Raw genomic sequence first — 115343 nt, forward strand, 5'->3', positions numbered from 1 at the left:
GCGCATTAAAGAAGCGGAAAAACTGGAGAACACACTATGAACCCGAGACGTAAAAAGCGCCTGACCCTGGTGTTGGCGCTAGTGGTAGGCCTCGGCGCAACCATTGGTTTGCTGCTTTACGCGTTGAACCAGAACATGGACCTGTTCTATACCCCGACTGAACTGGTTAACGGCAAGCCTGACGGTACTAAGCCTGAAGTCGGCCAGCGCCTGCGTATTGGCGGTATGGTCGTGGCGGGTTCGGTAGTGCGTGATCCGCAATCGCTGCAGGTCAGCTTCGATGTGGCTGACATTGGCCCTGCAGTTACCGTGAAATACGATGGTATCCTGCCGGATCTGTTCCGTGAGGGGCAGGGTATTGTGGCACAGGGTGTACTGGTTGATTCTCGTACTATCGAGGCTCACGAAGTACTGGCCAAGCACGACGAAGAATACATGCCGCCAGAAGTGGCCGAAGCAATGAAAAAGACTCACGAGCCGCTGCAATATTCCGAAACACAACTGCAAGGTAGTTCGAACTAATGATTATTGAGTTAGGCAACTTCAGCCTGATTGTTGCGCTTGGTCTGTCGATCTTGCTCAGCATCTACCCGCTGTATGGCGCATCGGTGGGTAACCAATCTTTGATGCGGATGGCACGTCCGTTGACTTACGGGGTGTTCGGCATGATCTTGCTGTCGTTCATCATCTTGAGCTGGGCGTTCTACAGCAACGATTTTACGGTTGCCTATGTCGCCAGCAACTCCAACTCAATGCTGCCGTGGTACTACCGCTTGTCTGCGGTGTGGGGTGGCCATGAAGGTTCTCTGCTGCTATGGGTGCTAATCCAGGCGGCCTGGGCGGTGGCGGTGGCTATTTTCAGCCGCGGTATGCCGTTGGAATCACTGGCGCGCGTGTTGTCGGTGATGGGTATGATCGCCATCGGCTTCTTGCTGTTTATTGTCGCGACCTCTAACCCGTTCTTGCGTACCCTGCCTTTCTTCCCGGTTGATGGCCGTGACCTTAACCCATTGTTGCAAGACCCAGGTCTGATCATTCACCCGCCATTGCTTTACATGGGTTATGTTGGTTTCTCGGTGGCGTTTGCCTTTGCGATTGCCTCGCTGATGACCGGCCGTCTTGATACTGCGTGGGCGCGTTGGTCGCGTCCTTGGACGATTGCAGCATGGTCGTTCCTGACGCTGGGTATTGCTCTGGGTTCTTGGTGGGCATACTACGAACTTGGCTGGGGTGGCTGGTGGTTCTGGGATCCGGTTGAAAATGCTTCGTTCATGCCTTGGCTGACAGGTACGGCGCTGATGCACTCGTTGGCGGTGACCGAGAAGCGCGGTACGTTCAAAGCATGGACCGTGCTACTGGCGATTTCTGCTTTCTCGTTGAGCTTGCTGGGTACCTTCCTGGTGCGCTCTGGCGTATTGGTTTCTGTTCACGCGTTTGCCTCTGATCCGGCGCGCGGTATGTTTATCCTTGGTTTCCTCGTCGTGGTGATCGGCGGCTCGCTGCTGCTGTATGCCCTGCGTGGTGGCCAGGTTCGCTCGCGTGGTAACTACAGCCTGTTTTCCCGTGAGAACCTGCTGCTTGCCAACAACCTGCTGTTGGTTGCCGGTTTGCTGGTGGTGTTGATTGGTACACTGTTGCCGTTGGTGCACAAGCAGATTGGCCTTGGCTCGGTGTCTATCGGCGTACCGTTCTTCAACACCCTGTTTACTTGGTTGATGATCCCGTTCGCCTTCATTTTGGGCGTGGGTCCGCTGGTTCGTTGGAAGCGTGACAATCTGTCTAGCATCAGCAAGCAGATGATCATCTCGGCGTTGGTGACTATCCCGTTTGCGGTTGGCTTCGTGTGGCTGTTTGCCGATGTGATCGAGCCAATGGCGGTATTGGGTATGGCAATGGCCGCATGGATCGTGGTGATGCACGGTTTCGAGCTCTACGGGCGAGCGACTCACCGCCACGATTTGTGGACGGGCCTTGGCAAGTTGGGCCGTAGCCATTGGGCAATGGTGCTGGGCCATATCGGTTTGGCGGTTAGCGTTATTGGTATTACTCTGGTGTCAAACTATGACATCGAGCGCGACGTGCGCTTGGCCCCGGGGCAGAGCGTAGAGGTACAGGGTTACAACTACCAGTTTGCAGGCCTGCGAGATGCAGACGGCCCGAACTATGATGGTTACATTGCCGATTTCAATATCAGCCGCAATGGTATCCATGTCACCACCTTGCATGCCGAGAAGCGTTTCTACAGCGTGGCGGGCTCGATGATGACTGAAGCGGCGATTGACAGCGGTGTTACTCGTGACTTGTACGTCGCGATGGGCGAGAAGCTGGGTGATGGTGCATGGGCGGTACGTATCTACTACAAACCGTTCGTGAACTGGATTTGGGCAGGTGCAGCCCTGATGGCACTGGGTGGCGCATTCGCAATTAGTGACAAGCGTTACCGTTTTCGCCGGAAAGCGACTAAGAAAGTGGCGGCGAACAACAAGCTGAATAAAGAGGCGAAGGCAAACGGATGAACAAGAAGCTGTTATTTATTCCCCTGGTACTGTTCCTAGGGTTGGTGGTGATGTTCATGGTTCAGCTGACCCGCAATGCAGGCGGCGATGATCCAACCAAACTTGAATCGGTATTGGTTGGCAAGCCTGTTCCTAAGTTCAAGCTTGAGGACTTGGTCGAGAGCGGTAAGCTTTACCAGCAAGATATCTTCAAGGGTGAGCCTCTGCTGCTTAACGTATGGGCGACATGGTGTCCGACCTGCTATGCCGAGCACACCTACCTTAACCAACTGGCCAGCGAGGGGGTTAAGATTATCGGTTTGAACTATAAGGATGAGCGCCTAAAAGCCGTGAAGTGGCTCAATGAGCTAGGCAACCCGTATATCCACAGCCTGTTTGATGGCAACGGGATGCTGGGGATGGATCTGGGGGTTTACGGCGCACCGGAAACCTTCTTGATTGATGCCAACGGCATTATCCGCTACCGCCATGTTGGCGATGTGAACGACCGTAATTGGAATGACAAGCTCAAGCCAATGTACGAAGCGATGATCAAAGAGGCTCAGGCGGGTCAAGCGAATGTCGCCAGTCAGGAGGCGAAAGGATGAAATCTGTAAACCTGTTCAAAGGCGCTTGCTCGGCGTTTTTTGCTGCGGCGCTGACAGTAACGGCTTATACCTCGGTGGCGGCCTTGACGGCAGTTGTAACAGCCCCGGCAGCCGTGGCTGCGATTGATGTTTACGAGTTCAAAGACGTTGAGCAGGAGAAGGAGTTCCATGAGCTGACCCAGACCCTGCGTTGTCCTAAATGTCAGAATAACAGTATTGCCGATTCCAATGCCCCACTGGCGCAAGATATGCGTCAAAAGGCGTTTGAGATGCTTAACGAAGGCAAGAGCAAAACTGATGTTGTTGATTACATGATTGCCCGTTACGGGAATTTTGTAACCTACAACCCGCCAGTGATGATGTCGACCATCATTCTTTGGGCCGGTCCGGTGGTGTTTATTCTGGTTGGCTTTACCGTACTGGTACTCCGTTCGCGCAAGCGTGGTGAGCCGGTGACGGACAGTAAGTTCGATGCCGAGGAGCAGGCCCGCCTCAAGGCCTTAATGACTGAACTTGACGCATCGGAGAACGATGGCAACAACGCTGACAACCAGAACGGGAAGGTGAGCAAATGACGATGTTTTGGCTAATTACCGTTCTGTTGGTGCTGGCTGCTATCTTGATTTTTGTTCTGCCGATGTACCTCGGCAAAGAGCAGGATGACGATGCGAGTCGTGACGAACTGAATAAGGCGTTCTTCAAGGATCGTATGACCGAGCTGGAATCGGAAAGCAGCGAAGGCTTGGTAAGCAATACGGATGAGCTCAAAGTCGAGCTTCAGCAGTCGTTGCTTGATGATGTGCCGGCCAATGCCAAGCAGCAGGTGAGCCATGTCAGCCCAATGATGCTGATCCCTGGCCTGATTGTACTGGTGGCAGTGTGTTACGGCATGTACATGAAAGTTGGTAGCTTGGATAAGGTGCAGAAATGGCAGGATACCATTGATCGTTTGCCTGAGCTGACCCAGCGTCTGATGAAGAGCGATGACGAGCCGCTGACCGATCAGGAAATGAGCGATCTTTCGCTGGCGTTGCGTACCCAGATGCAGAGTCGACCTGATGATGCGACCGGCTGGCTGTTCTTGGGTCGCATTGGCATGGCGAACCGTGATGCCGATACCGCGCAAAGTGCGTTGGAGAAAGCCTATCGCTTGGATCCTAACAATCCGGATATACTGTTGAGCTACGGTCAGGCATTGCTGATGATTGGTGACCCCGCTCAAAGTGATAATGCTCGCCAGTTGCTGCGTCAGGTGATCCGTATTGACCACACTAACCTGCAGGCGATGTCGCTGTTGGCATTCGATGCCTTTGAAAAGGGCGAGTTCGAGCATGCGGTGGCTTACTGGAGCATGATGAAGCGCCTGATCGGTGAAGATGACAGCCGTAACGAAATGCTGGATCGCAGTATCGAGCGCGCCAAGGCCCAAATGAAAACGGCAGGCAACACGGCAGATTCGGTTTCGGTGAAGGTATCGTTGGCGCCTAGCGTTGCTGTACCAGAGCAGGGTATTGTGATTATCTCAGTACATTCAGCAGACGGCGCACCTATGCCGGTGGCCGCCAAGCGACTGCCGTTATCGGCGTTCCCGCTCGAGCTGACCCTGACAGATGGTGATAGCATGATCCCTGAGCGCCCAATGACATCGCTTAAAGAGATGATCATCAAGGCTCGTATCGATACCGACGGTAACGTTATGACCAAGAAGGGTGACTGGTACGGTGAAAGCAAGGTCGTCCCATTGGGCGGCGATGCTCAAATCGTTATTGCCGAACAGTATTGACGGTATCTTTCATCTCGAATTGAAACCCAAAAGCCAGATGCGGGAAAGCATCTGGCTTTTTTTTCAGTTGCAGTTGCAGTTGCAGTTGCAGCCCAAGTATCCGTAACAGGGAAATGGGGGAAACTTGTGGCTATAGCATGATGTTGATACTATCAACGGCTTGAAAATAAAGTGCTGTATTCACAAGTTAGTTACCTTTTAAGTATATTTATTAAAGGTAACATTTGCTGTGGCGGTAATACGATAGCTTTCTTTTCGCCTTTCCAAGAGGGTGAATGCAGTTTCCTGAAGTGATGTAAGGCAGTAAGATTATGACAGCAATAAGCGTTAGAGATATTGAAAAAACATACGTGGTTTATGACACGCCATTGGATTTACTGAAAACATCTCTGCTGAAAAACAAGGCCAAACGCGAATTTGCTGCATTGAAAGGGATTACTTTCGATGTGAAAAAAGGTGAGACAGTCGGCATTGTCGGACACAATGGCAGTGGCAAGTCCACCTTGTTGCAAATCATAACCGGTGTGCTGAAGCCTACCTCGGGAGAGGTGGAGGTATCAGGGCGAATTGCGGCATTGCTGGAACTGGGTTCTGGGTTCAATCCTGAGTTTACCGGCCGTGAAAACGTCATTTTCAATGCGTCGATTTTGGGCTTGAGCAAAGAAGAGATCGATGCCCGTTTTCAGGATATTGTTGATTTTGCGGCGATTGGGGATTTCATCGATCGCCCGGCCAAGACCTACTCGTCAGGAATGATGCTGCGTCTAGCATTTGCGGTTGCCATCAATATCGACCCAGAGATCTTGATTGTTGATGAGGCATTGGCTGTGGGTGATGATGCGTTTCAGCGCAAGTGCTTCTCACGGATCAAACAGCTTCAGGATCAAGGCGTTAGTATTTTATTGGTTTCACACAGTGCGGGAAGCATTGTCGAATTATGTGATCGCGCTGTCTTGATCGATCATGGTGATCTGCTTATGGATGGCAATCCCAAAGATGTTATTAATAACTATCATAAGTTGCTGCATATGGAACCGTCGAAGCGTGATGCCTTCAGACAGCGCATTATCGATGGTACATTGGATGACGAGAAAGCCGAAGAACGTAAAAAAGAGGTTGAGGTAAAAGTCGACCAGTCGCTATTTAATCCCGAACTCAAGCCATCCACTACCGTGTGGTATGCAGGTCGCGGGGCGACGATTTCCAACCCGCGAATGACCAACGAGCAAGGTAACATTGTTAATATCCTAACTTCGGGCAAGCCGTATACATTCTGTTATGACGTCGATTTTTCAGAAACCGTATTTGGTGTCGGCTTCGGTATGATGATTAAGACCTTGTCTGGGTTTGAAGTGGGCGGGGCAACCTCGCATAAAGATTCTCAGGTAGTGCTTGATGTGGTGGATGCCGGATCACGCGTATCGGTACAGATTCAATTTAACTGCATGGCAAGAAATGGCACCTATTTTATCAACTGTGGCTGTACCGGGATGATTGACGGGGCACTGGAGTTCTTGCACCGGGGCGTGGATGCATTGATGTTCACCGTGATTGAAGAGAGTCAGCGCAGTACCGGTATTGTTGATTTTTCGCCGCAGTATAACTTCACGATTAACTGATGGTTTAGTTGTCGGGCATATTCGTAGCCATGACCATTTTGATCATGGCTTTATTGCATATCAGCTCGACAAAAACAAAGATTCTTTGATGAAACATCTCGTTGCCACTCGAATCGGTATAAGATACTTGTTAAAAAGTGGCGAACGGTCGCTAGTTATCTTTATGGGTGTTGTTGTTTGGCCTGCAATTTCCGGCACTCAACACAGCTGCTCATCGCAATGAGCATATTAAGGTAACTTGGGTATAATATTTATATGCTTTTTAGTAATGGTTAGGTAATTGACTTCATGGTTCACCCTTTGAAATACAAGCGTGTATTGGCGTTCGCTGTTGCATTGGCTATGTCCGGATGTGCCCAGACTCCATCTTCAACTTCAGTATTGGAAACGAGCGACGAAAGTGTTGCTGGTGGTGTCCAGATCGGCACCAGTGAGCAGGCAGAAACAGTGGCGCTGGCAGTAACAGCACAATCGGGGGATAGCGGTGATGAAACTGATGCCGAACTGCTGGCCGAAATAGAAGCGGAAGTGGATGAGCAGGGTGATTACCCGGTTCCCGGCGTTTATGATCCTTTTGAAAATTTTAACCGCGTGATGTGGAGCATTAACTACGATTACCTTGACCCGTATATTGCCCGGCCGGTATCGATAGCGTATATGGATTATGTTCCTTCTTTTGTTCGTACTGGCATCAAAAACTTTCTCGCCAACCTTGATGAACCTGCCAGTATGATCAATAGCGCCGTGATGCTGGAAGGTGAGCAGGCGGTGGCGCATTTCAACCGCTTCTGGATCAACAGTACCTTTGGGGTCGCAGGCTTGATTGATATTGCGTCGGCTGCGGATATACGTAAACCCAACGATCGTGAATTTGGAGACACGATGGGGCGCTATGGTGTACCGAATGGTCCTTATTTCATGGTGCCGATGTATGGTCCGATTACCTTGCGTGAAGGCGCAGGGGATATGGTCGATGATTTGTACTTTCCGTTAGATTTGTTGACGTTCTGGCAAAGCTTGGGTAAATGGGCATTTGAAGGGATGGAATCACGGGCAGCACTGGTACCGCAAGAGGCCTTGTTGAAAGACTCGCCAGATCCTTACATTTTTACTCGTGATGCTTATATCCAGAATAAGAATTTCAGTGCAACAGGCGGTGTAGTGAGTGAAGATACGGTAGAGGAAGATGCGTATCTTGATGATTACCTAGACGAAATCGACGCCGAATAGGTTACCGTATTTTTTATCGTTTAATAAAAGCCAGCATGATTGCTGGCTTTTGTTCGTTTATTGAGCACTTGAATATTATTTTTTGATTTTGAGTGCAACAAAATATAACCCGACATTTAATGCAAGTGAGTGTTTGAATCGAAGGCGAGAGTGAATAAGCATAAAAGAGATCGGTAAAAATGTTTGTGCTTTAAGGTTGTACTTGATTCATCATTTACGGATAAGATTTACTAGAGATAAAGGGATACAAAGGGGTAATAATGACAAGGTCGTACACGCTGTTAGTTTTTTGATTATTTTTTTGTGTTTAATTAATTATCCCGAATATATGTCTGTTCATTAAATTGTGATATTGAACAATATCTCTTGGTATATATTTTTGGTCGTATTTAGGTTTTGTTGCCTCTGTCTTTGTGATGTCCAAATATAGTTGCCGCGCTCATATCTTATTGTTATTTATGGTGTTTTTTATTTTGCTTTCGTTGTTGGTGTTAATCTGAACTTAGCGGTGCAAATAAACAGTTTGTTTTTCATTTTCACTTGAATTGATTTATCATGAGGCTCCTTTGATATAAGGCTGTTTTTTGGATGTGACTTATATCATCAATGCAGATAAAAATGTGACACAGCGCTTGTTATTTTTATAAATGATGGGGCTTATTGTAAATATGCCTTTTTAGATTGAAATTTGTATATAAAAGCAATATGTATTCCCCTTGGAAATAACCTGTCTTGTTTCACATACTATTCTGTCGGTTATAAAGATAAAACGAAGGCGATTTGCAGTGTGAGTACGGGGATGCCGAAGAAAGCTCGCACTGTGCTGGATGTATCGCAAATAGCACACTTTTTGCTGCAGGCAGAAAAGAGTCGAATTAGGTCGGGGTATGACTAAGAAAATAGGGCAAATACTGGTTGATAACCGAGTTATCACCACTGAGCAATTAGATGAAGCGTTAGCCGCTCAGCAAAAAGACAGCCGCCTTGTGGGTGAAATACTCATTGCTTTGGGTTATTGCTCAGAGGAGCAGTTGCTTGACGGTTTGTCTTTGCAGTTGAGCGTCCCTCGACTCAGTGGGTTTCTTGAACTGCAAAATATCCCGACGATTGAAGATTTAGTATTCGAGGACTTTGGTCTCAACCCTTCGTGGTGGGAGCAGCATCAGGCGTTTCCGCTTGAAGCGGCGACCGATGTTATTTGGATTGGTCTTAATGATGTTTTCGATTCATTTGTTATCGAGGCATTGGAAAAAGCCACCGGTAAGCAAGTCATTCCTGTCTTTTGCAGTACGTTCGAACTGCGCAAGTTATTTTCCAATGTTGAAACCCAGCCTACCGGCAGTGTGTCGGCCGATGTGCTGGATGACTCGTCTGCACCGGTCGTTAAGTTTGTCAACGATATCATTCAACGGGCGATTACTGCCAAGGCGTCGGATTTGCACTTTGAGATTTTCAAAGGTGTGTTCCGGGTACGTTTCCGTATTGATGGCGTGATGCAGGTTGTGGATCAGCCCGGATTGGCGATGCATGCTGCTGTTATTTCTCGCCTGAAGCTAATGGCTTCACTTGATATATCGGAAAAACGTCTGCCTCAAGACGGGCGTATTCGCGTTCGCCTGGCGGGGAAAGTGGTTGATATTCGTATGGCGACGACGCCGACGGTACATGGTGAAAACGTCGTTTTACGTTTGCTGACCAACGAAAATAGCCAGGCGTCTACCCAGTTGACCATGTTCCCTGATCATATGGCCGATTTGCAGGAAGTGATCCGGCAGAAAAACGGTATCTTCCTGATCACCGGCCCGACAGGTAGTGGTAAAACGACATCGCTGTATACCATTCTCAATCAGCTCAACAACGAAGATACCAAGATTATTACCGTTGAAGATCCGGTTGAATACCAGATGGCGGGACTAACTCAGATTCAGGTTCATTCGGAAATCGGCCTGACGTTTGCCAAGGTATTGCGCTCATGCTTGCGTCAGGATCCCGACGTAATGCTGGTGGGTGAGATGCGAGATACCGAAACTGCCCAAATAGCTATTCAGGCCGCGCTGACGGGTCACTTGGTGCTCTCAACGCTCCATACCAACGATGCGCCGAGCAGTTTTGTTCGCCTTAAAGATATGGGTATTCCCGATTACCTGATCAAATCCTCCATTGTTGGTGTGATGGCCCAGCGACTGTTGCGCAAGTTGTGCCCGCATTGTAAGTCTCCGCATCATCAAGGTCATGAGAAGGCGCAGCAGCTGGGGCTACCCGCCATTATGGAGGCGTATCCCGGTCTTGTTGAGCAGCCGGCTTTTTTCCAGCCTCAAGGTTGTCCGCAGTGTAATGAAACCGGTTATGTCGGGCGTTTTGCTGTTTTTGAACTGCTCAATATCACCACTGATGCCGATAAATTGGGCGAGATGACGACCAAAGAGCTCGATGCACTGGTGGCGAGAAAACAGATGCGAACCTTGAAGCAAGACGGCCTGTTGCGTGCTGCACAGGGACTGACATCGCTTGATGAAGTATTAAGGGTGCTGGGATGAGTTTTTTCCAGTACATCGGCCGTAATCCCCACGGCGAAACGGTAGAGGGCTGGATAGCTGCCGATTCTATGCCCATGGCCAAGGAAAAACTGGAGGCCAAGCGGATTCAGCCTTTGGTTGTACGCAAGGGTGTTGAGCGCATTCCACTGAAAGTAGACCGCGAAGCCCTGCTAACCAGCTTGCGGGAACTGGCCAGCTTGCGCAAAAGCGGGATGGGATTGGACAAGGCGGTGAATGCCATTGCCGAACTTAGCGAGGACAAGCACCTCAAGCAGGCATGGAAGAAAGTCCACGAGTTTCTGCACAACGGCTTTAGCTTGTCAGAAGCACTGGAATGCCAGCCCTTTGTATTTCCTCGTTATGTGCCCTCTATGGTGCGGTTGGGTGAAGCCAATGGTGATCTGCCAACAGCGTTGTACAGCATTGCCCAGCGGGTAGAGAAAGAAGCAGAGTTGGTCGGCGAGATCAAAAGTGCCCTGACTTATCCTGCGTTTCTGGTGGTGTTCAGCATTTCTATCTTGCTGTTTCTATTTAGTTTCGTACTTCCTAACTTTGAGTCTATGGTGGATTCGGAGAGTGGGCAGGGCTCTGCGTTGGCGACCTTGCTTGCGGTGGCTGATTTCTTTAACAGCAACATGACGATCGTCATGACGGTGTTGATTTTTACTGTTGGCCTGACGGTATGGGGCATTCAGGAAGGGCGGGTGCAGGCGACGTTTTACCGCATTGCCGGTCGGCTGCCGTTTACCCGCGACGTGATTGCCTATTGGGACATCATCGAGTTCTCTTCCAGTATGTCTCGGATGTTGGGGGCCGGTGTAGACCTGCTTGAAGGGGCATTGCTTTCGGCCGAAGGCCTCTCCCAAGAGCGGTTGAGACGGCGGCTCGCCGACGCGGTGAACGGCATTAAGCAAGGGGAGTCATTCTCTGATTCGCTGCGCAAGAAAGAAGTATTCCCTAACTTGGTGATCCAGATGATCGCGGTTGGTGAGAACGGGGCGACATTACCAGAGAGTTTCGGTGAAATCGCCGTATTGTACGAGCGCCGCATGAAAAACGCGTTGAAGCGGGCCATTACCCTGCTTGAGCCCTCAGTCATTGTCGTGATGGGGGGATTGATCGGCTCCATCATGATCGTCCTTATCTCGGGCATTATTTCAGTTAACGATATCGCAATATAGGTTGTTCTTATGAAAGTTGAAAAACGCGGTCAACAGCGTGGCTTTACCCTGATCGAAATGCTCGTTGTTTTGGTGCTTATCTCCTTGCTGGCCGGTCTGGTCGGGCCCAAATTATTCAATAAGGTTGGCTCGTCAAAGACCAAGGTTGCCTCGGCACAAATCGAACTGTTCTCCTCGGCATTGAATACCTACCGCCTTGATGTCGGTGATTATCCGACAACAGAGCAGGGCTTGCCTGCATTGATGAGTGCCCCGGGCTCTGCCGTGGGTTGGGATGGTCCTTACCTGGCCAAAGATGTGCCTGCTGACCCTTGGGGCAAGGCATATATGTACAAACTTAAAGATAATGGCGACTTTGCCCTTTACACCCTAGGTAAAGACGGCAAAGAAGGCGGTACCGGTGAAAATGAGGATATCGGTGTCTTCTAAGTCACATCAGGGTTTCACGCTCATTGAACTGATGGTCGTGCTGGTGTTGATATCGTCAATGGTCGGTTTTGCCGCCCCCAAGGTATGGAACTTCTATGCCAAGCGGGTAGAGCAAGGCGAGGTCGATACCGTTGTTGCTCGTATCGCAGCACTAAAGCGCGAATATCGCCGGGCAGGCAAGCCGCTCATTATCAATCAGGGTGATTACTTGTCTCAGGATCGGCAATCAGCTTCCCGGCTCGCTTTGGTTACTTTGCCTGAGGGTTGGGCGGTTGCCGAGGCCGAGCAATTGCGTTTTTTGGTCAACGGTGTAACCAATGGCGGCGAGGTGTTTTTGCTGGCCCCATCTGGTTTGAGTTGGCGCATTTGGTACCGCCCGTTGGATGGTGATGTAGAGGTATCGCAGGTTTATGCGCAATAGCAAAGGCTTTGGTCTTATTGAGGTTTTGGTTGCCTCGGTTGTCTTGGTGAGCTTGCTGGCAGCGGTCCTTCCATTGTTTGATGCCGGGCAGAATCAGTTGGCAAAGGCCGAGAAGGTCGCCGTTATGCTGTCGGCAAAAAAGCGGATATACCATCGTATTGCCGAGGTAAACCCAGCGGAGCAAAGCAGCGGCAAGGGCCATGAGGGTCATTGGGAGTATCGCTGGCAAGCCCGGCGGATTTCTGATTTTCGCCAGCAGCATTCCCGCGAAGCACTGGTTCGCTATCAGGTCGCGTTGTACCAGATTAACGTCAGTATCTACCCCAAAGAGAGCCAACAGGCGTTGGATCAGTTTCGGTTTAAACATCTGGGATGGAAGAAGTGAAGCGGCAACAAGGTTTCACCATCATAGAACTGCTGGTTGCATTGACGATTTTCTCGTCAGTATTGGCGATTACGCTGACGGCGTTTGACCAAGGGGTAAATACCTGGAAGCGTTCGCTGCGAGGAATGAGCCAGCAGCAATACGTATTGAAAAGAGAAGCATGGTTCTACCCGCTTTTCGAGCAGGCGATTTCGGCCCAGTATGTGTATCCGGGCGGTTCGCTTGGCGCATATTTCGAAGGCTCTCCGAGCGAGATGCTGTTTGTATCAGCCTCGCCGGTACTGACAGGCCCCGGGCGAACGGCAGCTATCCAGCTGAGGATCAAGGCCAACGGCAATGGTTTTAATCTGGAATACCGCCAGAAATTCAATGCAGATATCCAGCGCGGTATCAATTGGGGCGATGAACAATGGTTTGTTCTGCTCGAAGGTATGAAGACAATTCGCTTTAGCTATTATGCCGGTCGGCATCTGCCGCTCAATGGCGATATTCGCAGTGTTGATCCCCGTTACCAGCAGTATTACCGAGATGCTCCCGAGTGGATTACCCATTTTACCGCCAAGCTGGAAGAGAGTTTGCCCAACCGAGTTGGTATTCAATTTGAAACGGCAAATAGCCAAACATGGCAGTGGGAGTTTCCCGTTATCTATCACAGTGATGCATTGTCACCGATGTTCGGGAGGGGCTGATGAAAAAAGAAAAAGGGGCGATTCTACCGTTAACCCTGATTGTTATGGCCATTTTGTCAGTATTGGCGATGGGCGTAATGGCAAAAGCCCGTAGTGCCATCGAAGAGGTTGCCGATAAAAAGCAGGAATTTAGTGACTTCTTGTCAGTCAGCGATGCGGTGCAAGAAATTGTCTTTGTCTTGTCAACCGGCACACCTGAGCCGGGACGCTTTATGCTCGGGGACAATTCGGTTCCTGTTGATGGCTCGCTCTTCAATATTGATGGTGTTGAGGCGAGCGTGCAGGACAACGCTGGGCTGATTAGTTTGGCATTGGCGCCCAAACAAAACTTGTTTCGTCTGTTCCGGCTCTACGCCGAGCCCTCAGTGGCCAGTGACTGGGCGGGTATCGTCGACGAGTGGCGCAAGCCAGGCGGTTTAGATCGGGTGCCGAGGATGGGCGACGATGATGAAGTATTGCCGCGTAACTCCTATATGCGTGGTGTTGACGAGTTATTGGAAATTCCGCTAATCGCGCAAAGCGGCGCATTCAACAAAGGTAACGAGAAAGTCCCGTATGGATTGAGGGATTACTTGGTAACTGGCGGTGTTGGTTGGCAAAACTATGCCTCAATGCCCGCTGAATTGCTGGCCGGTGTGTTTGGTGTCAGCGAGTCACAGGTCGAGAAACTGGCTGAGGCTCGAGAGAAAGGAGAATGGCAGCAGTTTGCACAGCTTCAGCGTGCTGCCGGGCTGTTTGACGAAATGGGTAGCGTAGCCAGTAACCGCTTTTTGATTCGGTTGCATGGCAAGGCTTTTTCAGCAAGAACAATGGTTGAAGTAGCGGCCGGAGGCTTGCCGCTTTACAAACGGACGTTATGGCAATACCCAGATGCTGCAAGGTATTAAATGAAAAACAAAAATAGCAAAACATGGATTGCGCATTACGAGATCGTCGCCGATGAGCAAGGCCATCGGATGACGTTGGGTGGCGAGCCGTTGGCTGGCCCGGTTAATGCCCAAATATTGGACAAGGTTATCTGGCTCGTTCCGCCTCAGCGCTGCTTGTTCAAGCAGCTTGAATACGATGCGGAATATGTGACGGCCGGAGAAATAGCCGAATGCCTGAGTTCAGATATCGAGCAATGGACCATTTGGCCGCAGACTGCCTCGTATTTTCAAACCCAGAAAGTGGGTGAGTCTTGGCGGGTCGCGGTATGGATCTGGGATGAGAGTGTCGAGCAAGGTCTGCTCGGCGATATAGCGCCAACCCATATTGTGCCTTTGAGCGCTTATCTGGCCAGCGCGGTAGGGCCGCAGCAGGTGCTGCTGCATACCGTGCTAGGGCAGCACTGGTCATTGGCGGTCGACCAGCATGGTTTGGTCCAGGGGATACACCCGGTGACGACCACATTGCAACAACAGCAGTGCGAGCGCCGTTATCAACGTTGGATTGCCAGCAATGATGCCCTTTTCCAGATTGGTTACCAAGGGGAGTGGAACAAAGAGGCATTGCCGCTTGAGTTCAAACCCAAGCGCAGTGTTATTGCTGCCGGTAAGCGCAAGGGCGTTACAGACTTCACCGATATACAGACATACCTCAAGCCGCTTGGCGCAATCGCCTTGGCGGCCGTGGTATGGATTGCCGGTGACTATCTGATTGTCAGCAGTACTCAGTCTGAGCTCGAAGCACAATCTGCCTCATTGGCGATGCCGAGCCGCGAAGCCGTGACTATTCGCCAGCATCTGGCGTTCGAAAAGAAAAAACTCGATGCAATTGCAGCCTACAAGCAAGATCAGGTAGCTATCGGCCAGATCCTCCAAGCACTCAGTGAGAAGATCCCAAAGGATATCTACCTCACTGCGGTAGATGTGCAAATGCCAACGGTGGTCATGACCGGTCTGGGTATCAATGTTGCATCATTGCCTGCCGCTTTGGAGCAGTGGGATCAAGTGGCAAGTGCGGCATTTATCAGTGATATCCGTCAGGCCAGTAACAACAGAGAGAGCTTCCGTTTGCAGCTTGAATTAAAGGAGGCCAGCCATGATTAAGCAGTTACAGCCTGTCATTACCAAGCTGGATAACGAACTGGAAAGTCCGTTGATTCGGTGGTCGTTGCTATTGATAGTTATTTGTCTGTTTTGGTTGGTTGTTATCAACCCGTATTTTAGTTGGCGCAGTGGCGCGATAGAGCAAATCGATCGCCAAGCAATGCAGATTGCCAAGCAGCAGCGCGCTGTTGATAGTCTTGCCAAGCTCCGTGAACTAGAGCAAGACGTCAAGGCCATCAATGCCGGTAATGCCAATGTCTTGCTCAAGGAAACCTCTGACTCCTCGGCACAGGGGCGGTTGATGGCGCTATTGAATCCGTTGATCCGTAACAATGATCTGAAAATTAACGGTCGCCGTTTCGATGTCGGTCACGTTGTGCCGAATCTGGGGGCTGAAGTGTCAATACGCCTGACACTGAGGGGGACCACCAAGCAAATCATGACTTTTCTAGACGGTGTGACCCAGTCAGACACATTGATTGTAGCCAAGCCCGTACAAATAAGAACGTTGCAGGATGCCACAGAACTGCAGGTCACTGTATCGGCTTACCGCAAGTTGCCAGACAGCGAACTGAAACAACTGTCGAAGGCGAAGGGGAATTAACATGATATCAATGAAGGTAGGTGCATTGGTCTTGGCCTTGGCGGTGGCCGGAGGATGGGGGGCGACATGGTTCTCCCTTGCCGATCAAGAGGAAAACTATGATCCGCTGGCTCTAGCAGGGGCCAAGCAGACGGAAGCGCCAGCGCTTCACTGGCTGGATAGCTATGCCAGCAGTGATGTGTTCAGCAGTGACCGTGGCCCGCTAGGGGTAGGCAAGCCTGCCCAGCCTGAGGAAAACGGCGAAAAATCAACATCTGCACAAAGTGATCAAGAGATTGCCAAGCAACAGGCGACCGGAAAGCAATGGAAATTGGTTGCCATTATCAAGGAAGAAAAAGCACAAGCCCTGATTGAAATGGCGGATGCCAGTTTTATGACCTTGGGTGAAGGGGATGAGCTGCCAGACGGTAGAACCATCAACAAAATTGGTACTCGTCAGATTTGGTTGGCAGATAAAAATGCCGCTGCGTTGACGCAGGTTGAACTATTTAGATTTGAGTAAGTGGAAAACATAATGAAACAGCGAACAGCCAGAGGACTGGCAGTAACAGGGATTGTGCTAATGTTAGGCGGATGTGCCGCCCGGCCGTATGGGGTTGAGCCGCTACCATCGGCCCCGACCAATCATGCCGAGCGCAACAGCCAGCTGAAAGTGTCTGAAGGGCAGGCCAAGAAAATGGAAGCCGGTCAGACACAATTCAACAATGTACCGGCCGCTCCGATGTTGCGTGCGAACCGAGACTCTAACTTGGCGGCAGAAACGCTGAAGTTGTCCACGAATCCTGTTACGGTGAATGCGCAGAGCCTGGCCCTGAATAAGTTTATCAACCTTACGTTGGGTGAAATTCTCGGGGTGAACTATATTGTCGATCAGTCATTGGCGGATAATACCCAGCCAGTGACCTTGCATATTTCAGAGCCGGTCAAGCCGGGTCGTATGCTGGGTTTGGTTGAAGAGGTGCTGCGCCTGTCTGATGTCGCTTTGTTGCAGGACAAGGGGTTGATTAAGGTCGTACCGCTGTCAAAGGCGACAAACCTATCGCCGGAAATTGTCGAGCGCAACATGAAACGCCTGCTACGCTATGGTCAGGTTATTGAGTTTGTGCCCGTCAATCACTTGCCGTTGGGGCAAGCCTCGCAGCTGGCGATGACATTTGTGACTCAGGGCAAAGGTCGGGTATTGTCACAGGCTCATTTGAATTCGTTGATTCTTGTCGGTGAGCAGCAGGACATTGCGCGTTTTCGTGAACTGCTGCAGTTGATTGACCTGCCATCCCCGGTATCGAATTTCACCACTGTGGTCACACCAGCGTTTGTTACGGCAACAGAGTTAGTGACCAATGTTAACCAGACCTTGCCGTTGCAGGGGATTCCGGTCGTAACAACTCAAGTCAGTGAAAAAGGTATTGTGAGTAAATCGGGTGTCACCGGCGTGTCGATTACCCCGATTGGTGATAGCAACCGAATTTTGCTGACCGCCAGCAGTCGCAGTTGGTTGGATTTTACCAAGCAGTGGATCCGCCAGCTTGACAGGCCAAAGCAGACCGTTGCTGGTGAAATGAACATTTTTACCTACTTTATGCAAAATGCCCAAGCTCAGGACATTACCGATGTGATTAACCAAGTTTTCGGTAATGGTAGTAGTGCGGGTGCTTCAGCCAATAAAGAAGAGACTAAGAAGACAGAGTCGGCTGTGAGGCCTGCCACCCTAGCGGGGGCTGGATCATCGCAGGGTAAGAGTAAGTCTTCAGCGGCATCAGCGGTGACTGTCGGTAACGATAAGTTCAAAATTGTGGTTGATGAAACTCGTAATGCATTGATCTTCATGGGTACCTATGATGAATATGCGCGAGTGGTTGAGTTGCTTAAAGTTCTGGACCGTCGTCCGCGTCAGGTATTGATTGAAGCCTCCGTAATGGAAGTGACCCTTGATGACAGCTTGGATCTTGGCGTGAACTGGAATGTCAAAAACGGCAATGTTGACGGTGGCAAAATCAATGGCGGTACCAGCGGTGAGGGTGGTATCAAGTTGGCGGCTGGTGGTTTGCTGCTCAATGGCACGTTTGGTGATTTCACTGCCAATTTGAGCGCGGCGGCGAAAGATGGCAAGGTACATATTCTGTCCAGCCCGCGTTTGTTAGCCAAAGATGGTGAAGAGGCCAAAATTTCTGTCGGTACTCAAATTGCCGTGAAAACGGGCTCGGTAACCAGCAGTGAAAGTAACGGCACAGTGACGGATAGCTTTACCTATGTAGATACCGGTGTGATTCTTGAGCTGATGCCAACCATTAACGAAAATGGCTTGGTAGAGCTTGCCGTTTCGCAAGAAGTGAGTGAAGCAGGAGAGAGCGAGGGGAATACTCCGCCAATTTTGAAGCGCCATGTTGAAACTGTATTAGTGGCAGAAACCGGCCAAACTATCGTTTTGGGTGGATTGATTAGCCAGAACCAGAGTTCAACGGTGACTAAGGTGCCGTTGTTGGGTGATATTCCTGTGTTGGGGCACCTATTTAAGGCAACCAACGTAAAAGATCGTAAGACCGAGTTGATTATCACGATCACTCCACACATTATCTACAACCGCTCAGATGCTGACTTCTATACTCAGGAATTCCGCAGTTTGTTTGGTTGGGATTTGGTACCGCCCCAAGTAGGTATCGAACTGTAACAAGTAAATAGTTAATACGCGAAAAGGCCAGCTACGAAAGTAGCTGGCCTTTTTTATTGTCGCAGTAAGGACATACGGTTTAGCGTCATGTTGATTGGGCATGAAACACGTACAAGCCATGGCAATAGCTCGGTTATAGAATAGGTAGCACAGTTTGACAGGAAGCAAATAGGAAGAGTTTTGTCATGCATTCAGCATCTGATAGGGCGTAAGTGAAAGCCCGCCAGTATGTGGCGGCCTATAAGAACGACAAAGCAGTATAAATTGTGGTGGTAACACTGACCAATCACGTTAAATCCCGCAGGGGAACTGTGAAATGACGCACATTATTACCTACAGTCATAACCATTCGACACGATACTCTGGTTGACCAGGAAGGGGCGGTTTAGTTTTTTTGATACTTAAACCTCGCTTCAAACGCTGAGGTGGTTGATATATAAACAGATGAAATAAAAAGATATTCTTATAGAAGTGTAAGAAGTAGGCAAATGTGACCCTTGACAAAAAAAATTATCAATCATTTGCTCAATAATTGTACAGTTGTGGGCTTGTCGTACAAACTGCTCGGTATAAGTTATTGTCCATCATGATAGCTGCTACTTTGATGGTGGAAATATTAGGTATAAATAATTGATCGTTTGCGCCGAAGTGTTTAGCCGCCAACCATTATAACCTGCAATTATTAGGCCTCTATAATTAAAAATCCCACCCACTAATTTTCAAATCGCATACACATACCAACATTAAAATTTTGATCTAAATCACACCAACTTACTTGGTAAAGTATAGCTAATACGTGATGGGAATTTAATGCCTATTTAGGATGTGATGATAATTAGTGTGTAATATGTATTACCGATTAGATCAAAATCTTATGCCGATATATATTATTTAGATTGCTATTGATTATTTACTTATACCGACAAGATGTGTCTTATATATTTTGATTCATGTTTTTCGGTATTAATATCTGATCTGTTTTTTGTTTGATGTTGTTAATTATGTTGTTGTTTTTTAAGGTAATTTTTCCTTTCGCTGAGTGTGTATTTATTTATCCATGAAATTAATGAATTCTTGTTGTGTTATTTTGATCGAGTTTTGAACGTTGACACCAAAATAAAAATAGAACAAAATTCTCAGCACTTATAAGTGGAAACGAACCCACTTTATAAGTGGAAGAATAATAACGAGCAAGGACTCCTTATTGTTTTAACCAATATTAGTGGGAATTATTCGAAGGATATATTCAATGTTTAAGAAATCAGTTGTCGCGGCAGCACTTACCCTTACTCTAGCTGGTGGCGCAAACGCGTTTGAACTAGCTAAAGATGGCATCGAACTACAGAAAGTAGCAACTCAGTCTACTGACGCAGTTCTACAGTTCCAAATCGGTCGTGGTGACGCTACTTTCGCAATCGAAGAAGTTGCTAAAGAGCTAGGTTCTGCAGACGCAGCTACTCCAGTTGTTGACTCTGTAATGATCCGTGCTGAACTTTCTGGCGGTGCTGTTTGGAACCTTGCAAAGGTTAAAGATACTTCTGTTAACCATTTCGCAACTGCACAGTCTACTGCGAACGCTGGTGGTGCTGTAACTGACCTAACTGCAAACATCGTTATTGGAGAAGCATCTCTAGTAGCTCCAAACGTACTTGTAATCCCAGTGAAAAGTGCTGGTTGGGCAGACGACACTGCTAACCTGAACACTTTTAACCTAGACTTCGCTCACACTGGTGCATTCGACCTACGTAATGCTGAAGGTACAGTACGTGCAAGCGTTGGCCTACAGACAACTGATGGTTCTTTCACTGGCGAGCCTGTGAAAACTAAAGTTGCATTCCAACTACTAGACGTATTCACTGTAGCTATCTCTGACACTCAAATCTCTGAGAACGAAGCTAAAGTTGCTAACCAGTTCAAGTCATTTGACCGCGAAGGTAAAGTATTCACTACTGCACCTGCTTACGTAACTATCAAGAACCAGACTAGCGATCAGCCAGTAAACAAAGAAGTACTTAAGCTTAAGCTAGCTGGTGACTTCTCTGATGTTACAGCTCTAGCTGCTTCTGCTGACACTACTGCTTGGACTATCAACGCAGCTAAAACTGAAGCAACTGCATTTGTTACTTCTAACCTAGAGCCTGAAGCAACAACTACTCTTACTCTACCAAGCCTGAAGTTCTCTGGTAAGAACCCAATCCCAGTGATGGACTACGACTTCACTGCATACATGGATTCTAACGCTACTTTCACTGAGTTCGCTCGTGGTGACGAAGGCGCTTACGTAATTACTCACGACGGTTTCACTTTTGACACAGTAACTACTGGTACTTCTGCTGACAACCAGATCTTCATCCGTGACGTATCTGGCAACCTTCCAGAAGCTGGTGGTTCAATCAACGTAACTGTATGGGAATACGATGCAGAAGGTAACTCTACTGAGCTAGCTAAAGGTAAGACTCTGTCTGTTAAGCTTGCTAACAAGGGTGCTGTTACTCTAACTCCTGCTTCAATCGCTGCTGACCTTGGCCTAGAGGTAACTCCTGGTTCACAAGCTCGCTTCCTATTCGAAGTTGAAACTGAGAAAGGCGAAGCTGCAGTTAAGAAACAAGTTGCTGGCGTTGGTATCGATATCCAAACTGGTACTAGCGGCAACATCGGTGTAGCTGCAACTCTATAATTGAGTTAAAGTTAACACGTAATATAAAGGGAGCCTAATGGCTCCCTTTTTGTTTATTATTCTCGTGATGACAGTATTTGTTATTGTATATAAGGCCATAATTATTTAGCTATTCCAGCATGATGTAGGTAATTAATCACTAATGGTGCTTAATGAGTCGTCTTGATTTACTGTGGTTTAAAAATAAAAAGCTTATTTTCCTACAAATTGACATAATATAAGTGTTATAGAAGCTCTTGTGAGAATAAATTAACTATAATATTCCAGATGAAAATGTAATATTGATTTTTTAACCGGATATATTACGGTTAGTCATCTTAAGTATTAATAAAACGACCTGTAGTGTGATCTTGCTCACGTCTAATGGTATGAAATAAGACGTGAATATGATTAAATATTACATGGTGACGTATGGATAATTAATAAAAACAATGGATACTTTTGATTCAACAAATTTCCATCAATTAGCGCGTAAAGAGAAGAATGGCCAGAAGCGTATTCGTCTTTTGGCATTGGCGCATTTTAAGGATGGCAAAAACAGAACTGAAATTGCACGCTCATTGAAAGTGAGTCGTTCTAGTGTCAATAATTGGATTTCTCGTTTTTTGAAAGATGGTTTAGCTGGTTTAGAAGATAAACCACGTTCTGGCAGACCTGCTATGCTTTCATCTGATCAGCTGTCTCAGCTTAATGATTATATTGAAAAGTGGAATAGCCGTTGTGACTCAGGAAAACTGAAGGGGTGTGATCTTAACCTTTATATCAAAGAGCAGTTTGATATTGAGTTCGAACCCTCACATATATATCGAATTATCAAACAGTTAAATAGTTAGTCGGATAGGGCGTAGCTCTATATCTACAGCGGTGGTAACGGTTGTTGTCGATGTGATTCTATTGAACTCAAATAAGTCAATTCTAATTAGAAAATAATGCGCTTGTGTGTCTAGATTACCAATAAGTAATTTGATTCATAAAATTAAAATAACGTATTCGATTTAATGCCAATTGATTCCTTTTCGGTATTTGTTTTTGTGCAGAACCTTCCTTTGACATTTATAAAATCTAGTTTGGAATAAATCCTATTGATTTTTGATTTTGTTGTTGATGGTGCATTTGAATAAATGTAATGATAGAAAAAACAGCAATAGAAGAGTGTGCAACTTGTTTGCAGTGCAGGTTATTTCACACTCTACTTTTCATTATTTCTAAAGGTTAGGGGATTATCCATTGGTTCAAAATCAGTGGTAGAGATTTATGGAACAAGTTATTCAAGTTAGTCAGGTATCAAAGTCGTTCCTGATGTATCAAAATCCGTTGCAATTGCTCAAGGCTCATTTGTTTTCTTCTCGTGAGGAGTGCCAATATTTTCAGGCATTGACTAATGTTAATTTTGTAGCAAAAAAAGGTGAGACGATTGGCATCGTCGGCCACAATGGTTCAGGAAAGTCGACCCTGCTACAGATAATTTGTGGCGTTATGCAGGCTACCGCCGGAGAAGTGAATGTATCAGGCCGTGTTGCTGCATTATTAGAATTGGGTTCGGGCTTTAATCCAGAATTTACCGGGCGTGAAAATATTTATTTCAATGCGGCATTACTAGGATTATCGACCGAAGAAATTGATGCGCGTTTCGATGATATTATTGCCTTTGCCAATATTGGTGAGTTCCTCGAGCGTCCAGTCAAAACCTATTCAAGCGGCATGATGTTGCGCTTGGCATTTTCAGTTGTGATTAATACAGACCCTGATGTATTGATTATCGATGAGGCGTTGGCAGTAGGGGATGATGCTTTCCAGCGTAAGTGTCATGCGAGGCTGCGCCAACTACAGGCGAATGGCGTTACGCTTTTGTTTGTATCGCATTCGGCGGGGCAGGTTATTGAGCTTTGTGACCGGGCTATTCTGCTTGATCGCGGCGAAGTGCTGATGGAAGGCAAACCTAAGGAAGTGGTTCACAACTACCATAAGCTCTTGCATATGGAAGGTGACGACCGACAGGTTTTCAGGGCGCAACTGCTCTGTGGCCAAACACCCCAGATTGAAGCCGTGGCCGAAAGCCAGCAGCCGTCGGATGATAGCGGCACGTTTGATTCGGCGCTAACGCCGACGTCTACGGTATGGTATCAGTCTAATGGTGCTCTTATTGAAGATCCCCATGTTCGTAATTTGAATAACCAGCGGGTCAACTTGCTGGAAGCTGGCCATAGCTATGACTATTGCTTCAAAGTGCACTTTGACCGCGAGGCGTTTGAAGTCGGTTTTGGCATGCTGATCAAAACCGTGTCAGGGGTGGAGCTGTCCGGTGCGACCACGACCAAAAACCATCAAAAGCGCATTCCTTATGTGTCTGCTGGGCAGACTGTTGAGGTGAGATTCCGGTTTAAGTGCCAATTGCGCAATGGTACTTACTTTATGAATTGCGGCTGTTCTGCATTGGTAAACGGCGAGCGTAAGTTTTTACATCGTGGGGTTGATTCTGCAATGTTTAGCGTCGTTCAGGAAAATCCAGATGCGACAGGTGTTGTCGATTTGGGTATTGAACTGCATACCGAGTTGGCCTCATGAAACGCGTTAACCTGTTTATAGTCGGGGGGCAGAAATGCGGTACGACGGCTTTAGCCAGTTTTCTACAGCAGCATCCGGATATTTGTCTTGTTGACGGTAAAGAGGCGCATATCTTTGATTTTATGCCTGTTGAACAGCGGTGCGAGCAGACGTTGGATCAGGCATATGGTCAATTGACGAGCCATTACCAAGGGGAGAAATACCTTTGTGATGCCACGCCGATATATAGCTACTGGCAGGATATCCACGGGGATTTGGTTGAGTACTCGCCTGATGCCAAAATTATCTTTATGCTGCGGGATCCGGTCGAACGGGCTGTTTCGCAGTATCAGATGGAATATGGTCGCGGTACCGAGGACAAGGGCATCATTGAGGCTTTTATCAGTGAATCCTATCGGTTAAAGAGAGCCCAGGGTGACAGGAGCCTGCACTCATCGTGGCGGTTGCATTCGTATATTGACCGTGGTTTTTTCTCTCATCAGTATGACAATTTGCTGAAGCATTTCGCACCAGAGCAAATACTGCTGATTCATAATCAGTCATTGCGTAAATATCATGACAAGACCCTTGAGAAAGTGTTCGACTTTCTTGATCTGCCAAATTGTAAAATACCTGAAAAGACCGTATTTTCAGGTAAATATAGTGAGACAGGCCCAACAGTAAAGTTGGCGAAGTTGATTGCTCATTGGCGGTTGCGTCAGGAGCGTGAATTCGTCAAGCAGTTTGAAATCATTGACTGACCGAGGGCCTGGCTAGGCGACTAGCCAAGCCCTTGTTGTTTCTTATTGCGGATGCTCTGAAGGCTATTGCCGGTAGGGCGAAGGTTACTGTTGGTTGCACTGGAAATTTTCAATCGGTGCTATTTTGTTATCCGCTGTCGCGTAGATGTTCAGGATGTCGACCAATGCCAGAGTAATATCGCAGTGCTCTTGGTGGCGGTCTTGGGTTTCTCCTGCATCTTCGCGCAAATTATACAGTTCCAGCTTAACACTGTTATTGCCATAGACAGCCCAGGTTGTGGTATCGGGGGTTGGCTCTAGTCGGACTAACTTCCAATCCCCTTGCCTGACGGCCTGTAGGGTATGTGCTTTCTCGTAGAGCGGTTCTTCAGACTTGTCATAATGGTGTTGCCAATATAGATGGGGAAGAGGCTCCACGCGCTCCCGGTCAAGCACAGGAACAATAGAGCGGTTTAGAGGTTCGCCGGTTGCTAGCTCTAGGATCGTGTCTTTGAGCTGGTACTGGGCAAAAGGGGTTTCCTCAACCCCGGCGCGGATACCGTTATAGTACATAATGGTAGGCACCCTGATCCCCCCTTCGTAAATGGTCCATTTTCCGTCTCGGAGTTCGCCGGAAGAGCGGAAAAATTCGAAGTCATTCATTCCTCCAGCCAAATGAGCACCATTGTCGCTGCTAATAATCACCAAGGTTTTATCCGCAATACCGAGTGCTTCGAGTTCATCAATGACCATACCGACATGCTGGTCTAATCGCGTGATCATGCCAGCTAGTTCAGCGCGGGGCTCATCGACATGGCGGAAGAATATATGGTTGCCGGTCCAAGGCGTTTCCGGAAAGATACTTTTACCGTCCTGCTGGTAGAGTTTTTTTGTGTCTGGGTGAGAAACCAATTCGGCATGGGGGAGCGTTGAGGATATTAGCATGAAGAACTTGTTGTCTTTGACAGTACGCAAATGGGCAATCGCCTCGTCCATGATCACATCGGGCAGATATTGATCTGGGGTGGTTTTGTAGCGTTTTACTTCGTCGCCGATCAGTTGGAATAGATCTTGGCGTACACCCTCATAGTAGGGGTGATAGGGGGTGGATTCTTCGGGGGTTTGTGGGCTGTCATGATAATGGACATGCGCATCGCGGTGCTGCATAAAGCCTACGAAAGTGGTAAACCCGGCATCTGCGGGTCCGTTGATAAACTCCTCTGGCAGCTTGCGGATCATATCGTCTTGAGTCATGTTGGAGCACAGCGGGTAAGTATCCCGGATAAATTGTGCGGCGCTGTCATCGGCATGGGACATGCCCCATTTGCCGAAGATAGAGGTGTCATAGCCCCGGGCTTTGAGAACATCAGCAATGGTTTCTTCTTCGCCAAACATATCGACAGGGTTTTTCCAGTTGCTTTCGCCGGTATGTAAACCTGTGAGCAGGCTGTTTCGAGCTGGCGGGCAGTAGGCTGCAGATGAGTAGAACTGGGTAAAGCGAATACCTCTGGTGGCGAGGTCATCCATTCTTGGGGTCTGTATCAGTTGTTGTCCATAGGCACCGACCTGACCAAAGCCCAAATCATCAGCATAGATGATAATGATATTTTCAATTTGTGTTTTGGCTGTTGCTCGGGAGCTGGGATTTTCTTGTTCTTGGCAAGCGCAGAGCAGAAATAATGACACGACAAAAAATGACAACTTAAACGGCATAATTTAATCCTCATTTGTGTCATTTGATCTTAGGAAGATGCCGTAAATGCGGTGTTTTAATATTGAGATAGCAGGCTTAGTTATTAAAATTGATAACAATAAAGTACTTACAATTTGTTAACAAAGATGTGATTTTAAAATAGAATTTTTCATATGCATGTATCGGGTCAACATTGAGCTTTGCCTACTTATCTGTGCATTTGCGTTTGTGTTGCACTACCTCAAGATAGTCGAGGCCAAGACATTTCCCGGCATACCGGATCCGTTGGGAGAGATTCAGTACAATTATTTCAGACCCAGATGCCGTTTAAAGGGAAAATCCATACCCTCAGACGGTTACCTAGAATGGGATATGCTGTCGCACTGAATCTGGCACCTTGAGGTAACTGGGGTATCACCTTGTGGGTGTAGCGTGATCTTGTTAAAATTCGCCGCTTACTGATAGGTGACGCTGCATGCGCTAGCCTGGTTAATAAATATTGGGAACGTTGCAGATGTTAACGAACTATAACTTTCTATCCCCGCTGTTACAGCACAAAGGCTTGATTTGGACGATGGCAAAGCGTGATCTTGCCATGCGTTACAAAGGCTCTGTGATGGGAATGCTGTGGACGTTTTTCAACCCATTGCTGATGTTGGCAATTTATACATTCGTGTTTCAGTATGTATTTCGTTCGAAATGGGGCATGGAAGGGGAGATGGAAACGGGTTTTGCCATCATTTTGTTTTCTGGCCTTATTTTGCATATGTGGTTGACGGAAGTCTTTAGCCGTTCCGTATCCCTGATGTCATCCAATGCCAATTTTGTTAAAAAGATCGTCTTTCCGTTAGAAGTTTTCCCGTGGGTCGTTCTGCTTTCCGCAAGCTTCCAGTTTGCAATTGCATCCTTGGTACTGGTCGGGTTCATGGTTGTTGAAGGCGCAAGCTTCACGATGAGTATGTTGCTGGCCCCTATCACCGTGGCACCGCTGGCCCTGTTGTTGCTCGGTTCGTCTTATCTGTTTTCGGCGCTTGGGGTGTTTGTGAAGGATCTCGAACAGTTTATTGGTTCTTTCGTCACAATCTTGCTCTTTACCAGCACGGTATTTTTCTCCCTTGATAATGTTCCTGCCATTATCCAGCCATTTATCAAGCTTAACCCGTTGACTATTCCCGTAGAGGCATTCCGTGGCGCAGTCATTTGGGGTCATGTCGACAACTGGTTTGAAGTTGGTATTTATACAGTAGTGAGTATTCTTTTCACATTGGTCAGTTATGCATTCTTCAAGAAAGTGAAAACCATCTTTCCCGATGTTATGTGATGATAGAAAAGAATTTGCTGCCGTTGCCGAGAGTCCTAACAAGCTAGAAAGGCCTGTTGCTGGCTACGGTGGTATGAACCACTCATCACTTTATTACCGACAATAAAAAACGAGGAGGCCTGATGGCCTCCTCGTTTTTGTTAGGGTATGGACTATTTCATTAGTTCATGGATTGGTCGCTTTGATAGCATGCGCTTCACTTTTCTTTGCAGTGATACAGGCACCATACGGGCGAGTTTGGCAACAACCGGGTGGCCACGCAGTTTGATCAAGTAACGCAGGATCTGTTCATTTCGCTCTAGCTGATGTTCGATGTCTGATGTTAGGAACTGCTTTAGCAGTGAATCAGGCATTGAGATTGGCGAGGCGGGTTTGTCGACCGCTTTGATATCTTGTAGGTAGCTGTTGAGATAGAACGCAGGCTCAGCTTGGTATGCCCCATCTTTGCAGGCATTGAACTCAGCGCGGCCCTGCTTTAGTTGTGACCAGAACTCACACCATGCTTCCGTCGACTGCTGCCACGGCGCAATAATGGCACGCTTGCAGTTTACTAGTCGCTCTGGGAAGGCACCGATATCCGGCGCGACAATAACAGCATCGCACTGTAGGGCAGAGCTTAGAGTATAACAGTAGGTTTCGGGCCATTGGGCCGGGAACCAGATTACATCCGGATTGATATCGTTAATCAGCGAGACAAGATCGTTATTGTCATAAGCGCCGTGCGTGATAACAGCGTCCAGTTCACGGAAGGCATAGCCCATTAAATGGAACTCGATGTCCTTTTGAGGGATCTGTTTGGCGACATCCTCAAGAACGACGGCCCCTTTTTCCATGCTCAACGCGCCCAGAACGACGACTTTAAGTGGCTGGCTGCTATCGGCTGTTTTCGGCGCGTACTTATCTGTGAGTAGAGCGTCTCTTTCGGTATCAAGGTGCCATGCGGCGATCCCGTTTGGCAACGAGTAGAAGCGATTGTAGATATCCAATGTCGAACGCGATGGGAAAATAACACGCTGGGCATTTTCCAAGAAACGGGCCTGGCTCTTTTGCCATACGTCAACAGATACATGAAGAGGGTAGCGTTCTGCGCATTGCTGCTCGAAATCGGTATCTTCCAAGCAGAAACGGCCATCGACATTGGTCAGGGTCGGGTTGCCGTTGATGAAATAGAAATCATGAACCGTGACATCGTAAGCGCAACCCAGATCATGGTGCAGGTTAAGCACCTTTTCCGATACACCCATAATGTGATGGTAGTGCACTAGGCTCACATTCATTGCTTTCAGCACGCAAATGAGCTCAGCAAATTGCGCCTCGTTAGAGAAGTACATCAAGTCGTTGCACTTGGTGCCTGTTTTGAATGTCAGCTTCACAATGCTGTCACTGACAGGCTGCAGCAATAAGGTTACCAACTCGTCAGCATAATATGACTCGAGCTCATCGATATGATGAATAACCCCACCGCCCATACCGTGGGCAACCATGACGACTTTTTTGCGCTTGTCATCAGCAATGATAGACATCAACGCCTTGATCCGTGCTAGCTTGGCAGGATCATCGGCAATAAACGCCATGACATCCGGTTGGTAGTTAGGGTGAAGATCATTGAGGATCTCCAGTGCTCTTTCTTTGCGAGGATCTTGCTCGGCCGCGAAGCTTACCCCGCCTTTGTGGTAAGCAAATACATTGAGCTGGTGGGTATTGAGCCAGCCCTTTTTGATGGCGCGCTGGCACCAATCATTTTCTTCGCCGTAGCCTTTGCCGAAGGTTTCAACATCAAACAGGCCAACATCGTCAAGGCATTTGCGCTTGATGTACATGCAGAAACCGACACCCGTCGGAACAGAGACGTAGTTTTGTTCCAGCTGAAGCTGGCTGAAATGTTGATCTAGCTGATCAACGCTAAGCCCTAGCAGTAGTTCGTTGTCTTCACAGAAGTTAGGGAAGCTACAGATAGTGGCGTTGTTGGAAAACGGCGTCACGCTACCGATGGTGTCATCGGCGTAGGCCCCCTCGCGGATGCGCTCGAGCCAGTTGGAGTTTGCTACTTCGACATCGCTGTTTAGCAATAAAACGTCATTGTCTTGGTTCAGTGACATACCGAAATTCACGGTAGCGACGAACCCCAAATTATCCTTATTTTCATGAAGTGCGTAGTTATATGCTGTTGAGTTGTCACGCAGCCACTGTGTCAGTTCCGGCTCTGGAGAGCAGTCATTGATAACGACAAGGTTGGCCCACGTTGGCAAGGATCGCGCAGCGGTGACGATACAATCTCTTGTCTCATCAAGCCCCCGATACACAGGAATAATAACATCAACGTTATTCATTAAATTCTACTCACTTATAAAAAATTTTAGCTATGTTCTTAATTGGCCACTTGTCTAGCAGTATCTGCTGAGTGTCTAGTTGTTCTTGCTGAGCGGCAGTGGTTTCCGACAGAGACTCAATTTGAGCTTTCAAGTCTCGGGTCTCTTGCTCGTAATAGGCTAATCCTGCATCCTTTTCTGCGATAACATCGTGGCAGTGGCTGGTGTACTGGCCATTTTCTTCGATGGTATGGTTCAGCTCTTGGATCTTGGCGTCCCGCTCGCGAATAACACTGATGGCATAGTCGTGCATCTCGCCGACCTCTATCGATTTGGCAATCGCGAGGTTAAGGCGGCTGAACGACTCCGTCATATTGGCGATAAATAGCAGGTTGGCCGCGATATTATCAAGTAATCCTTGCCATTCTGTCTGCCACTGGATGTCATCAAGCGGCGCTTCTGCAGTAGCTATGCGCTGATTTAGGCTATCGACAGAAAGCGGTGGCTGTACCGATGTATGCTTGGATATTTTCGGCTCGACAAATTGTGCCGCCGAGCAGGATAGAGATATCGTTAGTTCAGCAAAGATCTGGTTGATTACCGCCACTGTGTCTTGCATCAAATGACGATGCTCAACCCAGATACGAGCCAGATTTTGGCTATGCTCCACGGCCGCGATCGTATAGTACTCCCATAAATACTGAGAGTGTAGGGGGGTCATTTGGTCTCTGGTTTCTAATGAACGAGAAACCTGCGAACAATCCCGATTCATAACGACGGCGCAGGCTGTGTCGCCGATTTCATTGATAACATCGAGCCAAATCGGCAATAGCAATGACAATCGCGGATCTTTGAGGCCGCAATAATGGTGCTCGGCAAACTGCTCTGACTTTAGTAAGCCCACCATCCGCTGCTTGAGAGACTCATTGAGTTGGTAGTTACCTAACCTGTGATGTAAATCGAAACACGAGAACCAGCTTTGGCCCAGTTCTGTGAGAATTTCCTCATTGATCGCCACCAACTCTCGGTTTTCAAAAAATCCCTTTTGATTGACAGCTTCAATGTCTTGAATGAAATCGTCACCAAAGCAAACTCCCTGAGCATCAAGCTCACCAGAGAGGGCACTGGTACCGCTACGGTGCATTCCTAGCACCAACAACCATGTTTTACTCAAACTATTTCTCTCATACCGCGGAAGATAGGGGCCTAACGTTGTCAGGGCAAGTTACAGGCAAGGGCTATCGTTCAATGTCAGTGCTGCTTCGTCTTTAGCAGACAAAGAAGGTTCGCCGTCGAGCGGCCACTCAATCGCCAGTTGTGGGTCGTTCCAAGCAATTGAGTGCTCGGCAGATGGATTGTAGTAATCAGTACACTTGTAGACGAACTCTGCTTCTTCGCTTGTCACATAGAAACCATGAGCAAAGCCTTCAGGAACCCATAGCTGGCGCTTGTTCTCTGCAGAAAGCAGTACGCCAACCCACTGGCCAAATGTTGGCGAGCCTTTGCGTACATCAACCGCAACGTCATACACTTCGCCTGATACGACGCGAACCAGTTTGCCCTGAGTGTTCTCGGTCTGGTAATGCAGGCCGCGTAGGATCCCTTTCTTCGATTTCGAATGGTTGTCCTGTACAAAGGTGCGTTCTGCTACCAGTTGGCAGAATTTTTCCTGCTGCCAAGTTTCCATGAAGAAACCACGCTCGTCACCAAAAACAGCGGGTTCGATAATCTTAACGTCCGCAATGGCGGTATCGATAACTTTCATCGTCTATTCTCTTTGCAAAGGCGCCCGGGCAGAGCCGAGCGCAGTCAATCTATCAGATGCCGTAAGGGCGAATATCCGTCAGGGCTTTTTGCCAATCGCAGGCGTCGATGCCAAATTCCGCCCCGATCTTGTCCATCGATAGGCGCGAATTGGCTGGGCGCTTGGCGGGGGTCGGGTAGTCTGCGGTGGTGATGCTGTTCAGTGCCGGAATATGCTCAAGTACGCCTTGCGCCTTGGCGGCATCGAAAATGTAGCTGGCAAATTCAAACCAGCTCACGCTAGGCAGGCCAGCGTAATGGTAGATCCCCCAGGCCACATTGGTGCCCGCCTTGTAGCGCTCGGCAATGGCGATCAGGGTCGCGGCGATATCGCCGGCATAGGTCGGGCCGCCGAACTGGTCACCGACAATCCCCAGTTGGTCGCGGTCGCGGCCAAGGCGGATCATGGTTTTGACAAAGTTGTTGCCGGTTTCGCCGAACACCCAAGCGGTACGCAGGATAATATGGCGTGGACAGGCCGCGATAACGGCCTGCTCGCCAGCCAGCTTGCTCTCGCCGTAGACGCCTTGCGGCGCGGTCAGATCGGTTTCGCTGTAAACCCCGTCCTTGTCGCCAGAGAATACGTAGTCGGTTGAAATATGCAGGATTGCCGCCCCCACCTGCTCGGCAGCACGAGCCAAGTACAGCGGGCCGTCGCGGTTGATTTGGTAAGACAGCTCAACCTCTTCTTCGGCGCGGTCCACCGCGGTATGGGCCGCGGCGTTGATGATGGCATCAGGCTTGAATGCAGTTACTGCATCCAATACGGCCTGCTCGTCGGTAATATCAAGCTGGTCGCGGTCAACAGCCATCAGCTCGGCTTTGCCGGTCAGCTGTTTTACCAGCAGGCTGCCCACCTGCCCGTTGCAACCGGTAATGAGTACTTTCAGCATTCGGAAACCCTTTGTTGTTTGGTCACGCACCGCGGGGTTAGTTGGCCGCGATGCGTGTTGTCGCGTGATTTACGCCGGGCGTTTCTCGGCGGACAATGCCAGCAGGTAGCGGCCGTATTCGTTCTTCAGCATTGGCTGGGCTTTCTCAACCAGTTGCTCGTTGGTCATCCAGCCATTGCGCCATGCCACTTCTTCAAGGCAGGCGACTTTGAGGCCCTGAACGTTCTCGATGGTCTGAACAAACGACGACGCCTCGTGCAGGCTTTCATGGGTGCCGGTATCCAGCCATGCAAAGCCACGGCCGAGCAGCTCGACGTTCAGGGAGCCGTCTTCAAGGTACATCTGGTTGATGCTGGTGATTTCAAGCTCGCCGCGCTCAGAAGGCTTAACGCGCTTGGCAAAATCGACCACACGGTTATCGTAGAAATACAGGCCTGTGACCGCATAGTTCGACTTGGGTACGGTCGGCTTTTCTTCAATCGATACGGCTTTCATTTCGCTGTCGAACTCGACGACGCCGAAACGCTCGGGATCTTTCACCTGGTAGCCGAACACGGTCGCGCCGTGTTCGCGCTCTGCGGCATTGCGCAGGGTGCGGGAGAACGACTGGCCGTAGAAGATATTGTCGCCGAGGATCAGGCAGCAGCTATCATCGCCGATGAACTCCTCGCCGATAATGAAGGCCTGAGCGAGGCCGTCCGGACTCGGCTGGATCGCATACTGCAGGTTGATCCCGAAATCAGAGCCGTCGCCCAGCAGGCGGGTGAAGGACTCGTTGTCTTCCGGCGTGGTGATAACCAGCACATCGCGGATCCCCGCCAGCATAAGGGTAGCCAGCGGGTAGTAAATCATCGGCTTGTCGTAAACGGGCAATAGCTGCTTTGATACGCCGCGCGTGATCGGGTACAGGCGGGTACCTGACCCGCCAGCAAGAATAATACCTTTCATGTTGTGTCCTTAGCCTTGGTTGCCCTGTTGGTTGCTGCCCAAACGTTCCATGCTGTACGAACCGTCAAGAACGCGGCTCCACCATGTTTTGTTGTTTAGGTACCATTGCACGGTTTTGCGGATCCCCGTTTCGAATGTCTCTTGCGGCAGCCAGCCCAGCTCTTTGCCAATCTTGGTGGCATCAATCGCGTAGCGGACATCATGCCCTGGGCGGTCGGTCACATAGGTGATCAAATCTTCGTAGCGTGCAACGCCTTGGGGTTTGTTCGGCACCAGCTCTTCAAGTAGGGCGCAGATGGTCTTCACCACCTCGATATTGGCTTTCTCGTTGTGGCCGCCGATGTTGTAGGTCTCGCCGATCTCGCCTTTGGTCACTACGGTGTACAGGGCGCGGGCGTGGTCTTCAACAAACAGCCAGTCGCGGATCTGCATGCCGTCGCCATATACAGGCAGCGCCTTGCCGTCCAGCGCATTGAGGATCATCAGCGGGATCAGTTTTTCAGGGAAATGGAACGGGCCGTAGTTGTTCGAGCAGTTGGTCACCACGGTCGGCAAGCCGTAGGTACGCAGCCATGCGCGCACCAGGTGGTCGCTCGATGCTTTTGATGCCGAGTACGGGCTGCTCGGAGCATACGATGTGGTTTCGGTGAACAGATCGTCGGTACCTTCCAGATCACCGTAGACCTCATCGGTAGAAATATGGTGGAAGCGGAAGGCCTCTTTGGCTGGCGCGTCCAGTTGGTTCCAGTATGAGCGAGTGGCTTCCAGCAGGGTGTAAGTCCCCACGATATTGGTTTCAATAAACGCAGCAGGCCCGTCAATAGAGCGGTCTACGTGGCTTTCGGCGGCCAGGTGCATCACCGCATCCGGCTGGTGCTCGGCGAACACGCGGTCAAGTGCAATGCGGTCACAAATATCAACTTGTTCAAAGGCATAGCGTTTGTGGTTTTCAACACTAGTCAGTGACTCCAAGTTACCTGCATAGGTCAGCTTGTCGACGTTAACAACTGAATCTGTAGTATTTTCAATGATATGACGCACAACAGCCGAGCCAATGAAGCCCGCACCACCAGTTACCAAAATCTTCAAAATATAAGCCCTAAATGATTAAAAAAAACGCCATCTTGAGATGGGGATTTCACTAAAAAAATTACTGTGATTATAACAAAATTGGGAAATAATTTAAGGGCAATCTTGAATGAGTAGGTGTATATTACGTGATGCTTACCCTAATAAGCACTTAGTTTCATATTCATTCTGCGTTAAGCTATATCATTGTTAAAAAAGCAATATTTTACTAATCCCCTTTGAGGGTGAGCTAGCCTCTGTTTTCTCGGTAAAAATACTTGAACAGATCAGCCTCATAGCTCTGGGGGATAATGGCGTTTTGGGGTAGAATCTGCCCCCCTTCAATCAAGCGAACTCAAGAAATGCACATGTCATCCTCCAGTAAATCTATAGTAACGCTTTTCAGACGGTATATTTCTGTTGGGGTTGTCAATACACTTATCCATTGGCTGGTATTTTATATCGTATTAAGTATTGGTTTTGACCAAGGAATTTCGAATTTAACCGCCTTTGTCGTTGCTGTGACTTTTTCATTTGTAGTTAATGCAAAATATACATTCAGTCGGGATCCATCATTTGTAAGGTATTTAATTTATACAAGTTTTATGGGCCTGATGGCGCTGACTATTGGTTATATGGGGGAGAGGGTTCAGCTTCCTGCCATTGTTACACTCATTATGTTTTCTGCTATTAGTTTAGTAATGGGCTTTATCTTCTCTAAATTTGTTGTTTTTAAGGAATCATGATGAAAATTTCACTCGTTGTGCCTGTATTTAATGAAGAGGAAGCTATTCCTATTTTTTATCGTACAGTGCGAGAGACGTTAAAAGACGAGTTGGTTGAAATCATTTTCGTTGATGATGGTAGCTCAGACAACACGGCTAAGTTGATCTACGAGCTTGCCGCGGAAGATGATTTGGTCAAGCCATTATCATTTACCCGTAACTTTGGCAAAGAGCCTGCGTTATTCGCCGGTTTAGAGCATGCTGAAGGGGACGCAGTTATCCCAATCGACGTTGATCTCCAAGATCCGATCGAGGTTATTCCTGAGTTGATTGCCAAATGGCAGGAAGGGGCCGACGTGGTCCTTGCCAAGCGCGTTGACCGCTCGTCCGACAGCTACCTCAAGCGTAAAACGGCTGAATGGTTCTACCGTTTCCACAATAAGATCAGCAAGACCAAGATTGAAGAAAACGTTGGTGATTTCCGCTTGATGTCACGCGACGTGGTAGAAAATATCAAACAGCTGACGGAAACCAACCTGTTTATGAAAGGGGTACTGTCATGGGCCAGCAACAATGTGGTCATTGTGGAGTATACCCGTGCCGAGCGTGTTGCCGGTGACACCAAGTTCAATGGCTGGAAACTGTGGAATCTTGCCCTTGAGGGGATCACCAGTTTCTCGACCCTGCCGCTCCGAGTGTGGACGTACATTGGATTTTCCATTGCGGCGTTGTCATTTAGTTATGGCTTTTGGATGATTATCGACAAGCTTATCTGGGGCAACGAGGTGGCGGGTTATCCTTCCCTTTTGGTTTCAATTCTATTTCTTGGTGGCGTACAGCTTATCGGTATTGGTGTGCTTGGTGAGTATGTCGGCCGAATTTATATGGAAACCAAGCGCCGCCCGAAATATATCCTTAAGAAATAAAGGCTTTATATGAGCAGTAAGTCTGTTAATTATTTTTTCATGGGAATGGTTGTTATATCGGTATTGTTTGCGCTGCTTGCATTTAAAACATGGAATCCGAGCAAAGAATATGACCTTCAGCCAGACAAAGCATTAACCCATTTTCATGTGGACCAATGCCAGTTTGTCAAAAACAGGGTAATGGTTTCCGGCTGGGCATTGGTAGGCGGTGAGAAGCATATCAAAACCGATGTTTACCTCGCGCAGGAAGACGGCAAATATATCAAGATGTTTACCCGGCATATCTCGCGCCCCGATGTGAGTAGCTATTTTGATTCTGGCAATCTGTATGATTTATCCGGGTTCAAGGCGGCGCAGCGAGTGAATAGCATGCCATCAAATGCAGCATTGAAAATTAAAATTGTGTCTAAAATTGCCAACGGAGATGTTTACAGTGCATCATATATTTGCGAATAACAAAGGGAAATTAGTCGCCCTTTTTGTGATTGTACTGTACTTGTTAGGTATAGGGCTCAATGTCAAGCTACTTACATGGGGAGATGATGCATTTTTCATTAATGTTCTTCATGGGACTCAGCTTATGGATTGGGTCCAGCACCGATATGTGAGTTGGTCTGGACGGGCGGTTATTGAAATGCTGATGGCTTCAACAATTAATTATTCCATGGTATGGGCGTTGTTGATCCCGCTTTCTATTTTGCTCGCATCCTACTCTATGGCTAAAATTGTTTTCAAAACCGTCAATGTGTATTGGATCATGTTGGCAATGATGCTTATTGCTATCATACCGCCGGTGATTAGCTCCGAGGCGATTATTTGGGTAACCGGTTTTTATAATTACCTGCTACCGTTGTCTTTGGCTATTTTTACCGTTTCTGTGATGCTGGATGAGAAAAGCCGTGGGGCGACAAAATTGTTCGCTTTGCTTGCGATTTTCATTTTCTCTTACCAAGAGCAGGTTGTGATTATCTTTATCATCACGGCAGTATTGCTGTTGATTCAGTCATATAATCATTTCAAACTGTTGGGTCTGTTGTTGTCGCTGGCGAACGCTGCGGTGTTGTTCATGGCTCCGGGCAATTACAATCGGCTTTCAACCGAAGTATGGCGTTGGTATCCGCAATATATGGATTACGGCTTTGTAGAAAAAGTCATGCTTGGCTACGACAAGCTCTACCAAGCTTTTATCATGCCGCATAACTGGCCACTGCTCGTCTTCCTTGCGTTGGCTGTCTGCCTGACGGCAACCAAGAAACATATTGCCGTGGCAGAGAAGGTGTCAATATCAGTGATTGTGGCGTTTATCGTGTTTTCGCTGCTTCACCTACAGACATTCCCATACCAGCCAAATTCGAGCATTATTTCGTTCTATCGAGGTGAGATTAGTCCGGATGTCATAGTAAGAAGCCATATGTATATCTGTTATGCATTTGTTCTTGTCACGATGAGCTCGGTGCTGACCTTGCTGGTGGGTTTGCTCAACGGTAGCCGTAACATTGTCGGTGCAATTATCGTAACGCTGTTCGCGGCAATGAGTGTTGTCATGATTGGTTTCTCGCCAACGGTTTACGCTTCAACATGGCGGGTCGATTTTGTGTTTGAAGTGATGCTTATTATGGGGAGCTTGTTTCTTATGCGCGAGATTAACTCGAAATACAAGATAACATTGAGTATAAGAAGTGAGTGATCCTCGCACACTCAATTCAATTGAAATACGGCAGGGTATTCCGTGAATTCCACTTCGAAGTGAGTGTGCAGAATGTTGAAACGATCCCTTAGGTGACTGAGCCTATGGTGTTATCAAGGCTGTTAATTTATGCGCTAACGGCCTTATTCTTTAAGGTAAATTCAAATTGGCTAACTCTTTTTCCCAATGCAATGGCAGGTTTTTCAATAAAAATAAATGAGAAATAACCTAATATCATCGTAATAAGCAAAGAGATGACCATATTGAATATATACCCTTCATGAGGGAATAGGCTTGCCAACACTTGTTGAACTAGAAAACCATAGATATAAATGCCATATGAGATATCATTTTTTATCTTGATATTTCTTACCATTGGATTACTAGCTAAAACGATGGCTAAGATGGATGCAGATAAGTAAAATAGATAGAGATAGATTTCAGATCCACTGAGCATATAGGTAAAAATAGCAACGCCGAAAAATAGCTTACTGCTTATAATAATCTTATCTTTCCAGATTGCGAATAAACAACCGAACGAAAATAACATAGGTAGATGCAATATCCCCACATCGCCACCTGTTGCAGATGTAACCCAATTCAGTTTGAAAATTACGGAGAGAATAAAACACGCAAAGAAAATAGAAGATACAATTCTGTTTTTCAATAATCCAATCATTGATATGCATAACAAAAGGATATAGCAAATAACTTCCCAGCGAAGTGTCCAAAGCGAACCATTAACAGAGTTTGGATAATGGTTATCAGAAAAAACACCCGGAAGGAAATAACTTGAGTTCATTGAAATATTATCAATGACATATTGGTAAGTATTCGGATTACTAAAGTAATCATATGTGTTTAATGATGAAAATAGTGGTCCAATAATCATTGCGCTTATGATTAAAACACAAAACAAGGCTGGTATGATTCTGAAAACACGGGAGATAATATAATTAAAAATATTATTGTTTTTAATTAAGCTGTTACAAACTAGCATGCCACTAATAAAGAAGAATAGAGCAACGGCAAGTCCACCTGAAGATGTTACATGGAAATGTCGGTAGATAAAGTCCTGACTCGGTGGGAAACCGGTTAGATCATACGAATGGAAGTAGATCACCATACTAGCAAGGATGATACGAATTAAGTTTAAGTTATTATTATCTTTAGATAAAAATTTATCAATGTTCACAATATTATCGCTTATATGTCAATTCACTTTCGCTGTGATCGGTTGGTTAGTCACTATAATACCTTACGTTGAGGTAGAGTACCCATTGTTGTGCTAATCGTTGTCGGAGACGTGTAGATTTAGCGACATAATATACACATAAAGTCAGTTAAAAAATAGTCACGTGATTTATTTTTTATTCAGGATTATAGGTAACGCGAATTACTAACGCCCTGAAAATTAATTATCAGAGCGTTATATTTAGTGTTGTAAAGATTAAAATGAAAAATCAATTAAGATTTGAATTTGAGTGAAAGGTGATAGGTCAGGTAGCTTTTGACGTACCACCAGAAATGTTTGGAGAATATCTTCCGGTTGGCATAGGCCCCTTTGTGAACCGCTTTGATATTGGGCAGATAGGTCAGCCGGTAGTTGTGGTTATGAGCCCGTTTGCAAATATCGACATCCTCAAAATACATAAAGTATTTCTTATCGAAACCGCCCAAGCTCTCAAAAACGGTGATATCAAAGAGCAGGAATGAGCCGGCCGCCCAATCAATATCGCAAGGGGCGTCGATCGTCGCTTTGTTGTAGGCATCCGAGCGTTTCTTTCGGCTTATCAAGCCTTTGAACGGGCCGCTAAGTAGGGGAAACGACTTTATTGATAGCTCAGGAATGCTGAATGCATCGTCATGGAACAGGTTGATGGTATAGATATCCGAACCTAGACGGCGGGCATGGCTCTCAAGTTGCGACAGGGCGGCCAATGTGATGGTGATATCAGGGTTCATCACCAGAAAGTAATCCCCCTCGCTAATCGCAGCGGTGCGCTTAACGTACTCGAATACGTAGTTGTTGTTCTCGCCGAAACCGAGCTGGTAATGCTCGTCAAGCAGGATGATATTGTGGCGCTTGGCAAACTCGGTTAGCGCCGCGCTCGCTTTGGTGTTCGATTTGATAATAACCGTATATGTTAGGGCAATAGTCGCCAGCTCTTCATTGCGAACAAGGAGTTCATCATGGTTATGGTTGATTATGCTGATGTAAATCATAGGGCTGATTGTTCTGTCGCTGAGTGGATGAAGTGCCGAGCTGACCGTGCAAGTATTTGCGATGTGCTAGCTTGTCTGCCCGCGCAATGATTCTGGCGGGTAACCAGAATCATATACGAAGGCACGGTTATCGGTAAGATGTTATTGTGTGTTTATACTGCTGAATTTACCGTTTTAATGCAGCGTCTGGCAGGGCTGAACCGTGGTAATTGCAGGGGGCTGGGTGGGTGCATACCCGGTAGGGGCCGTCAGCAGTACCAACTTAATCGCGTCAAGGTCGAAATTGTGGCATAAGGTGTCCAGCTCTCCCAGCAGCATTTCCATCTCGGCCCAGCTGAGTTTGTCGTCTTTGGCGGTCATGATCGAAGGGTGGGCGGTTCCGGTCACGTCATCGCCTATCAGCAACTCCTCATAGAGCTTCTCGCCGGGGCGCAATCCCGAAAATTCAATTTCGATGCTATTGTCGAGCGGCGTACCTTCCGGATCGAACGGCTCCTTGCCCATCAGGCGGATCATCCGCTTGGCCAGATCGAGAATTTTGACCGGCTGGCCCATATCCAGCACGAAAACCTGCCCGTTATGGGCCATTGCCCCGGCCTGAATCACCAGCTGCGCCGCCTCGGGGATCAGCATGAAGTAGCGGATGATATCTGGGTGGGTCACGGTAATTGGGCCGCCTTGGCGAATCTGCTCTTTGAACAAGGGCACAACTGAACCGGAAGAGCCCAGCACGTTACCAAAGCGAACCATCGTAAAGGTCGTCTCGTCTTGGCGCTCGGCCAATGCCTGAAGGATAAGCTCGGCCATGCGCTTGCTGGCCCCCATGACATTGGTAGGGCGAACCGCTTTGTCGGTTGAGATCAGGGTGAAGTTTTTCACTTTGGCGGCAATCGCCGCTTCTGCGGCCGAGAAGGTGCCGAACACATTGTTGCGGATCCCCTCGACAATATTGTCTTCAACCAGCGGAACATGTTTGTAGGCTGCCGCGTGGTATACCGTTTCGACCTCATGGTGGGTCATGAGGTATTGCACTCGGTTCTGGCGCTGTACGCTGCCCAATGCGGCGACAATCTTGGTGTCGAGCTTCATCGAGGTCTTGATCGCTTGGATCTCGCGCTCGATCGTATACAGGTTGTATTCGTTGAGCTCGAACAGCACCAAGGTTGAAGGCTGTTGTTTGATGATCTGGCGACATAGTTCCGAACCAATTGAACCGCCGGCACCGGTCACCATCACAGACTTGTTAGTAATATGGCGGGTAAGCAACTCTTCGATCGGCTCTACCGGGGTACGGCCAAGCAAATCCCCAATACTCAGATCCTTGATTTCATCGAGACGCGCCTGACCGGCAGCAATATCCTCGATAGAAGGCACCGATTGGATTGCAATCGGGTAGGCGGCACATTTCTCGATCAGCTGGTGGCGCTTTTCTTTGGAGATATTGTTAATTGCCAGCAGTAGTTTCACGGGTTCGTAGAGCGACTGTAGTTTGGCATAGTCAGAACTGTGGTGTACCCGTAATCCAGAAATGATTTGGCCGACTTTGCTTGGGTCGTCGTCGAGAATTACCACCGGGTGGTATTCATTGCCGTTGATCAGCGAGTAGGCCAGTTGGCGGCCGGTCGATCCCGCCCCGTAGATAAACACATTGGGTTTCTTGCGGCGATGATAATGGTAGTAGACGGTACGAATTAGAATCCGAGGCCCGCCGAGGATCAAAAAGGCAATCCCGGCATAGATAAACGGTACGCTTCGCGGCACGAACGACTGGAAGAAGAACCCGCACAGTGAAAGCACGAAGGCCGAGATCATGATCGCCGCGAAGATATGCCCCAGAGCCGGGATCATCATATAGCGCAGTACTGCCCGGTAGAGCCCGAACCGCATGAAGGCGAAGATCGAAATGGCAATGGTGACGATCGCACTGAAAACCTCAGGAAGGTTAAGATCGAATGTCCAAGTGTCGAGGCGGATCACTACCGCAAGGTATAAAGCCAGTGTCAGCGCTGCTACATCGTAGGCAATGGTGATGATTCTTTTCTGTTTGCGCTCTGCTTGAAGAAGAAGTTTTAATGGTGTGAACATAAATAAATGGCCGAACTTTACGAGTGGAGTAGCTATTAACACCAATGTTTTCATATATTTACTGCCAGAATTTGATGTGGTAACGCCGCCAGTTTATGGCTTCATTAACAAAAATCAGCTGAGAAAGTCGAGCGTTAATATAATTCTTAGCAATAAAATGCATTCAAAGCATTAAAATGTACCGAGTTATCGTTATTGTGGATAATTCTCAAAAGTAATTGCTATGATTCTAAAGGAACGTAGCCCAATGCGCGAATAAATTTGGCATTTTTGGTGAAATTTCGTTCAAATTACAGCAGGCACCGGCCTGTCTTCTTGAATACCACTGTAATAGTATAGCATCCTATTAACAGGGTTTCTTTGAACAAAATCTAATATGTTTGCGAGAATATCAAGAAGTTACTAACATTTTTTCGTAGGTATCAGCCTGTTGTTCAGCATGTTATAGTAGCTGGAAAATATATATCCAGTCGCTGGATATAATGAACTATGGTTATTGATACGCTATTTCGGGAAATCAGTTTGGGACATAGAGTTTTAATTACTGGAAGTAATGGGTTTGTCGGCCGCCGTCTGGCAGTGGCCCTGCAGGCACAAGGCCACCATGTTACGGGGACCGTCCGATCACGTCCCTCCAATAATCAACTATTATGTGATTTTTCCGGCGAAAATGACTATAGCCAGATCGTTGAAGGGCAAGATTGGATCGTCCACTGTGCCGCGCGCGTTCACCAGATGCAAGATACAGCTAGCGATCCTGCGGCTGCTTTCGCCAAGGTCAATACCGATGCCACGCTTTCGTTGGCGCAGGCGGCGGCCAATGCTGGCGTAAAGCGGTTTGTCTTTCTCAGCACGGCTAAAGTCAGCGGGATAGATTCCCAGCCTGGCAGCCCGTTGCGCGAAGATATTGCCAATGAAACCCCTGATGATCCCTACGCTATCAGTAAGCAGGCGGCTGAAATAGGTCTGCGCAAGCTGGCCGAGCAAACGGGCATGGAGGTTGTGGTGATCCGGCCGCCACTGGTCTATGGGCCGGGTGTCAAAGCCAATTTCGCCGCCTTGATGAACTGGGTCGGCAAGGGGCTCCCGCTGCCGTTGGGGGCGGTAGATAATAGCCGCAGTTTTATCTTTATCGATAACTTGATAGATGTCATCTGCTTGAGCCTTACCCACCATGCGGCCGCCAACCGTACCTTCCTTGTTTCTGATGACGACGATGTATCAACCACCGACCTGCTCAAGCAACTCGCTGTTGCAATGGGCAAACCCTCCCGCCTTATACCCGTGCCGCCGTCGTGGTTGCTTGGGGCAACTCGCCTGTTGGGCCGGCCCCAGATCGGCGAACGCCTATGCGGCTCTTTACAATTGGATATCAGACAGGTAAAAGAAGCGCTCAATTGGACCCCGCCATTTACAATGCAGCAGGGGCTAGAGCAAATGATGTCTGAAATTAGTGAGAAGTCGTAATGAATAGTGGCCTAGTGCGTATGTTGGATTGGACAATGGCGTTGTGTGGTTTGATTGTCCTGTCGCCGGTAATGGTCATTGTTTGGATATTGGGATACAGGGAAACCGGCGCTCCGGTTTTTGTTCAAGAGCGTGTCGGTAGATTGCAGCGTCCGTTCAACCTCTATAAGTTCCGCACCATGCATCCGTCCACCGCCTCGGTGGCAACCCACATGGTTGATGCCAACGCTGTGACCCCGCTCGGTCAGTTTTTGCGTAAAACCAAGATTGACGAGTTGCCGCAGCTGGTTAACGTGCTAAAGGGCGAAATGAGCCTTGTTGGGCCACGCCCGTGTTTGTTTAACCAGCAGGAGCTGATCGACGAACGCGAGCAGCGCGGTGTCAACCAAGTGCTGCCGGGGATCACCGGGCTGGCACAGATCAACGGCGTCGACATGTCTCAGCCGCGCCAGCTGGCAGAGCTAGACAAAGAAATGATCACGACCTTCAACCTCAAGGCCTATTTCGGCTATATCTTGCAAACCGCCATTGGTCGTGGTGCCGGTGACCGAATCAAACACCACAATAATAAATAAAGCCAGCTCCCCATGCGTGAGTCGGCGTAGCAAAAACCAGCCTAAAGAAAGTAGCTCAATGCAACCTAGCTTAATTGAACATAGTAACCATGATTTGATGGCCATATTTAATGGCTGTTTCCTTGCCAGCTTCAATACTGAGCTGGTACTTGGCGGCGACGAGCCGATTTATCTCCCTGCTGATGCCGAACATCCCCATCACCGTGTTGTTTTTGCCCGTGGCTATTTTGCCTCGGCGCTGCATGAAATAGCCCACTGGTGTATTGCCGGAGCCGAGCGCCGTTTGCTTGAGGACTATGGCTATTGGTACGAGCCCGATGGTCGTAGCGAACAGGTACAGGCCGAGTTCGAAAAAGTCGAGGTAAAACCACAGGCCGTAGAGTGGATACTGGCGGCAAGCTGTGGTTTTCGCTTTCAGGTGAGCTGTGATAATCTGAGCGGCAGCTGCCAACCTGACCGCGTCGGTTTTACCAACAAGGTACGAGAGCAGGTATTACGTTATTTAGCCGAGGGAATGCCGCAAAGGGCGAAGATCCTGTCTGATGTGTTGCGCGAGCATTATGGTATTGCACCGCTGCAACCTGCTGATTTTCCCGCTATGGCACCCATTGATGCCATCTAGATGCCGGGCACCTATAGCATCCTATTTGATAGCAAATTGAACTGAATAAGCTGAGAAAACCATGATCCATCAATACGAAGAAACACTACTTACCTTGATTGACCAGATGGTTGAAACCGCATCTGATGACGAACTGTTTGCGGGTGGCTACCTGCGCGGGCATATCTCGTTGTCGGCCGCCAACTGCGAGCGTGATGGCGAAAATACGGTAACGGCGATGAATGAACGAGTGGAAAGCAGCTTGTCTGAAGCGCAGTCGGAGCTGAATCCGGCAGACCAACAAATTGTGAAGAACCTTTGGCACCATTTGGTGCAGTCTGCAAATTAATTAATAATAATTTGAAGCCGCTTAGGTATAAAAAAGGGCTCCGGAAACGGTGCCCTTTTTTTATTTTTAATTGCCGATAAATAGCATAGAAAAATATCAACGAATAATTGTATATAAATGAAGAGTGGCAATGAATGCTAATTCTCATTCATATATTTGCGTCGGTAATCCGCTGACTTGGCGAACAGTACCATTGGTAGTACAACCCCGACCAATCCAGCCGAGTAAGCGATATTCTCTTCAGCCAAAAGCTGGTAACAGCTTGTTCCAAATACTGTTGCCACGAGTAACAGGTTAGCACCGTGAAGAATGGGGTGGTTGGCAGAGAAACGTGCATAGGCCCTAAACATATGGTACCTCTTGTTAGCGCAGGTCAAAATATTGACGATGAGTGTTTATTTATTGTCAAATAAATAACATTATTATTAACAAATATTTTAGGCTATTTAGCGTAGAGATAAAACCGGATTGGTTAATATTTGTATTAAAAATAAGAAATCGGCTAAATAATAGCGGGCTGGAAGCGTGTTAGAAATAGCGGCGGGAGAAAGTAAAAAAGACCCGCCCTTTTGGGGCGGGCTGATAGGCTAGGGTTTCGCATACCACGGCGAGCGCGGATCGGTGAGGCTGAACAGCGAGTACTTGCGGTTTAGCATTTGCCCGCCATCTCGGGTGAGCGGCAGCCAAGAGATCGTCGCCCGGTTGTTGCTTGGTTTGACCGTCAGAATATCGAACGGGATCGAGATATAGAATCCTTTGTTGAAGCTGCCCTCGCCGAATTCATCGGCCGACAAATCGGTAATTGCGGCAAAGGCCCCGGCAATCACCCCGCTGTCGAACTGCTTGGAAAAGTCTACCGTGATCCCTTTGTCTTCGGTTAGGTACTGGCCGACGCTGATCTTGAACAAGGTATTGGGCAGCCATTGCCACTGTGGCTCGTAGTAAGCTGTCACATGGCCTGTCGGCGCGCCTGTCTGTACCCGGTAGTTGCGGTTGGTAAGCGGATCGTACTGGACCTCTTCGCTGAAGAAGCCAAGCTGAGAATCGGGATCGCGCTGCACCACATAGTTCAGATCAACCCCCACAGCCCAGTTGCTGCCAAGAGGGCGGTAGAGCAACTCGCCCCCCACGCCACCAAACATCATTTCGAGATAGCCGCCATAGGCCTGGGCGTACCAGTTGTCGGCGAAGCTGTCGAGCCATGTTAACTGCAGATTGTTGATCCGTACCGGGTTGTCGTTGATGTATTGGCGAACCAAGGTGCGCACCCGTTTGAGATCCGTACCATCTGGTGGTACGTCGTACAGGAACTTGTCGTAGTTGTCATAGATATTGAAATACACCCCGCCGCTTAGCTCTAGGTGATCGCCAAGCCAGTAATTGGCCCCGGCATTGACCCCGATATTGAACAGGTAGAAATCTTCCGACCCACCGATAGATTGCTGCAAAGTCGGTGACAGGCTGAAATCCCAGTTCTTGTACGAGCGAGCATAGAGCAAGCCGCCGGCCGGTTTAGGGTTGTTCCTGCTGGTGGCATCGCTGACCTCCGCACCCACGTATTCGTTGTTGGCGACTTTGGCAAATGCCGTGCTGTCGACCTCGGTTTCAGTCACCGGTTGTCGATGAGAGGTTTCGATAATGCGGTATGCCTTCGCGTCCGCCCCGGTATTGGCAATCAGGGTGCTGGCACGGCGAACTGCCTGATCGCGGTCACGGTATTTGGTTTGCGGTGCAACAATGGTGATCGTGTCTTTGTCGGCATACAGGCGGGGATCGTCGTAGCCTGCAATTTGGTGCAGGTCTTGCGCCAGTTGCTCCCATTCGGCATCGCTTAGGGCCTGTGCAGATCGGGCAGCTCCTGGGTGGTAGTTCGGAGCGGGTTCATCATGCCACATCGGTGCCAGCTCGTTGAAGTTGGTGCGCAGGTTGAGGCCGAATGTCCACGTATTGCCGCGCTCGTAACTCAGGCGGGCATCCCCCCAGCGTCCCAGTCGGTAAAGAACACCGTAGTTGATTTTGCTGTCTTGCGACATATCGATCCCGCCTCGGGTAACGGGGAAGTCGCTCTTGTAATCGTTGCCGTCGTATTCCGCCTTGAGTCGGAGTGGGGCCCACGGGGTTTGGTATTCCACCCCACCAAACAAGGCGCTGCAACCGGTGAACCAGCGGTCGAAATCGATGCTGCCGCCTTTGCCCCGGTAGTCGGTGTCACGGCCGCAGTCGATCGACTGTGATTTGCTTCCGCTTAGGTTGCCGCTGTTGCCGATATAGCCCCAGCCGATCCCGAGGGTGAAATCCAACGGCCCGATATGCTTGTTGGCGACAATATACTCGCCGTCAAACAAGCCCGTTCCCCCGAAATCCCTCACGCCAAAGGCGGTTTCTGGTAGCCAGTAGCTTTCCTCGAGTAGCCTGATCTTGAAATCAATACCCTTGTCGGTGTACTTGGTGTCGTCGCTGAAATCCGGGTTGTCGCTATAAAGCAGATCGTTCACCTGGGTGTAGCGTATTGTGGTTTCAAGCCAAGGGAACAGCTGTAGCGATGCGGTGTAGTGAAGGTATTCGTCGTTGTAGGTTGCGCCAAGGGTCAACTCCCCCTCGCGTGCCATTCGGCCGGAAGGCATCTGGATTAACCCAACGCCACCAAAATCCGATTGTGATGGAACAAACACCGGGTAGCTGAACTCATCGGCTTGGGCTGGGAAAAAGGGCAGCATTGCCAGTGTTAACGCAGAGAGCGAAGTTTTGATTGTCGGTGTCATTACAGAGCCCTGTTCCTTAGTAAATCAACCACCTCGTCATTGAGGTGGGTAAAACCTGCGGGTAAATCATCAAACTCAAGGTAGATAGCAGCACCAGGGGCGATATCGCGGTGGTTAGTGTTCCAATAGGCAATAGGGTGTTGTTCCACCTTGCCGTCAGGTTGGATCACCGTCGCGATACTGTTGTTGCCCGCAGGGCTGATCCCAGCCAGTTGCAAATAGTCCCGGGCATTCTTACGTTCTTGCCACGGCTGCTTGCCTACGGTATCTACAGCACCGATGACCCATACATGGTCGGGCCTAGCGGGCAGAACAAGGCTGAGTGGTGCATTGAAATCATTACTACGAAGTAAAGGGTTGTTGTCGGAAACAATACGTACAGCATCTATATCGAGAGGGAGGAATAGGCGCTTGCCAATCGGTTGTTCTTCAAGCCATAAGGCCATGCTGGCAAGCAGCGAGGCATCGGCCGATTTTGCCCTTTGAACGGATAACAGGGCAAATTGCCGAGCTAGTTCAGCCTGCCCAGGATGGCGAAGCAAGCTGAACAGCGCTGCACCGGTCCAGTAGATCCCGTTATCTGAGGTGGCAACGGGTAGCTTGCCAAAGTTAGTAAGGCTATCGTCGAGTATTTGGCTGAGCCGAACTGGCTGCGAATATTGCAGCGAAATATGCGGTACAGCATCTTGACCTGATTGCAGAACAAGGGAGCGATAAAGATTGACCGTCAGGGTTGATGGACTCCCTGTTTGAGACGCAGAGTCTGAAGAGGCCATGGCGCTGGTGGCTAAAGTGAGCAGGCTCAGCGCCACGGTTAATAATGTAGGTATGCGCCAGCGGCCTACGCGAAAATAATGACCGGAAACAGATATCATCATAACTCCCAGTTATGCAGAAAAGGGTTTTAAAACAGTAAGTTCAATATGAGGCAGGCCAGGGGCTGGTTTCTGCCGAGATTTTAGTACCCGGCCGGTGTCAGGATCGATCCAGAACTCGTTGCGGTAACGGGTATCAAGAGCCTTGAAATGAACCTCTTCAATGAAATACAAGCTGTTACGTGCAACCTCGTTAACGGTGATCTCCTGCTTGCCTTGCGGAATAAAGGTCGATTGGGCTCGGTAGCCAAAGTGGTATCCGGGTTGCCAATCTCGTTGTGATTGCCAGATGAGGGGGGTCGAGGCGAGGTGTAACCCGAGCGAGAGCGGATCAGGCTGCGCGTTATTGTTCGGGTAGCCAGTGAGCGACAGTAAATTACCCTGCGGCAGGTTCAACGATTTAACCAGCCTGCCTGCTTGGGTAACCAGCATCCCCTTGTCTGCCGATAGCCATTTCAGTTGCAGAGGTGATGGGGTATCGGGCTGAATCTGGCTGGTGGGTTCCGCCAGTGCCAGTACCATAAAGGCTTGCGGGCCGTCATCGACACGGGCATAGAGGCTGGCGTAGGGCATATTATTGATGCTGGTGGTATCGATAACAGCGTCGGGATCGCCGAAAAAAGCCAGCTTTACCGTATCGTTGACATCGTTGAATTTTTGGCTGCAGCCGCCAACCAAAAGTAATGCCGCCATGAGGGCGGCCCAGCGGATTTTTGCTGAAAGTTGAATGCACATCCTTGCTGTATGCTCCCTTAGCTCGTGCGGTAACGGTAGTGTGCGAAAACTCAGTAGCTATTGTTAATAGCTATATCATGTTGGAAACAAAAATAACCGCACAGCTGTGCGGTTATTAGAAACACAGCAAATTTTGCTGCCTGGGTTTCAGTTAGAGAGTTAGCCCTGAGAAGAAACCGTGGTGGTATTGCTGTTGTCGTTGCCGGCAGAATCGGCAACAGCCACGGTAGCTACGGCTACAGCAGCCCCTACAGCAACGGTGGTTGCGGTAATACCGCCTGCAGCGGCCGCGGTAGCAGCAGATGTACCTGCCGCGCCGCCCGCAGCAGTACTTGCTGCTGTTGTTTCAACGGCTGCCAACGCAGAGCCTGAGAAAGCCAGGGTTGCGATAAGCGCAATTGTTGATTTTTTCATTGTCTTTCCTTGTTTGTCATAAACAAAATAGGCCAGCAAATACCAGCCTATAAAATAATATGAGGAATAACAGAGATCTGCAATCGCTGTTCTTTGATGTCATGGAAATATAGTGAATGGTGTTGGGTAAGTGATAAAAATAATAGATGTGCATCGCAAAAAAATACATTGAGTAGTTATTTGTTGCGAATTTTTTGCAAGGGTATTATTGAGTGCTATCATTATAGATAGAGTTGTATTTAATGGTTGGTTATTGATAATTTGAATTTTTTTAGACGCGTGTTGTATTGTGCTTAACTGGTTTGGTGATTCATATTCCTATCATCATGAAAAGTGTGTAGAATCGTTTGAAATATTTATAGCGTTACATCTATTGTTTAGTTTACGATTGCTGAGTTAGCATATTTGCACTCATCGTTATCTATACATACAACGGCCTCGTGCTAACAACAAACCAACCATTTACGGTGTATTGGGAACCACAACCTAAGGGCGGTAGCGTGTCTGAAATGGGTGAAAACAATAACGTATGCCTTGTGGGGTTTCTCTTTAAAGTACAGCTGGGTCGATCTGTAAAGTTTTGATTTTATGAGTTTTTATCTTGCTGTGCTTATCGTTGTTCAGGCGCAACCTATTGTAAAGTATAAAGTCCCTCTGTTTTGTTGTGTTTGCCATTGACGATTTTGAAACCGAGTATTGAATCTTTGTATTGCCGTATGTCGAAGCATTAAACATGATTTTTGCTGAAGATAATTCTTTGTTATAGCGAATAATATGTTTATATGAGCATGCGAAATAGTGTATTCAAATAGCCGACGCCAAATAGTGCTGTGTATTGTAATAGTAAGAGTGTAATTTTTCCGTGTCGCAAACAGATGCATTACTAATTGACTATTTAGTTAATTAAAAAGACAGTTAATAAAATTGCGTAAAAGTATATTAGTGCGCTGATTTTCTCGGTAGATATGCCTAAGCGTAGGTGTGTACGAGTCATACTGCGGAAGCTACTTGTGTTTTATTATCTTATTTGTCATTAGTACTTATTTGTGATTTTTGTCGCGAATATTAGTTCCCGTAAAGAATATAATCACTCCGAATGAAATTCTGATATTTTTGTTAAGGATAATATTAATCACTATTTCAGTGGCGCTATAGCGTTACGTCTATACCCCCTCAACATGTTGCGATATACATCGCGTAGTTTTATACCTAAGTGACCTTAAGCTCTGATTTCAAAGTGCTGATTTTAAGGTATCCGCTTCAGTAGCAACACGCTCGCTGAGATGCTTGGGTATATCAAGGAAGATTAACTATGAAGGTTGAATATTGTGCCAGTGGCTCTAGCAATAGAGTCTTTTTCTGCGTCTGTACTATACCCATGCGGCGTGTCAAAAACACGAGTAATCCGGTAGGTATATATGAGCGCTAGAAATCATAGCCGGCCCCCCTTATGCCGTGATTCGTTCAGTGCCACCGAGCGATCAACGTTGTCTCTATCCTCTCTAATTAAAAATAATTCTATGCATTTTACTAAGAAGTTTGTGATCACCGCCGTGGCGACCGCCATGCTTGCGGGTTGTACCATTCCGGGTTCACACCTGAACACCGGTAATAAGAATGTTGTAGCGAGTAATGAAGAGCAGCAAGACTGGCTATCACAGATTAATGTCTACCCGCTAACCGCAGATCGGGTGAATGAATTTAGAACACCGTCGGCGTTTGCCCAAAACAACACTGCGCTGGACGCCGAACTCAATCGTTATCAGTACCGTATTGGTACCGGCGATATTTTGAACATCACGATTTGGGATCACCCAGAACTGACTATTCCAGCCGGTTCGTTCCGTAGTTCGGAAGAAGCCGGTAACTGGGTTCATTCCGATGGCACAATTTTCTACCCGTATATTGGCTTGGTAAAAGTTGCCGGAAAAACCGTTACCGAGGTGCGCAGTATTATTGCCCGCCGTCTGGCTGCTTATATCGAAAGCCCGCAGGTGGATGTGAACGTTGCCTCGTTCCGTTCGCAAAAAGCCTACATTACCGGTGAAGTCAATCAACCGGGCAAGCAGCCTATTACCAATGTGCCGATGACCCTGCTTGATGCCATTAACCAAGCGGGTGGGTTGGCGGCAGAGGCCGACTGGCGCAATGTTACGCTGACCCGCATGGGGCAGGAAGAAACCGTGTCACTCTATGCGCTGATGCAGCGCGGTGACTTAACCCAAAACCGCCTGCTTCGCCCTGGTGATATCGTGCACGTACCACGTAACGACAATCAGAAAGTGTTTGTCATGGGTGAGGTGAACGATCCCAAACTACTCAAAATTGACCGTGCAGGCATGAGCCTGACGGAGGCCTTGAGCAATGTGGGCGGCATTAACGAGCTATCGGCCGATGCCACCGGGGTATTTGTGATTCGCAGCAACCTTGATCGCACCGCCGACAACAATACCGTGGCTGATATTTACCAGCTGAATATTAAAGATGCCTCCGCCTTGGTGATTGGCACCGAGTTTGACCTTGAACCGTACGACATTGTGTATGTGACTGCCGCGCCGATCACCCGTTGGAACCGTGTGATGACTCAATTGTTGCCGACCATCAACGGCTTTAATAGTTTGACCGAAGGGGCACTGCGCGTGCGCCAGTGGCCTAACTGATCTGAATTTATTTTGAGCAACCCGCTAGGTTAAAAAATTATGAGCGTTACTCACAATACCCAAGTTAAGCAGGATTCCGACGAGATAGATCTGGGAAAGCTGTTTGGCATTTTGATTGATGCCCGTTGGAGCATCGTATTTATCACGTTTGTCTTTGCCTTGTTTGGTATCGCTTATGCCATGTTGGCAACACCGATATACAAGGCTGACGCCCTGCTGCAAGTAGAGCAAAAAAGCTCGGGCATGCCCGCTTTGGGCGATATGAGTGAGTTGTTTGCGACAGAATCTTCTGCCACCACGGAAATTGAGATTATCAAATCACGGATGATTCTGGGCAAAACTGTGGATGAGCTGAATTTGACCACGGTGATCGCACCTAATTACCTGCCAGTGATTGGCAAGGGGCTGGCGCGGTTGCAAGGCCAGCAAATTGCGATTGAAGTCTCTCAATTTAGTGTAGGGGAAAACACCAGCAAGCCGGTGTTTACCTTAACGGTTACTGATGCTGAGCAAGGTAGTTATACCTTAACCGATGTGAACGAGCAGACGATATTAACTGGCCAAGTTGGCAAGCTGGCCGAACAAAACGGTTTTGCCTTGCTGGTAACTGATTGGCAAGCCAAAACCGGTGATAGCTTTACCCTTGCCAAGCGCTCGCGGTTGGATGCCATTCAATACTTGCAGCGAAATCTTGGTGTGAGTGAGCGCGGCAAACAAACCGGGATACTGCAGCTGTCGTTCACAGGAGAGGATCGCCGTGAGATCGAAGCGATTCTTAATGACATTAGCCAAAACTACTTTTTGCAAAACGTAGCCAGAAATTCGGCCGAGGCTGAAAATAGCCTGCAGTTTTTGCGTAAGCACCTGCCGGATATTAAAAAGCAGCTGACATTGTCGGAAGATTTGCTCAATGAGTTTCGCCAAGAGAACGAGTCGATAGATTTGGGGCTTGAGGCCAAATCCACCTTGGATGTCATGGTAACCATAGAGGCTCAGCTTAATGAGCTAACTTTTAAAGAGAGCGAAATATCCCAGCGTTTCACCAAAGAGCACCCGGCATACGTTGCCTTGCTCGATAAGCGACAAACCTTGCTTTCTGAGCGTTCTCGGTTGGATCGGCAAATTCAAAAACTGCCTAAAACCCAACGTGAAGTGTTGCGCCTAACTCGCGATGTAGAAGTTAACCAGCAAATTTACGTGCAGCTGCTCAACAAGGTGCAAGAGCTCAACATTGTAAAGGCCAGTACGGTCGGTAATGTGCGCATTCTTGACAGTGCCCAAACGTATACCCATCCAGTTAAACCCAAGAAATCGCTGATGGTTGTGATGGCAACGTTATTGGGTGGAATGTTAGCGGTGGCGATTGCCTTGCTTAGGGCGGCATTCCATCGTGGGGTTGAAAATCCTGATGATATTGAGGCCATTGGCCTGCCGGTGTATGCCAGCATTCCTATGTCTGACTGGCAAGTCGATCTTGAGCGTAAGCACAAACGCAAAAAGCATTTAACTATCGAAGAGAGTTTGCTGGCAGTCTCTAACCCTGCGGATTTGTCGGTAGAGGCGTTGCGTAGCCTGCGCACCAGCTTGCATTTTGCAATGATGGAGGCCAAAAACAATATCTTGATGATATCAGGCCCCAGCCCTGGTGTGGGTAAGTCGTTTGTTTCTGCCAATATGGCGGCCGTAATTGCCAAATCAGGCCAAAAGGTATTGGTGATAGATGCTGACATGCGCAAAGGGCAGATGGAAAAACAAATGGGCGTTAGCGTTAAGCCTGGCCTTTCTGATTATTTAAGTGGCCAAGCTAACTTACAAGAGTTAGTTAAGCAGCCTGGACTAGAGGGGCTGGAGTTTATTGGCCGTGGCGAAGCGCCGCCGAACCCCTCTGAGCTATTAATGCACCCGCGATTTAGCCAAATAATGCAGTGGGCATCTGAAAATTACGACATGGTAATAGTGGATACTCCACCAATATTGGCGGTAACAGACCCTGCCATAGTGGGCGCCCATGCGGGTACGACCTTATTGGTTGGCCGATTTAGCCAGAACTCGGTAAAAGAAATAGAAGTGACCAAACAACGTTTTGAACAAAACGGCATAGAGGTCAAAGGCTTTATTCTGAATGCCGTGGTACGCAAGGCGAGTAGTTATTACGGTGGCCACTATGGTTATTATAATTACAGTTATAGTGAAAAATAGTAGTAATTCAAGAATTTATAATTTTAAAAATAGGCGCTGCTTTGCAGTGCCTATTTATACAAATGCTTGTAGATAGCATTGAAGATGACAACATATTAGGGATCAATGATGGTAAAAAAACGTGTACTCACGGTTTTTGGCACTCGCCCGGAAGCGATAAAAATGGCTCCACTGGTAGCTGAATTGGCTAATGATGATCGTTTTGAGGCAAAAGTCTGTGTAACTGCCCAACATCGAGAAATGTTGGATCAAGTTTTAGATCTGTTTGAGATACAGCCTGACTATGATCTGAATTTGATGAAATCAGGTCAAACCCTCAATGAAGTAACTGCTAGAATTATAATGGAACTGAAGCCCGTTCTTACAGAATTCAAACCAGATGTCGTATTAGTACATGGCGATACTGCGACTACATTTGCTGCGAGTTTAGCTGCATATTATGAGCAAATAGCTGTGGGGCATGTAGAAGCCGGGTTACGAACGGGTAATATATATTCACCTTGGCCAGAAGAAGCTAACCGTAAATTAACAGGATCGTTGACACGATATCATTTTGCCCCAACCGAAATATCAAAACAGAATTTGGTAAAAGAAAATTATGACCCGTCGTATATAACAGTAACGGGTAATACAGTGATTGATGCTTTATTATTAGTGAAAAATAAAATAGATCGTGATTCTGATTTGAATGCTACATTAGCTGCACAATTTCCTTACCTGGCTAAAAATAAGAAAATTATTTTAGTCACAGGACATCGAAGAGAAAGTTTTGGTGGTGGATTTGAACGTATTTGCCAAGCATTAGTTAAAACCGCACAACAACATGATGATGTACAAATTATTTACCCAGTACATTTAAATCCAAATGTTCGTGAACCGGTAAATCGTATATTGGCAGGTACAGAAAATATCTTTTTAATTGAACCTCAGCAGTATCTACCTTTTGTTTATTTAATGGGGCGTTCTCATATTATTTTGACAGATTCTGGTGGTATTCAAGAAGAAGCACCATCATTAGGTAAACCTGTTTTGGTGATGCGCGATACAACTGAGCGACCAGAGGCTGTAGAAGCAGGAACAGTAAAGCTTGTTGGTACTGACATTGAAAAAATTTGCGATCAACTCAATGCACTGTTGCTTGATGATGAAGCTTATAAAGCGATGAGCTATGCCCATAATCCCTATGGTGATGGTGCGGCTTGTAAACGAATTTTAGTAGAGTTGGCTAAATAGCTAGATTTCTAAATATTGCAACGTAAGGATACATTATGTCTTTTGAAACAGTGTCAGTTATTGGTTTGGGTTATATTGGCCTACCTACTGCGGCTATGTTTGCATCTCGTAAAAAAAAGGTAATTGGCGTTGATGTTAACCAGCATGCTGTTGATACAATCAATCAAGGTAAGATTCACATTGTAGAGCCTGATTTAGATATGTTGGTAAGTGCGGCAGTTCAACAAGGTTATTTAAAAGCCGTTACAACTCCTGAGGCTGCTGATGCCTTTTTGATCGCTGTGCCGACACCATTTAAAACTTGTAAAAAAGGGGAAATACCACAGCCTGATCTAAGTTATATTCATGAAGCAGCCAAAGCAATAGCACCCGTGTTGAAAAAAGGTGATCTGGTTATTCTTGAATCTACTTCACCCGTTGGGACAACAGAGAAAATGGCTGAATGGTTAGCAAAATATCGAGAAGATTTGTCATTTCCCCAGCATCAAGGAGAGCTGGCAGATGTAAATATAGCACATTGCCCAGAGCGAGTTCTTCCAGGAAAAGTAGTAACAGAACTTGTACATAACGACAGAGTTATTGGTGGAATGACAAAGCGTTGTTCAGAGCGTTCTGTTGAATTGTATAAGACATTTGTCATGGGCGAATGTGTTGTCACTAATGCAAGAACCGCAGAAATGGCTAAATTGACAGAGAATAGTTCTCGAGATGTGCAAATTGCTTTTGCTAACGAACTATCAATGATTTGTAACGAGTTGGATATTAATGTATGGGAATTGATTGCACTAGCCAACCGTCACCCAAGAGTTAACATTTTAGAACCTGGCCCTGGTGTTGGAGGGCATTGTATTGCCGTTGATCCATGGTTTATTGTGTCTAAAACACCAGAACAAGCAAGAATCATTCATACAGCTAGAGTTGTTAATGATTTAAAACCTGAGTGGGTTATAAACATGGTAAAAAAGGCTATAGATGATTTTTTATCAGCAAATCAAAACAAAACAACGAAAGATATTACAATAGCTTGTTATGGTTTAACATTTAAACCTGATATTGATGATTTACGTGAGAGCCCAGCTTTAGAAATTGCGAAGAGTATTGCTAATATTCATGATGGGGATGTATTAGCAATTGAACCGAATATAAAGACAATAAATAATAGTAAGATTAGACTTGTCACAATTGATGAATCTTTATCTAAAACCGATATCCATGTAATGCTTGTTGATCATAAGCAATTTAAAAAAATACAATTAAAAGACACTTATATTATAGATACCAAAGGGATTTGGAAATAATGATTAATTTAAATAATATAAATATAGGAATTATTGGGCTTGGTTATGTAGGTCTACCACTTGCTGTTGAATTTGGAAAGAAATTTAAAACCATTGGTTTCGATATTAACGAAGGCCGAGTTGCAGAGCTTCGTGATGGTACGGATTCAACATTAGAGTGCTCTTCTGAAGAATTGGTTGAAGCGACCAAGCTAGTCTATACGGCAAATTTACAGGAATTGAAACAGTGCAATGTATATATTATTACGGTTCCGACGCCAATCGATGAACATAAACAACCTGATTTAACTCCATTGATAAAAGCATCTGAGGCTTTAGGTTCAGTTATATCTAAAGGTGATGTGATTGTTTATGAATCGACAGTATATCCGGGAGCAACAGAGGATGACTGTATTCCGGTTGTGGAAAAGGTTTCTGGGCTTAAATTTAATGAGGACTTTTTTGCTGGGTACTCACCAGAGCGTATTAACCCTGGTGATAAAGAGCACCGTGTTACCACTATCAAGAAAGTTACATCAGGATCAACACCAGAAGTCGCTGATTTAGTGGACAGTATTTATCGCTCAATTATTGTTGCGGGTACCCATAAAGCAAGCTCAATAAAAGTAGCTGAAGCGGCAAAAGTAATTGAAAATACACAGCGCGATGTCAATATTGCGCTTATTAATGAGCTGTCTATCATTTTTAACAAATTAGAAATAGACACATTAGAAGTACTTGAAGCCGCAGGTACAAAGTGGAACTTCTTACCATTCCGCCCAGGCTTAGTAGGCGGACACTGTATTGGTGTCGACCCATATTATTTAACGCATAAAGCACAGAGTGTTGGTTATCACCCTGAGATGATTCTTGCCGGACGTCGTTTGAACGATGGTATGGGGCAGTATGTTGTGTCACAACTTGTGAAGAAAATGCTGAAGAAAAGAATCCAAGTTGAAGGTGCGAATGTACTTGTCATGGGGCTAACATTTAAAGAAAACTGTCCAGATCTACGAAATACCAGAGTTGTCGATATTGTTAGTGAATTAAATGAATATAACATTAATGTTGATATTGTTGACCCGTGGTGTTCAAGTCAAGAGGCTGAACATGAATACGGATTGCAGCTAGTTAGTGAATTGAAAAATAATCATTACGATGCGATGGTATTAGCTGTGTCACATAATGAGTTTAAAGAAATGGGTGAGAATGCAATACGTCAACTCGGTAAAGAAGAACATGTTCTTTATGATTTAAAATATGTTCTTGATAAGCAAGATGTTGATATGCGCCTTTAATGGTTGATTAATAAATATTAGGTGGGGGAAACCTCACCTATTCAAATGGTGTAAACATGGAACAGTACGAGAAAATTCAGGAAGAGTTAAAATCAACACCTAAGGTGTGGCTTGTGACTGGTGTTGCTGGTTTTATTGGTTCTAATTTATTAGAAAAACTACTTAAGCTAAACCAAACCGTTATTGGCCTAGATAATTTTGCAACCGGACATCAACATAATTTAGATGAAGTTAAAGGTTTAGTGAGTGATTCGCAATGGGATAGATTCTTCTTTATTGAGGGAGATATTCGTGATTTTGAAACGTGTCAAAGAGCAGTAAAAGGTGTGGATTATGTATTGCATCAAGCTGCGCTTGGCTCTGTACCACGTTCGATCGCTGATCCTATAACATCAAATTCGGCAAACATAACCGGTTTTTTAAATATGATTCATGCAGCAAAAGAGGAAAAAGTAAAAAGCTTTACTTATGCAGCGAGTAGTTCGACATATGGTGATCACCCAGCATTGCCAAAAGTTGAAGAGAATATTGGTAATCCTCTTTCACCATATGCAGTTACTAAATACGTTAATGAGCTTTATGCATCAGTATATGCAAGAACATATGGTTTTAAAGCAATTGGCTTACGTTACTTCAATGTGTTTGGGCGGCGGCAAGATCCAAACGGTGCATATGCGGCAGTTATTCCCAAATGGACAGCGGCGATGATTAACGGTGATGATGTCTATATAAATGGAGACGGTGAAACAAGTCGTGATTTTTGCTATATAGATAATGTCATTCAAATTAACCTCTTAGCCGCAACAGCACAGGAAGATGCAAAGAATGAAGTTTATAATGTTGCTGTTGGTGATAGAACATCATTAAATATACTTTATCAAAAAATTAAGTTTTCACTTCTAAGTTGTGATGTTAATTATGAATGTGATGTGAAATATAATGATTTTAGAAGCGGTGATGTTAGGCATTCACAAGCTGATATAAGAAAATCTACGAGATTATTAGGTTATAAACCAACACATAGTTTATCCGATGGGATTAATCAAGCAATGCCGTGGTATGTGTCCCAGCTAAGAAAAATAATATGAACAAGCAAAAAAGATCTAATGATTTATTTGATGACGTGCAGATTGATAATAATCTAAAGAGCAGAGCTGTGCGTGGTGGAGCTATAACTTTAATTGCACAAATATTAAAGTTTTTCTTACAGGTTTCATCTAATATTATTCTAGCTAGGTTGCTCCTTCCTGAGGATTTTGGTTTAGTAGCTATGGTTTCAGTTATAGCTACATTTATTGTGTCATTTAAGGACCTTGGATTATCACAAGCAACGATTCAAAAAAAAGAAATTACTCATGAGCAAATAAGTACCTTATTTTGGGTGAATGCTTTGCTCGGTCTTTTCTTTATGGTTTTGACTATTTTCATGGCGCCAACAATATCTTCTTTTTATGAGAAGGAAGAACTCATAGGTATAACATACGCTCTTGCTATTGGCTTATTTTTCGGAGGGTTAACAGTACAACATCAGGCAATCTTACGAAGAAGAATGATGTATAAGCAGTTAGCTATCATAGAGATAATATCAATAACTATAGCAATTGTATCTGCTGTATTAGCGGCATTATCTGGATTTGGTTATTGGTCTCTTGTGATACTTCAAATCATGCAAGCTCTATCATTAATGGTTGGTGTATGGATATATTCAGGATGGGTTCCGGGTAAACCACATCATATTTCAAATGTAAGCTCAATGCTTTCATTTGGTGGTTATATGACTATTTATGGTTTTGTTAATTACTTCTCGAGAAACTTAGATACTATATTGTTGGGATGGAAATGGGGGGCTGGTGCAGTTGGATTGTATTCACGAGCATATTCACTTTTATTATTACCTATAGGGCAATTTACAGCACCATTAACAAGTGTTGCAGTACCTACATTAAGTAGATTGCAGGATTCACCGGATGAATTTAATAAATATTATTTTAAAATAATAAATTTAATTGCGTATGTGTCCATGCCTGTTGTTGTTCTTATGTGGATATTATCTTATGAAGTAATTGTTATTTTGCTTGGTGAGAATTGGGTTGATGCAGCAGAGATATTTAAAATATTAGCATTTGCAGCATTTTGGCAACCTGTGACATGTACAGTTGGTTGGGTATATGTATCATTAGGACGAGTTAAGAGAATGATGATTTGGGGATTTATATCTACCATATTTCTATCAAGCTTAATGTTTTTAGGGGTAAGCAGTGGTGTATTAGGTATCGCTAAGTATTATTCAATTGGTATGTGGTTGTTAACTATTCCAATTTTCATGTTTGCATTTCACAATACATCATTAACATTAAGTCAATTGCTTAATAGTATTACGCTGCCATTAGTAAATTCATTGTTAGTAGGAGTGTGTTTTTATTTATCTCGATTGTTCTTTATTGATTTTGGAGTTATTGAGACTTTTATTGGAACAATCTTTGTTGGGTTTCTATTGTATATAACTTTAATTTTGATAATTAAGCCATTAAGAAATGACATCTTTAGAATATTCTTCTCTTTAAAGAATAACATAAAACTTAAAGTCGAAACTAATAACGCTTAAATAATTCAAAGGTATATTTTGAAAATAAAAATCAACGCTTATCAATTATGGCTTATTTTTATTGGGGTTTCATTTGGATATGAATTGCCAATAATTGAATTGTCAGGTGTTGATAAGTTTAACCCTAGATTATTTGATATCGCTCTTGTTTTAGGTTTTTTGGTTTGGCTGAAGAGTGGTATAAAAATAAAATATGATGATATTTTTTATAAACAATGGTTCAGTTTGGTTCTATGGTTTACATTGTGTGTATTTATATCAGTTATTATTTCTGATTTCCCAAGCAATATAAATGCATATATGTTATTTTATTTGATTGAATATTATAAAGGTTTATTGCTGTTAACTATTATTATATCTATCCCGAGAGAGAACATAGACCTTGAAAAGATAGGTAAGTATATTGTTTTAGGAGGAGTGGTAACGGCGGTTTATTGCCTGTATGAGATAAATAGTGGTTCTACTGAAATAGTATTGTCTGAGTCATTAGTGATTGTTAAACCTGAAAATTACGTATGGGGACCATTTGTAGGCTCATATTTTCAGATTGCTATGTATTTGCCACTGGTTTTTATAATTGCATTAGCTTTATTTTTAAAAACAAAATCTTACACTTACCTTTTCGTATCTGTTTTTTTGTTATGGCCAACATTATATACAGGTTCTAGAACTCATTTATTTATGGTTGTTCTAACAGCAATAGTATTCTTCTACTATTTGTTTGATGGGATTGAAAAGAAAATAATATCAATTTTTTTCGTGTTTCTTTTAGTTATTACTTATGTGTCTTTATTTGATAGTGGCTTTAATATTGATGGATTTGAAACGCTATCAAGAATGGAAAAGCTTGAAGGTACAGAAGAGCATTCGATAATATCTAGATTGTTATTATTCAATTCATTTGATATATATGCATATGATAATTATTTAGCAATGCCTATAATAGGTGGCGGGTTTTATGTATCACCAATTGATGGGAATTTTAGAATAGGTTATGGTTTTCATAATATATATGTTTTTGCATTTGAACAATCAGGTTTGATTGGACTGCTCCTATTCATAACAATTTTCTATGTGTTTTTTATAAGGGTATATGGTTTTATTAGAGGAAAGAAGGAAGATAAAAATTATTATATGGTGCTTGCTGTTTTTTCATATATTATTGCGTGTATGGTGATAGGTCTATCTGGACATACTTTTTGGGGTGGGTTTTCAACATCTAATTTGAATAATCTGAGAATTTTCATGATGCTTATAGTTAGTATGTACGTTACATCATCGAAGTTAGAATGAATATATTCTATTTAGAATTAAATTTCCCTGTAAAGATTTCAAATTTAAATGACGTTAATTAGTGATCAATATGGAAAGAATATTATTGGTAAATGATCATAATCACTTTAGTGGTGGAGGTGATGCAGTTCTAATTCTTGAAAAAAAATATTTAGAGTCTCAAGGGTATAAAGTATATACATACTCGTTTTCAGATGTTCCTAGAAGTGATAATGAACAAGACTGTTTTTATATTGAGAGTAGCTCAAAAATAAAAAGAAAAGTTGATAAGTTTGTTGGTTCGAGAGTATTAGAGAAACACTTTGAAGATTATGTTAATAGAATTGATCCTGATATCATCCATGTGCATTTAATATCTAAATATCCACACTCAATTTACAAGAAACTAGGTAAATATCGAACAATACAGACATTGCATGGACCTAACTTGTTTTGTGCTACATCGTGGGGAGGGTTGAAAGATTGTGCGCCTTGCGAATTAGGAATTGGGATGAAGTGTTATAGTAAGGGATGTATATCACTCTTACCTTCATTATTATATAAACAATTAAGTGATAGATATAATAATCAATTAAGATCAAATGTTGATTTTTTCCATTGTCCATCTAGACAACTTTATTCTGCAATCAAAAGATTAGGATTTGACAACTCATGTTATATGCCATTAGGAATTGATGAATGTTTTGATAAACCTGTTAGCAAAAAGGAAAATCCAAGGCCAGTATTACTCTATGTTGGTGCGATAGCTGAACAAAAAGGAATCAAAGTTTTAATAGAAGCATTGAAAATAATTAAAATAAAGCACAGAGATGCCCTACTAAAAATTGCAGGGAAAGGTAATCTTCTTGGTTGGGTGGAAACGCAAATAAAAAAATTTGAATTAGAATATAATGTAGAGTTATTAGGTTTTGTTGATAGAGATAAAGTAAGAGAACTATATATAGAAGCCGATATTTTTGTAATGCCTAGTTTATGGCATGAGCAATTTGGGTTAGTAGGTCCTGAAGCTTTATCTTGTAAAACGGCATGTGTTGCAAGCAATATTGGAGGTATCCCAGAGTGGCTTCATCATAATTGCTGGGGATATTTAGTACCACCTAACCAACCAAAGGATTTAGCTGAATCTGTAATACATCTCATTGAGAACCCAGAAAAAAGAAAAGAATTTGGAGAAAAGGGGAGAATGTTTGTTTTGAATGAATATAGTTCAAAAAAATATTCTAAAAATATTTTAGAACTTATGAAGAGTATTAGCGGTGAAAAAGGTTATATACAATGTTAGCGGCAGAAGTTTTTTTAAAAAGAATTTAGGTAGGAAAATTTCAGAGGTTATATCTTGTTGGAATGAACTCCCTATTGAGTTGACACTTATATGCGGGGGGGATTTAACAAATAAGAGAACTCATGACAGAGTTAAGTACGGTGCTTCTGATATCCATAATAATAAAATTAGGAATAATAAAATATTAAAACCATTAATTAGAACATTATCAGAGATTGTTGATATTATTCATGATATAAAAGTTTTTAATTATATTAAATCAATTGATGATATATCTAAATATGATTTGATTTGGGAAAGATCTTCCAGGTTACATTTTAGTTCTTTGATATTAGCTAAAAAATTAGGTATCCCATATGTACTTGAGTGGAAAGATCATTTAGTCGATTATAGGTTATCATTATTTGTATTTTTTGCGAAAATGATTGAGAAATATAAAGTTAATAATGCTGATTATATAGTTGTTGAGTCTGAAGTAATAAAGGAAAAGTTGACTAGTGAATTTTCTAGTAAAATAAATGTCATTGTTGCTAACAATGCAGTTAATCCCGATGAATTTATTCAGAGTGAAAATGATAGATATAATATTAGAGCTAGTCTTAATTTAGATGATAAGTCGTCATTAGTTTGTTATGTCGGAAGTTATGCTTTTTATCATGATACATTAAGGTTACTTTTGGCTGCTAAGAAAATAGATGAAAAAGGTTTTGAAAATATAAAATTTCTACTTGTTGGTGATGGCAAAGATTATAACAAATGCCTTTCTTTTGCTAAAGATAATAATTTGTTAGGTAAATCTGTGCATTTCATGGGGCCTGTTGAAAAAGAATATGTCCCATCTATATTGTCAGCTGCTGATTTAACTGTTTTACCTGGTTCTACAGACATCATTTGTCCTATCAAAGTTTTTGAATATATGTCAGCAGAAACTGTAACCATTATACCTGACTATAAATGTAATAATGATGTAATAGATGATGATGTAACAGGAGTACTATTCACCCCATATGATGAAATTGATTTGGCAGAAAAGATAATTAAATATTCAAATGATAGGGATCACTCATTAAAAATATCAAAATCTGCTAGGGAAAAAGTTATAGAATTATATTCATGGAATGGTACGTGGGGTAAGGCATTATTTGACATACTTGAGAAAGAGTCTGTGAATGTTTGATTTTACGAAAATATACAATGGCTTGATTCGGCGCATTTTAACATGTTATTGGCGTTGCAAATTAAAAGAGTGCGGTAGTAATTTTATCATTGACCGTAATGTTGAAATATTTAATCCACAAAATATAAAAATAGGTTCACACTGTGTTTTTAATCGTGGTGTTATTTTACAATCATGTGATGATGCAATAATTACAATAGGTGATAGAGTTACTATTTCTTATGGTGCAAAGATTATTACTGGTGGGTTAAATTTAGATAATTATACTAATGAACGAACTCATGTTACTGGTGATATATTTATAGATCGAAATGTATGGATAGGCGCTGGAGCAATAGTTTTACCTGGAGTTAATATATCATCAGGAGCAGTCATAGCTGCGGGAAGTGTTGTAACAAAAGATGTTATAGAAAATGCTATTGTGGCTGGTGTTCCAGCTAAAATTATAAGGATTGCTGATAGTAATGATAATTCTAATTAATGCATTGAGTGCTTTACGAGGTGGTGGGCAGACATATATAAAGAATTTATTAAAAGAGTATAATTGTAATAGCTACGACTCTAAAATCATTTTGGTTGTCAATAAAAAGAATATTGATGCATTTAAAAGTTATGAGTCTTCTAAAATTGTAATTTATAAGTCTGATTTTGCATCTTTCAATATTTTCTTTAGGTTTATATGGGAGATATTCTATTTACCAGTGCTAATTAAGGTTCGAGAAGTTAAATCTTATTATGCTCCTGGCGGAATAATGCTAACCCCTGTTATTTCAGAGTGTAAAAGATTTACTGCGCTTCGTAATATGTTACCGTTTGACAAAAATGAAAGAAAACGATTTCCATTTTTTTCATATTCAAGATTCAAATTATTTATACTCAAGTATTTGTTTATATTGTCATATAAGTTATCGGATGGTGTAATATTTATTTCTGAGTATTCCAGAGATTCAGTTAGAGTTTATTTGCCTAGTATCGAAAAAAAATCAACATTAATATATCACGGAATAAATCCAATCTTTAATGATGATGACGTTGGAGATGTCTCGATTTATAATTTGAGTTTGAACGGTTACTATTTATATGTGTCAATTCTTGATGTATATAAAGCTCAAAAAGAATTGATTAAAGCATGGTGTGAAATGTATAGCTTAGGCTTGATATCCACGCCACTGGTTTTAGTTGGGCCAGCTTATAATCAATATGGTAGAGAAGTTATTGATTATATAGGAAAACATTGTAAGGAAAATGAAGTTGTGTATTTGGGTGCTATTGAATATGAAAAACTTCCTTCACTCTATAAATCAGCTAAAGCATTGGTCTTTGCATCATCATGTGAATGCTGTCCCAATATTTTATTAGAAAAACTTGCTTCTAAAAGGCCTGTCTTATGTTCAAATATAGAACCAATGCCTGAATTTGCTAGAGATGCTGGTATTTATTTTGACCCTTATAAGAGTGAAACTTTAGCAAAGGCAATAAATTATCTAGAGGGCGGGGATTTATTTGACATTTATTCAAATAAGTCAGCGGATAGAGCTAGGTATTTTAGTTGGAATAAAACTGCCAAATTAACTTTTTCTTATATTACGACTATTAAGTGACTATTAATTATGTTTACAAGTAAAGTTCTACTTATAACTGGAGGTACAGGCTCATTTGGTAATGCTGTACTGCGTCGTTTTCTTAATACTGATATTCGTGAAATCCGTATTTTCTCTCGTGATGAGAAAAAGCAAGATGATATGAGAAAGCACTTTAAATCAGATAAAATTAAGTTTTATATTGGTGATGTGCGCGACTACCAGAGTGTATCTAATGCTATGCGCGGTGTAGATTACGTTTATCATGCGGCTGCACTTAAGCAAGTACCATCCTGTGAGTTTTATCCAATTGAGGCCGTGAAAACAAATGTATTAGGAACTGAGAACGTTCTTGAGGCTGCCATTTTTCATGGTGTGAAACGTGTTGTTTGCTTGAGTACCGACAAAGCGGTTTACCCTATTAATGCGATGGGAATTTCAAAGGCAATGATGGAAAAAGTTATTGTCGCTAAGAGTCGAAATTTGGAGCACACCAATACGACAATTTGTGGTACTCGTTATGGTAATGTAATGGCATCTCGAGGCTCTGTCATTCCGCTATTTGTTCGTCAAATTGTTAATGGTGCGCCGATTACGATAACGGATCCGTCGATGACACGCTTTATGATGACATTGGATGACGCTGTTGATTTGGTTCTTCATGCATTTACTCATGGTGAAAATGGTGACATTTTTGTTCAGAAGGCGCCTGCTGCAACAATTGAAGTGTTGGTACGCGCAATTCTAGAAATCATGGATAAACCGAATCATGAAGTGAATATTATTGGTACTCGTCACGGTGAAAAACTCTACGAAGCACTTTGTAGTCGTGAAGAAATGTTTATTGCTCACGAGCAGGGAAATTATTATCGTGTTCCTGCTGATAATCGTGATTTGAATTATTCGAAGTACTTTGAAGTCGGTGAAAAAGATCTGTCTAAAGTAGAAGACTATAATTCTCATAATACTGAGCGTCTTGATGTTGAAGGTATGAAGCAGTTGCTGCGTAAACTGGATTTTATTCGTGAAATTGAATCTGGTAATTTGGTTGTGCCAGAAGGGGTATGATGATGAATGTCCTTATTCTTGGCGCAACTGGAATGCTCGGTTACAGCTTGTTTTCTAATTTATCTGAATTCGAACAATATAATGTTTATGGAACGGTAAGAACACTTTTTGGTGTTGAAGACTACTTCACGACTCTGCAAAGTAATATTATTGAAAATGTGGATGTTACCGATTTATCTCAATTGGAATCGGTTGTAGCCAACTTGCAACCAACAGTTGTTATCAATTGTATTGGAATTATCAAGCAACACTCTATCTCAAAACAGCATGTAGATGCTATTAGCATTAATGCTTTGCTACCTCATAGATTGGCAGAGTTATGTGATAAATACGAAGCAAAGCTTATTCACTTTTCTACAGATTGTGTATTTGATGGAAAAGTTGGTAATTATTTCGAAAGTGATTTACCAACAGCAACAGATCTCTATGGTAGGTCTAAATGTTTAGGTGAAGTTAATTATGGTGATCACTTAACTTTAAGAACCTCTATTATTGGTCATGAGCTGAAATCTTCGGTTAGTTTAATTGATTGGTTTTTAAGTCAAACTGGTGTTGTAAATGGATTCTCTAAAGCAATTTTTTCAGGTCTTCCTACCTGTTACATTGCAAAGTTGTTAGCAGAAAATATTTTACCAAGCAAATCTTTAACGGGACTTTATCATTTATCAGTAAACCCTATTGACAAATATACACTTATTTCTCTTGTATCTGATATTTATAATCATGATGTAACGATTAATAAGGCGGATGATTTCATTATAGATCGCTCTCTCGATTCAACGAGAATAAGAGATGAAATTGATTTTATTGTCCCTGAATGGAAAGAGTTAATCAGTTATATGCATAGTGATTATAATAAAAGGTATAAGGCATGAATAAGTTAAAAGTAGTTACTGTCGTTGGAACAAGACCTGAAATAATTAGACTTTCAAGAACTATCGCAAAACTAGACCAGTATTGCGACCACACATTGGTTCATACTGGCCAGAACTATGACTACGAGCTGAATCAAATATTTTTTGATGATCTAGGTATTCGTTCGCCAGATATCTTTTTAGAATGTGCAGGTAAAACATCGGCTGAAACAATGGCACAGGTAATTAGCAAATCAGATAGCTTGTTTGAAGACCTAAAGCCAGAGGCCATATTGATTCTTGGTGATACAAATAGTGCATTATCAGCAATACCTGCAAAACGAAAGAAAATCCCTATTTTCCATATGGAAGCAGGTAATCGATGTTTTGATTTACGTGTACCTGAAGAAATTAACCGTAAGATAGTGGATCATATTTCTGATGTGAATATGCCTTATAGCGACATAGCGCGTGAGTATCTTCTCCGTGAGGGAATTAGTCCTGATTTTATTGTAAAAACAGGCAGCCCGATGGATGAGGTACTTGAATATTACAAAGATAAAATCAAAGGTTCTGATGTACTAGAACGTTTGTCGCTTCGCAAAGGTGAATACTTTTTGGTGAGTGTGCACCGTGAGGAAAATGTTGATTCAGAAAAGAATATACATAGTTATGTGGAAGCATTGAATACCCTGGCGGAGAAATATCATTATCCTATTATCGTATCAACTCACCCACGAACACGGAAAAAGATCGATTCGCTTAACCTTAAGTTTCATGAACTTGTGAAGCTTATGAAGCCATTGGGTTTTAGTGACTACGTTCATTTGCAGAAAGAGGCGAAAGTTGTACTCAGTGACAGTGGTACGATCACAGAAGAGTCTTCAATTTTGAATTTTCCGGCAATTAATATTCGTGAAGCACAAGAAAGGCCTGAAGGCTTTGAAGAAGGTGCGGTAATGTTTACAGGCATGAGTGTAACTCGAATATTACAGGCTATTGAGGTGCTCAATGACCAGCCAAGAGGTGAGAAGCGTCTTGTAAACAAAGTAGTAGACTATCAAGCACCAAATGTTTCAGACAAAGTGTTGAGAACCATACTGAGCTACACAGATTATGTTAATCGTGTTGTTTGGAGAAAATATTAATGCGATTGGCTCTAATTATCGATGATTACTTGCCACAAAGCACACGAGTTGGGGCAAAAATGTTCCATGAACTCGCGCAAGAACTAGTTACTAATGGGCACGATGTTACTGTAATTACGCCATGTGCTGATCAAGATTCACATCTTAATATTGGGACGATTGATGGTGTAAATGTCTGGCGCTTTAAAAGTGGAAAGATTAAAGACGTAGGGCGTATTGAAAGAGCATTAAATGAAACATTACTTTCTTTCCATGCATGGAGGGCAATTAAAAATAGCATCTCTGAAAATACATTTGATGGTGTCATTTATTATTCGCCATCTGTTTTCTTTGGTAATTTGGTCAAAAATATAAAAGAAAGATGCGGTTGTCCTACTTTTCTTATCTTGAGGGATTTTTTTCCACAGTGGGTTATCGACGCGGGTATGATCAAAGGTGATTCTCTAATTGCAAAGTATTTTCGATTTTTTGAAAAGTTATCTTATGATCAGGCAAGTATTATAGGGCTTCAGTCAGAGCGGAACCTAGACTTATTTGAGTCATCATTTTCTGGTTATTCTACGGTAGTGACTAGGAATTGGTCTAAATCAGTACCCGCTTCCAAAACTAACGGTGAAAATTTCCGAGAAAAACTCGGCCTACAAGATAAAGTCATCTATTTTTATGGTGGAAATATTGGTCATGCCCAAGACATGGCAAATCTTATGCGGTTGGCAAAAAGGATGGCCGAGTATGAAAATGCCCATTTTCTTTTTGTTGGGCAAGGCGATGAAGTGGAATTGATTAATGATTTGGCGAAACAGTGGCAGTTGAAGAACTTCAGCTATTTGCCATCGGTTGATCAAAATACCTTTAAACAGATTTTGGCTGACGTTGATATTGGGTTGTTCTCATTATCCCAAAAGCATACTGCGCATAATTTCCCCGGTAAGTTATTGGGTTATATGGTGGAATCGTTACCGATACTAGGTAGTGTCAACGAAGGTAACGACCTTCTTGATCTTGTTAATAGTTATCAGGCTGGGTTCATATATGTAAATGGTGAAGATGACAAACTATATCAAGCTGCTGCCGATCTTTACCATAATGCAGAGCTAAGAAGGGATATAGGTAAAAAAGCATATGACTTATTGGTGAATGAGTTCTCTGTACATTCTATTTCAAAGTCAATAACAGAATCTTTAGAGAGGGAGTATGAGAATTGTTGACGATGATTTGATTAGCGATTTATTTGTTAAGGCGAAAATTTCAGAAAGAAAACGTGCTCACCTGCTGCTCCATGGTTCTTATAAAGACAAAGTTCAACGCCTGCTCATTGGGATGTGTAAAGGCAGTTTCGTAGAACCGCATTATCATGAATTTTCCCATCAATGGGAAATGTTTCTTGTATTAGAAGGCGTCGTTAAAGTTACATTATACTCGACGAGTGGAGATATTACTGAGTCTTTTTTTGTTGATTCTAAAAATAGCTGCAATATTATCGAGTTTGCATCTGGTGAAATTCACAGCCTAGAATGTATAACGGAGAAGTCTCTTTTGCTTGAAATAAAGGAAGGTCCTTTTATTCAAAATAATGCGAAAGTTTATCCAGTATGGTTTTAAAGGTATAGCAATGCTCTTAGTGTTCTAATAGCTGATAAATTGAATTATTAATTTGATTCAATACTTATTATGATTGTGTGATGTTAATAGAGTTTAATAATTATAGGGATATTATGAGTAAAATAACTAAGGCGGTTATTCCTGTCGCGGGTTTAGGCACACGTATGTTGCCCGCCACCAAAGCCATTCCTAAAGAAATGCTTCCAATTGTAGATAAACCGCTTATTCAATATATCGTCAATGAATGTGTGGCGGCGGGTATTAAAGAAATTGTGCTGGTTACGCACTCTTCAAAAAATGCGATTGAAAACCACTTTGATACGTCTTACGAGCTAGAAGCGACACTGGAAAAACGAGTAAAGCGCCAGTTGCTTGAAGAAGTACAGTCTATCTGCCCTAAAGATGTCACTATTATGCATGTACGTCAAGGCCACGCTAAAGGGTTAGGGCATGCTGTATTGTGCGCCAAACCGCTTGTGGGTGATGCGCCATTTGCCGTTGTTTTGCCTGATGTAATTTTGGATGAATATACCGCTAATCAATCTACGCATAACTTGGCAGCTATGCTAGTTCGTTATGATCAAACAGGCGCCAGCCAAATTATGGTTGAACCTGTTCCCATGTCAGATGTGTCAAAATATGGGGTAGTTGATTGTGCTGGGACGGAACTGGTTGCTGGGCAGTCATGTCAAATGACGCGGATGGTAGAAAAGCCCGCTATTGAAGAGGCGCCATCTAACCTAGCTGTTGTCGGTCGTTATGTGTTGTCTGCCAATATTTGGGACAAGCTGGCTATTACCCCTCCTGGTGCTGGTAATGAAATTCAACTTACTGATGCCATTGATATGTTAATGCGTGAAGAAACCGTTGAGGCATTTCATATGAGTGGAAAATCTCATGATTGTGGTGACAAGCTGGGATATTTAAAAGCATTTGTTGAATATGGACTGCGCCACGAAACGTTGGGGGTTGAATTTCAAACTTATTTAACCTCAATCATCACGGCAGATAATAAATTAAAACTTGTCGGATAATTATAATATCAGCCTTCATTTAACTCAGAATGGATACGAGAGTTGGCTATGACATCTACAGTATTCTTGTTTGTCTTCGCCTTGTCGTTTTGCTGTTTATTTGTATTTAGAAAATTGGCAAAACGAATCGGTTTGGTAGACAAACCCAATGCACGCAAAACCCATCAGGGGGTGATTCCGTTGGTGGGTGGGGTATCAATATTCATTACCTTGGCAGTATCCTTCGTGATGTTTATCGGCCCTTCTTCGGATCTATGGTTGTATTTAGGATGTGCAGCCATATTGGTGGTCACTGGTGTAATAGACGACCGGTACGATATCAGCTTTAAAATTCGCTTGGTTATTCAAGCTGGGGTCTCTCTGGCTATGATCATAATTGGCGAGAAGAGCTTGCATAACCTAGGGTTTTTGATGGGGAGCGAGGCCATTGAGCTGTCTGTCGGCTTTAGTACCCTGATAACCATATTGGGGGTGATCGGAGCGATCAACGCCTTCAATATGGTCGATGGTATCGACGGCTTGTTGGGCGGCTTGGCCTCTGTCACCTTTTCGGCGCTGGGCTATATGTTCTATATAGACGGCAATCTTCAACCAGCCATTTTTTGCGCCATGCTTGTTACGGCCATGCTGCCTTATATCATGCTAAACCTCGGTATCCCGCTGGGGCGGCGGTTTAAGGTATTCATGGGCGATGCCGGTAGCATATTCATTGGCTTTACGGTGATCTGGCTGCTTATCGAGGCTTCGCAAGGGCCGGATGTCACCGAAATTCGGCCGGTTACCGCGCTGTGGTTGATCGCGGTGCCGTTGATGGATATGGCGACGATCATGGTTCGCCGTATGCGCAAGGGGCAGTCGCCGTTCCAGCCAGACCGCGAGCACCTCCATCATATTTGCCAGCGCATCGGCCTGTCTTCGACCATGTCGCTCATTTTTATTTGCGCCCTTGCCATGTTGTTGGCTGCCGTTGGCATTTGGTCTGATATCTACAAAATAAACGAGACGTGGATGTTCATCGCTTTCTTGTTGGTATTTGTGACCTACTTTTTGGTTATCAACTATATCTGGCGAATTGTCACTGTGCTTCGCGGGGTATTTGGCACCCATAAAACCATCGATTTCAGTATGGATGTGCCGCAGCCGAAGTCAGAAAAATAATATCGACAGGCTTCGTTCATTAATTTAATTGTCAGTATGGCTGACAGAATTCTACAAATATATTTCAGAGGTTGGGATGAACTTCAGTACGGTTATTCTTGCTGCCGGCAAAGGGACACGCATGTACTCGAATTTGCCGAAAGTGCTTCATAAAATGGCGGGCAAGCCAATGGTCAAGCATGTGATTGATACCTGTCAGTCACTGAACTCGTCGAATATTCATTTGGTTTACGGTCACGGTGGCGAGCAGATGCATTCCGCCTTGGCCAAAGAGAGCGTGAACTGGGTACTGCAGGCCAAGCAACTGGGTACCGGCCATGCGGTGACAGAGGCGGCGGCCCATTTTTCCGATGATGAGAAAGTGCTGATCACCTACGGTGATGTGCCGCTTATCAGCCGCCAGACTATCCGCAACCTGCTCGATGCCCAGCCCAATGGCGGTATCGCCTTGTTGACCGTGCTGCTTGATGACCCCTCGGGCTACGGCCGGATTGTGCGCCGTAACGGCCCGGTGGTGGCGATTGTCGAGCAAAAAGATGCCACCGAAGAGCAGAAGCTGATCAAAGAGGTCAATACCGGGGTGATGGTGGCCAACGGTGGCGATCTCAAGCGCTGGCTGTCGCGGCTGACTAACAATAATGCGCAGGGGGAGTACTACCTGACCGACGTGGTCGCCATTGCCCACAACGAAGGTCGGGCGGTTGAGGCGGTGCACCCTGAGCGGGCGATTGAGGTCGAAGGGGTTAACAACCGTGTCCAACTGGCAAGGTTGGAGCGCGCTTACCAGCAGCTGCGGGCGAACCAATTGCTTGAGAAAGGGGTGATGTTGCGTGATCCGAGCCGCTTCGATCTGCGCGGCGAGCTAACCCATGGCAAGGACATTGAAATTGACATCAACGTGGTGATCGAAGGCCGTGTTACCTTGGGCAACAATGTGGTTGTCGGGGCGGGGGCGATATTGAAAGATTGTGTGGTGGCTGATGATAGCGTGATCAAGCCCTATAGTGTGATTGAAAATGCTATTGTCGGCCAGCGTTGTCAGGTGGGGCCGTTTAGCCGTATTCGCCCCGGAACAGAATTGGACGACGAGGCCCAGATCGGCAATTTCGTCGAGGCCAAGAACGTGCGTTTGGGCAAGGGCTCCAAGGCTAACCATCTCACTTATCTGGGGGATGCGCAGGTGGGTGAACGGGTCAATATTGGTGCCGGTACCATTACCTGCAACTACGATGGGGCCAACAAGTTCAAGACCGAGATCGGCGATGATGTGTTTGTTGGCTCGGATACCCAGCTGATTGCGCCGGTGACGGTGGCCAGTGGGGCGACTATCGGGGCTGGCTCGACAATCAGCCGTTCGGTTGGCGAAGGCGAGTTGGTGGTCACCCGGGTGCCGGCCAAAACGCTCAAGAATTGGAATCGGCCACAGAAACAAGGCTCTTAAATGTTTGGTGGGTTGGGTAGTTATGGATACTGACGTGATTTGTGTCTGAGCTACCCTCCGCGGGAAAGGAATAAGGCAAGGTATGTTTGAGAAGATTCTGGTTGTATGTGTCGGTAATATTTGTCGTTCGCCATCAGGTGAATATTTGCTTAAGCACTTGTTGCCGAATAAAGAGATCGCATCGGCCGGGGTCGGTGCCTTGGTCGGTCGGCCGGCAGATGCGATGGCGGCCGAGGTGGCACGGGATCACGGGATCAGCTTGGACGGGCATGAGGCCCGCCAGCTGACCAGTGAGCTGTGCCGCGAGTATGATTTGATCTTGGTGATGGAAAAGGGCCACATTGCCGCGGTGGCCAACATCGCACCTGAGGCCAGAGGGAAAACCATGCTGTTCGGCCAGTGGGTTGGCCAGAAGGAAATTCCCGATCCCTACCGCCAGAGCCGCGAGGCCTTTGACTTTGCCTATAGCCTGCTTGATGAAGCGGCGCTTGCCTGGGCCAAAAAGCTAAAGTAACTCAAGCCGTTATTAGAAAACCGCCATTTGGCGGTTTTTTTGTCTTTGTACTTCGAGGCAATATCGATAGCTCGCTGGTTTTACAGTGTTTTTCTCGTCGGTGATAGCCAGGGGCGGGGAAATGATTAGCTGCCGATAAATCATGATTATGGTACTGTAACCGTTTGAAGCACGGCCATGCACCATGCTGTATGGTTATAGCTAGCATAATGAATAGCTGGCGGCAGGTTCGAACGGCTATCGAAACCTATCGAATCAACTGCTATCGAACAACAGCTATTGAAACAATGGAGCGAAATGTGGATAAGCTAACGCATTTAAAACAACTAGAAGCCGAATCGATTCATATTATCCGCGAGGTTGTGGCGGAGTTTGACAACCCTGTGATGCTGTATTCCGTGGGTAAAGATTCCTCTGTCATGCTTCATCTGGCCAAGAAGGCTTTTGCCCCAGGTATTCCTCCGTTTCCCCTGATGCATGTTGATACTACGTGGAAATTCAAAGAGATGATTGAATTTCGCGATTATATGGCTGGCAAGATGGGAATGAAGCTGATCGTGCACCAGAACCCAGAAGGGGTGGCGATGGGCATCAACCCGTTCGTTCATGGCAGCTCCAAGCATACCGATATCATGAAAACCCAGGGCCTGAAGCAGGCGCTCGACAAGTACGGCTTCGATGCGGCCTTCGGCGGTGCGCGCCGTGACGAGGAAAAGTCACGCGCCAAAGAGCGGGTTTATTCCTTCCGCGACGAACACCACCGTTGGGATCCGAAAAACCAGCGCCCTGAACTGTGGGACATCTACAACGGCAAGATCAACAAGGGCGAGAGCATCCGTGTATTCCCGCTATCTAATTGGACAGAGCTCGATATCTGGCAGTACATCTATCTGGAGAATATCGAAATTCCATCCCTTTACCTTGCCAAGCCACGTCCGGTGGTTGAGCGTGACGGTATGCTGATCATGGTCGATGACGAGCGGATGGAGCTGCGCGAAGGCGAGAAAGTCGAGCAGAAGATGGTGCGCTTCCGTACCCTCGGCTGCTATCCGCTGACCGGTGCTGTTGAGTCTCAGGCCACGACGCTGCCGGATATTATTCAGGAAATGTTGCTGACGACCACCTCCGAGCGTCAGGGCCGGGCGATTGACCATGACAGTTCCGGATCGATGGAGAAGAAAAAGCGCGAAGGCTATTTCTAACCCATGCTGATCACGGCGTGTGTGATTGTCGGGCTGCTGCTGTTCCTGAGCTTGAGTTCAGCCCGTATCAGTCTTGTTTTTCTGTTTGCCGTCGCGGTGCTTTATGTGTCGGGGCAGGTCGATCAGACCGTTATCCTCGGTAACATCACCAATAGCTCGGTGGTGACCTTGCTGCTGCTGATGGTCGCCTCGCAGGCGTTGGAGCGCTCGCATCTGTTGCCGTGGCTCTCCAGCAAGCTGCTGCGTACCCAGTACCGCTGGACCCTGTTCAATCTGGCTGGGGTGTCGGTACTGAGCTCGGCGGTTTTGAATAATACCGCGGTGGTAGCGACCCTGATGGGAGCGTTGACCAAAGGGCGCGACCACCCGCCGTCGCGCCTGCTTATTCCGCTGTCTTACTTTGCTATTCTCGGCGGTACCCTGACCCTTATCGGCACCTCGACCAATTTGGTGGTCAACGGCCTGATTGAGGAGCAGGGCTATCCGGCATTGGGCTTCTTTACCTTCTTGCCGGTGGGGTTGGCCTTGGTGGTAACCTGTGGCGCGACCATTTTCTTGATTAGCCAGCGCCTGCCGAGCAACGGTTACCATGCGTTTTCGCCCGAGGCGTTCTTCCTTGATGCCGAGGTTACGGCCGACAGCAAGCTGATTGGCAAAACGGTGCGCCAGAACAAGCTCCGGGCACTGGAGGGGCTGTTTCTGGCCGAGATCGTTCGCGGTCGCCGCTTGATTTCGCCGGTCACGCCTGAAACGGTGATTGAGGCCGGCGACAAGCTGATTTTCACCGGCAACGTGTGTGAGGTGAAGCAGCTCAATACGTTTGACGGACTTGTGGTGTTTGCTGAGCAGGACCGCCTGCTCAACGACAACTTGGTGGAGGTGATTGTCAGCCCCGAGTCGGTGCTGATCAACAAGACCATCAAGCGGGTTAACTTCCGTTCCCGTTTCGACGCGGCGGTGGTGGCTATCAGTCGTAACGGCGAGGCGCTGTCAGGCAAGTTGGGGGAGCAGGTGATTGCGACCGGCGACAAGCTGGTGTTGGCCGCCGGTGCCGATTTCCATAGCCGCACCAACCTCAGCCGCAATTTCTTTATTCTTAATGACAAGAAGATCCGCGAGCCCTTTAGCAGTTGGCAGAATGTAGTGGCGGTGTTCGGGTTTGCTTGTGCCGTTCTGGGCTCGGTGGTGTCACCGCTCAATCTGATTGATACCTTGTCGTTGTATATACTGGTATGCGTGATGTCGGGGGTGATTGACGGCTCTTCGATCCGGCGACGGTTTCCGTTCGAGCTGTGGATGGTGTTGGTGAGTGCGCTGACTATCGCCTATGCCTTCTCCCATTCGGGGCTGGCTGCGGCAATTACCGGCTGGCTGTTTGCCGGGCTGGGGGGCAGCTCGGTGATGTTGGCGTATATCGGGTTGTTTTTAATCACCGTGGTGCTGACCGAGGCCATGACCAACAGCGCGGCAGCGGCGATCATGTTGCCGATGGCACTGGCGTTTGCGCAGATCTATCAGGTGAATTATATGCCGATGGTCATGGCGGTGACCTACGCGGCCAGTGCCTCGTTTATTAGCCCTTACGGCTATCAAACCAATTTGATGGTAATGAATGCCGGCAATTACCGTTTTGGCGATTTTATTCGGGCGGGCTGGCCGGTCAGCCTAGTGTATTGCGTGGTCGCCCTGAGCGCGATACCGGTTTTTTTCCCGTTTTAAGGAAATGGAATGTCGAGTGAAAATGAAAATGTGGTGTGGCATGGACATACTGTCACATTTGAAGAGCGCTGCCAGCTGAAACAGCAGCAGCCCGTTATTTTGTGGTTTACCGGATTGAGTGGTTCCGGTAAGTCGACCATTGCGAATGCGGTGGAAAGCAAGCTGCTGGAAAACCAGCGCCATAGCTACCTGCTTGATGGCGACAATGTTCGCCACGGCCTGAACCGTGATTTGGGTTTCTCCGATCATGAGCGGGTGGAGAATATCCGCCGTATCGGCGAGGTGGCTAAGTTGTTTGTCGATTCCGGCACCATTGTGCTGACGGCGTTTATCTCGCCGTTCGTCGCTGATCGCGAGCAGGTGCGGGCGATGGTTGGGCCAGGCCAGTTTGTCGAGGTTTTCGTGGATACCCCGCTGGCGGTGTGTGAGCAGCGTGATCCTAAAGGGTTGTACAAGAAGGCTCGCGCCGGTGAAATCAAGCACTTCACGGGGATTGATTCGGCCTATGAGCCGCCGCTGGCACCGGAAGTGCATCTGCAAACCGAGTACTTGTCAGTGGCGGAGTGTGCCGACAAGGTTGTCGCTTACCTCTTGGAAAAAGGCTACCTACAGTGAAGCACTACGATGTATTTAATGGCGATGCCGATGGGATCATCGCCCTGTTGCAGTTGCGTTGGGCCGAGCCGTGCGATGCCGAGCTGATCACTGGGGTCAAGCGTGATATCAACTTGCTGACCCGCGTCCCGGCCGATGCCGGCTCGGTGACGGTGCTGGATATCTCGATGGAGAAGAACATCGGTGCCTTGTCGTCGCTGCTGGCGAAGGGCGTGCCGGTGGTCTATTTCGACCATCACCGCAGCGGTCAGATCCCTGATAGTCCGCTTCTTGATGCCACGATCGATTTGGCTGCTGAGACCTGTACCGCGCTGCTGGTCGACAAGGCGCTCGACGGCCGCTTTGCCCACTGGGCCATTGCCGGAGCCTTTGGCGACAATCTGCTACGGGTAGCTCGCGACAAGGCGGCGCAGTGTGGCCTTGACGAGGCACAAACGGCGTTTTTGCAAGAGCTGGGCACCCTGATTAATTACAACGGTTATGGCGCGACCCTGGCCGATCTCCACATTGCGCCGGGGGATCTCTTCCGTGCGCTGCAGGCGTACCCTGATCCGTTTGCGTTGCTTGATGACCCGGCATCGCCGTATTATGTCCTGAAAGCGGGCTACGAGAGCGATTTGCAGAACGTGGCCGATTGCCAACCTGCGTACCAGAGTCGCACCGCCTGTGTCTATATGTTGCCAGCGCAGCCTTGGGCGAGGCGGATCAGCGGGGTATTCGGCAATACCCTTGCCAATGATGAGCCTAACAAGGCCCATGCGGTGCTGATTGAAAACCCGTCGTTGGATGATGCCGTTGCGCAGACCTATACCGTGAGCGTGCGTGCGCCGCTTGCCGCGCGAACCGGTGCCGACGAAGTTTGTTGCCAGTTTGTCACCGGTGGTGGCCGTCAGGCTGCCGCAGGGATCAACGCGCTGCCGTTTGATCAATACGATGCGTTTGTGGATACGCTCGATAAGTTTTACCAACAGTTGCTATAACGATAACAGGAACAGCTATGTCACATTCATCAGAGCTCATTCGATCCGATATCGAAGCCTATCTTAAGGTTCATGAGAACAAGGATTTGCTCCGATTCCTGACGTGCGGCAGTGTTGATGACGGGAAGTCAACGCTGATTGGTCGTCTGCTGTATGACAGCAAGTTGATCTATGAAGATCAGATGGCGGCTATCGAGAAAGATTCGCAGAAGTTCAATACCACCAACGAAGCCTTTGATCTGGCCTTGCTGGTGGATGGCTTGCAGTCGGAGCGCGAGCAGGGGATCACCATCGATGTGGCCTACCGTTATTTTTCGACCGACAAGCGCAAGTTCATTATTGCCGATACTCCGGGGCACGAGCAGTATACCCGCAATATGGCCACTGGTGCGTCGACCTGTGATTTGGCGATTGTGATAGTCGATGCCCGCCACGGAATTCAGACCCAGACCCGACGCCACAGCTTCATTTGCAGCCTGCTGGGGATCAAGCACGTTATCGTGGCGATCAACAAGATGGATTTGGTCGATTACGACCACGATGTCTACCAGAAAATCAAAGATGACTACCGCGAGATGGCCAAGCACTTTGCGATCAACGATATTCGCTTTGTGCCTATTTCGGCCCTGAAAGGCGACAACGTGGTGAAGCCTAGCGAGCATATGGACTGGTATCCAGGCGCGCCGCTGATGAAGCTGCTGGAAACGGTCAAGATCGACAAGGACAAGGATCTCGAAACCATGCGTTTCCCTGTCCAGTACGTCAATCGCCCGAATTTGGATTTTCGCGGTTACTGCGGCACGCTGGCATCGGGGACGATCCATGTCGGTGATGAAGTGCTGGCCTTGCCGTCAGGGAAGCGTTCGACTGTGAAGTCGATTTACACCTATGATGGCAATTTGCTCAAGGCGCAGTCAGGTATGGCTATTACCCTGACACTGGACGATGAGATTGATATTTCTCGTGGCGATATGCTGGTTCATCCTGAGAACCAGCCGGTTTGCACCAACAAGTTTGTTGCCAATGTGGTGTGGATGGACGAGGACAAGCTGAAGATCAACCGCGATTACGGCTTTAAGTTCGCCACCAAGACGTGCAGCGGCAAGCTGACGCAAATCCTCCATAAGCTCGATGTCAACAATTTGGTTGAGCATGAACACAATGCCACGACTCAGGAGCTCAATGAAATCTCGTTGGCCAGTGTAGTGTTGTCCGAGCCTGTGCCGCTGGATAGCTATACGGCCCTGCCGAAGACCGGTTCGTTTATTATCATCGACAAGATGACCAACGTGACGGTGGGTGCTGGTATGGTGAAATCTACCGATGCGGTTGGGGATACTAAGGCCGAGGAGCGAGTCTACACTGAAGCAGAGAAAGCGCTTAACCTGTATATTCGCACCCATTTCCCTGAATGGGACTGCAAGGCCGTTTAATGCGTGAGAGGCTCTCGGTGAGCCGCATACGATGAGCGTCACAGTAAAAACCTACCGCTAGCCGGTAGGTTTTTTTATGAACGCAGGGAGGGATTCGGGTTATTTGGGGATATGGAAACGCTTACGGTCAAGGCATTCAAATGAATAGGCGTTATGGCGCTCCCGAAATGTCGAGAAGCCTTTGCCGAGGCAGTACACCCCGTTTAGCTCGTTGGCATAGGCGAGGGTATCGTGGTTATGCAGCAGGAAGTAGCGGTTGTCGTCGCATGAAATCCGCATTCTGCCGTTTTTGCTTCGGGCGAAGGTATGTACCTTGGCCGTTGATCCGCAGAGGTCGAAGCCGAGATTGACGTAGTCATCGGCATGATCATCAAAGGTAGCACCGCAGCCACTGACGGTCATCGCGATGGCCAATCCAAGTACGTTGCTTATTCTCACCATCATCTCCTTAGGTCTGCTTTTTCCTTCTAACGATAGTGTAGTATTTGTTGCATTAATTTGCGTAAAAGGTTGCCACTTGTCACAAATATAATCTGGCACCTACAAGGTAATACATGTGACGAATTTGCCGCCTGTTTGGTGAGGCCGATAGGGCGGAGAACGAGAATTGCGGTTGTTGCAGATCGATCAGCGATAGCTGTTGCGACGGTCTTCACGACGAATGGATTTGGCCATTTGGTCATATTTTTCAAGTTCATCAAGGAAACAACTGAATTTTACGGCGAACCATAAAACGTAATTCAGGAGCTGCTGGGCAAGGTTGCCAAAGTGAGCCTTTGTGTGCATGAGTACCTCCTGATAATGAGCGATTTTGCTGTCCCTTAGCGATCTTTGACCTCGGCATTTTTGATGCGCCAATTGTGAAAGCCGCTGTGTAAATTGATTATAGGTAGCCAATGTACTGCCTGGCGTGGCAATTATGCAGGTGTTGCATAAATGTGACACAATTTTGTGGTGATGCTTGCAGCTGAGTCGTCGTGAAGCGCTTTGTTGCAGCGAAAAATAGTGATGCGGGTAAATTGGCAAACAGCCTAACCGTAGCCGCTGACCCGTTATTGTCAGCAGCATAAGGCGAGGCTGAAGAGGCGAGGGCTGGGCTTATTTTTTGATGTTGTCCATCTTAGAGTAGAAGCGAGGCATGATGCTGGCTTGAAGTCGGCGGATAAGCGCGGTGATCCGCCAGATATAACAAATGGTAGTGTAGTAAAGGGCGAAGGTTGCCATGAAACCGGCAAACATGACGTAATCGGCAACCCCGTTTATTTCGCCAATGATCCCGATAAGAGCAAGGCTGGCGGCAAACAGGCAGATCATGCACAAGGTCATGGTCGGCGACATGCCGAGGCGCTGGCAGATATGGTGCAGGTGTTCGCGGTCAGGCTTGAAGGGGGACTGCTTCTTGCGCAGACGGCGGATCATAATCGTTGCCATGTCCATCAGCGGTAGGGCGATAACCCACAACGCGGTGACGGGTTTGAAGCTGGCCTGCTCTGATTGCGTGCCGTGCAGTAGTAGCCACACCACAGTGAATCCGATGAAGACACTGCCTGCATCGCCCATGAATATTTTCCATTGTTTGCCAAAGGGAAAACCGAGGTTGAGCATTAGGTAGGGGATGGTGGCAATGACAATAATTTGACAGAAAGAAAACAAATCTGTGTTGCCTGCAAGCATGAATAAAAAGCCAAGTGCGGCGAAACTTATTACAGACAAACCACCGAGTAGTCCGTCTATACCATCCACCATATTGAAAGCATTGATAGCACCGGCTACGGCAAGAACGGTGATGGCATAGCTAAGTGCATTAGATAAGGTAATATCGCCAAATCCGAAAATATTACCCAGTTGGGCCAATTTCAAATCACTGACGATAATCAGGCTAAATGACACCGCGACTTGGACGGCGATCCGGAATTTCACGCTAATATCAAGCTTGTCATCGACCGCCCCAACGAGGACGAGTATGCTCGATAGTATTAAATAAATATTTGAATCAATAGTATTTAATGGGGAAGTTAGCACGCAGGTAGCGACGCTGGCAAAAATGGATAAGCCACCGATTAGCGGTATCACCCCCTGATGATGTTTACGTTCGTTGGGGGTATCGACAAGCTGTATTTTCTTCGCCATGTGCCAGAGCACATAGAGTGCGCAAAATGACGCCAAAAAGACGAAGTAAAGCTGACTTTCCATTGATCTTCCTTATCAAGGCTTTGGTTTTGTAAATGTTATACTGGTTGCATAGATCGAAAAAGTCATACATTCAAAAGAATTCAAAGGCTAGACAAAATTCACACATTGAATACTGCTTTGTTGCTGCCCTTATGATTTAAGTGTAGTCATTTTTTTGACTTTCAAGTTTGGGCGTTGTGTTACGTTAATCCCTCATGAATGAACCACAGGGATTATTCATTCTTTTTTTCGTGAAGTGAGTCGGGAGAATACCCCATCAGGCTTTTGCCTGCGGGGAGTTTTGCCATTATCGCTCGGTATATTTCTTGAAGGTGAAACCATGCAAATCATTCATCATGGCGCCCACTCGGGTGTCACGGGATCCTGTCACGAGTTACGCATTCAGCAACGCGGCATTCTTATCGATTGTGGCTTGTTTCAGGGTGATGAAAAAAATGGGTCATTGGATATAGAGTTTCCGGTAGATCACATCGACGCCCTGTTACTGACCCATTGCCACATCGATCATGTTGGCCGCATTCCTTGGCTATTGGCAGCGGGATTCCGCCGTCCGATTTACGCCAGCGAGGCAACCGCCGCCTTGCTGCCTCTAATGCTTGACGATGCCCTGAAGATTCAGCTGAAGCTGGGCAAGGAGCAGCGCAGTACGTTTATTAATTTGGTCAGCTCCTTGCTGCGCCCGGTACCGTTCAACTGCCAGGCGGTGGTGACACTGGCCGATGGTGGGCGGGTGAAGGCCTGCTTCCGTCAGGCGGGCCATATCCTCGGCTCTGCATATATCGAATTGGAGCTGGCTGATGGCAAGGTGGTGGTCTTTTCTGGCGATCTCGGCCCATGTGACACGCCGTTGCTGGTCGATCCGGTTCCTCCGCAGCGTGCCGATACCCTGGTGATAGAAAGCACCTATGGTGATCGGTTGCATGACAATGTGACTGAGCGGAGCTGCCGCTTGGCGGAGGTGATTGCCAAGTCGTTAGTTGATGGTGGGTCGATCCTGATCCCGTCGTTCAGTGTCGGTCGAACCCAAGAGCTGCTGTTTGATATTGAGATGATTTTGAGCGAGGTCGCTGCCAAGGCAGAGGCTGATGCAGAAAACCAGAAATGGGACGGCAGAAAAGGCCGGGGCAAGAGCGCCGGGCGGGCAGTTGGCAATTTTAACTGGTCAACATTGCCGATTATTTTGGATTCGCCATTAGCCGGAAAAATTACCGAGCAGTATGAGGTGTTCCAGCGTCTATGGGCCAAAGAAGCGAAGCACAGGGTGTTAAAAGGGCATTATCCGCTTTCTTTTTCGCAGTGCGTGTCTATCGAGAGCCACGAAGAACATATTAAGCTGGTCAACCGCTTGCGCCAGAGCGGAGAGCCTGCGGTGGTCATTGCCGCCAGCGGGATGTGCGAAGGGGGACGGATTGTCAATTATCTCAAGGCGCTGTTGCCCGATCCCCGTACAGATGTGGTGTTCATCGGTTATCAGGCATGGGGGACGACCGGAAGAGCTTTGCTGGAGGAACCTGCTGAGATCGACATCCAGCGCGAAAACATACCGGTGAAGGCGAAGATCCATCAGATTTCCGGTTATTCAGCTCATGCGGATCAGGCTGATTTGCTGAAATTTGTCGAGGGAATAGAGGTAGGGCCGGAGCAGATAAGGGTTGTGCACGGGGATGCTCCGGCCCAGCAGGCCTTTGCCGCTCAATTGCGCCGAGTGAAGCCTGATAGTGAAGTAGTGGTAACGGCTAATATCGATAAGCCGGTATCTTTGACCAGCTGATATTGGGCGGGCGATCAGACAGGTACACTTGATGTACGGTGAGACGTCGGGTGTCTCACGGGCTAGGCTCATAACTGAGACGGCGGATTTGGTTCTCCATCTATAATTACAGACATATTAATAATAATGGGTTTGGTAATGTTAGAAGGGGAACCATGATGTTTAAATCATTGGTGGTAATGGCATTTGCCAGTTTGATCTGTTTCACGGCTGTTGCGGCGGAATCGGGGCAGCCAGCCCAAGCAGCTTCGTCCTCGGTGCCTTCGTCGTCAACCGCATCGTCGTCGCGCTCGGCAGTTCAGCAAACAACGCAAGCAAATGCCCAGTCGGCAGCGGCCCAAGCCAGTGCTGAGGTAGAGGCAACCGGCAAGGCGGCGGGGATCGACACTGCATTTGCCGCATCGGCCGGGGGGATCACGGCCACCGTGTTGGCGTTGGGGGCAGCAGCGGTTGTTATCGCGGTTGCGGTCTCTGATACCGGCGGTGATGACGACAATGCCCCACCGGTAACGGCAGAGGCCGAGTAGATGGCACTCCGGCCGAGATAAAATAGAAGATAAAAGAAAGACAGGCAGCGAAAACAAAGCCCCCGGCATTTCCCAATGTCGGGGGCTTTGTTGTTTATGAACTTGCCTGAACGGCGATCGACAAAGAGCCTTAGAGCTGCTTGCCTTTGACCAGCTTGCGCACCCACATCCGACCCGGATGCAAAGCCTCCAGTACGCTGACAGGCAGCGGTAGTGGATCACCGCAGATCTGCGATGCCAGTAGCTCGCCAAGCAGTGGGGCTGAGCTCAGGCCGCGTGAACCAAGGCCGATCATGGCATAGAGGTTCGGGTAGGTCGGCACGCGTTCTGCGTTGTCCTGTTCATTTTTAAGGTTGTCGTACTGGCGCAGCAGGTCGTCGTAGCGGCACACGTCGCCGACAAACGGTAGGTGATCACGGCTGGCACAGCGGATTCCGACGCGAGCTTGGTTGGCTGACATATCAATGGCGGCAGGCCAGTCGGCTTGCGGCAGGCAATCAACCAGACGTTGTTTGTTATCGGCATGTTCGCTTTCGCTGAAGTCCAGTTCGGTGCTGCCACGGCGGTAGCTGGCACCGATGCAGTGGCTCTCGCCGCTGGCATTGACCGGCGTCAGGTAGCCGTCATAGCAGAGTACGGTTTTCAGCTCGCCCAGCGATGGGTTGGTCGGGATATGGCTGACTTGGCCGCGCACCGAGTAGGCAGGGATCGGCTGGGTTTGCGGGTAGTCGGCAAAACGGTGGCCGTTGGCAACAATCACGCACTCGTGGCTGTAATGGTTGCCCTCGCTGTCGCCTAGTTGCCACTGGTTTGTCTGGCTGTTGTGCTCAAGGGTGGTGATATCGCACCCGGTCTTGATGGTGAGCGAACCACATTGTTCGGCCATTGCCAGTAGCTCTCGGGTTAGCTCTTGTGGGCACAGCCAGCCGCCAAGCGGGTAGTTGACGCTGGCATGGCCGGTTGCCACGCCCGTTACGGCTTGGGTTTGCTCGTTGTCTAGCTCGCGGATCAGTGCGTCTGGGAAGCCGCCGCTCATCATTTTGGCGAGCTTGCTGGTGGTGTTGTCGTCCCATGCCAATTGGGTTACGCCGCTCCAGCCGTGGGCGAAGTTGGCTTTTTCGGCCGCTTGCTCGACAAACTGGCGGGCATAGAGGAAGGCCGGAGCGAAGAAGCGCGACAGAGCATCGTTGGATCCGTTAAGCAGCGGGTATACCGCTCCCTGTCGGTTGCCGGATGCACCTTCTGCGAGCTGGCCGTCACGGCAGTACAGGGTGGTTGCAACGCCTCGGCGAGCCAGTGCCAATGCGGTAGTGGCCGAGGCGATACCGCCACCGATGATGGCGATAGCATTGCCATCTTGTCGCGAAGCCGCCTTGCGGTGATACCACGGCTTGGTGTTGGCCGGGGTGTGGCGCTCGCTCAGGCTGCCCGCGATCATTTCCCGCTTTTTGCCGAAGCCTTTGACTTTCCACATCTTGAAGCCGGCATCGAGCAGGCCTCGGCGGACAAAGCCCGCAGCGGTAAAGGTGGCAACCGTGCTGCCTTGGCGGGCCAGTTTGGCCATGCCGTCGAACAGGCTCTGGCTCCACATTTCAGGGTTCTTGCTCGGGGCAAAGCCGTCAAGGAACCAGGCATCAACGATGCCGTCGTCGCCGGTCCATACCTGCGGCATACAGTCTTTGATATCACCGAACCACAAGTCTAGGGTAATCAGGCCATCTTCGAGTACAATACGGTGGCAGTCGGCAACGGCTGGTGGATAATGGGCGTGGAGCTGGCTGGCCAAGTCGGCCAACTCCGGCCATGACTCATGCGCCTTGACCAGATCGGTCAGGGTGACGGGAAACTTTTCGAAGCTGATAAAGTGCAGCTCGCGCAGGGGGGCATCGGGGTTTGCAGCCCGGAATGCCTTGAACCACTGCCACACCGCCAGAAAGTTTAGGCCGGTTCCGAAGCCGGTTTCGGCCACGACAAAGCGGCGGTGCTCGCTTTGTTCCCAGCGTTCGGGCAATCCGTTCTGCTTGAGAAATACATAGCGGGTTTCTTCGAGGCCATTGGTGTTGGAGAAATACACATCATCAAAGTCGTTGGAAACCGGTGTGCCGGCATCGTTCCAGTCCAGTACCGCGTTTTCGATACGGGTACGACTGGTTGTAGTTGACGGTTTGGCTGAATCTGACAAGGGAAGAAACCTCATTGTTGCAAGTGGTTAGTGTGCCAATGGTATTCGTTGGCGAGCGGGTTTTGTGTACAAAACACCCAGTGAACACCCTGTTGGGCGGGGATTGTACCCGATCAAAAGGAAAGCTGACCACTTTTGCGGGCTAAAGCCGTTATTATCCACTTAGCAAAAAGAATGTCTTGGCGTAAGTAGCCGCTTCTGCCGTTGGCCCTGATGGTGAATTTATCAGGTCGGCACGGTATATTTTACGCGATAATGATAAGTGAACATCCACGTTATACCCAAGTTGGCGCAGAGTGGCCTTTGCAGGCAGCCGTTGCCGTCCATACTGAGATGACTTGGGTATAACAGACAGTAGGAATACATCATGAAACGAGCCGTAATTACTGGCATGGGTATTGTGTCCAGCATTGGTAACAACGTGGAAGAAGTGCTGGAGTCTCTGAAAGCGGGTAAGTCCGGTATTACTTTTTCTGAGCAGTTTGCTGAGAAGAATCTGCGCAGCAATGTGTGGGGCGATCTGAAAATCACACCGTCTGAGCACATTGACCGTAAGAAAATGCGCTTTATGGGTGATGCGGCTGCGTACGCTTACCTTTCTATGGAGCAGGCCATTGCCGATGCGGGCTTGTCTGAAGACCAAGTTTCCAACGATCGTACTGGCCTTGTAGCCGGTTCGGGCGGCGCTTCTGCGCTTAACCAGGTTGTTGCGACTGATACTATGCGCGAAAAAGGCGTGAAGCGTGTAGGTCCTTACATGGTACCGCGTACGATGTCTTCAACGGTTTCGGCTTGTTTGGCTACACCGTTTAAGATCCGTGGCGTGAACTACTCGATGAGCTCTGCGTGTGCGACATCTGCTCACTGTATCGGCCATGCGGTTGAACTTATCCAGCTAGGCAAACAGGACGTCATGTTTGCAGGTGGCGGTGAAGAGCTTGATTGGTCAATGACCATGATGTTTGATGCGATGGGCGCGTTGTCTACCAAGTACAACGAAACTCCTGAGCAGGCATCTCGTACTTACGATGCTGATCGTGACGGTTTCGTTATCTCTGGTGGCGGCGGCATGCTGGTTATCGAAGAGCTTGAGCACGCATTGGCGCGCGGCGCGAAAATCTACGGTGAAATCGTGGGTTACGGCGCGACATCTGACGGCTACGACATGGTTGCCCCTTCGGGCGAAGGTGCGGTGCGCTGTATGAAGATGGCGATGCAGGATCTGGATGCACCGGTTGACTACATCAATACCCACGGTACATCTACGCCGGTTGGCGACCTGAAAGAGCTGGGCGCGATCCAAGAGTTGTTCGGCGAGAACAGCCCTGCGATTTCTGCGACCAAGGCGATGACGGGCCACGCACTGGGTGCGGCAGGTGTTCACGAGGCGATTTACTCAACGCTAATGCTGGACAACAACTTCATTGCACCAAGTATCAATATCGTGAATTTGGATGCGGCTGCTGAAGGTTTGGACATTGTTACTGAGAAACGCGATCAGGAATTGAAGACTGTAATGTCGAACAGCTTCGGTTTCGGTGGCACTAACGCGACATTGGTTATCAAGAAGTTCGAAGGCTAATCGGCCGTCGACACGCGAATAATACTAACTTTTGTCATTATCCAGGATCGGCACCGGCAAAGGAGCCAGCCTAACAGCCTTTAGCGGGGATGTGTTGAGCTCGGCATCCTAGGCCGGTGCCAAAATAGACAGACGCGGCACACGCTCTGGCATAGTATGGACTTTTGCGGGACCTGTCTATGACGCAGCTTGTGTTTTCATACCTGGATGTTTTGCCCGGCCATGTGCCGGGCTTTTTTATATTTGGGATATAATACTATCCCAAATATCAGTAACCCAAGGACACTCCATGAAGATCCTCATTGATGAGAACATGCCCTATGCGGCAGCGTTATTTGGCCAGCTTGGCGAGGTCATCAGCAAGCCGGGGCGAACCCTGAGCGCCGATGATTTGGTGGATATCGACGCCCTGATGATCCGCTCGGTGACCAAGGTCAATGCCGAGTTGATCAGCAAGGCCAATGTGCTCAAGTTCGTTGGTACTGCAACTGCCGGACAGGATCATGTTGATGACGTATTGCTGGCGCAAAAGGGGATTGCTTTTACGGCGGCACCGGGCTGCAACAAGGTGGGGGTCGCCGAGTATGTACTCAGCAGCCTGATGGTACTTGGCCAGCAGCAGGGCTTTTCGATTTTCGACAAAACCGTGGGTATCGTTGGTGCGGGCAATGTGGGTAGCTACTTGGCCAAGTGCCTCGATGCGCTGGGTATCCGCTATTTGCTCAATGACCCGTTCAAGGAGCAGGCCGGTGATCCCCGTACTTTCCATTCCCTTGAGCAGATCAAGGCCGAGTGTGACGTGATCACCCTCCATACACCTATTACCCGTGATGGAGCCTACCCAACCTACCATTTGGTCGACAGCGCGTTTATGGCGGCCATGAAGCCGGGGGCGATCTTGATCAATGCCGCTCGTGGCCCGGTGGTGGATAACTCAGCCCTGAAAACGGCGTTGCAGGCCAGCCAGTCTGGCTCTGGGAAAATGCTGACGGCGGTATTGGATGTGTTCGAGCACGAGCCGCAGGTTGATTTGACGCTATTGCCGTTGCTTGCTTTTGCCACGCCGCATGTGGCGGGTTATGGCCTTGAGGGCAAGGCGCGCGGTACAACGATGGTATTCAATGCGTTTTGCCAATTTCTCGGTCTTGATGACGACCAGCAGGTTGAAGCGTCTAGCTTGCTGCCTGTGGCGCCAATCCCGCAGATTGTACTGAGCCAGCAATGGGACGAGGCGAGCCTGTTCAGTCTAACCCAGTTGGTGTATGACGTGCGCCGTGACGATGGCGTGTTCCGCCGTGAAATGGGCGCAACGGAGCAGGGTACTCCGCAAATGGCCGCCGCATTTGACCGGATGCGGAAAAATTATTGGGATCGCCGTGAATATAGTGCGATTACAGTAGCGGGCGAGGCCCTTTTTGGGGTAGAGTCGCTGGCTAATTTAGGTTTTACTGTAGAGGAAAGGCCATGAGCCAGGAATTTGATATTGCCGTTCTAGGTGCCACTGGTGCCGTTGGTGAGACAATTGTCGAAGTACTTGAGGAGCGCAATTTTCCTGTTCGCAATCTCTATCTGCTAGCATCTGAGCGCAGCGCGGGCAAAACCCTGCGCTTCAAGGGTAAGAGTGTACGTGTTACCAATGTCGAGGATTTCGATTGGGGTCAGGTGCAGCTTGCCATTTTCTCTGCCGGTGCAGAAGCGTCTGACCGTTGGGCGCCAATCGCGGCCGATCAGGGCGTGATAGTGATCGACAACACTTCCCGTTTCCGCTACGAATACGATATTCCGTTGGTTGTGCCTGAGGTGAACCCGCACGCACTGGCCGAATACCGTAACCGTAACATTATTGCCAACCCTAACTGCTCGACTATCCAGATGCTGGTGGCGCTTAAGCCGATCCACGATGCTTATGGTATCGAGCGTATCAACGTGGCGACCTACCAGTCAGTATCTGGCTCGGGCCGTAAGGGCGTTGACGAGCTAGCGGGCCAAACGGCTAAGCTGCTTAATGGCCTTCCTGCCGAAACCAATGTGTACGACAAGCAGATTGCTTTCAACTGCCTGCCACACATTGACCAGTTCATGGACAACGGCTACACCAAAGAAGAAATGAAGATGGTATGGGAAACCCAGAAGATTCTGGGCGACGATAACATCCGCGTGAACCCGACATGTGTTCGCGTGCCGGTATTCTACGGCCATGCCGAGGCGGTACATGTTGAGACATGCCAGCCGGTGAATATCGAAGAAGTCATTTCACTGATGGAAAATGCCGAAGGTATCGAGGTCTTCCACGGTAACGACTACCCGACTCAGGTAGGCGATGCGACAGGCAAAGATCACGTTATGGTTTCCCGTATCCGCGAAGACATCAGCCATCCGTGTGGCCTGAATATGTGGGTTGTTGCTGACAATGTGCGCAAGGGCGCGGCGACAAACAGCGTACAGATCGCCGAAACGTTGATTGCTGATTATCTTTAACGGCTAAATAATCTCTCATAGGCTCTCAAGTTATTGGATTTGAGAGCCTTTTTTATACTATTGGTTGCAGAATCGCCATTAATTCCGAACCATGCTCACATTCTCGCCTTCAAGTTTGTTTGCCGTAGGCCGATAGTGAGTAATCTAGTATGATATAGCCGTAAGTAAACTCAAGATACCAACTACCCTGTACCTTGGTTGAAGGTCACTCCCTTTTCGTGAAAACACGCATTTTGAGGCCGCTTGGGTATCTATATGATCAATATCGGGTGTTTGTACCCTGAGATCAAAGCATTAATTCCTGCCAAAGAGGACAGCAGGCAGTGTCTGATTTTTCTAATAAGATGATAAAACGTCTCGTTATTCCGGTAGTATTTACCGCCTCCGCCATTCATCTCCCAGTTTACGCAAATACTATCCGTATTCTTGGTCCTGCAGATGAAGCGCTGCCCGTTGAACGTACGGTTTCTCCTGTGGTTTCTCCGACGGTTTCTGCTGTATCAGCTGTCCGCAGTAGCCAGAATACAGTTCCATCGGCCAATAACCGTTACGGGCCGACCACACAGCAGGAAACCCTGTGGTCGATCGCCTCGCGTTACCGTCCTACTACCAATCATTCTGTTTACCAAGTGATTGGTGCAATCTATCGTTTGAACCCTCAGGCTTTTGAAGGCAACAATATTCACGGTTTGCAGCCTGGCAGCGTGCTGGTGATCCCTACGCCTGAGCAAATCAGCCGTGAGAGTACGGATTTGGTCAAGCGCCAGTTGGAAAGGGACAAGCACCCTGCAGCCTCGGGTGCGTCGTCACAGCGTACGGCCTCGTCTCAGAAGCCTGCGCCGAAGCCAGCACCTAAGCCGGTAGAAGAGGCCAAAGCCCCGAAAAAGGTTGCCGTAAGCCCGGTTAAGCCAGAGGTCAAATCTGCGGCGGCAGACAAGAAGGACGATGCCCCGGCTAAGCCCGTGGTGAATACGGACAAGAAAGCGGACAAGAAACCCGCAGACAATAACACCGAGACACCGCCTGCCAAGCCAACTTCAGCCCTGTCAAGTACGGCTCTGCCGTCTGCGGCTTCGCAAGCGGCCAAGAGCCCGGCGGGCGATGGCGGCACCAATTCGATCAAGCCAGATCTTCTGCAGGCGCAGTTGGATGCCTCCGACGAGCAAATGAACAAACTGCTGGAAAGCAATCATTTGCTGCGAGTTCGTCTGGCAGAAATGCAACACGAAGTTGCCGCACTTAAAACCCAGATCACTGCTGATGAGCAACTACGCGGTCAAATTAAAGATTTTATTGATCAGCAAAAGGGTCAGCAGGCAGCGCAGCAGCCAAACCAGCCTAAGCTAGCACCCATCCCGGAGCCAGGCTTTTTTGACAATTTGATCTCCAACCCGCTGGCATTGTTGGCGATGATGCTGGTGCCGAGCGGTCTGATTGTCGCTGCGGGTATCTTCTTTATGAGACGCCGTAAAAATGAAGAGGATGATGAGCTGTTAACGGATCCCGATAAGGGGCCGGAATCGCCTTCCTCCCCTGATTTGGGCAGCTCGGTACCGGAGATGGATTTGGACATGGAATCCAAGCCGGATGCGCCTGAGCCGGATTTGGATGATTTGTTCAAGTCAGAGGATGCGCTGTTCGATGATAATAACGATAGCCTGTTCGGCACATCGAATGATTCTCTCGATTTGGACGATTATTCCGTGGGCAACGGCCTTGGCCCGAGCAGCATTTCGGTCAAAGGTGACGAGAAGGCGATTGGCCTGGAAGACATGGAGCGTGCGCTGGACGAGCTGGATCAGAAGGTGGATTCGTCTTCCGATGCCGATCTGGCGGCGATGTGGGAAAAGTCACTGAGCGGCAATGACGAAGAGGACAGCTTCGACCTGACCTTGGATGATGACGATCTGTTGCTTGATTCCGATCAGAATGATGAACGTGATGATTTGCTTGATCAGTCCATGCTCGATGATTTGCTGACTGACAGCCTACCAACGGATACGCCAGCGGTTGACCGTTCTGCGACGGAGAATCGTGTTGCCCCAGAAGCGGCCCGTACGGAGCCGGTAGCCGATAGTTTGGTTGATCAAAATGAGCTCGATGCGCTGTTTGATAACTTCGATAGCTTTGATGAAGATATTTTCGAAGAAAAAAATGATGCCAAGCAGCAGGCTGCCGTTGATAAAGCGGTATCTGATGCCGAGATGTTGGCTCAGTCGCCGAGTAAAAATGGGAGCGTAGACCAAGATGAGCTTGATGCATTGTGGGATCTACCACAGGCAACGGCGTCCGATCTCGACGGGTTTGGTTTCGATGACCTTGCTGATGAGGGCGAGGAGAAAAAAAAAGGATCTGAGTCGCAGTCTGAAGTAGAGCCGGCGGAGCCTTATACTAATCTGCTGGCGCAAACGCCACGCCTCAATGAGGGTGAGGAGCTGGATGGTAGCGATATTTTGCAGCCTCAACCCGTTCCGGTTGAACCGCAGGTGGCGATTGATGAACCTGAGGTTGCCGTTGAGCCGCCGGTTATTGATAGCCTTGCCGATATGGCGTTCGAGCCGCAAAACGTTAAACCAGAGCTAGCTCCGATAAGCCTGGTCAAGCCGCCGGTTGACGTTGATGTACTGGAGAACGGTTTTGATGAGCATGTTCTTGATGGGTTCGACGAGAATAGCGTTGTCCTGCTGGATGAGCTGGTAAAAGACGAAGATGAGCTCTCTTCAGATATCGACCTTGAAGAGAACAGTGTCGAGCTGTTAGATGAGGTGTTGGGTGAAGACGAGGATGAACTCCACGCACCTGACATCAAAGTTGATGAAAATAGCACGGAGCTGCTCGATGAGGTGTTGGCAAAACACAACCCAAAGGATCCGTCTGAGCTTGAGGCAGAATCACAGGAGCCTGAAAATGTGCAGCCTGAAGCGGCGAGCCGCCCGGCTGATATCGATCAGGCCTTGTTTGAAGATGCGCGCCATGCTGAGCGTCGGCCTTATGATCAGGGTGGTCATGTTCCGGGTGAGGCCGACCATCTGGGAAAGTCTGAACCTGAGCAACCAGTAGAGCCTGAGCGGTCGTTAGAGCCCGAGGATATGCTTGTTGCGTCAACGGCTGAGCAATTTGCTGGCGTTGAAGATGCTGAAATGGATGTCGCTCCGGCAACGGATGCTTACGCTGATGTCGCAGAGGCTGCGCCGGTTGACGATCGTACCGACGAGATGGCGGAGGAAACGGTTCAGCCAGAGGTTGAAGCTCCTGCTATTGATATGCCAGCTATTGATGTGCCAGCTGCTGATGCTGCTTCCTCGGTTATGGAGAGTGCCAGCACCGATTTTGCTGACGAGGCAGATGAGGCAGATGAGGCTTACGAGGTTCTCGATGATGATCTCGCAGCAGATAGCGATGAGGGCGAGCAGGGGGTAGGTCAAACAGTTGACCAGCTACTGCAATCACTCGAAGCGCAGGGCGCCGTTGATGTTGATAACGAAGAGCTGCATGACGCGCCGCTTGCGGCTGAAGCGTTCCCTGTTTATGACGAAGAGGCTGCTCTGGCCGATCTGGATGCTCAAGAATCTGTTGACCATGAGCATGCACCGATAGAGGTCAGCGATTTGGCTGGCGAGGCTCCGGCCCCGGTTGCCCCGGAGGCGTTGAGCCTTGAAGATTTGCCTGAGTTCGATGAAGAGAGTGCATGGAACGATCCTGAGGCCGAGTTTGAGATTGAACCGGCTAAAGAGCTTTCGGCCGATGAAGAGCAGGTCATGCTGGACAATATTGTCAAGCAGTTGCAGCAGGCTGCAGAGGCGGTGGAACGAGCACCGTCGGTACCAGATATGCATGACGAGGATACGTCTGTCGATGCGGAATTTGAGCCAGCAAGCAATATGCCGTTCGATGCTGTCATGGCGGAGGCGATGGCCAATCTAGCCGAGCAGGAGGAAGGCAATAGCGATATTGCTGGCGAAGATCTTGCTGCGGATAGTCAGGCCCCTGCTGGTGACGATGAGCCTGCAGCTTCTGCCAATGAATTTGGTGGGAGTTATTCGATTCATGGTCGCCAGGATATTCAGTTCGAGACGCTGGATCCGAATAGTCTGCCGGAGTTCGGAGAAGATGACGCCCTGCAGGCATCTTTCGATGAGCAGAACGAACTGGAACAGTATGAGCTTGAGCATGGCCTGAAACAGCTTGATAGTGGCGCTCAGTTTAATGACCGTTATTCGGGCCAGTCTGGTAATGGCCGTCAAGAGGCTGGGCTTGACGAGGTGATGATTGATTCAGCGGGTCTGGATATGGATGCGCTGCTCAATGAGCCCGTTGAAGACTCGGCTGATCATCAGCCTGAGAAGCCGGCTTTGCAGGTGCCGCCAGTATTGCCACAAGCGGATTCTAAAGCGGTTGAGCACGGTTTTGAGGAAAATGGCCGTGAGCTGCTAGAGCAAGAGCGCGAGGAACTGTGGTCGCTGTCGGATATGAGCTCCGAGGACTCGAGCTTGTCGGATGATGAGCTGTCGCAGGAAGACAGTGCGATTTGGGCGGCAAGCAATCCTGAGCCGTTACTGGAAGGTGAGGATTGGTCGACCCAGCCAGAGATGCACCGTGAAGATGTTGCTGATGCGATGGATAATTCGACGGCCGATAAGTGGCCTGCCGAAGACGAGGTATCGGTGGCGCAGGCGGATGACATTATCGCTAATCATGAGGTTGCAATCAGCGAGGCCGTTACTGAACTGCCTGATTCTGAGTTGGTGGGTGGCGACGAAGCGGGCAGTGAGTTGCTTGATGAGTCTGTTGCAGAGCTGCCTCGTTCATCCCAGTCTCCTTACATCAGTATTGATGATCTCCTCAAGGAGTTGGACGAGGAGGATGAGAGCTTGGCGAAGAATCTTGATGAGGAGCCTCTGAACTTGAATGTCGGTTTGGATGAGTTCCCGGATGTGCTAGATGGCGTAGCGTCATTTGATGTTGATAGCCAGGGTGAGTTCGCAAGCAAGATGGATCTGGCCAAGGCTTACCTTGAGATGAATGACAACGAAGGGGCTCGTGGCCTACTGCAGGAAATCGCCGAGCAGGCGGATGCCAAGTTGCAGCAGGAAGCCAAGGAGATCCTGCGTCATTTGCGCTAACTGAAAGAGTCGTCGCTAAAAATAGAGGTCCTCAACCTGTTCGGGTTGGGGACTTTTTTTATACGGTATTGGGGGGCTGCCTTGCCCCTTTGCCCCTAGAAACCCTATAATCGCTCACTTTGATCATTCATTGGCCGTTAGGCCCAGCAACAACGAAGTGAATTATGCGAATTGCGTTAGGTATTGAATACGACGGGGCGAAGTACTACGGTTGGCAGCGTCAGCGGGATGTGGATAGCGTGCAAGAGCGCTTGGAAAAAGCCCTCAGTAAAATTGCCAATAAGCCGATTGAGGTACAGTGTGCCGGCCGTACCGATGCGGGCGTGCATGGCACCGGTCAGGTGGTGCACTTCGAGGTTGATGTGAACCGCAAGATGGCTGCGTGGACAATGGGGATCAATGCCCATCTGCCGAAGGACATTGCTGTGCGCTGGGCTAAGGAAGTGAATGACGAGTTTCACGCCCGTTTTAGTGCCACGGCTCGCCGTTACCGTTATGTAATTTACAACCATGCATTGCGTCCGGCTATCCTTAGTTCAGGGGTAAGCCATTATCATGGCGAGCTGGATGAAAAAGCGATGCATGAGGCAGGCCAGTATCTTTTGGGTGAGAATGACTTCACATCCTTCCGTGCTGTGCATTGTCAATCATTGAGCCCGTGGCGTAATCTAATGCACTTGAATGTGACGCGTCAGGGCCACTATGTCATTATCGACATCAAGGCCAACGCCTTTGTTCACCACATGGTGCGCAATATTACCGGTAGCCTGATCAAAGTGGGGCGTGGCGAAGAAAAACCGGAATGGATCCAGTGGTTGCTGGCCCAGAAAGATCGTACGTTGGCTGGCGCGACGGCCAAGGCGGAAGGCCTTTATTTGGTTGAGGTGGATTACCCTCAAGCGTTTGATCTGCCTAAGGCGCCGATTGGCCCTGTGTTCCTGCCGGATTAAGCAAAAAACCGCAGGGAGGACGGCCAAACTCAACTAGTAGTACCAGTTTTTTATCTACAGGCTGGCGAGTTTGTGCTTTAATCCTTGTTCGGAAATTTAACGAATTTGTCATTCTCTGCTAATACTACTATTTGCTAATAACTCATAAGCAGGGAAAAAGAACATAAAAGGTCATTCATGAGCTGGCTCGAAAAGATCCTAACTAAAAGCAACATTGTTTCTTCTCGCAAAGCGTCTATCCCTGAAGGGGTGTGGACTAAATGTACCTCTTGCGAACAAGTGCTTTATCACGCCGACCTTGAGCGTAACCTAGAAGTGTGTCCGAAATGTGACCACCACATGCGGATGAAGGCTCGCCGTCGCCTTGAGACGTTTTTGGATGCCGATGGCCAGGTAGAAATTGCTGCCGAGCTTGAGCCGCAAGATAAGCTCAAGTTCCGCGACTCCAAGAAGTACAAAGATCGCCTGTCTACGGCGCAAAAAGCAAGCGGCGAGAAAGATGCCCTCGTTGCTATGAAAGGCACCCTGCTTGGGCAGCCTCTGGTTGCCTGTGCGTTTGAATTCTCTTTCATGGGCGGTTCAATGGGCTCGGTGGTAGGGGCGAAATTTGTCCGTGCTGTTGACGAGGCGATTGCCAATAACTGTGGTTTGGTTTGTTTTTCTGCCAGTGGCGGTGCGCGTATGCAAGAAGCCCTGATGTCGCTGATGCAGATGGCAAAAACCAGTGCTGCGCTTGAGCGCCTGTCAGGCAAGGGCCTGCCGTTTATCTCGGTATTGACTGACCCGACAATGGGCGGTGTATCGGCAAGCCTGGCGATGCTGGGTGATATCAATATCGGTGAGCCTAAGGCTCTGATCGGCTTTGCTGGTCAGCGTGTTATCGAGCAGACAGTGCGCGAGAAACTGCCTGAAGGTTTCCAGCGCAGCGAGTTCCTGCTTGAGCATGGCGCGATTGATATGATCGTTGACCGCCGCGAGATGCGTGACCGCATCGGTGGCTTGGTTGCGAAAATGACGCAAATCGAATCGCCGTTTGTCGCTAAGCTCGAGCCTGCCAAGCCTGAGGCTGATGCTGCAGACGATATTCAAGAATAATCCGCCTTGCCGCGTATTGATTCTGCAAACGGGACCTTCGGGTCCCGTTTTTGTTATGTCTGCAATATGGACAGCAGGAGTGCCTGTTAGTTAGGCATTTTTGTCTAATTCGTGCTGCTGAGCTCTTATTTAAACGATTGAATTGCCGTGGCGGTTTGGGATTCGGGGTTTCAGTGATAAATTAGTGGCTATATTCACCCAGATAACGAATGAAGAATGTCCGGATTGACAGCTCCCCAGGCAAACGCCTCTTTGGCCACTTGGCTAACCTATCTAGAACAACTCCACACCAGCGCCATCGACCTTGGGCTTGACCGTGTTCAGGCCGTTGCCCAGCGTGCGGCACTGACCAAACCCGCCGCGCGGGTGATCACCGTAGCTGGCACCAATGGCAAAGGCTCAACTTGTGCGATTTTGGAAGCCATTTTGCTTCAGGCTGGCTACAAGGTGGGTGTGTACAGCTCGCCGCACCTGATCCGCTATAACGAGCGGGTTCGGATCAACGGTAGTGAGCTTCCCGATGCCGCCCACAGCGAGGCGCTCGCCTTTGTCGAGCAGCAGCGTGGCGATACGAGCCTGAGCCTGTTTGAATTCGGCACGCTTGCAGCGTTGCAGCTGTTCAAAACCAATCAGGTTGACGTTGCTATTCTCGAAGTGGGGCTGGGTGGCCGTTTGGATGCCACCAACATTGTCGATCATGATGTATCGGTGATCACCAGCCTTGCTATTGACCACGTTGACTGGCTAGGCGATGACATCAATGTGATCGGCTATGAGAAGGCTGGCATTTTCCGTGCGGACAAACCTGCAATTTGTGGCCAGCCTAATCCGCCGGCGACAGTGGCAGCCCATGCCGATGATATTGGTGCTAAGTTGTATCAGGTTGGGTACCAGTTCCGCTACGAGCGTGACGGCGAGACATGGTCCTGGCACAGTGGCTGTTTCAGTTTGGAGGATTTGCCGGTACCGTCGTTGCCGCTGCCGAATGCCGCTACGGCCCTGATGGCTCTGGCATCAGCCGAGTTGGATATCAGCGATGAGGACATTGTGGCAGGGCTTGCCGGCGTGCAACTTGCCGGTCGGATGCAGCGTATATCGGAGTCGCCGCTGGTGATTTTGGATGTTGCCCATAACCCTCACTCGGCAGCGTATTTTGCCGGGCAATTGGCTACCATTAAGCAGCAGGCGGGCAAGCAGCGCATTCATGCGGTGGTGGCGATGCTTCATGACAAGGATATTGCCTCGACGGTGGCCGAGATGGCCGGTATTGTCGACCACTGGTATCCCGCGTCACTGACCGGCCCGCGTGCCGCAACGGCGGCTGAGATTCAGGCATACCTTCCAGCCGGAACGGTGGCTTATCACACCCCTGTGGAGGCTTATGACAAAGCTCTGACAGAGGCAACCACTGAAGACATGGTGATTGTGTTCGGTTCATTTTACACTGTTGGCCAAGTCTCTGATCACATTACAGCACAAGCACAGGAGTAAGAGTGGCAAGTAAATTTCAAAGTCGTTTGGTCGGTACTATCATCCTGGTTGCGATCGGGGTGATTTTCCTGCCGGATCTGTTTGATGGCAAAAAGCAGCATTACCAAGAGCAATTTGCCAGCATTCCGCTAAAGCCGCAGGTTGCCGAGGAAACCGAGTATGCCTCTATTCCCGAGCCTGAATTCGCCGAGGTGGAGTTGCCGCCCGATCCAGTGACAGTGGTCGTCAGCGAGGTGGACAACCCGTATATTCTGCCGCCGGAAGACGCCAACACCGACGAGCCACAGCCGCTCGCGCAGGAAATGGTGAAAACCGACCCACAGCCAGAGTCAGCCCCGAAAATCGGTAATATTGACAGCGGTTGGATGGTGCAGCTTGGGGTTTTCCGTAATTTCGAGAACGCCTACCAGCTGGTTGCTAAGCTGCGCAAGGAGGGCTTTCAGGCCCATGTCTTGCCGAAAGTCCCGCAGCCGGGAGATTTGGCTCGGGTCGTTGTCGGCCCGGATGTATCGAAAGACAAGCTGGCCAAGCAAGTAAAAGAACTGGAGAAACTGACCGGCCTGAAAGGGCAACTGGTTAGATTTAATCCATTAAACCCCTAGGTAAACGTTTGCGTTCGCATTTTTTCTGTTAGAATACGCACCAACAAGACGAAAATAAAAAATGATGATCTGGATTGATTACGTAATTATAGGCGTAATTGGCTTCTCGGCCCTTGTCAGTTTGATACGGGGGTTTGTCAAAGAAGCATTGTCGCTGGTGATTTGGTTTGCCGCGTTTTTTATCGCTAGTAACTTCTATCAGAAGCTGGCGGTCTACTTCTCGAACATTCAGGATGAAATGATCCGGAACGGGAGTGCAATCGCCGTTCTGTTTATCTCCACCTTGGTGGTGGGAGCGGTGGTCAACTATGTGATTGGCCAACTGGTCCAGAAAACGGGTCTGTCTGGCACCGATAGGGTGTTGGGGATTGTGTTTGGTGGTGTACGTGGTGTCTTGATCGTGGCTGCTGTCCTGTTCTTTATCGATGCCTTTACCGGCTTTTCGAAAGCCGATTGGTGGCAGCAGTCGCAGCTTATCCCGCAGTTCGGGGTCGTGATTGAGTGGTTCTTCTCGTACATTAAGGACACATCAAGCTTTTTGCCTACCGTTAAGTAGCGTTGGGCACGATAGTAGAGGCGCGGACCGGGGTGTCGGCGCCAAGGAAACAACAATTTACAGCGGGTTCTCGGGATACTGGGTTCCCGCTGAAATTTAACTATAGAAAGCGTGACGAGGATTTAGGACATGTGTGGTATTGTCGGAATCGTGGGCTCGACCCCGGTTAACCAGTCTATCTATGATGCACTGACGGTGCTTCAGCACCGTGGCCAAGATGCGGCTGGTATTGTTACCTTGGAAAGCAATCGTTTCCGTCTGCGCAAGGCGAACGGCTTGGTTCGCGATGTATTCGAAGCCCGGCATATGCAGCGTCTGCAGGGTAATGTGGGCATTGGCCATGTACGCTACCCGACAGCAGGAAGCTCTAGTGCATCGGAAGCACAGCCATTTTATGTGAACTCTCCTTATGGTATATCATTGGCACACAACGGTAATTTGACCAACGCTACCGAAATTAGGGATACCTTGTTCGAGTCTGCCCGCCGCCATGTAAATACCACCTCCGATTCAGAAATCCTGCTCAATGTATTGGCCAACCAGTTGGATGGCGCCAAGTCTTACCCGATTTGTCCCAATGAGATTTTCGCGGCTGTGCGTGAGGTACACCGTATTGTTTCGGGTGCCTACGCTGTCGTGGCTATGGTGATAGGCCACGGTATGATTGCTTTTCGTGATCCGCACGGTATTCGTCCGCTCTGTTTGGGCAAGCGCGAGGTCAAGGGCCAGATTGAGTACATGGTGGCATCAGAATCTGTTGCGCTTGATGCGGTGGGCTTTGATTTCATGCGTGATGTCGCGCCGGGCGAAGCGGTCTACATTACTTTCGATGGCCAGTTGTACACCGAGCAGTGTGCCGACAATCCTTCTTTGAACCCGTGTGTGTTCGAGTTTGTTTATTTTGCCCGTCCTGATTCGTTTATTGACAAGGTGTCCGTCTATGGTGCCCGAGTGCGGATGGGTGAGAAGCTGGGCGAGAAAATCCAGCGTGAGTGGGGGGATATCGATATTGATGTTGTGATACCGATCCCTGAGACTTCTTGTGACAGTGCGTTGGAGATCGCCCGTACGTTGGATAAACCCTACCGTCAGGGGTTTGTGAAAAACCGTTATGTGGGCCGTACCTTCATCATGCCAGGTCAGCAGTTACGCCGTAAGTCAGTACGTCGCAAGCTCAATGCTATCCGTTCTGAGTTCAAAGACAAGAGCGTGCTGTTGGTGGATGACTCGATTGTGCGCGGTACAACATCAGAGCAGATCATCGAGATGGCTCGCGAGGCCGGTGCGCGTAAGGTGTACTTGGCGTCGGCGGCTCCGGAGGTACGTTTCCCGAATGTCTACGGCATTGACATGCCGTCGGCCAACGAGCTGATTGCCCACGGTCGTGAAGTCGATGAGGTCTGTAAGCTGATTGGAGCCGACGGCTTGATTTTCCAAGATATTGACGACTTGTTGAGTGCGGTTGCCGAGGGCAATCCGGAGATCCAGAATTTCGAGGCATCAGTCTTTAGCGGTACGTATGTGACCGGTGACATTGACCAGAGCTATTTGGATTTTCTTGATTCGCTGCGTAGCGAAGATGCTAAGACCCAGCGTGAGATCCAGCAGGATCTTGCCACTTTGGAGCTGCACAACGAAGGTGTGTAATCGTTAATAATGCGCTCTGTCTATGAAAAATCCCCGGCCGAAGCTGGGGATTTTTGTTTGCAGGTCGGTGCTTTTGCCGATCAGTGGCTAAACACAGGACCAATTCCCCAATTCCAGAGAAGTACGGAGCCTGTGATAATGCTAACGAGCAAGACCAAGCCACAAGTGACGATGGAACTGGCGTAGATGAAACCGCGTTCCTCGGGAATGTGCATCAAAATGGGAACACCGGTGTAGAGCAGGTAGACCGAATAGGCAATGCCGATCAGCCCAATAATCATCAGAAACCAGATTTGAGGGTAAATTGCTGCGATGCTGACCATGAAGAGCGGCGTTGCGGTGTAGGCCGCGAGCTCAAGGGCTTGGGTATATGTAGGTGTCGAACCGAAGGTGCGGCTCATCCAGTAGGTTAGGTAAGCGAGTGCGAATACGCCGCCGACCAGTGCAAAATACATGGCGACTGACATGGCGAATGCACTGTTCTGGGTCAGGAATATGGGGGAACCAACCCCAATTCGCCAGCCGATAAACACGCTGGAGATAAAGGCAAAGATTGGTGGTAGCAGTGCAATCAGCAAAATATGGCTGAGGCTACTCTGAATACCTTCGTGTTCTTTGTCGATGGCTGTCCATTCTTTCTTAGGGTGGGCATATAGCCCGAAAAGGTGTCCCAGAATCATAATGTTTCCCCACAGTGTATTCCCACATGTAAAGAACACGCGTGCAGCCCTGCTTGTAGTGTTCTTCTTTCGTTTGGCTGTCGATCTTAGACCAAGGTAAACCTGTGTATTGGTAAAAGTGACATTATTAACGTTTAGTCGGGCTTGATGGGGATGGCAAGGAATGACGTGCAACAGGTTTGCGTTCCTGTTGCACACAGGTAAGAGGGGAATGGCGCTATTACAGTTTGAAGTAGGTGCTGGCGAACTCGATAAACAAGCGCAGTTTTTCTGGCTGGTAATCGCGGTGGTTGTACATCAGGTATACGTCGCGTGGGTTTGATGACCAGTTTTTCAGGATCTGGATCAACTCGCCGGAGGCGATGTATTTTTCGAGCATCACATCTGGCATCAGGGTGATTCCCAGTCCTGCCATACAGGCTTTGCGTACAACATTCAGTTCGTTGGCCTCGAAGCGACCGCGATCGCTGACGGTAATGACCTCACCGTTGCTCTCGGTTAGACGCCAGCGCAGGAGTGGTTTGCCCTTGAGTAGCGGATGCTGGTGGAGATCCTGTGCATGTTTTGGCTCAGGGTTATGCTTCAGGTAATCAGGGCTGACAACCAAGATATCTTTGACCGCATTGACCTTTCTGGCAATAAGGGTGGAATCGCGTTGGGGGCCGACGCGGAAAATGATATCCCAATCCGTTGGATCGAGCAGTTCAGGATCATTGCTCATCGAAATTTCGATATTGATTGCCGGGTGCTCTTTCATGAATGCATTAAGCAATGGTTGGAGCATGACCTTGGTCAAGTTCGATGGTGCTGCGATTTTTAGTTTACCTGCCGCCCCTTTGCACTCTTCGCTGATGTGTTCGGCCGTATCAACCAGTCGCTGCAGCAGTGGGCTACAGTCGTCATAGAATTTCTGACCGGCTTCTGTGAGCGAGAGCTTGCGGGCATGGCGGTTAAGCAACCGGATGTTCAGGCATTCTTCAAGAGCCTGAATTCGGCGGGTCAGGGTTGCAACAGGCACCTGCGTTTTACGGGAAGCTGCAGTGTAGCTCCCATTTTCTACCACCATTCTGAAAAGATTTAAATCGTCAAGCTTCATAACTCTACATCACTGAAAACTTATAATGGTGAATTGTATAACAAAATATGTAAGAAGATGTCGATAACATGGCAACTTTTGTCGTAAATCAAATCTCTTGCCATTGTTTGGAAATAATTGCTTCTTACTATTTGAAATTGTTAAATTTTGATATGCATTGCAAAATTACTCTAATCTTAACATTCTTTTGCTGGATCACTGACGGTTGAGTAAATGCTGCCTATGCTTTTTACAGGCTATGAATATCCAAGCTACCTTAAGATCCTTGTTTATGCGAGAGCGGATTGACCTTTTGGTTCATTGTGTACGTTGTACTTTGGACTAACAAGGGGGTGATATCGGTGTTATTCGAGGCGGAAAGTCAGCATTGCAGAACAGCGCGAGGGATGACGTTGCTTGAAGGTAAAGATGTATTAGTTGTAGAAGATGACCCGGTATTTACCACAATGCTGGCGGGCTTTCTCGTCCGGCAGGGTTGTTTGGTACGTACAGCCGAAAACGGGTTGGAAGGGTTAAAGGCGATGCGTGATGCCATTCCTGACGTGTTGCTGTGTGATCTTGAAATGCCGGTACTGACGGGGATGGAGTTTGTCGAAGAGGCATCCTTGCAGTATCCGATGGTGCCGATCATTGTGATTTCAGGTACGGGGAATATGGCTGATGTTGCCTCGGCATTGCGGCATGGTGTAAAGGACTTCTTGATCAAGCCGCTTGATAACATCATGGTGCTGAAATCGGCCTTGCTGTCGGTGATGGGCAGCCAAGATAGTGCCACAGAGGGATCCCGGGATTTTTCTAGCCAGTGGGTCAACGTTGATGATGAAACGGTGATAGACGAAGAATTGGAGTGGCATATCGATGAACTTAAGGCCAATCCACAGGCGTCGAGGGATCTGTTGCTTGGATTGATGCCAGACACGGAATCACGGCAGGGGGATTGGCAGGTTAACTATTGTGTGCTTCAAGATGCAGGCACTCTTCCGGTGTTGCTTGATTACAGCTGGATGATAGATGGCCGCTTGGCTTTTTATTTGGTTGATGCGGCGTCAGGCGGTGAAAAAGGCACTGCAACGACTTTATTGATCCGCGCATTTTTCAATGATTACCTAAGAACCCGTATGGCGCAGGAGAATAACCTGCCAGCACTCATTCAATTGATTGAGAAGGGGGTAGCCCAATCGGGCTATGCTTCACCGGTAAGAGCGTTGTTCGGGATATTTGATGCTACCGACCGTTCCTTGAGCCTTGTATCGACGGGGTTGGCCGGTAAATTTCAAACCAGTGATGGGGAGCAATTTGTGCCACCACTTGCCTGGTTAGGAAAAGGGGCTAAACACAATGATGTGATGCGGTTGCATTTGGCACCTTCTGGCGGGCGGTTATCATTGTGCGAGGCCGGTGCTGGGAGTTTTAGCCTGATCTTCAAACGACTTGGTATGCGTGAATAAAAGTGTTGCATTGTGTATAAAACAAAAAAGGAGAGCCTTAGCTCTCCTTTTTAGTTGTGCTTTATTAAATGATTATGCCTGAACGGGTTGTGCTTCAGCATCATCTTCAACAACGGCTGTACCTTCTGCACCGTGCATCCAGCGGATTAGCTGATTTGAGCATAGTAGCAGTAGCAGGCCAGAAACGGTTGCTGCAATGGCAATACCGCTAAAGATAGCCATTGGGCCGGCTTCGCCAACGTGGGCACCGATAATACCGGCAACATAGTTAGCAATAGCGTTGAAACCAAACCATGCGCCCATCATCAGAGAGGCCAGACGAAGCGGTGCCAACTTGGTAACCAGTGACAGGCCGATTGGCGATAGACATAGCTCACCCAGTGTATGGAAGAAGTATGCGCCAACTAGCCATAGCATAGAGGTTTTCACAGTTAGGTCGCCGCCTTGTTCCAGAACCGCGCCAACCATACATAGGAAGCCAGCGGCTAGGAAGAAAAGGCCCATCGCGAATTTAACCGGCGAGCTTGGTTCTTTAGGGCCCATCTTCACCCAGATAGCAGCGATAACCGGTGCCAGTGTGATTACGAAGAACGGGTTGAGTGACTGGAACCATGCAGCAGGGACTTCGAAGCTGCCTAGCATACGGTCAGTATATTGCTGGGAGAAAATGTTCATCAGGCCACCGGCTTGCTCGAAGCCAGCCCAGAAGATAACAACGAACATACCCATGATCATGATGACTTTTAGGCGGTCGCGCTCTTGAGTGGTAAGAGGCTCTTTTTTGCCTGACTTGTTCATCTGTGCCGCACGCTTGGCTGCCGGAACCTTACCGATATCGCCCAGTAGGCGTTCAGCAAAGATAAGCTGAATGACAAGGCTCATCAGCATACCGATACCCGCTGTTAGGAAACCTGCTTTCCAGCCGTAAGTTACTGAAGCTGTACCCGCGATAACCCCCGCCATCAAAGAACCAAGGTTAATACCCATATAGAAGATGGTAAATGCGCCGTCACGACGGTTGTCACCTTCTTTGTATAGGTCGCCGACCATGGTAGAGATATTTGGCTTGAACAGACCGTTACCGATAATAAGAAGCGCAAGGCCCGCGTAGAACGCTGTTACCGCATGCGGGTCAACCATGCTGTGGGGTAGGGCCAGAGTAAATTGGCCAAGGGCCATCAGGATACCGCCGATAATGATTGAACGACGCTGTCCTAGGAAGTTGTCAGCAATCCAGCCACCGATAAGAGGGGTAATATAAACAAGGCCGGTGTAGATGCCGTATAGATTCAGAGCGTCTTGGGTTGTCCAACCTAGACCGCCGTTGATGGTCTTGTCAGTTAGATATAGGACAAGAATGGCTCGCATTGCGTAGTAAGAGAATCGTTCCCACAGTTCGGTACCAAACAGCAAGAACAACCCCTTAGGGTGGCCTAATAAAGTACCACGGGCGTCGTTGTTCATAATTATTCTCTGTATTTGGATGTATTGTGTTTGCTTGTGTGGCGTCTTTTATAAATGACAAATAATTAAACTGCAAATCTTTACATTTTAAGAACAATATTTAAAACTCGTAACGCATTGAAAAGTAAAAATTTGTTTGTTTATTGTTCAAAAATGAAAAATGAGTTTTCCTAGTCTTGCTGGTGTGGTTATTCTGTTTTTATTCTTTTTAGTGGTGTGTTGTTCTGTTTTTGGTGTTAATGTTGGAGTGTAATGCTGGAAAATTTATATTTTAATGATTGTTACATTTGGCGCTTGTCATTAACTTCCGAAATTGACCGAGCTGTGATGTCGGCCGTGCAAAAAACGTGGGGCAGGCAATAATTTTGGGCTCGTGGACACATATTCAAAAGAATTTTGTATATAATTGCCTGATCATGAAGTGGCCATTAGGGTAGGCGAGACGATGAAAGATTGGTTTCTTTTGTATTGTAAACGCAGCGAGCAGGAACGAGCTGTCATCAATCTGGATCGTCAGGGTGTTGAATGTTATTACCCGCAAGTGACCGTTGAAAAAATTGTACGTAGTAAGCGTGTTTCATCGCAAGAACCACTGTTCCCCAACTACATGTTTGTTTATTTTGATCCTGAAATGATCAGCTATACAACGGTACGTTCAACGCGCGGGGTGGCTGATTTTATCCGGCAGGGCAAAACACCGCAGCGAGTTGACCCCGACCTCATCTATAGTCTAATGGTTAATGAGGATTCCGCGGAACAACAGGCAAAATTGTCTAATCTGCCTCAGCCTGGTGAAACCCTCAAACTTGCTCAAGGGCAATTCAAAGGGATAGAGGCAATTTATCATGAACCTGATGGCGAAAAGCGCTCATTCATGCTGATAAATCTGCTGGGCAAGCAGGTGAAAGTGAGTGTCCAGAACGAATATTTAATTAAAAAATAATTCTCGTTTGTTATATTGGCCCAGCCACGTTTAAATATGGATAAAGAAATGTCGAATACTTCCCCCGTCCGTAAGGCAGTGATTCCAGTTGCTGGCTTGGGTACTCGTATGTTGCCAGCGACAAAGGCCATCCCAAAAGAGATGCTGCCGATTGTAGATAAACCGCTGATTCAGTATGTAGTGAGTGAGTGTGTTGCTGCTGGGATCAAAGAGATTATTTTGGTGACGCATTCATCAAAAAATTCGATTGAAAACCATTTCGATACCTCTTTTGAACTCGAAGCCACGCTAGAGAAACGTGTTAAGCGTCAGCTACTCGATGAGGTGCAGAATATTTGCCCGCCTGACGTTACGATTATGCATGTGCGCCAAGGTCAGGCCAAAGGTCTAGGCCATGCTGTGCTGTGTGCCCACCCACTGGTTGGCGATGAGCCGTTTGCCGTCGTGTTGCCAGACGTCATTCTTGATGATGTGGCCAGTGACTTGCGTCGTGAGAATATGGCTGCGATGGTAAAGGCTTTCAATGAGAATGGTGTGAGCCAGGTGATGGTTGAGCCAGTGCCGATGTCCGAGGTATCTAGCTATGGTGTCGCGGATGTTAATGGTGCGGATCTGTTACCTGGTGGTTCGGTATCGATGACCAAGGTTGTTGAGAAACCGGCTCAGGACGATGCGCCGTCGAACTTGGCCATTGTCGGTCGTTATATTTTGTCTGCGGATATTTGGCCGTTGTTGTCGCGTACGCCAATTGGTGCCGGTGATGAGATCCAACTGACAGATGCGATTGATATGCTGATGGAAAAACAGCAGGTTAATGCATTTCATATGTCAGGCAAAAGCCATGACTGTGGTTCGAAGATCGGCTATATGAAAGCGTTTGTCGAATACGGCATGCGTCATAATGAATTTGGCGAAGCGTTTACCGATTACCTGAAATCGCTGGCAAAGTAAAAAGTCAGTAAGCCTTACTTTTTTAATCACCAGCTGAATAAATGAAGTCCCTGTGTTTTATGACACAGGGACTTTTTGTTATTTACTGTGACTGCGGATTTACTTGCTATGGAATAGTTCGCAGGCGTGGAGGGTGTTTTCGATCAGGGTGGCCACGGTCATTGGCCCAACGCCGCCAGGAACCGGAGTAATATGGCGGGCTTTTTGCTGTGCTAGATCGTACTCAACATCCCCGATTAATTTGCCGCTGTCGAGCCGGTTGATACCGACATCGATAACGGTGGCACCTTCTTTGATCCAGTCGCCAGGAATGAAATTGGGCTTGCCCACGGCGACGACCAGAATATCGGCTTGGCGGACATGATTCTCTAGATCATGAGTAAAGCGGTGGCAGGTTGTTGTGGTCGCCCCTGCCAGCAGCATTTCCAGTGTCATAGGGCGGCCGACGATATTGGATGCGCCGACAATCACGGCATGCTTGCCCCTAACCTCGATATTGTAACGCTCAAGCAAGGTCATAATGCCTTTCGGGGTGCAGGAGCGTAACTTGGGAATACGCTGGCACAGACGACCGACATTGAAAGGATGGAAACCATCCACATCCTTTTCTGGATCGATATGCTCGAGCACTTTTGTGCTGTCGATGCCAGCCGGTAGTGGGAGCTGAACTAAAATACCGTCAACGTTTTGGTCATTGTTGAGAGTATCTATGAGATCTAGCAGTTCGGCTTCGGTGGCCGTGGCTGGCAGGTCGTACGAGCGGGACACAAAGCCAACTTCGTCACAGGCCTTGCGCTTGCTGGCAACATAGATTTGGGAGGCAGGATCTTGGCCGACCAGAATGACCGCTAGTCCAGGAGCGCGTAGCCCCGCCTCGATTCGGGCTTTTACGCGAGCTGCGACTTCTTGGCGGACAGTTTGAGATATGAGTTTACCATCGATAATTTGAGCGGCCATGGTGTTCCTTTCGTCAGAGGTTGCTGAGCGATATCAGTTGTCAGGTTTGACTATGCACATGCAGAGAGGATGATTAGCCTGTGCTGTCACGGCGCTGCATATTGTCGCAGAGTTTTTTGACTAAATCCACATCGCAAACGTTTGCTATTTGTATTTTGGTTAAAGTTGATAAAACTATTGGGTGCATTGTTAATCTTGTTGGTTGGTGATGAAGGTGTCAATTTGCGATATTTCCCCCCGGATTGCTTTATGTTTGAACGTTTGATTGCAAATGCTCGGAAAATAGGGGAAAAGGCGTTGACGTTCACTGACGGCTACGTATAATTCCCCTCGTACCACCGCACAATGGTGGCACCATGACGCGCCCTTAGCTCAGTTGGATAGAGCACGTACCTTCTAAGTATGTGGTCGCAGGTTCGAATCCTGCAGGGCGCGCCAGCGTATTCTAGCCCGCAGCAAGTATCTTGCTGCGGGCTTTTTCATGTCTGAAATTCCCTTTCTGCCTTTCTGCCTTTCTGCCTTTCTGCTGACTATTGTCTGAGTGCGTGGCGTTGACGTTTGGAGATGGTCGTTGTTCGCGGCCTGCGTTGCGCTACCAGCTTATTTGTGTGCCATCCCAATGGAAAAACTGCCCGCTGCCGGTATTGGGTATAGTGGCGATAAGGGTAAGCAACCGCTCTGCGGTTAGCGATGGGCTGAAGAGTTTCCCGTCGGCGATATTTGCCCAAAACGGGGCTGAGAGGTCTGTTGCGGTTGTTCCCGGGTGAATAGCGGCCACGATAGCGTTGGGATATTGGCGCCGCCATTCATGGCTGAGTGTTTTGACAAACATATTGAGGGCCGCTTTGCTCATACGGTAGCTGTACCAGCCACCGGTTCGGTTATCACTAATAGAGCCAACCAATGCTGACAGGCAGATGAAGCGGAAAGGGTCAGCTCGTTGGTAGCCTGTGGCTAGGTACTGAGCGAGGGCGATACTTAGGTAGGTGTTAGCCTCTAGATTGCGCTGGAAAGAATCAGGAGTGATATCGTCGAGTTTTTTTTCTGGCATTGATTGACCATGGTGAAGTATGCCCGCGGCATTGATAGTCCAGTCCGGCTTCCCGAAACGACGAAACAGGCCGTTGAGTTTACTTTGTGTTTCAGCAGTGTCCGTCAGCAGATCCCCCTCAATAATGGCCAGTTGCCGTGGGGCGCTTTGGCGCAGTTCGAGCAATTTGGGGGAGGCTTGCCGGGTTAGGGCGGTAACCTGATTCCCGTGCGCTATACTCCTGCCGACCAGCGCCAGCCCAATGCCGCCGGAGGCGCCGACGATAAAGTGTTTCATTATTATCCCCCTTTTGATTATCTCTTTTCTTACTGACTGGCGGTGGCCTTGGATCAGTCGCGAAGGGTGAGCTAATTGGCTGATGTAAAAAACAGCAATGGGAAGGCAATTGAATCGGATAAATCAACGCATGGTCAAAAAAACGTAATGGGATGCGATTTTTTTAAACTTTTCCCTTGTAAATGGAATTTTTGCCCCTATCTTGTGTGAAAGGTTGAATTGCGGAGGCTCTTGTCTCGACGAATCGGGATGCGACCGTTATAATACCGCGTTTTTAATTTGCCTCGCTTTTGCATACGCTGCAATGAGGGGAATTATCAGAATTAAGGCGTTATGGTACTGGCGTGGTTGCCGGCCATAACACGAAAGGATGCCACCGTCAGCCAAGCTGATCGGCAACATCACTCAGAGAACACTGAGTAAGTTTTGAGGTTAAAATAATGCAAGTTACCGTTGAAACCACTGAAGGTCTAGAACGCCATCTAACTATCACAGTTCCAGCAGCTAACATCGAAAACGCTGTGAATGCTGAGCTGAAGAAAATTGCTAAGAATCGTCGTTTCGATGGTTTCCGTCCTGGTAAAGCACCGATGAAAATGGTTGCTCGTATGTTTGGTGCTTCAGTTCGTCAGGACATCCTGGGCGAAGTAATGCAGCGTCACTTCATCGAAGCTATCGTGAAAGAGAAGATCAACCCAGCGGGTGCACCTACTTTCACTCCAGTTGAAATCGAAGAAGGCAAAGACCTAGTATTCAAAGCGTCTTTCGAAGTATTCCCAGAGATCGTACTAGCTGGCCTAGACAAGATCGCTGTTGAGAAACCAGCTGTAGAAGTTAAAGCTGAAGACGTTGACGCGATGCTAGAAACTCTGCGCAAGCAGCAGGCAACTTGGAAAGAAGTTGAAGAAGCAGCAGCAGAAAGCAGCCGTGTAACTATCGACTTCACTGGTTCTATCGACGGCGAAGAGTTCGAAGGCGGCAAAGCTGAAGGCTTCGCACTAGCTATGGGCCAGGGCCGTATGATCCCAGGTTTCGAAGACGGTATCGTAGGTAAGAAAGCTGGCGAAGAGTTCACTGTAGAAGTAACTTTCCCAGAAGAATACCATGCTGAAAACCTAAAAGGTAAAGCAGCATCTTTCGCTATCAAACTACACAAAGTTGAAGCGCAAGAGCTACCTGAACTGACTGAAGAGTTCGTTGCTAAGTTCGGCGTTGAAGACGGTTCTGTTGACGCGCTTAAAGCTGAAGTTCGCAAGAACATGGAACGTGAACTGAAGCAAGCAACTAAAGCTCGCATCAAAGATCAGGTTCTTAACGGCCTAGTTGAGCAGAACGATATCGCTGTTCCTGCTGCACTTATCGATCAGGAAATCAACGTTCTTCGCCAGCAAGCTGCACAGCGTTTCGGTGGCAACATGCAGAACACTCCTGAGCTACCTCGCGAACTGTTCGAAGAGCAGGCTAAGCGTCGCGTAGTTGTTGGTCTTCTTCTTGGTGAAGTAATCAAGTCTGAAGAGCTGAAAGTTGACGAAGAGCGCGTTAAAGCAATCATCGCTGACATGGCTTCTGCATACGAAGATCCAACAGAAGTTGTTGCTTACTACGAGCAGAACGAGCAGATGATGAACAACATGCGTAACATTGCTCTGGAAGAGCAGGCAATTGATGCGCTACTGGCAAAAGCTCAGGTTTCTGAGAAAGAAGTTAGCTTCAACGAGCTAATGAACCAGCCAGCTGCTTAATTAGCTGAAATTGCTGTAGAGATTTGACTTTACGTTAAATCTTCTGCTAACAATGGTCCGTGTGAGAGCAATTTCATTCGGGCCATTTATTTTAGGGAAATAACGTTATGAGCTACCAAGAAAAAAACGCTATGTCGCCGATTTTGGATGCGCTGGTTCCTATGGTGGTCGAGCAGACTTCTCGTGGTGAACGTTCCTACGACATCTATTCCCGACTGCTAAAAGAGCGTGTGATCTTCTTGACCGGTCAGGTTGAAGATCATATGGCCAACCTGGTCGTTGCACAGCTTTTGTTCCTTGAATCTGAAAATCCAGACAAGGATATTTTCCTGTACATCAACTCTCCAGGTGGCTCGGTAACGGCGGGTATGTCAATTTACGACACCATGCAGTTTATCAAGCCGAACGTAAGCACTGTTTGTATGGGCCAAGCCTGTTCAATGGGTGCTTTCCTACTGGCTGGCGGCGCGAAAGGCAAGCGATACTGCCTGCCTAACTCCCGCGTTATGATTCACCAGCCACTAGGCGGTTTCCAAGGCCAGGCTTCTGATATTCAGATCCATGCTCAGGAAATTTTGACGATCAAGCAGCGTTTGAATAACCTGTTAGCCGAACACACCGGCCAGCCGCTGGAAGTGCTTGAGCGCGATACTGATCGTGATAACTTTATGTCGGCTGAGCAGGCTGTTGAGTACGGCTTGGTCGATGCTGTTTTGAGCCACCGCAGCTAAAACAGCTATTTGCCCCGTTTACCTGATGGTTCGTTTTGCTGTCATGGTAACGGGGCAAAACGGCTTTAGTTGTTATACACTCAAAACAAGGCAATGACGGGGGAATCCCCATGAAGAGGTTAGCGAATGACAGATAAGCGAAAAGAGAGTGGTAGTGGAAAACTGCTGTACTGCTCTTTCTGCGGCAAAAGTCAGCATGAAGTTCGCAAGCTGATTGCAGGCCCTTCTGTGTATATTTGTGACGAATGTGTTGACTTGTGCAATGACATTATTCGCGAAGAAATAAAAGAAGTGATGCCAAAGCGCGATGGCAGCGAACTTCCGACACCTAAG

100 protein-coding genes and 1 tRNA gene (2 of these 101 only partly in view) are annotated in these 115343 nt (G+C 47.5%); 77 read left to right on the forward strand and 24 right to left on the reverse strand.

Annotated elements, in window-relative coordinates:
* The 23 genes from ccmD to ACSF8X_RS06695 all read left to right on the forward strand — a co-directional run.
* Positions 1-40: the end of a heme exporter protein CcmD gene (gene ccmD, locus ACSF8X_RS06585; protein WP_047878711.1), read on the forward strand. The gene continues 167 nt to the left of window position 1, outside the view; only the last 40 of its 207 coding nucleotides appear in the window; its start codon lies off the left edge, out of view; its stop codon occupies positions 38-40.
* The gene (ccmE, locus tag ACSF8X_RS06590) at positions 37-522 is read left to right on the forward strand and encodes a cytochrome c maturation protein CcmE (protein ID WP_500850956.1); all 486 of its coding nucleotides are present in this window, start codon (positions 37-39) and stop codon (positions 520-522) included. Before ccmD ends, ccmE begins: the two co-directional genes overlap by 4 nt.
* Positions 522-2516, forward strand: a complete 1995-nt coding sequence (locus ACSF8X_RS06595; protein ID WP_047878709.1) for a heme lyase CcmF/NrfE family subunit — start codon at positions 522-524, stop codon at positions 2514-2516. Before ccmE ends, ACSF8X_RS06595 begins: the two co-directional genes overlap by 1 nt.
* Positions 2513-3103 carry a DsbE family thiol:disulfide interchange protein gene (locus tag ACSF8X_RS06600; RefSeq protein ID WP_047878708.1) on the forward strand — a complete coding sequence of 197 codons (591 nt, stop codon included), beginning with the start codon at positions 2513-2515 and terminating at the stop codon, positions 3101-3103. The genes ACSF8X_RS06595 and ACSF8X_RS06600 overlap by 4 nt, the downstream gene beginning before the upstream one ends.
* The gene (locus ACSF8X_RS06605; protein WP_500850957.1) at positions 3100-3678 is read left to right on the forward strand and encodes a cytochrome c-type biogenesis protein; all 579 of its coding nucleotides are present in this window, start codon (positions 3100-3102) and stop codon (positions 3676-3678) included. The genes ACSF8X_RS06600 and ACSF8X_RS06605 overlap by 4 nt, the downstream gene beginning before the upstream one ends.
* A complete protein-coding gene (gene ccmI, locus ACSF8X_RS06610) occupies positions 3675-4886 on the forward strand; it encodes a c-type cytochrome biogenesis protein CcmI (protein ID WP_500850958.1) in 1212 nt (403 codons plus the stop codon). The genes ACSF8X_RS06605 and ccmI overlap by 4 nt, the downstream gene beginning before the upstream one ends.
* 311 nt (positions 4887-5197) lie before the next feature.
* Positions 5198-6505 carry an ABC transporter ATP-binding protein gene (locus tag ACSF8X_RS06615; RefSeq protein ID WP_084722209.1) on the forward strand — a complete coding sequence of 436 codons (1308 nt, stop codon included), beginning with the start codon at positions 5198-5200 and terminating at the stop codon, positions 6503-6505.
* A 300-nt stretch (positions 6506-6805) separates the two neighbouring features.
* On the forward strand, positions 6806-7735 hold the full coding sequence (locus tag ACSF8X_RS06620) for an MlaA family lipoprotein (RefSeq protein WP_500850959.1): 930 nt from the start codon (positions 6806-6808) through the stop codon (positions 7733-7735).
* A gap of 887 nt (positions 7736-8622) precedes the next feature.
* Complete coding sequence (locus ACSF8X_RS06625) at positions 8623-10272, forward strand: GspE/PulE family protein (RefSeq protein ID WP_500850960.1); 1650 nt, start codon at positions 8623-8625, stop codon at positions 10270-10272.
* Positions 10269-11453: a type II secretion system F family protein gene (locus tag ACSF8X_RS06630; RefSeq protein ID WP_500850961.1), complete on the forward strand. Its 1185-nt coding sequence runs from the start codon at positions 10269-10271 to the stop codon at positions 11451-11453. Before ACSF8X_RS06625 ends, ACSF8X_RS06630 begins: the two co-directional genes overlap by 4 nt.
* A gap of 9 nt (positions 11454-11462) precedes the next feature.
* On the forward strand, positions 11463-11882 hold the full coding sequence (gene gspG / locus ACSF8X_RS06635) for a type II secretion system major pseudopilin GspG (protein WP_047878704.1): 420 nt from the start codon (positions 11463-11465) through the stop codon (positions 11880-11882).
* Complete coding sequence (locus tag ACSF8X_RS06640) at positions 11872-12303, forward strand: pilus assembly FimT family protein (RefSeq protein ID WP_500850962.1); 432 nt, start codon at positions 11872-11874, stop codon at positions 12301-12303. The genes gspG and ACSF8X_RS06640 overlap by 11 nt, the downstream gene beginning before the upstream one ends.
* Positions 12293-12688, forward strand: a complete 396-nt coding sequence (locus tag ACSF8X_RS06645; protein ID WP_500850963.1) for a prepilin-type N-terminal cleavage/methylation domain-containing protein — start codon at positions 12293-12295, stop codon at positions 12686-12688. The genes ACSF8X_RS06640 and ACSF8X_RS06645 overlap by 11 nt, the downstream gene beginning before the upstream one ends.
* A complete protein-coding gene (locus ACSF8X_RS06650; RefSeq protein ID WP_500850964.1) occupies positions 12685-13377 on the forward strand; it encodes a PulJ/GspJ family protein in 693 nt (230 codons plus the stop codon). Before ACSF8X_RS06645 ends, ACSF8X_RS06650 begins: the two co-directional genes overlap by 4 nt.
* Complete coding sequence (locus ACSF8X_RS06655; protein WP_500850965.1) at positions 13377-14264, forward strand: hypothetical protein; 888 nt, start codon at positions 13377-13379, stop codon at positions 14262-14264. The genes ACSF8X_RS06650 and ACSF8X_RS06655 overlap by 1 nt, the downstream gene beginning before the upstream one ends.
* Positions 14265-15407: a hypothetical protein gene (locus tag ACSF8X_RS06660; protein ID WP_500850966.1), complete on the forward strand. Its 1143-nt coding sequence runs from the start codon at positions 14265-14267 to the stop codon at positions 15405-15407. It begins immediately after the preceding gene.
* Positions 15400-16011: a hypothetical protein gene (locus ACSF8X_RS06665; protein ID WP_500850967.1), complete on the forward strand. Its 612-nt coding sequence runs from the start codon at positions 15400-15402 to the stop codon at positions 16009-16011. Before ACSF8X_RS06660 ends, ACSF8X_RS06665 begins: the two co-directional genes overlap by 8 nt.
* A gap of 1 nt (position 16012) precedes the next feature.
* Complete coding sequence (locus ACSF8X_RS06670) at positions 16013-16513, forward strand: hypothetical protein (RefSeq protein WP_500850968.1); 501 nt, start codon at positions 16013-16015, stop codon at positions 16511-16513.
* A 12-nt stretch (positions 16514-16525) separates the two neighbouring features.
* Positions 16526-18679, forward strand: coding sequence for a secretin GspD/PilQ domain-containing protein (locus tag ACSF8X_RS06675; protein WP_500850969.1), 2154 nt, complete (start codon positions 16526-16528; stop codon positions 18677-18679).
* Positions 18680-19928: 1249 nt separating this feature from the next.
* Positions 19929-21356, forward strand: coding sequence for a VapA family S-layer protein (locus ACSF8X_RS06680; protein WP_500850970.1), 1428 nt, complete (start codon positions 19929-19931; stop codon positions 21354-21356).
* 431 nt (positions 21357-21787) lie between these two features.
* Entirely contained in the window at positions 21788-22189 is a 402-nt protein-coding gene (locus tag ACSF8X_RS06685) for a helix-turn-helix domain-containing protein (protein ID WP_047878696.1), read from the forward strand.
* Between the two features lie 421 nt (positions 22190-22610).
* Positions 22611-23921 (forward strand): ABC transporter ATP-binding protein, encoded by a 1311-nt coding sequence (locus ACSF8X_RS06690; protein ID WP_500850971.1) that lies wholly within the window; start codon positions 22611-22613, stop codon positions 23919-23921.
* Positions 23918-24661 (forward strand): sulfotransferase family protein, encoded by a 744-nt coding sequence (locus ACSF8X_RS06695; protein ID WP_500850972.1) that lies wholly within the window; start codon positions 23918-23920, stop codon positions 24659-24661. Before ACSF8X_RS06690 ends, ACSF8X_RS06695 begins: the two co-directional genes overlap by 4 nt.
* An 84-nt stretch (positions 24662-24745) precedes the next feature.
* Here the strand turns inward: ACSF8X_RS06695 and ACSF8X_RS06700 are convergent, their stop codons facing one another.
* The gene (locus ACSF8X_RS06700; RefSeq protein ID WP_500850973.1) at positions 24746-26353 is read right to left on the reverse strand and encodes a sulfatase-like hydrolase/transferase; all 1608 of its coding nucleotides are present in this window, start codon (positions 26351-26353) and stop codon (positions 24746-24748) included.
* Between the two features lie 494 nt (positions 26354-26847).
* Between ACSF8X_RS06700 and ACSF8X_RS06705 the strand changes: the two genes are divergently transcribed.
* On the forward strand, positions 26848-27654 hold the full coding sequence (locus tag ACSF8X_RS06705) for an ABC transporter permease (RefSeq protein WP_500850974.1): 807 nt from the start codon (positions 26848-26850) through the stop codon (positions 27652-27654).
* 152 nt (positions 27655-27806) lie between these two features.
* Here ACSF8X_RS06705 and ACSF8X_RS06710 read toward each other — a convergent pair whose 3' ends face one another.
* From ACSF8X_RS06710 to rffG, 6 genes are all read right to left on the reverse strand, one after another.
* Positions 27807-29984, reverse strand: a complete 2178-nt coding sequence (locus ACSF8X_RS06710; protein ID WP_500850975.1) for a glycosyltransferase — start codon at positions 29982-29984, stop codon at positions 27807-27809.
* Positions 29985-29994: 10 nt separating this feature from the next.
* A complete protein-coding gene (locus tag ACSF8X_RS06715) occupies positions 29995-31137 on the reverse strand; it encodes a sulfotransferase family protein (protein ID WP_500850976.1) in 1143 nt (380 codons plus the stop codon).
* Positions 31138-31188: 51 nt separating this feature from the next.
* Positions 31189-31728 (reverse strand): dTDP-4-dehydrorhamnose 3,5-epimerase, encoded by a 540-nt coding sequence (gene rfbC / locus ACSF8X_RS06720; protein ID WP_047878691.1) that lies wholly within the window; start codon positions 31726-31728, stop codon positions 31189-31191.
* A 52-nt stretch (positions 31729-31780) separates the two neighbouring features.
* The gene (gene rfbD / locus ACSF8X_RS06725) at positions 31781-32656 is read right to left on the reverse strand and encodes a dTDP-4-dehydrorhamnose reductase (protein ID WP_500851150.1); all 876 of its coding nucleotides are present in this window, start codon (positions 32654-32656) and stop codon (positions 31781-31783) included.
* A 72-nt stretch (positions 32657-32728) separates the two neighbouring features.
* Positions 32729-33607 (reverse strand): glucose-1-phosphate thymidylyltransferase RfbA, encoded by an 879-nt coding sequence (gene rfbA, locus ACSF8X_RS06730; protein WP_500850977.1) that lies wholly within the window; start codon positions 33605-33607, stop codon positions 32729-32731.
* 9 nt (positions 33608-33616) lie between these two features.
* Positions 33617-34696, reverse strand: coding sequence for a dTDP-glucose 4,6-dehydratase (gene rffG, locus ACSF8X_RS06735; RefSeq protein ID WP_500850978.1), 1080 nt, complete (start codon positions 34694-34696; stop codon positions 33617-33619).
* A 347-nt stretch (positions 34697-35043) separates the two neighbouring features.
* Here rffG and ACSF8X_RS06740 point away from each other — a divergent pair, with 347 nt between their 5' ends.
* The 4 genes from ACSF8X_RS06740 (at position 35044) to ACSF8X_RS06755 (ending at position 38013) form a co-directional block, all read left to right on the forward strand.
* Entirely contained in the window at positions 35044-35421 is a 378-nt protein-coding gene (locus ACSF8X_RS06740) for a GtrA family protein (RefSeq protein WP_500850979.1), read from the forward strand.
* Positions 35421-36326 (forward strand): glycosyltransferase family 2 protein, encoded by a 906-nt coding sequence (locus ACSF8X_RS06745; RefSeq protein WP_500851151.1) that lies wholly within the window; start codon positions 35421-35423, stop codon positions 36324-36326. Before ACSF8X_RS06740 ends, ACSF8X_RS06745 begins: the two co-directional genes overlap by 1 nt.
* Before the next feature lie 63 nt (positions 36327-36389).
* Positions 36390-36782 carry a hypothetical protein gene (locus ACSF8X_RS06750; RefSeq protein WP_500850980.1) on the forward strand — a complete coding sequence of 131 codons (393 nt, stop codon included), beginning with the start codon at positions 36390-36392 and terminating at the stop codon, positions 36780-36782.
* A 124-nt stretch (positions 36783-36906) separates the two neighbouring features.
* The gene (locus ACSF8X_RS06755) at positions 36907-38013 is read left to right on the forward strand and encodes a hypothetical protein (protein ID WP_500850981.1); all 1107 of its coding nucleotides are present in this window, start codon (positions 36907-36909) and stop codon (positions 38011-38013) included.
* A gap of 127 nt (positions 38014-38140) precedes the next feature.
* On the opposite strand, the gene ACSF8X_RS06760 is transcribed toward ACSF8X_RS06755, so the two are convergent.
* The 3 genes from ACSF8X_RS06760 to ACSF8X_RS06770 all read right to left on the reverse strand — a co-directional run bounded on the left by ACSF8X_RS06760 (position 38141) and on the right by ACSF8X_RS06770 (position 42324).
* On the reverse strand, positions 38141-39208 hold the full coding sequence (locus ACSF8X_RS06760) for an acyltransferase family protein (protein ID WP_500850982.1): 1068 nt from the start codon (positions 39206-39208) through the stop codon (positions 38141-38143).
* A 272-nt stretch (positions 39209-39480) separates the two neighbouring features.
* Positions 39481-40239 carry a glycosyltransferase family protein gene (locus ACSF8X_RS06765; RefSeq protein WP_500850983.1) on the reverse strand — a complete coding sequence of 253 codons (759 nt, stop codon included), beginning with the start codon at positions 40237-40239 and terminating at the stop codon, positions 39481-39483.
* Positions 40240-40413: 174 nt separating this feature from the next.
* Positions 40414-42324, reverse strand: coding sequence for a polysaccharide biosynthesis protein (locus ACSF8X_RS06770; RefSeq protein WP_500850984.1), 1911 nt, complete (start codon positions 42322-42324; stop codon positions 40414-40416).
* Between the two features lie 522 nt (positions 42325-42846).
* Between ACSF8X_RS06770 and ACSF8X_RS06775 the strand changes: the two genes are divergently transcribed.
* The 4 genes from ACSF8X_RS06775 (at position 42847) to ACSF8X_RS06790 (ending at position 45316) form a co-directional block, all read left to right on the forward strand.
* The gene (locus ACSF8X_RS06775) at positions 42847-43791 is read left to right on the forward strand and encodes an NAD-dependent epimerase/dehydratase family protein (RefSeq protein ID WP_500850985.1); all 945 of its coding nucleotides are present in this window, start codon (positions 42847-42849) and stop codon (positions 43789-43791) included.
* Positions 43791-44366 carry a sugar transferase gene (locus ACSF8X_RS06780; protein WP_500850986.1) on the forward strand — a complete coding sequence of 192 codons (576 nt, stop codon included), beginning with the start codon at positions 43791-43793 and terminating at the stop codon, positions 44364-44366. Before ACSF8X_RS06775 ends, ACSF8X_RS06780 begins: the two co-directional genes overlap by 1 nt.
* Positions 44367-44439: 73 nt before the next feature.
* Entirely contained in the window at positions 44440-44988 is a 549-nt protein-coding gene (locus ACSF8X_RS06785) for an elongation factor P hydroxylase (protein WP_047878894.1), read from the forward strand.
* 61 nt (positions 44989-45049) lie between these two features.
* A complete protein-coding gene (locus ACSF8X_RS06790; RefSeq protein ID WP_500850987.1) occupies positions 45050-45316 on the forward strand; it encodes a YfcL family protein in 267 nt (88 codons plus the stop codon).
* Between the two features lie 137 nt (positions 45317-45453).
* On the opposite strand, the gene ACSF8X_RS06795 is transcribed toward ACSF8X_RS06790, so the two are convergent.
* The 5 genes from ACSF8X_RS06795 to ACSF8X_RS06815 form a co-directional block, all read right to left on the reverse strand.
* Entirely contained in the window at positions 45454-45666 is a 213-nt protein-coding gene (locus ACSF8X_RS06795) for a hypothetical protein (protein ID WP_500850988.1), read from the reverse strand.
* Positions 45667-45903: 237 nt separating this feature from the next.
* Positions 45904-48078 carry a YjbH domain-containing protein gene (locus tag ACSF8X_RS06800; protein WP_500850989.1) on the reverse strand — a complete coding sequence of 725 codons (2175 nt, stop codon included), beginning with the start codon at positions 48076-48078 and terminating at the stop codon, positions 45904-45906.
* On the reverse strand, positions 48078-48956 hold the full coding sequence (locus ACSF8X_RS06805; protein ID WP_500850990.1) for a capsule biosynthesis GfcC family protein: 879 nt from the start codon (positions 48954-48956) through the stop codon (positions 48078-48080). The genes ACSF8X_RS06800 and ACSF8X_RS06805 overlap by 1 nt, the downstream gene beginning before the upstream one ends.
* 9 nt (positions 48957-48965) lie before the next feature.
* The gene (locus tag ACSF8X_RS06810; protein WP_500850991.1) at positions 48966-49688 is read right to left on the reverse strand and encodes a YjbF family lipoprotein; all 723 of its coding nucleotides are present in this window, start codon (positions 49686-49688) and stop codon (positions 48966-48968) included.
* Positions 49689-49847: 159 nt separating this feature from the next.
* Positions 49848-50102: a hypothetical protein gene (locus ACSF8X_RS06815; RefSeq protein ID WP_500850992.1), complete on the reverse strand. Its 255-nt coding sequence runs from the start codon at positions 50100-50102 to the stop codon at positions 49848-49850.
* 1520 nt (positions 50103-51622) lie between these two features.
* Here ACSF8X_RS06815 and ACSF8X_RS06820 point away from each other — a divergent pair.
* From ACSF8X_RS06820 to cysN, 26 genes are all read left to right on the forward strand, one after another.
* A complete protein-coding gene (locus ACSF8X_RS06820; protein WP_500850993.1) occupies positions 51623-52762 on the forward strand; it encodes a polysaccharide export protein in 1140 nt (379 codons plus the stop codon).
* Positions 52763-52801: 39 nt separating this feature from the next.
* The gene (locus ACSF8X_RS06825) at positions 52802-54961 is read left to right on the forward strand and encodes a polysaccharide biosynthesis tyrosine autokinase (protein WP_500850994.1); all 2160 of its coding nucleotides are present in this window, start codon (positions 52802-52804) and stop codon (positions 54959-54961) included.
* Positions 54962-55069: 108 nt separating this feature from the next.
* Positions 55070-56194 (forward strand): non-hydrolyzing UDP-N-acetylglucosamine 2-epimerase, encoded by a 1125-nt coding sequence (wecB, locus tag ACSF8X_RS06830; protein ID WP_500851152.1) that lies wholly within the window; start codon positions 55070-55072, stop codon positions 56192-56194.
* 35 nt (positions 56195-56229) lie between these two features.
* A complete protein-coding gene (wecC, locus tag ACSF8X_RS06835; protein WP_500850995.1) occupies positions 56230-57492 on the forward strand; it encodes a UDP-N-acetyl-D-mannosamine dehydrogenase in 1263 nt (420 codons plus the stop codon).
* Positions 57492-58769, forward strand: a complete 1278-nt coding sequence (tviB, locus tag ACSF8X_RS06840; RefSeq protein WP_500850996.1) for a Vi polysaccharide biosynthesis UDP-N-acetylglucosamine C-6 dehydrogenase TviB — start codon at positions 57492-57494, stop codon at positions 58767-58769. The genes wecC and tviB overlap by 1 nt, the downstream gene beginning before the upstream one ends.
* Positions 58770-58825: 56 nt before the next feature.
* The gene (locus ACSF8X_RS06845) at positions 58826-59857 is read left to right on the forward strand and encodes an NAD-dependent epimerase/dehydratase family protein (RefSeq protein WP_500850997.1); all 1032 of its coding nucleotides are present in this window, start codon (positions 58826-58828) and stop codon (positions 59855-59857) included.
* Positions 59854-61374, forward strand: coding sequence for a lipopolysaccharide biosynthesis protein (locus ACSF8X_RS06850; RefSeq protein WP_500850998.1), 1521 nt, complete (start codon positions 59854-59856; stop codon positions 61372-61374). The genes ACSF8X_RS06845 and ACSF8X_RS06850 overlap by 4 nt, the downstream gene beginning before the upstream one ends.
* 18 nt (positions 61375-61392) lie before the next feature.
* The gene (locus ACSF8X_RS06855) at positions 61393-62667 is read left to right on the forward strand and encodes an O-antigen ligase family protein (RefSeq protein WP_500850999.1); all 1275 of its coding nucleotides are present in this window, start codon (positions 61393-61395) and stop codon (positions 62665-62667) included.
* A gap of 70 nt (positions 62668-62737) precedes the next feature.
* The gene (locus ACSF8X_RS06860; protein ID WP_500851000.1) at positions 62738-63949 is read left to right on the forward strand and encodes a glycosyltransferase family 4 protein; all 1212 of its coding nucleotides are present in this window, start codon (positions 62738-62740) and stop codon (positions 63947-63949) included.
* On the forward strand, positions 63924-65126 hold the full coding sequence (locus ACSF8X_RS06865; RefSeq protein WP_500851001.1) for a glycosyltransferase: 1203 nt from the start codon (positions 63924-63926) through the stop codon (positions 65124-65126). Before ACSF8X_RS06860 ends, ACSF8X_RS06865 begins: the two co-directional genes overlap by 26 nt.
* Positions 65119-65607, forward strand: a complete 489-nt coding sequence (locus ACSF8X_RS06870; protein ID WP_500851002.1) for an acyltransferase — start codon at positions 65119-65121, stop codon at positions 65605-65607. The genes ACSF8X_RS06865 and ACSF8X_RS06870 overlap by 8 nt, the downstream gene beginning before the upstream one ends.
* Positions 65591-66727 (forward strand): glycosyltransferase family 4 protein, encoded by a 1137-nt coding sequence (locus ACSF8X_RS06875; RefSeq protein WP_500851003.1) that lies wholly within the window; start codon positions 65591-65593, stop codon positions 66725-66727. The genes ACSF8X_RS06870 and ACSF8X_RS06875 overlap by 17 nt, the downstream gene beginning before the upstream one ends.
* 9 nt (positions 66728-66736) lie before the next feature.
* Positions 66737-67774, forward strand: coding sequence for a polysaccharide biosynthesis protein (locus ACSF8X_RS06880; RefSeq protein WP_500851004.1), 1038 nt, complete (start codon positions 66737-66739; stop codon positions 67772-67774).
* Positions 67771-68649 (forward strand): dTDP-4-dehydrorhamnose reductase family protein, encoded by an 879-nt coding sequence (locus ACSF8X_RS06885; RefSeq protein WP_500851005.1) that lies wholly within the window; start codon positions 67771-67773, stop codon positions 68647-68649. The genes ACSF8X_RS06880 and ACSF8X_RS06885 overlap by 4 nt, the downstream gene beginning before the upstream one ends.
* Positions 68646-69776 (forward strand): non-hydrolyzing UDP-N-acetylglucosamine 2-epimerase, encoded by a 1131-nt coding sequence (wecB, locus tag ACSF8X_RS06890; protein WP_500851006.1) that lies wholly within the window; start codon positions 68646-68648, stop codon positions 69774-69776. The genes ACSF8X_RS06885 and wecB (ACSF8X_RS06890) overlap by 4 nt, the downstream gene beginning before the upstream one ends.
* The gene (locus ACSF8X_RS06895; RefSeq protein WP_500851007.1) at positions 69776-70984 is read left to right on the forward strand and encodes a glycosyltransferase family 4 protein; all 1209 of its coding nucleotides are present in this window, start codon (positions 69776-69778) and stop codon (positions 70982-70984) included. The genes wecB (ACSF8X_RS06890) and ACSF8X_RS06895 overlap by 1 nt, the downstream gene beginning before the upstream one ends.
* Complete coding sequence (locus tag ACSF8X_RS06900) at positions 70971-71378, forward strand: WbuC family cupin fold metalloprotein (RefSeq protein ID WP_500851008.1); 408 nt, start codon at positions 70971-70973, stop codon at positions 71376-71378. The genes ACSF8X_RS06895 and ACSF8X_RS06900 overlap by 14 nt, the downstream gene beginning before the upstream one ends.
* A 113-nt stretch (positions 71379-71491) precedes the next feature.
* On the forward strand, positions 71492-72412 hold the full coding sequence (galU, locus tag ACSF8X_RS06905; protein ID WP_500851009.1) for a UTP--glucose-1-phosphate uridylyltransferase GalU: 921 nt from the start codon (positions 71492-71494) through the stop codon (positions 72410-72412).
* Between the two features lie 48 nt (positions 72413-72460).
* The gene (gene wecA / locus ACSF8X_RS06910) at positions 72461-73570 is read left to right on the forward strand and encodes a UDP-N-acetylglucosamine--undecaprenyl-phosphate N-acetylglucosaminephosphotransferase (protein WP_500851010.1); all 1110 of its coding nucleotides are present in this window, start codon (positions 72461-72463) and stop codon (positions 73568-73570) included.
* Between the two features lie 76 nt (positions 73571-73646).
* Positions 73647-75011, forward strand: coding sequence for a bifunctional UDP-N-acetylglucosamine diphosphorylase/glucosamine-1-phosphate N-acetyltransferase GlmU (gene glmU / locus ACSF8X_RS06915; RefSeq protein WP_500851011.1), 1365 nt, complete (start codon positions 73647-73649; stop codon positions 75009-75011).
* 82 nt (positions 75012-75093) lie between these two features.
* A complete protein-coding gene (locus ACSF8X_RS06920; protein WP_500851012.1) occupies positions 75094-75525 on the forward strand; it encodes an arsenate reductase/protein-tyrosine-phosphatase family protein in 432 nt (143 codons plus the stop codon).
* Positions 75526-75824: 299 nt separating this feature from the next.
* A complete protein-coding gene (cysD, locus tag ACSF8X_RS06925) occupies positions 75825-76727 on the forward strand; it encodes a sulfate adenylyltransferase subunit CysD (RefSeq protein ID WP_420835132.1) in 903 nt (300 codons plus the stop codon).
* A gap of 3 nt (positions 76728-76730) precedes the next feature.
* Positions 76731-78446 (forward strand): SLC13 family permease, encoded by a 1716-nt coding sequence (locus tag ACSF8X_RS06930; protein WP_500851013.1) that lies wholly within the window; start codon positions 76731-76733, stop codon positions 78444-78446.
* 9 nt (positions 78447-78455) lie between these two features.
* A complete protein-coding gene (gene cysC / locus ACSF8X_RS06935) occupies positions 78456-79061 on the forward strand; it encodes an adenylyl-sulfate kinase (protein ID WP_047880128.1) in 606 nt (201 codons plus the stop codon).
* Positions 79058-80041 (forward strand): DHH family phosphoesterase, encoded by a 984-nt coding sequence (locus tag ACSF8X_RS06940; RefSeq protein ID WP_500851014.1) that lies wholly within the window; start codon positions 79058-79060, stop codon positions 80039-80041. The genes cysC and ACSF8X_RS06940 overlap by 4 nt, the downstream gene beginning before the upstream one ends.
* 17 nt (positions 80042-80058) lie before the next feature.
* A complete protein-coding gene (cysN, locus tag ACSF8X_RS06945) occupies positions 80059-81474 on the forward strand; it encodes a sulfate adenylyltransferase subunit CysN (protein WP_047880126.1) in 1416 nt (471 codons plus the stop codon).
* A 99-nt stretch (positions 81475-81573) separates the two neighbouring features.
* Here the strand turns inward: cysN and ACSF8X_RS06950 are convergent, their stop codons facing one another.
* The 3 genes from ACSF8X_RS06950 to wecA (ACSF8X_RS06960) all read right to left on the reverse strand — a co-directional run bounded on the left by ACSF8X_RS06950 (position 81574) and on the right by wecA (ACSF8X_RS06960) (position 83667).
* A complete protein-coding gene (locus ACSF8X_RS06950) occupies positions 81574-81918 on the reverse strand; it encodes a hypothetical protein (protein ID WP_053062534.1) in 345 nt (114 codons plus the stop codon).
* Positions 81919-82101: 183 nt separating this feature from the next.
* Positions 82102-82260 carry a hypothetical protein gene (locus ACSF8X_RS06955; protein WP_157037885.1) on the reverse strand — a complete coding sequence of 53 codons (159 nt, stop codon included), beginning with the start codon at positions 82258-82260 and terminating at the stop codon, positions 82102-82104.
* A gap of 312 nt (positions 82261-82572) precedes the next feature.
* The gene (gene wecA, locus ACSF8X_RS06960) at positions 82573-83667 is read right to left on the reverse strand and encodes a UDP-N-acetylglucosamine--undecaprenyl-phosphate N-acetylglucosaminephosphotransferase (protein WP_047880125.1); all 1095 of its coding nucleotides are present in this window, start codon (positions 83665-83667) and stop codon (positions 82573-82575) included.
* A gap of 319 nt (positions 83668-83986) precedes the next feature.
* Between wecA (ACSF8X_RS06960) and ACSF8X_RS06965 the strand changes: the two genes are divergently transcribed.
* Complete coding sequence (locus ACSF8X_RS06965) at positions 83987-85438, forward strand: MBL fold metallo-hydrolase RNA specificity domain-containing protein (RefSeq protein ID WP_047880124.1); 1452 nt, start codon at positions 83987-83989, stop codon at positions 85436-85438.
* Positions 85439-85593: 155 nt separating this feature from the next.
* Positions 85594-85965: a hypothetical protein gene (locus ACSF8X_RS06970; protein ID WP_500851015.1), complete on the forward strand. Its 372-nt coding sequence runs from the start codon at positions 85594-85596 to the stop codon at positions 85963-85965.
* Positions 85966-86095: 130 nt separating this feature from the next.
* Here the strand turns inward: ACSF8X_RS06970 and mnmC are convergent, their stop codons facing one another.
* On the reverse strand, positions 86096-88147 hold the full coding sequence (mnmC, locus tag ACSF8X_RS06975) for a bifunctional tRNA (5-methylaminomethyl-2-thiouridine)(34)-methyltransferase MnmC2/FAD-dependent 5-carboxymethylaminomethyl-2-thiouridine(34) oxidoreductase MnmC1 (RefSeq protein WP_500851016.1): 2052 nt from the start codon (positions 88145-88147) through the stop codon (positions 86096-86098).
* Positions 88148-88514: 367 nt separating this feature from the next.
* On the opposite strand from mnmC, the gene fabB reads away from it, so the two are divergent.
* The 10 genes from fabB to purF all read left to right on the forward strand — a co-directional run bounded on the left by fabB (position 88515) and on the right by purF (position 103671).
* Positions 88515-89729 (forward strand): beta-ketoacyl-ACP synthase I, encoded by a 1215-nt coding sequence (gene fabB, locus ACSF8X_RS06980; RefSeq protein ID WP_047880121.1) that lies wholly within the window; start codon positions 88515-88517, stop codon positions 89727-89729.
* Positions 89730-90018: 289 nt separating this feature from the next.
* On the forward strand, positions 90019-91197 hold the full coding sequence (locus tag ACSF8X_RS06985; RefSeq protein ID WP_500851017.1) for a 4-phosphoerythronate dehydrogenase: 1179 nt from the start codon (positions 90019-90021) through the stop codon (positions 91195-91197).
* Complete coding sequence (locus tag ACSF8X_RS06990; protein WP_047880119.1) at positions 91194-92207, forward strand: aspartate-semialdehyde dehydrogenase; 1014 nt, start codon at positions 91194-91196, stop codon at positions 92205-92207. Before ACSF8X_RS06985 ends, ACSF8X_RS06990 begins: the two co-directional genes overlap by 4 nt.
* Before the next feature lie 323 nt (positions 92208-92530).
* Positions 92531-97330: a FimV/HubP family polar landmark protein gene (locus tag ACSF8X_RS06995; RefSeq protein WP_500851018.1), complete on the forward strand. Its 4800-nt coding sequence runs from the start codon at positions 92531-92533 to the stop codon at positions 97328-97330.
* A 164-nt stretch (positions 97331-97494) separates the two neighbouring features.
* Positions 97495-98280 (forward strand): tRNA pseudouridine(38-40) synthase TruA, encoded by a 786-nt coding sequence (gene truA / locus ACSF8X_RS07000; RefSeq protein WP_047880117.1) that lies wholly within the window; start codon positions 97495-97497, stop codon positions 98278-98280.
* A 177-nt stretch (positions 98281-98457) separates the two neighbouring features.
* On the forward strand, positions 98458-99375 hold the full coding sequence (gene accD, locus ACSF8X_RS07005) for an acetyl-CoA carboxylase, carboxyltransferase subunit beta (RefSeq protein ID WP_047880116.1): 918 nt from the start codon (positions 98458-98460) through the stop codon (positions 99373-99375).
* Between the two features lie 216 nt (positions 99376-99591).
* On the forward strand, positions 99592-100866 hold the full coding sequence (gene folC, locus ACSF8X_RS07010; RefSeq protein WP_500851019.1) for a bifunctional tetrahydrofolate synthase/dihydrofolate synthase: 1275 nt from the start codon (positions 99592-99594) through the stop codon (positions 100864-100866).
* A gap of 2 nt (positions 100867-100868) precedes the next feature.
* On the forward strand, positions 100869-101468 hold the full coding sequence (locus ACSF8X_RS07015) for an SPOR domain-containing protein (protein WP_047880114.1): 600 nt from the start codon (positions 100869-100871) through the stop codon (positions 101466-101468).
* A gap of 64 nt (positions 101469-101532) precedes the next feature.
* Positions 101533-102024 carry a colicin V production protein gene (cvpA, locus tag ACSF8X_RS07020; RefSeq protein WP_047880156.1) on the forward strand — a complete coding sequence of 164 codons (492 nt, stop codon included), beginning with the start codon at positions 101533-101535 and terminating at the stop codon, positions 102022-102024.
* A 129-nt stretch (positions 102025-102153) separates the two neighbouring features.
* Positions 102154-103671 (forward strand): amidophosphoribosyltransferase, encoded by a 1518-nt coding sequence (purF, locus tag ACSF8X_RS07025; RefSeq protein ID WP_047880113.1) that lies wholly within the window; start codon positions 102154-102156, stop codon positions 103669-103671.
* 80 nt (positions 103672-103751) lie between these two features.
* On the opposite strand, the gene ACSF8X_RS07030 is transcribed toward purF, so the two are convergent.
* The gene (locus ACSF8X_RS07030) at positions 103752-104351 is read right to left on the reverse strand and encodes a Yip1 family protein (RefSeq protein WP_500851020.1); all 600 of its coding nucleotides are present in this window, start codon (positions 104349-104351) and stop codon (positions 103752-103754) included.
* 220 nt (positions 104352-104571) lie between these two features.
* Complete coding sequence (locus ACSF8X_RS07035; protein ID WP_047880111.1) at positions 104572-105447, reverse strand: LysR family transcriptional regulator; 876 nt, start codon at positions 105445-105447, stop codon at positions 104572-104574.
* Positions 105448-105839: 392 nt separating this feature from the next.
* Between ACSF8X_RS07035 and ACSF8X_RS07040 the strand changes: the two genes are divergently transcribed.
* Positions 105840-106895: a response regulator gene (locus ACSF8X_RS07040; RefSeq protein ID WP_500851153.1), complete on the forward strand. Its 1056-nt coding sequence runs from the start codon at positions 105840-105842 to the stop codon at positions 106893-106895.
* Between the two features lie 72 nt (positions 106896-106967).
* Here the strand turns inward: ACSF8X_RS07040 and ACSF8X_RS07045 are convergent, their stop codons facing one another.
* Complete coding sequence (locus tag ACSF8X_RS07045; RefSeq protein ID WP_500851021.1) at positions 106968-108359, reverse strand: peptide MFS transporter; 1392 nt, start codon at positions 108357-108359, stop codon at positions 106968-106970.
* A 445-nt stretch (positions 108360-108804) separates the two neighbouring features.
* On the opposite strand from ACSF8X_RS07045, the gene rfaH reads away from it, so the two are divergent.
* Both rfaH and galU (ACSF8X_RS07055) read left to right on the forward strand, forming a co-directional pair.
* Positions 108805-109302 carry a transcription/translation regulatory transformer protein RfaH gene (gene rfaH, locus ACSF8X_RS07050; protein WP_047880109.1) on the forward strand — a complete coding sequence of 166 codons (498 nt, stop codon included), beginning with the start codon at positions 108805-108807 and terminating at the stop codon, positions 109300-109302.
* A gap of 48 nt (positions 109303-109350) precedes the next feature.
* On the forward strand, positions 109351-110253 hold the full coding sequence (galU, locus tag ACSF8X_RS07055; RefSeq protein WP_047880108.1) for a UTP--glucose-1-phosphate uridylyltransferase GalU: 903 nt from the start codon (positions 109351-109353) through the stop codon (positions 110251-110253).
* Positions 110254-110352: 99 nt separating this feature from the next.
* Here galU (ACSF8X_RS07055) and folD read toward each other — a convergent pair whose 3' ends face one another.
* Complete coding sequence (folD, locus tag ACSF8X_RS07060; RefSeq protein WP_500851022.1) at positions 110353-111210, reverse strand: bifunctional methylenetetrahydrofolate dehydrogenase/methenyltetrahydrofolate cyclohydrolase FolD; 858 nt, start codon at positions 111208-111210, stop codon at positions 110353-110355.
* 361 nt (positions 111211-111571) lie between these two features.
* Between folD and ACSF8X_RS07065 the strand changes: the two genes are divergently transcribed.
* Positions 111572-111648 (forward strand) — tRNA-Arg (locus ACSF8X_RS07065).
* A gap of 154 nt (positions 111649-111802) precedes the next feature.
* On the opposite strand, the gene ACSF8X_RS07070 is transcribed toward ACSF8X_RS07065, so the two are convergent.
* On the reverse strand, positions 111803-112537 hold the full coding sequence (locus ACSF8X_RS07070) for an SDR family NAD(P)-dependent oxidoreductase (RefSeq protein WP_500851023.1): 735 nt from the start codon (positions 112535-112537) through the stop codon (positions 111803-111805).
* Between the two features lie 440 nt (positions 112538-112977).
* Here ACSF8X_RS07070 and tig point away from each other — a divergent pair, with 440 nt between their 5' ends.
* From tig to clpX, 3 genes are all read left to right on the forward strand, one after another.
* Positions 112978-114279, forward strand: a complete 1302-nt coding sequence (gene tig / locus ACSF8X_RS07075) for a trigger factor (RefSeq protein ID WP_500851024.1) — start codon at positions 112978-112980, stop codon at positions 114277-114279.
* Positions 114280-114386: 107 nt separating this feature from the next.
* Positions 114387-115010: an ATP-dependent Clp endopeptidase proteolytic subunit ClpP gene (clpP, locus tag ACSF8X_RS07080; RefSeq protein ID WP_047880104.1), complete on the forward strand. Its 624-nt coding sequence runs from the start codon at positions 114387-114389 to the stop codon at positions 115008-115010.
* Between the two features lie 126 nt (positions 115011-115136).
* Positions 115137-115343, forward strand: the 5' portion of a protein-coding gene (clpX, locus tag ACSF8X_RS07085) for an ATP-dependent protease ATP-binding subunit ClpX (protein ID WP_047880103.1). It continues 1074 nt past the right edge of the window; only the first 207 of its 1281 coding nucleotides appear in the window; its start codon is at positions 115137-115139; the stop codon falls past the right edge of the window.

Source organism: Photobacterium panuliri, assembly GCF_059920555.1.

Excerpts from the sequence above, each read along its gene's own strand:
- ccmE (WP_500850956.1), top strand. The coding sequence starts at position 37 with ATGAACCCGAGACGTAAAAAGCGCCTGACCCTGGTGTTGGCGCTAGTG.
- ACSF8X_RS06595 (WP_047878709.1), top strand. The coding sequence starts at position 522 with ATGATTATTGAGTTAGGCAACTTCAGCCTGATTGTTGCGCTTGGTCTG.
- ACSF8X_RS06600 (WP_047878708.1), top strand. The coding sequence starts at position 2,513 with ATGAACAAGAAGCTGTTATTTATTCCCCTGGTACTGTTCCTAGGGTTG.
- ACSF8X_RS06605 (WP_500850957.1), top strand. The coding sequence starts at position 3,100 with ATGAAATCTGTAAACCTGTTCAAAGGCGCTTGCTCGGCGTTTTTTGCT.
- ccmI (WP_500850958.1), top strand. The coding sequence starts at position 3,675 with ATGACGATGTTTTGGCTAATTACCGTTCTGTTGGTGCTGGCTGCTATC.
- ACSF8X_RS06615 (WP_084722209.1), top strand. The coding sequence starts at position 5,198 with ATGACAGCAATAAGCGTTAGAGATATTGAAAAAACATACGTGGTTTAT.
- ACSF8X_RS06625 (WP_500850960.1), top strand. The coding sequence starts at position 8,623 with ATGACTAAGAAAATAGGGCAAATACTGGTTGATAACCGAGTTATCACC.
- ACSF8X_RS06630 (WP_500850961.1), top strand. The coding sequence starts at position 10,269 with ATGAGTTTTTTCCAGTACATCGGCCGTAATCCCCACGGCGAAACGGTA.
- gspG (WP_047878704.1), top strand. The coding sequence starts at position 11,463 with ATGAAAGTTGAAAAACGCGGTCAACAGCGTGGCTTTACCCTGATCGAA.
- ACSF8X_RS06645 (WP_500850963.1), top strand. The coding sequence starts at position 12,293 with ATGCGCAATAGCAAAGGCTTTGGTCTTATTGAGGTTTTGGTTGCCTCG.
- ACSF8X_RS06655 (WP_500850965.1), top strand. The coding sequence starts at position 13,377 with ATGAAAAAAGAAAAAGGGGCGATTCTACCGTTAACCCTGATTGTTATG.
- ACSF8X_RS06660 (WP_500850966.1), top strand. The coding sequence starts at position 14,265 with ATGAAAAACAAAAATAGCAAAACATGGATTGCGCATTACGAGATCGTC.
- ACSF8X_RS06665 (WP_500850967.1), top strand. The coding sequence starts at position 15,400 with ATGATTAAGCAGTTACAGCCTGTCATTACCAAGCTGGATAACGAACTG.
- ACSF8X_RS06670 (WP_500850968.1), top strand. The coding sequence starts at position 16,013 with ATGATATCAATGAAGGTAGGTGCATTGGTCTTGGCCTTGGCGGTGGCC.
- ACSF8X_RS06675 (WP_500850969.1), top strand. The coding sequence starts at position 16,526 with ATGAAACAGCGAACAGCCAGAGGACTGGCAGTAACAGGGATTGTGCTA.
- ACSF8X_RS06680 (WP_500850970.1), top strand. The coding sequence starts at position 19,929 with ATGTTTAAGAAATCAGTTGTCGCGGCAGCACTTACCCTTACTCTAGCT.
- ACSF8X_RS06685 (WP_047878696.1), top strand. The coding sequence starts at position 21,788 with ATGGATACTTTTGATTCAACAAATTTCCATCAATTAGCGCGTAAAGAG.
- ACSF8X_RS06690 (WP_500850971.1), top strand. The coding sequence starts at position 22,611 with ATGGAACAAGTTATTCAAGTTAGTCAGGTATCAAAGTCGTTCCTGATG.
- ACSF8X_RS06695 (WP_500850972.1), top strand. The coding sequence starts at position 23,918 with ATGAAACGCGTTAACCTGTTTATAGTCGGGGGGCAGAAATGCGGTACG.
- ACSF8X_RS06700 (WP_500850973.1), bottom strand. The coding sequence starts at position 26,353 with ATGCCGTTTAAGTTGTCATTTTTTGTCGTGTCATTATTTCTGCTCTGC.
- ACSF8X_RS06705 (WP_500850974.1), top strand. The coding sequence starts at position 26,848 with ATGTTAACGAACTATAACTTTCTATCCCCGCTGTTACAGCACAAAGGC.
- ACSF8X_RS06710 (WP_500850975.1), bottom strand. The coding sequence starts at position 29,984 with ATGAATAACGTTGATGTTATTATTCCTGTGTATCGGGGGCTTGATGAG.
- rfbC (WP_047878691.1), bottom strand. The coding sequence starts at position 31,728 with ATGAAAGTTATCGATACCGCCATTGCGGACGTTAAGATTATCGAACCC.
- rfbA (WP_500850977.1), bottom strand. The coding sequence starts at position 33,607 with ATGAAAGGTATTATTCTTGCTGGCGGGTCAGGTACCCGCCTGTACCCG.
- ACSF8X_RS06740 (WP_500850979.1), top strand. The coding sequence starts at position 35,044 with ATGTCATCCTCCAGTAAATCTATAGTAACGCTTTTCAGACGGTATATT.
- ACSF8X_RS06745 (WP_500851151.1), top strand. The coding sequence starts at position 35,421 with ATGAAAATTTCACTCGTTGTGCCTGTATTTAATGAAGAGGAAGCTATT.
- ACSF8X_RS06755 (WP_500850981.1), top strand. The coding sequence starts at position 36,907 with ATGGATTGGGTCCAGCACCGATATGTGAGTTGGTCTGGACGGGCGGTT.
- ACSF8X_RS06765 (WP_500850983.1), bottom strand. The coding sequence starts at position 40,239 with ATGATTTACATCAGCATAATCAACCATAACCATGATGAACTCCTTGTT.
- ACSF8X_RS06770 (WP_500850984.1), bottom strand. The coding sequence starts at position 42,324 with ATGTTCACACCATTAAAACTTCTTCTTCAAGCAGAGCGCAAACAGAAA.
- ACSF8X_RS06780 (WP_500850986.1), top strand. The coding sequence starts at position 43,791 with ATGAATAGTGGCCTAGTGCGTATGTTGGATTGGACAATGGCGTTGTGT.
- ACSF8X_RS06790 (WP_500850987.1), top strand. The coding sequence starts at position 45,050 with ATGATCCATCAATACGAAGAAACACTACTTACCTTGATTGACCAGATG.
- ACSF8X_RS06795 (WP_500850988.1), bottom strand. The coding sequence starts at position 45,666 with ATGTTTAGGGCCTATGCACGTTTCTCTGCCAACCACCCCATTCTTCAC.
- ACSF8X_RS06800 (WP_500850989.1), bottom strand. The coding sequence starts at position 48,078 with ATGACACCGACAATCAAAACTTCGCTCTCTGCGTTAACACTGGCAATG.
- ACSF8X_RS06805 (WP_500850990.1), bottom strand. The coding sequence starts at position 48,956 with ATGATGATATCTGTTTCCGGTCATTATTTTCGCGTAGGCCGCTGGCGC.
- ACSF8X_RS06810 (WP_500850991.1), bottom strand. The coding sequence starts at position 49,688 with ATGTGCATTCAACTTTCAGCAAAAATCCGCTGGGCCGCCCTCATGGCG.
- ACSF8X_RS06815 (WP_500850992.1), bottom strand. The coding sequence starts at position 50,102 with ATGAAAAAATCAACAATTGCGCTTATCGCAACCCTGGCTTTCTCAGGC.
- ACSF8X_RS06820 (WP_500850993.1), top strand. The coding sequence starts at position 51,623 with ATGCATTTTACTAAGAAGTTTGTGATCACCGCCGTGGCGACCGCCATG.
- ACSF8X_RS06825 (WP_500850994.1), top strand. The coding sequence starts at position 52,802 with ATGAGCGTTACTCACAATACCCAAGTTAAGCAGGATTCCGACGAGATA.
- wecB (WP_500851152.1), top strand. The coding sequence starts at position 55,070 with ATGGTAAAAAAACGTGTACTCACGGTTTTTGGCACTCGCCCGGAAGCG.
- wecC (WP_500850995.1), top strand. The coding sequence starts at position 56,230 with ATGTCTTTTGAAACAGTGTCAGTTATTGGTTTGGGTTATATTGGCCTA.
- tviB (WP_500850996.1), top strand. The coding sequence starts at position 57,492 with ATGATTAATTTAAATAATATAAATATAGGAATTATTGGGCTTGGTTAT.
- ACSF8X_RS06845 (WP_500850997.1), top strand. The coding sequence starts at position 58,826 with ATGGAACAGTACGAGAAAATTCAGGAAGAGTTAAAATCAACACCTAAG.
- ACSF8X_RS06850 (WP_500850998.1), top strand. The coding sequence starts at position 59,854 with ATGAACAAGCAAAAAAGATCTAATGATTTATTTGATGACGTGCAGATT.
- ACSF8X_RS06860 (WP_500851000.1), top strand. The coding sequence starts at position 62,738 with ATGGAAAGAATATTATTGGTAAATGATCATAATCACTTTAGTGGTGGA.
- ACSF8X_RS06870 (WP_500851002.1), top strand. The coding sequence starts at position 65,119 with ATGTTTGATTTTACGAAAATATACAATGGCTTGATTCGGCGCATTTTA.
- ACSF8X_RS06875 (WP_500851003.1), top strand. The coding sequence starts at position 65,591 with ATGATAATTCTAATTAATGCATTGAGTGCTTTACGAGGTGGTGGGCAG.
- ACSF8X_RS06880 (WP_500851004.1), top strand. The coding sequence starts at position 66,737 with ATGTTTACAAGTAAAGTTCTACTTATAACTGGAGGTACAGGCTCATTT.
- ACSF8X_RS06885 (WP_500851005.1), top strand. The coding sequence starts at position 67,771 with ATGATGATGAATGTCCTTATTCTTGGCGCAACTGGAATGCTCGGTTAC.
- wecB (WP_500851006.1), top strand. The coding sequence starts at position 68,646 with ATGAATAAGTTAAAAGTAGTTACTGTCGTTGGAACAAGACCTGAAATA.
- ACSF8X_RS06895 (WP_500851007.1), top strand. The coding sequence starts at position 69,776 with ATGCGATTGGCTCTAATTATCGATGATTACTTGCCACAAAGCACACGA.
- ACSF8X_RS06900 (WP_500851008.1), top strand. The coding sequence starts at position 70,971 with ATGAGAATTGTTGACGATGATTTGATTAGCGATTTATTTGTTAAGGCG.
- galU (WP_500851009.1), top strand. The coding sequence starts at position 71,492 with ATGAGTAAAATAACTAAGGCGGTTATTCCTGTCGCGGGTTTAGGCACA.
- wecA (WP_500851010.1), top strand. The coding sequence starts at position 72,461 with ATGACATCTACAGTATTCTTGTTTGTCTTCGCCTTGTCGTTTTGCTGT.
- glmU (WP_500851011.1), top strand. The coding sequence starts at position 73,647 with ATGAACTTCAGTACGGTTATTCTTGCTGCCGGCAAAGGGACACGCATG.
- ACSF8X_RS06920 (WP_500851012.1), top strand. The coding sequence starts at position 75,094 with ATGTTTGAGAAGATTCTGGTTGTATGTGTCGGTAATATTTGTCGTTCG.
- ACSF8X_RS06930 (WP_500851013.1), top strand. The coding sequence starts at position 76,731 with ATGCTGATCACGGCGTGTGTGATTGTCGGGCTGCTGCTGTTCCTGAGC.
- cysC (WP_047880128.1), top strand. The coding sequence starts at position 78,456 with ATGTCGAGTGAAAATGAAAATGTGGTGTGGCATGGACATACTGTCACA.
- cysN (WP_047880126.1), top strand. The coding sequence starts at position 80,059 with ATGTCACATTCATCAGAGCTCATTCGATCCGATATCGAAGCCTATCTT.
- ACSF8X_RS06950 (WP_053062534.1), bottom strand. The coding sequence starts at position 81,918 with ATGATGGTGAGAATAAGCAACGTACTTGGATTGGCCATCGCGATGACC.
- ACSF8X_RS06955 (WP_157037885.1), bottom strand. The coding sequence starts at position 82,260 with ATGCACACAAAGGCTCACTTTGGCAACCTTGCCCAGCAGCTCCTGAAT.
- wecA (WP_047880125.1), bottom strand. The coding sequence starts at position 83,667 with ATGGAAAGTCAGCTTTACTTCGTCTTTTTGGCGTCATTTTGCGCACTC.
- ACSF8X_RS06965 (WP_047880124.1), top strand. The coding sequence starts at position 83,987 with ATGCAAATCATTCATCATGGCGCCCACTCGGGTGTCACGGGATCCTGT.
- ACSF8X_RS06970 (WP_500851015.1), top strand. The coding sequence starts at position 85,594 with ATGATGTTTAAATCATTGGTGGTAATGGCATTTGCCAGTTTGATCTGT.
- fabB (WP_047880121.1), top strand. The coding sequence starts at position 88,515 with ATGAAACGAGCCGTAATTACTGGCATGGGTATTGTGTCCAGCATTGGT.
- ACSF8X_RS06985 (WP_500851017.1), top strand. The coding sequence starts at position 90,019 with ATGAAGATCCTCATTGATGAGAACATGCCCTATGCGGCAGCGTTATTT.
- ACSF8X_RS06990 (WP_047880119.1), top strand. The coding sequence starts at position 91,194 with ATGAGCCAGGAATTTGATATTGCCGTTCTAGGTGCCACTGGTGCCGTT.
- truA (WP_047880117.1), top strand. The coding sequence starts at position 97,495 with ATGCGAATTGCGTTAGGTATTGAATACGACGGGGCGAAGTACTACGGT.
- accD (WP_047880116.1), top strand. The coding sequence starts at position 98,458 with ATGAGCTGGCTCGAAAAGATCCTAACTAAAAGCAACATTGTTTCTTCT.
- folC (WP_500851019.1), top strand. The coding sequence starts at position 99,592 with ATGTCCGGATTGACAGCTCCCCAGGCAAACGCCTCTTTGGCCACTTGG.
- cvpA (WP_047880156.1), top strand. The coding sequence starts at position 101,533 with ATGATCTGGATTGATTACGTAATTATAGGCGTAATTGGCTTCTCGGCC.
- purF (WP_047880113.1), top strand. The coding sequence starts at position 102,154 with ATGTGTGGTATTGTCGGAATCGTGGGCTCGACCCCGGTTAACCAGTCT.
- ACSF8X_RS07030 (WP_500851020.1), bottom strand. The coding sequence starts at position 104,351 with ATGATTCTGGGACACCTTTTCGGGCTATATGCCCACCCTAAGAAAGAA.
- ACSF8X_RS07035 (WP_047880111.1), bottom strand. The coding sequence starts at position 105,447 with ATGAAGCTTGACGATTTAAATCTTTTCAGAATGGTGGTAGAAAATGGG.
- ACSF8X_RS07045 (WP_500851021.1), bottom strand. The coding sequence starts at position 108,359 with ATGAACAACGACGCCCGTGGTACTTTATTAGGCCACCCTAAGGGGTTG.
- rfaH (WP_047880109.1), top strand. The coding sequence starts at position 108,805 with ATGAAAGATTGGTTTCTTTTGTATTGTAAACGCAGCGAGCAGGAACGA.
- galU (WP_047880108.1), top strand. The coding sequence starts at position 109,351 with ATGTCGAATACTTCCCCCGTCCGTAAGGCAGTGATTCCAGTTGCTGGC.
- folD (WP_500851022.1), bottom strand. The coding sequence starts at position 111,210 with ATGGCCGCTCAAATTATCGATGGTAAACTCATATCTCAAACTGTCCGC.
- ACSF8X_RS07070 (WP_500851023.1), bottom strand. The coding sequence starts at position 112,537 with ATGAAACACTTTATCGTCGGCGCCTCCGGCGGCATTGGGCTGGCGCTG.
- tig (WP_500851024.1), top strand. The coding sequence starts at position 112,978 with ATGCAAGTTACCGTTGAAACCACTGAAGGTCTAGAACGCCATCTAACT.
- clpP (WP_047880104.1), top strand. The coding sequence starts at position 114,387 with ATGAGCTACCAAGAAAAAAACGCTATGTCGCCGATTTTGGATGCGCTG.